The organism is Paenibacillus oceani, assembly GCF_014705615.1.
GTDB classification, from domain to species: Bacteria; Bacillota; Bacilli; order Paenibacillales; family NBRC-103111; genus Paenibacillus_AB; species Paenibacillus_AB oceani.
This window is the reverse complement of record NZ_JACXJA010000008.1, coordinates 1-115343: the sequence shown is the minus strand read 5'-3', so window position 1 is coordinate 115343 and position 115343 is coordinate 1. Positions and strand designations below refer to the sequence as shown.

Sequence of the window (115343 nt, the reverse complement as noted above, 5' to 3'; positions counted from 1 at the left end):
TATCTACGGCTGACGTTCCGCCTATGCGGAACGCCCGCTGCGTCCCGTTCACGGAGATTACGTTTTTCACCATATTGCCGCTCAGAAGCAGTTCCCCGACATGTTCCACTGCGATTCCTTGACTCGACGGCGAGTCCAGCATATTGCCTTCGATGGACAAGCTCAAGCTTTTCTGCACCCCGATATAGCCGATTCCCGTACTCCCCGCAGAGCGGATCAAGTTGCCGGCAATCCTCCCGTTTCCTTCGCACAACGCATACGTAATGCCGCTTGCACCAGAGCCGGAGATTGTATTGTTTATGATCGAGAAATGCTTCAGGTATCCCACATAAATTCCGATATCGTCGACCGTATCGATCATATTGCCCGATATGTCCACCAGTTCCGGCTTGTTGTCCGCCGTCCCGGTTATCTCGATGCCTCTGAAGCCGCTGCCTTTGATCATATTGTCCGTTATTACGTAACGTCCTGCGACCGGCCCGACAGTAGCGGGGACCAGGCTGATCCCGGACCCGCTCGCAGGAATGTGCTGAGTAACCCCCTGGATGATGTTGCCGGAAATGATCATATTGTCAGCGTTCACCTTGCCCCGGATCGGAGCTACATGACTGTTCTCCAGCCGGTTGCCGGTGACGACGACATTGCGGGACCAAATATACATGTCGATCACGCCGATGCCGCTCCCGTTCGTATACCGTCCATACCCGCTGATGTAATTGTCCGTAATGGAAAGCTTCGAATATTCCGGAGACGATACGTTCGTTCCGGCAACCGAAATGGCCGGAATGCCTTCGCCCGCTTCCGCCGGAGTATGCTCGAAATGACATCCGTCGATCGTCGCGGTGGCCGCATCCGCTATATAGATCGTGAACGTGTTATAAGCCGGGCTCGACCTGCTCTCCGAACCGTTCGTGAACCGGCAGCGCAGGACGCGAAGCATCTCCCGGTTCGTTTCGGTTCTGTCGCCCAGAAAGCGAATGGCTCCTTCGCACGTATTCGTCATATGGACGCGTTCGACATGCAGGATCGCCGGACGCGATACGCCGCTGCCAACAGCCGTGCAGTTAAGCGCAAATTTGCCTTGGCCGTACGTTTGATTCCCGCTGTTCTGATCGATCGTCATATCAAAGATGGAGACTTGCGTTCCGCTCCCGCTTACCTGGATCATGTTCCGGTTGGACAGAGCCTTTTGCCTGATGACGGACTCCGGTCCTTCTCCACTATATTCGATCGAATCTGAGATCGTAATCGAGGAAACGATATACTCGCCTTTCGGAAAAAACAGCCGTTTGCCGCTAAGCGCATTGGTCGCCGCCTGTATACGGACTCCGTCGTCCGTAACGCCGTTGCCTGTAGCGCCGAATTGCTTGACGGATATCAGGCCGGTGTGGGACAATTTCCACCTGCCTCCATCTGCGGCTACGATGACGGTGCCTCCGTTATCCGGGCTTGCCGTATCGGCGCCATCGAATGCATAATTGCCTCCGCCGCCGTCCCCCGGTGCATAATATCCTGCTGCATACACGTTCGTCGCTACCGTGTGATCGAGCCCGCGTAAAGTTTGAATGGAATCAACTATGATCAGCCCGTTCGTATGAGGGCCGCTTCCCCCGCCATATACCGCCTGAACCACCCCGGCTCCGCCTCCCGCACCTTGGAGAACATGGTACAATACCGCTCCGCTTCCTGCCGTTCCGATTGCCGCAAGCAACTTCCTGCGATTCAATTGCTTTTCATCATTCATCGCTTTGCCCTCCAGCTTGTATTGGAAAAGGGAGATTTTATTACCGGACATGCAAGTGGACCGACAGGAATGTACCAAGATGTCTTCATTGATGTATAATTTATTAATTAATACTGGTTTACTTTTATTCCCTTTTCAATATAAATACTAGAATGAACCGAGTGATAAGTCAATGATTGATTTAGTTGCCGCAGAAACTTTTTAACAAAATGCTACAACAGTTAATTTGTGGTTTATATTTATATTAAATTGAATGTAAACCAACGCAATCAACTTGAACAGCCGACTCTTACAGCAGGATCGATCTTTTCCTTACAAAAGCAAAAAACAGCAAGCCCCGAATAATCGGAAACCTGCTGTTGTAATTGATCTATTCTATTCGTTACCCTTACTTTGCTTGAATATACCCTTCGGCTTTAAGCAGCTCGGCGATCAGAACAGCGCCGCCTGCCGCTCCGCGCAACGTATTGTGAGACAGTCCGACGAATTTGAAGTCATAGAGCGAATCCTCGCGCAACCGGCCTGCCGACACGCCCATTCCGTTCTCGATATCGCGGTCCAGTTGGGTTTGTGGGCGGTTCTCTTCTTCAAAATACGTAATGAACTGCTTCGGCGCGCTTGGCAGCCCCAGCTCCTGCGGACGGCCTTTGTAGTTCGACCAGCGTGCGAGAATTTCTTCTTTCGAAGGTGTTGTCTCGAACGATACGAATACGGTAGCCAGATGTCCGTCCGTTACCGGAACACGGATGCACTGGGTTGTAATGAGCGGCGCGCTCGCCTTCACAATCTCGTCGTTGACGATGCTGCCCCAGATGCGCAGCGGCTCCTGCTCGCTTTTTTCTTCCTCTCCGCCGATGTACGGGATGACATTATCGAGCATTTCCGGCCAATCGGTAAAGTTTTTGCCGGCGCCGGAGATCGCCTGATACGTCGAAGCCACGACTTGGGTCGGTTTGAAATCGGCCAAAGCATGGAGCATAGGCACATAGCTCTGGATGGAGCAGTTCGGCTTGACTGCGATGAAACCGGTCGAAGTGCCGAGACGTTTTCTTTGGGCGGCAATGACATCCAGATGCTCGGGATTCACTTCAGGAATAACCATCGGGACGTCAGGAGTCCAGCGATGAGCCGAGTTGTTGGATACAACCGGCGTGCCTGTTTTCGCATAAGCCTCTTCCAGCGCTTGAATTTCATTCTTTTTCATGTCCACGGCGCAAAAAATAAAATCTACACCGGACGCAACTTCCTCCACCTTGGAAGCATCCTGAACGACAATCGATTTGACGTCTTCCGGAATCGGGGTAGACAGCTTCCATCTGCTCTTCACGGACTCTTCATACGTCTTCCCTGCCGACCCGGCGCTTGCCGCGATTGCCGTAACTTGAAACCAAGGGTGCTGATCCAACAGTTGAACAAACCGCTGGCCCACCATTCCCGTTCCTCCGACGATACCTACTCTTAGCTTTTGAGACATAAGCGATCCATTCCTTTCTGATATACATGTCTTGTTATTTATACATTGGAATTTTCGACAGATCCATCATTCAACCCGGAGAGAGATCTCCCTGCACGGCCGCCCGTTTCCGGAACGAAACGTGGCATGCATCGATCCTCTACTAATGTACTATTCAAACCATCCGTTTCGGTGCGCAGGTTCCCTGCGGCGATTCCAAGTTACAACAAAAGCTTCGACAGCGCCGCAAATATTTTATAACAATAAAAAACCCCACCCCCAAGACTTGGTCTTAGGGACGAGATCCTATACTCGTGGTACCACCCTGATTCGCTGGTATGTCGCCATACCGGCCTCTTTAAGTACGGCATTACGACGTAATGCTTATACTCTAGCTCTATAACAGGAGCTCCTGGCACGCCATCCCTCACGTGAGTTCCGACCTGCTGCTCAGAGTCTTTTTTCAATAAAAAATCCTTTACCCCTTCTCAGCCGGCCAGGGTTCTCTGTGAAAGAATTCATTTATTTACTCGTCTCTTCATCGCATTTCATATTGCGATAATAGTATCAAAAAACTGCCGTTTGGTAAACCATTTTTTAAAATTCAAAGGCAGAAGTACCGGTTAATGGCCGATTTGCTGCGCTTGCCCCGCCTTTTTCTAAAAGGACTGGGATTAATTGTGATCCCGCTTATACTTGCGCACTCGTCCCGTCGATCGGATAGGTCCGGAGAAGTTCATGCAGCGATTGCCGTACGTCGCCCTGAAATAATCCTCCATGATAACAGACGAGCTGCTCGATGTCGTATTCAAGCAAGCGCCGGACCGAACGGACCGCTTCTTCCAGATCGAGCGTATATTGGGGATTGGCGATGGCCAACTTCGCGTCCTCGATCACAACCGCGTCGGCTGCGATCAACGTTTTGCCTGCCGGCAAGTACAACGAGATGTGCCCCGGCATATGACCGGGCGTGTGAACGATCTCGATCCCGCCGCACCAAGGCAGCGTGTCTCCGCCGGATACGGTCCGATCCACCTCCGCCGTCTCGATCGATTGCAGGAAGCGGATAAACTGTTCCGCATACGGCTTCGCTTCGGGAGGTATCTCCTCCAGCGACGACTCGGCTTGCTCGAGCCTCAGCGATTTTCTCTTGCCTTCCAGATACGGCTTTTCCAGCTCGTGCGTTATAATATGAATGTGCGGAAATTTACGCTTTAGCTCCGCCATCGACCCGATATGATCCATATCGTGATGGGTCGCAATGATTTGAGTGATCGATTCGAGGCCGATTCCATAGCGGCCTAGCGCCTTCTCAAGATGCGGAATAAAACCGGGATAACCGCAATCCACGAGAATCCGTTCGTGTTCATCCTGCAGTAGAACCGGCGTAATCACCTGATGTTGCCCGTTATAATCGAATTCGATCTCAAGCAGCTTAAAATTGGTATTCATCTTTATTCTCCCCGTAAGCAAGGAGCGGTTGTACATACAATCGCCAATCGTAAACTTCTTATACGCTTGCTTATTTTTTAGTTATTTAGTTAGTTTTGTCCCTCAGCAGCGCTTTTCTTTCGAGTTCTTTGATGAACGCGTCCTTGCCGTCCATGTAGGCCTCTATATCTTGGGGAAATAACGCGGCCAGTCGAGTTTTCAGTTCCCCGTACCGTCTCATCTCCTCGTCGTGGGTCCGCAGGTAATCCCGTACGGCCAGATGGCGGCAGATGTCGCGCTTATTGTCTGCCTGAAACACATGAACCTGATGCGTCCGATGGTCGCCGCCTTTTCTGAAATACCTTCTTCCTTCCATCCCCAGCTCGCCCATACATTCATAGTCCAGTGCCGTCATCTGTTCATTGTATGAATCGATCTTGTCAATATCGCGGACGATCGGCATGATATCGATGATCGGTTTCGCACTTAACCCCGGAACGGAAGTGCTGCCGATATGATGGATATCGATCAGTTCGTCTGCAAAGATTGCGCTGATCCGGGCCGCTTCATCCTTGAACATCCGATCCCAGTTCTCGTCGTACTTCGTAACCACCACATTCATTATCTACGCCCCCATCTTCCTTTCCCTGTATGCCCGGCTCCCGGTTCCTAGTATAACAGCCCTTCACCCTCATACGCTTGCTGCAATTTCATTATATTTATTTTGTTCTTCGTTTGGAGTAAAGCTTGCATGACTCTTTCCGATTTCTCCGGGTCGGGATCGCAAATCATCTCGGTGAGCCGGGCCGGAACAACTTGCCACGATACGCCGTATTTATCTTTGAGCCAGCCGCATACTTGCGCCTTCTCGTCTCCGCCTTCAGTCAGCTTCTCCCAATAATAATCCAGCTCGTCCTGATCCTCGCAGTTCACGATAAAGGAAATCGCTTCTGTAAATTGGAACTGGGGACCGCCGTTTAAGGCAACGAACTCTTGTCCATCCAAGCGGAACTCGACGGTCATGACCGTACCTTGCTCGCCTCCGCGGCCGCCTTTCCCAAATCGGGTCATTCGTCCGATGGAGGAGTTGCTGAAAATGGACGTGTAAAACTGGGCCGCTTCTTCCGCTTGGTTATCAAACCACAGATTGGATGTGATTTTTTGGATTTTCTTTTCCATAACACTCACTCCCGACTAAAGATATTCGTTCTAGTGTAACCGATGGCGCATTGTTTAACGGTCTGCCCTATACAAAAAAGGTCTGGCGCATCGCAAATACCAGACCGGCGTGATTCTCGTTTATTTGCTGCCAGCCTGCGCCCATATCGTTTCATTGAACGACAATACTTCCTGCAAAAAGCGGCCGGTGTGCGATCCCGGTACTCTGGCGACTTCTTCCGGCGTACCGCATGCGACGACCGTGCCTCCTCCTTTGCCGCCTTCCGGTCCCATGTCGATTATGTAATCAGCGACCTTGATCATATCCAGATGGTGCTCGATGACGATGACCGTGTGGCCGGCTTCCACGAGCTGGTCGATACAGGAAATCAGCTTCTGAATATCCTGCAGATGCAGTCCGGTCGTCGGCTCATCCAGGATGTATAAATTATGGGCGCCCCGCTTGATTTTGCCGAGCTCCGTCGCCAGCTTGATCCGCTGGGCTTCGCCGCCCGACAATGTGGTGGAGGACTGTCCGAGCTTCAAATAGCCCAGTCCGAGCTGATGCAGGACATTTAGCTTATGTACAATGTAAGGTTGATCGTCGAAGTAATTGACCGCTTCCTCGATGCTCATCTCGAGCACATCGGCAATGTTTTTGCCCTTGATGCATACTTCCATCACTTCGCTGTTGAAGCGGGCTCCTTTGCATACCGGACAGACGGTCTCGATATCCGGCATAAACTGCAACTGCGTCGTGACGATCCCTTCGCCCTGGCAATGTTCGCAGCGGCCGCCGTTCTTATGGTTAAAGCTGAAATCGTTTTTGGCCAACCCTTTGGCGGCCGCCGTTTCCGTATCGGCGAACAGCTCGCGAATCCGGTCGAAAAACCCGACGTAAGTGGCGGGATTGGACCGGCTGCTTCTTCCGATCGGAGACTGGTCGATATTAATAATGGCCGATATATGCTCAAAACCGTCTACGGAATCATGCTCACCCGGCACGATCCGTGCGTCGTGGAACAAGGCGTACAGCTGTTTGAACAACACTTCGTTGATAAGCGTGCTCTTGCCAGATCCCGATACTCCGGTGATGCAGACCATCATTCCGAGCGGAATATCGACTTGAACGTTCTGCAAATTGTTCGCCCGCGCGCCTTTAATGGACAATGACAGTCCGCTGGACTGTCTTCTGCGGAGAGGAAGCTCGATCTTCCTGGCGCCGGACAAAAAAGCCCCGGTCAACGAAGCGTCGTCCGCTCCCAATTCGCAGGCGGTCCCTTGTGCGATGATGCTGCCTCCGCGCACTCCCGGTCCCGGACCGACCTCGATAATATGATCGGCACTGCGGATCGTGTCCAGATCGTGCTCGACGACGATAATCGTGTTGCCGATATCGCGCAGACGCTTGAGCGTATCGATGATGCGCACCGTATCCCTCGCATGAAGTCCGATGCTGGGCTCGTCAAGCACATACAACATGCCCATCAGCCCCGAGCTGATCTGCGTGGATAGCCGAATACGCTGAGCTTCTCCGCCCGAGATCGTGTCGGAGCGGCGTCCGAGATTCAAGTAATCGAGACCGATGTCGATCAGCAGCGAGAGCCTCGTCCCGATTTCCTGGACAATCTGGCTTCCAACACGCTCTTTGTCAGGCGCAAAACGTACATTGTCCAGAAACCGTTTCAATTCGGTCAGCGGCATATTGCAAAGCTCGTATATATCGTTTTCTCCCACTTTAACGCAAAATCTTTGCGGCTTCAGCTTTTTCCCGTCACAGTCCGGGCACGTATGCTCGATCATCACCCGCTTGTAAAACTCGTCATCCGAAGCGCTCTTCGCATTCCGTTTCGTATACAGCTTGTACCAGCGGTTCACCTGATTGACGAGTCCGCTGTAGCTGACCATTTGTCCGGCATGACGGCTATTCGCTTTCGGATTGTCTTCCGGCACGGTCATTACGAAACGCTGCCCCTTCGTACCGAATAACAGCGCATCCAAAGCGTGCCGGGGCAGTTCCTGCAGCGGAGTGTCCAGACTGAACCCGTAATGCGCAGCCAAGCTGTAGAAAAAAAGCCACCGCCAGGACGACGTCCCGCTCGGGTTGAACAGCTTCGTATCGACAGCGCCTTTGTTTAAGCTTTTCTCCATATTTTTGATCAGAAACTTCGGTTCGGCCCGCATAAAGGTTCCGATGCCGCCGCAAGTCCGGCAAGCGCTGTCCGCATCGTTGAAGGAAAAGTAAAACGGCTGCAGCTCGCCCATCGTCAGATGATGCTCCGGGCAGGCAAAGTCCGCATAATACCGCTTACGGTCAATACGCGCTCCCTTCGGAGCCTTGACGATCTCAAACCGGATAAATCCTTCTCCGATCAAACTTAAACTGTTCTCGATCGTTTTGGACAGCTCTTTGAAGAGGCCCGGCTTGACCACGATCTTGTCGATCACGACTTCAAGCTGATAATCCGTTTCTTCATCCAGCTCCAGCTTATCGCCCAGATTGTGCGGCAAACCGTCAATCTTCACCGTCCGGAATCCTTTGGTCCGGATCTCGTCGAACAGCGTCTCCATATCTTCCCCGTACAGCTTGAACACTGGAGCCGACACTTCGACCTCCGTCCCTTCAGGCAGCGTCTGGAGATGGTCGATCATCTGAGCCGCCGTTCTGGCTGGCACGGGGTGCGCGCAATACGGACATCCGGCTTCCCCGGCCGAAGCGTACAACAAGCGCATAAAGTCGTAAATATCCGTCATCGTGCCGACCGTCGAACGGGGATTCAGCACGCCTTTTTTCTGTTCGATCGCAATGACCGGAGATAGCCCGAAAACAAAATCGACGTCAGGTTTCTTCAACTGATTCATCCGGCTTTTGGCGAATGTCGACAACGATTCGAGAAACCGGCGCTGTCCTTCCCCATAGATGACGTCGAATGCAAGCGACGATTTTCCGGAACCGCTTACACCGGTAATGACCGTAAGTTTATCGCGAGGAATATTGACATCTACGTTTTTCAGGTTATTTTGCCTCGCTCCGCGCACTTCAATATAAGTTCTCAAAGTCAGCTTCACGCTCCAAATTGGTAGTCATCCTCCGGCTCAATGAAAAAGGCGGGTTCCTCCAGCGCCACTCTGCTCTTGGGAGTCGCTTTTGCAGGAGCGGGGGCATGAACGATCGTCCCGCGGTCCGCCAGCCAGGAACAAGCAACGCCGAGACCACCGGCATCCATCCCTGCGACTGCGCCGAGCTTTTCTTCGATATCCGTTATCGTCCGGATATCCTGTTCGTGTCGCAAATAATCGAGAATCGGCCGGAACAGCTCTTCGGCCCGGTCTCCGATATAAGCGGCAACGAGATCAAGCGCCTGCCGGACTTTGTTCTCGTCCGTGTGTCCGGCTATCAGTCCCTTGTAAATGACTTCAAAAAACTCCGGATGAAACGCCATCGCCTGATGAACCGCTTCCCGCATCGGCACTTCACGGTTCAGGACGACCTCCACCTTGGCTAGTACGTCGACCATCTTGATCAGCCAGAAGGCGCTGTAAGCCGGATCGCGCTTTACGTAGAACCACTTCTCCGCTTTCGAAAGCATCGATATGACATGGCAGCCAAGCTGCAGCAGCTGCAATTGCCGGTCGCGTTCGCCGATATGGCGGATCTGCTCGAAGTATTCCTCGATCGTCCGATCCTTCGTGAACAGAAGCTTGCCGCGTACTAGCATGGAATGCCCGATCGAACTCTGAACCGAACGCTCCATCCATCGCTTGAAGTCGTTGCGAGTGTCGATCGTTGCGTTAATCCAGATGCCTTGTTCGACGAAACACATCATCCTTCTGGCCAGCTTCTGGTCATGGACGATCAGCTTCAGATCCAGATCCGACTTCTCCCAAACCTGATCATAGGACAAGCTGCCGAACAATACCGCGGCAATCACTTGCTCGTCCTGCTTCAGCTTCTCGACAAACGACTCCAAGGCGTTATGAAACAAAGCGTTCCACTCGGTTAAGCTGTCGTATCGATTCAACGATCCGGGCCTCCCGTTTCCATATAGAGATACCCAAATAATACCACTATCCCCACCGTCAGTAAAGAACAAATGTTCTCATTCCATCATTTTCTGCTCTCTCCAGCGGCTTGCTTCGACGCAACCGTTTTTTGGTACACCCAAATCGCCGCAAACACCCAGCAGCCGCTTGCCAAATAACCGCCCGCGATATCGCTCGGATAATGAACGCCGAGGTAAATCCGGCTGACGCTGATCATCAGGATGAAGAAACCGCTGACGACCAGAAGCAGGATACGCCCGCTCACAAAACGGATATGCTTCCACAGCAGAAACGCGAGAATGCCGTACAAGCTGAAGGCGCCCATCGAATGTCCGCTCGGAAAGCTGTAGCCGACCGCCTCCACGATCCGGTTTACCGTCGGTCTGGCACGCTCGAAGATCGCCTTCAGCGTCTCATTCAGTATCCATGAACCTGCGCCTACGGAAGCAAGCAAGATCAGCTCTTTGCGGTGCCCCAGTACAGCGTATAGAAATACCATGGCCGCAAGCGAGATGATCCCGGCGCATAAACCGGACCCCATCCAGGTGAAAAAGACGAATACCTTCGTCCATCCATCCGATTCCACCCCCCGGACGAAGGAGATAACCGCGTTGTCGAAACCTTCGATTCTCTGATCGCCGATCAGCAGCGCAATAGCGCCAAACCCTACGGCGCAAAGCAAACTCACGATAATTCCGCTAGTTATTCGTATTCCCGTCAATGATTCCGTTCTCCTCTCTTTTACAAGCGCACTCTAACTCAAAGTTCGCGTAAATCGGCAAATGATAACGCTTACTGCTCCTTGTCAACCCTAATTTTGTGCAAAATTCTCATCAAATTCTCATAATAGCACGGAAACCCATGCCGGAAAAGGCTTTCACAAAGCTTTTCCAATTTCCGGTGCTTTTCGATATGGTATGGTAGTAGCAGGTGATCACCCAATCCGATATTTTACGAGGAGGAAGTTATGATTAAGACTAGAAACACACGTATCGGACGAGCTGCACTTGCTGTCACACTGAGCTTTTCCGTATTATTTTCCGGAGGCATGTTCCTGAATTCCAACTCTGCCCAAGCGGCTTCGACATCCGCTTCCGTATCGGCAACGTCCAAAGCTACGAAAATAATTAATACAGGCAAAAAATATATGGGAGTCCGTTATAAATTCGGCGCAAAGACAGGCAACACCAGTTCGTTTGACTGCTCGTCCTTTACCCAATATATTTTCCGTCAGCATGGCGTTAACATTCCGCGTTCGTCCAAACAGCAATCGAAGGTCGGCAAATTCGTGCCGAAAAGCCAGCTGAAGCCTGGGGATCTCGTCTTTTTCTATTCCCCGATTCATCATGTCGGCATCTACATCGGCAACGGTAAAGTGATGCATACGTACGGCAAGCCGGGAGTTACGATTTCCAGCATCAATTCCGGATGGTGGAAAGACCACTACACAACCGCCCGCCGCGTCCTGTAACACAGTCGTTATACGATGGCCCTATCCGCCAATTTCAAAAAACTATAACTTAAAACGGAGCCATGATCCGCAGGATCATCGGTTCCGTTTTGCGTATTCAGGGAATGCTGTAGAAGGAAGAATTGTACCGACCGTTTGGAAAACAATACATATGATCATTCCCAATAAGCAAAGAACGCTCGGCTACTCGCCGGGCGCTCCTTGCTTCATTTTATCCGTCAGCTCCGCAACCGCGGCTTTGAGCATTTCCTTTGCTTTCAGCTCATCCTCGTAAGCGATGCTGTAATTGGTAATATAAAAGTCCAAATAATCTTTGCGGTCCGTCTGCTTGTACGATCTGTAATGGTCTGCCGACAGCTTGTAAGAGCCCATCGCCGTCCTGATTTTCTCTGCAACCTGGACCAGCGTTAAGACCGGATACCCTTTCTCCCTTGCCTTGTTCATCTCCGGGGCGCCGTTCATCACCATCAGATCGGTAAAAGCGGTATCCGCTTTGCCGAACAAGTTGACATCCAGCTGCTGAAAATAAAAATTGTCGCCACGAATTTCGTAAAATTCTTTGGCGATCCGAATTTTCTCCCGGGCAACCGGAAGATTGTCGTAATATTCTTGGATCTTCTCGGAAAACTTAATCATATATGGATGGAGCGCCTCCGTCTCCTTATCGACCGGCTTGGGGACAGGCGGATTGCCCGATCCGTTTCCGGTATTAGCCGCTATCGTTAGCGTAGCGGTGGAAGTAGCGGAATCCCAGCCGATCTTCGCGCCAAGCGACTCCCCGATTGCCCGAAGAGGCACCAGCGTCGTTCCTTCCAGATTGATGCCCGGCGCTTCGCCCTGCACCGTCTTTCCGTTCACGACTACGTTCACGACCGGAAATCCTTTGTACTCCCCGCTTCCGGCTCCCCACGCGACTCCGGATGCAGCTATCAGCATTCCTGCCGCTATCATCGCTATTTTCCGTTTCATCGTTTGTCCTCCTCCAATCCCTTCCTAGTTATTGTAGTCAAGATGTTCCGGACGGGCAACCGTCCAAAAGGAAAAAAACGGTATAACCCCGCAGGGCCATACCGTTTCCGATGCTTTATTTCAAAACGCCGAGAAATCTTTTGACGACACCGTTCGGCGTTTCGATCAGTTCATACACTTTTACATAGTTCGTATGGCTGAAGCTGTTCAGCTTCAGGTTCGAGAAGTTCAAGGTATTCTCCTGATTCACCATCCGGGTTGTCCCCTGGAACGGCAGCGTCTGCGAGCCGATGACGAAACCTAACGGATCGACGACGTCGAACTGCAGCTTGGATATGGCCGCGTCCGCGATAATCGTATCCTTGCGGGTGAGCGCTGCGTTCATCTTGAGCGTATAGGTGAACGTGGAGCTGAGCAGCCCGTTCAGCAGCAGATCCGACTCCTTGATATCGATCGCATACGGATATACCTTCCAGGACGCGTCCGTCGTATCCTCTTGCCCGTATCCGAGCGACACGGCCGCCAGCGGAATCGTCTCCTTGGCTTTGTACATGCGCAGCGTAACCGGCTTGTCTTCGGAAGCTTCGGGAACCGAGAAGGAATATGTCACCAGATAGCTGTTGCCCGAGGCCAGTTGGGAGATCACGTTCGTCTGCCGCGTGCCGGAGTAGACCCGCCCGGATTCGTCGGTCAGGTCCAGTGTCAGATCCGGAAGCGCAAGCGTAGTCGTATCCCGGTTCGTCACCTTCAGCTTGGCAACCGCTGTCGTGAACCCGTAATTCTCGTTCTCGTACGTATTCAGCTCCATCACGGCTACGTCGATTTTCTCGTCAAGCGCCAGGACGACATGGTCCCCGAGATTGTACGGCACTCCGCTTCCTTGCTGGTGAATTTGCGCTTTTTGCAAGCCGGCCAGCAAAATCGGCACCGTCTTGGAACCGGCAGCTGTATTCGTATTGTTCGTACCGCCGGTCGCATTGGTGCCTCCGGTGTTTGCAGCACCTGTATTGCCCGCAGTTCCGCTGCCAGTTGAGGAGCTGCCTGCGGCAGAGCCGTTTCTCGTTTCGAACAGGGCCAGTTGAAGATCGTCGACGTCTATCCCTTTCGGCAGCAAGGCGCTGAAGGAAAACAGCTCCGTCTCTCCTTGGGACAAATAGGCGGGATGAACCGCTGTATCCGACGCCGCTACCGAAACGCCGCCGCTGCCGGCTTGGAACATAGCCGTCAGTTTCGGGATCGCGACCACTTGATTGCGGACGTTGGCAACTCTTACTTTGGCCGTCACCCATTTGCCGTCATCATTTTGCGAGACGACCGCCGATTCGACCTGTACGGAAACCGAATCCGAACCGGCCGAGTCGGATACGGCGCGGGAGTCGCCGATGGAAGAGATTTTCGCCGTCCGGCCCGCTGCCAGACTGTCCAGCACGACCGATTCGCTGCCGCTCGCATAATAAAACTGCAGATCCCACATCCCGTCCCGCGCATCGCCGGGAACCGAAGCGCGGACCGTCAGCCGCTGCGGCTTGCCGGGCAGCAGCGGCTTGTCCGCCCCGTCCAGCACGGTAACCGCCACCGTCTGCCCGTCCGGATCTTCCAGTCTCATCTTCAGACCGGCGGGAAGCGCGAAGCCGGACGAAGAGATGTTCTCCGCCACCAGATCCGCATACAAGTTCCATGTGTCGTCTTCATAGACGAAATATTCGTTGCCCAGACGGAACGATACCTTCGAATCGCTCGCATACGAGCTGTCGGCTTGAGCCATCGGTACGACCGCGGCAGGCGCGTCTTGCACGTCCGTCTGCATAGCGGCGGAAACCGACAACGAGCCCAGATCGTTCATCGCGACGGCGGAGCCGTAGCTCCAGCTGAACAGCGTCACTTTCAGCTCATCCGCCGGCAACCCTTTCGGCAGCCGCGCTTCGTAGGCGAATTCATTCGCTTTGCCCGACTGCACCCGCGCGTTGTTTTTGCCAGTCAACTGGGCGGAATAGCTGTATCCCGATGCGTCGGTTACGCGAACGCCGTACCAATTGTAATCGACGTTCCCCTCTGAGCCGTTATGAAGCTGCACGGCAAACCGCAGGATGGAATCGTCGGAAGCGGTGGAATACCGGACTTTCTCCAGCGTAAAGTATACGCTGCTGCTCGCGTACACTCCCTCCTTTCCCGCAGAAGCGGTAACGGGAGAGAACGTCAGGCATAATACCGAAGCGGCGAGCAGCAGCTTTTGCGCCTTCGAAGCGATGACGCCTTTTTTGTCTCGTCTCATAGGGGACTACCTCCATGTCTTTAGTCGAATCGAAGCGCGTCGATGGGCTTCAGGCGCGACGCTTTGTTCGCCGGGTACAGGCCGAATATGATTCCGACGAATACGGAGAACAAAAACGCATAAATCCCGATTTCCAGCGAAAGCTCAGTCGGTTGTCCCGGATTGAACAACGGCCAGCTGAGCGACGCCCCGATGCCGAGCAGCAAGCCGAGCAAGCCTCCCAGTCCGCTGATGACCGCGGCCTCCATCAGAAATTGCATGAGAATATGCCGTCTCTGGGCCCCGATCGATTTGCGGATGCCGATTTCTTTGGTCCGCTCGCTCACTGTCACGAGCATAATGTTCATAATCCCGATTCCGCCGACCAGAAGCGAGATCAGCGCGACGCTGATCAGCTGATTCGTCAGCGAGCTGGACGCTTCCTTCCTGGCGTTCATCAGTTCGTCCTGGTTGGAGATGCGGAAGCCGTTGCTGCTTTTGAACTTGTAAGTCAAAAACTGAGTAATCGTATTTTGTGCAGTCACCAATTGGCCGATCTCGGGAGCTTCCAGGTAAGTCGTCCGGATTTGCCCGAGCTTGAAGGCGCGCCGGGCGGTCTCGATCGGGACGATGACCGAGCTGTCGGGGGAAGTTCCGCCGATGTTCGACCCCTTCTCCTTCAACGTACCGACTACCGTGAAAACGAGTCCGTCAATATTGATATCGTAGCCGATCGGGTCGACATTGCCGAACAAGGTTTTGGCCGCTTCGCTGCCGATAACCGCAACCTGGTTGCGAAACTCGACATCGGCGGGCACAAGCTCGCGTCCGGCTGCGAGCTCCGTCTTCATTAGCGTGAAGTAGCGGTCGTTCGTCCCGATGACGTTAAACGACTCCGAGGTCCGCTCATACTTCACATTGGAGCCCGCCTTCGTAACCGTAGGCGCGATCGACTCGATCTCCGGCAAAATCTCCAGCTCCATCAGATCCTCGTAATCGAGCTGGGTTGCGCGGCCGTTGCCGAGCAGGTTGACGACGAGCAGGTTCGTGCCCAGATTCTCGTATTGCTTCTCGATCTGGGCGGCGGTCCCCTGTCCGATCGATACGAGCGTGACGACCGAGCCGACGCCGATAATGACGCCCAGCATCGTGAGCAGCGTCCGCATCGGCTTGCCTAAGATCGTGCGCAGAGCCATGATGACCAGCTCAAAAAAGTTCATACGTACACCGCCTGTCTCGGCAGCGATTCGTTTCGTTTATCTTCCACGATTTCTCCGTCCCGCAGCGACACGACCCGCTTGGCATGTTCGGCGATATGCAGGTCGTGCGTGATCAGCACGATCGTATTGCCCTGCTCGTTCAGCTGAATCATCAGTTCAAGCACTTCCGAGCCGGTCTTCGAGTCGAGCGCCCCCGTCGGCTCGTCGGCCAGCAGCAGCGACGGCGAGCCTGCAAGCGCTCTGGCGATCGCCACGCGCTGTTGCTGCCCCCCGGACAGCTGACTCGGCTTGTGGCCGATGCGCGCTCCCATGCCAAGCGACTCCAGCATCCGGACCGCTTTCTCTCTCCGTTCGCTTCTTCCCATCCCGCCGTAGATTAACGGCAGCTCCACATTTTCGATCGCCGTCAACCGGGGCAGCAGGTTGAACTGCTGAAAAATAAAGCCGATCTTTTTGTTCCGCAGCACCGCCATTTGGCTGTCATTCAGTTTCTCGGTAGAGGTCCCGTCGAGCTTGTATGTACCGGATGTCGGAGTGTCCAGCAGGCCGATCGTATTCATCATCGTCGATTTACCCGAACCGCTGGGACCGACGATCGCTACGAAATCGCCTGTCTGGACGGTAAGCGAAACGTTTTGCAGCACATGCACCTGCTCGTCTCCGCGGCCATACGTTTTGCAAATATCCGTCAGTTCGATGATGTTCATGCTTATCGGCCTCCTCCTCCGCCTCCGCCCTGGAATCCGCCGCCTCCGCCGCCTTGCGGAATCTGGATCATCACGCCTCCGCCTCCGGCGCCGCCCCCGCCTTGCGGGAACGCTCCGCCCTGGAACTGCTGGCGCAAAGCGTCGATCTGCTGCTGAGTTCCGTTCTGCGTGCGCTGGCGTGTCGGCACGACGACCTCGTCGCCTTCCTGCAGCCCTTCGGTCACTTCTACGCTGGTCTTGCTGCGGATGCCGATCTTGATCGGAACGTTCTCCTCAACCGTGCCGTCGGCTTTCTTGACCGATACGCTGGCGCCGCCGCGCTGCATCCGGAGCGCCTCGAGCGGCAGCGTGAGCACATCCTTCTTATCCTGTATCAAAATTTCAGCGGTACCCGTCATCCCGTACTTGAGCAGCTGGTCTTTATTCTCTACGCCGACTACGGCATCGTAATACGTCACGCCGTTCGTCGTCGTGCCGACTGTCGATACCGTAAGCACCTCGCCGGCAAACTTCCGTCCGGAGAAGGCGTCCACGCTGACCTCGACCTTCAGTCCCGGCTTGATGCTCGTCAAATCCAATTCGTCCACCTGAACCGGCAGCGTCATGACGTCCAGGCTCGCCACGCCCCCGAACAGATCGCCCGATTTCACGGCAGCTCCGACCGGGAATTTGGCCAGCACGTTCGCCCGCTGATTGGCGAAATCGGTAGAAAATACGCCGTCGAACGGAGCTTTTACGGTCAGATCGTCGACCCGCTTCTGAGCTTCCTGAACCGTGAATTGCTGTCTCTCCAGGCTGGCTTGCTTGGAAGCGATCGAATCTTTCAAGGAATCGTTCACGATGACCGCGATCACGTCTCCCGCCTTGACGGTATCCCCCGTCTTGTAGCGCAGCTCCGACACCGTTCCCGCCGTCTCCGACAGGAAAGCGACCGTTTTTTGCGGCTCCAGCTTCGCCGTGCTTTTCGCCTTGATCTCTCTGCCGTTCAAAAGTACGCTGCCGGATACGTCCATGCCGGCGTCGATCGTACCGTCGTTGTCCACCGTCACTTCCACATCGACCATCCGGTTGCCGGACGCATCGGCCTTCATTTCCTTGCCGACCGACTTCACCGTTCCGGTCTTCGTAAGTGAGAATCCGGTAATCGTCAAATCGACCGCATCTCCGGCTTGAAACTGGATCGCCTCTTCCATCGGGAAGGGCAGCTTCACCGTTAATATCGAGTTGACCGAGACGGTCCCGATCTTCATCGATTTGCTTACCGTCGAACCGACGTCAAAGTTGGCGCCCAGTGTCAGCTTGCCTTCGCTCGGCGCGACGATGCGCAAATTTTGCTGCTGGCGGATTAAATCGTCCAGTTCCTTTTGCAGATTGGCCAGGTTTGTTTGGCCGTCCTTCAAGGACGCTTCAATCGTCGGGTTCGATACGGCAACCAGAATGTCCCCTTTTTTGACCGGCTGGCTCCTGGTCACATTAAGCAGCGAAATCGTACCGTCCGCCGGGGCGGTAATGTTCTGCAAATTTTGCGTCTGGAACTGCGACGTCCCCGATACGGACAGCCGGATATTTCCTTTTTGTACTTTTACGGTGGATATTTGGGTTTGGGCGGATACTTTCGGCCGTTCGGATGTGCTGACAAAAAAATACGTTCCCGCTCCTCCGCAAACGACGACAACCGCCAAAACGACCGCCCATTTCGCACCGCGTTTCATGGCCATGACCATCTTCCTTCCCGTCTACTCTATGGACTTGAAATGTATAGGTTGGCTGTTCAGCCGGCACTTCCGTATGTAATTGCGGTAATTCCTCCTTCTGGCTTTTTCTGGATACGCTTACATCTCAGTAGGGACAACTAGTTCAGCCTGAAGGAATTATAGGCGCCGAATATGAACCATTTATGAACAAAACCTTAAATCCAGGTAAAATTGCAGGCCGTTCCGGCAATGGGAACGGCCCTGACGGTTAATTCCGCGATTAAGCCAGCAGCTCCAGCAGGCTGGACGAATACCCGGCTTTCAACCGCGCGCTCCCTTCCGTCGTAATTCGACCGTCGGCGGCCAGTCCGTTAATCTCCTGATTAGCCGAGCGCAGCAGATTGTAAATCAGACTGTCCTTATCCGATTGCGCGGCAGCCGATAGCGGATAACCCCGCGACAGCGCCTCAAGCAGCCCGGCTTCGTCCGCTCCGACCGCCTCCGCCGTCTGCTCCAGCACCCGGCTCGCCAGCTCGCTGCCGTACAGCGAGGCATCCACTTTGCCTGCATATCCCGCCGTATGAACAGCAGCGCGGATGTGCGTATAAGCTTCCTCGCGGGTCGCTTCCTCCACGGAACGGTCCAATCTGCCGCTTTGCACCGCACCGGCGATGTAAGGATCGGCTCCCGCTTGCAGTGCGCCAAGCAGCTCGGCTTCGGTTAACCCGGTTGCCTGTACGAGCGTCTGACCGGCGGCCAGCGCTTCCTTCAGTTCCCCGTAAGAGAGGCCGGCATACGAGGCGCTGTTCTTCACGATATTCCGCGTGCTTCCTAGAGCGATCGCTGCATCAGCCTGCAGCGTCCCGTCCGGCGTTTCACCGCGAATTAACCGGTTTAACGCTTCGTCCGCCTTCGCCTTCCACTGGTCCGCAGCTTGCCAGGACAAGCTGCCGTCAAGCCAAGCGACATCGATCGCCTGACGGATCGAGGCCCCCAACTGTTCCGACAGCTCGGAATCCGAAAGTCCGGTAGCTTCCGCGAGCGTGCTCCCTTGCTCCAGCGCCCCCAAGACGTCGGAGTAATCCTTGCTCGACAGGACGGCGGCCAATCGTTCCGCCGAGTCGAGCTGACGGGCGAGAAGCCGCTCGCCGAACCGTTCCATCCATACGGTGCTCGTCCTGTCGTAGGCCGGGGTCGATACGGCTTCCCGGATCGCCTTCGCCCCTTCCGCCTTCCGCGCCTCGGCATCTTCCGCACGCAGCTTGCCGGACCGGACGGCTTGGTCCAGATCGGCGGACAGCTGCGACTCGAGCTGGGCGGACAACGAATCCGCGCTCAAGCCGGTTGCTTCCGCCAAGCTTTGGCCCGCTTGCACCGCCTGAAGCAAGCCGGCCGACGAGCCTTCGATATAGATCGCGGCGTTAGGCACGATCCGGTTCACATGCAGCTGCACGAGATCTTGGCCGGCATCCGTAACGGACAATCGGGAATCCTGATCCCAACTGCCGGATACGGCAGCGGATACGGCGGACGACAAAGCCTCGACCGCCTGATCGCCTTCCGTTCCGGTCAAGTAACCGGCGGTAACTTCCGCCTCGACGGTTTGCCGGTAGGAGGCCATCAGCTGGTCATACAGGTCGCCCGGCGAAACCCCGGCCGCTTCGGCAAGCGATTTTCCCGAGTATACCGACTCCAGATAAGAGCTATAGTCGATCTCCGAGTCGGCATACGCGGACGCCAGCGTGACGATTTGGGACAGCTGCTTCCGTACGAGCAGATCCGCGTAAGTGATCGGGCCCGCCGTTTGGCTGGACATGGCTACCTCCCGAATCGTACCCTCATTCGAAACCGAAACCGTCTCCATCTTCACCGTATCCGCATAGGCCGGGTGCAGCGGTCCGGCGAAGCCGCCCGCTGCCGCGAATACGACCGCCCCCATCAGCACGGCAAAACGTTTCTTCATCGTAGTTCCTTTTTGGTTGTTCAATTCCATCTCCATCCTCTCGTCTCTATGTATCCCTTACTCCTACCCTTTGAAGAGGTTGTTCAAAAAGTCCACTTTAGATCACGAAGCAGATCCAGAAGCCTGCTCGACATCGAATATGGCATTCAGCCGGAACTTCCGGTGCTCACGTAGGTCCCACTACGCTCCGCTCCTCATTTCCTAACTTCATCCCATCTTCTCGGTGCTGAAAACCGGACTTTTTGAACTCGCACTTGAAGTATAGGCCTTCTATATGACCTGTCCGTGAACGGAGGCTTAATGCAAGCTGAAAATAAACTAAATTGTTGCTTAAAGTGCGAGTGCGGCAACCCCAGGGTCGGTCGGACGGCGATTCCAGATAAAGAAGACTTATACTTCTATGCGATCCCGACATGCCAAAAAAGCCGCCCCTCCTTCACACAGAAGGAAAGGCGGCTGCTGACGCAGGGGTATTCACTGCGAAGAACGCTTCATCTACAAACTTTTTTTATTCTCTTTCGGGAAATCGATCCGTATGCTCGTTCCTTCGTGCAGCTGGCTGACGAGCGTGAGCCTGCCTTTGTGCAGCCCGACGATTTTCTGAACGATCGCAAGCCCGAGCCCGCTGCCGCTCCATCCGGAATTGTGCCGGGAACTGTCGGCTTTATAGAAACGGCGGAATATGTTTTGCTGATCCTCGGGCGAGATCCCGATTCCGGTATCGGCTACCGTTACCGACACCTGCCTCTCGTCCTCGTGCAAAGTGACGGTAATCTGCCCTCCGGAAGGCGTAAACTTGATCGCATTATGCAGCAGATTCGTCCATACCTGGCCGAGCGAATCTTCGTCCGCCGATAACCGGACGGGCGGCAGCTCCAGCTCGATGTCGAGCTGTTTCGCCGACCAGAGCGGCTCCGTCGCTACGACGCATCGGCGCAATTGCTCGTCCAACTGCAGCGGCCTGGGCTGGTGCGGATACTGATCGGCATCGAGCGAGGCGAGCTTCAGCAAATTTTCGCTCAAGCGGGATAACCGTTCGGACTCGCTCTCGATCAGCTTGAGGTAGCCAATCTTATCTTGCGCATCCAGTCCGTCCTGCTGCAGCAGCTTGGAAAACCCGCGGATCGACGTAAGCGGCGTCTGAATGTCGTGGGAGACGTTGGAGACGAACTCCTGCCGCATTTTCTCCATCTTGTTCAGCTCTTGGGCCATATGCGTAATGCTGGAGGCGAGCTGGCCGAGCTCGTCCTTTTGCCGGATATTCAACTGGACGTTAAAATCGCCGCCGGCGATTTTGCGGGTCGCCTTCGTAATCTTCTTCAGCGGACGGACCAGATAAATCGCCGCCAGTGCGATCAGAAACGAACTGATCAACAAAATCGTCGACAAGTTGCGGAAATCGAGAAACTCGATGCGGCGGATCGGAGCCGGTCCGCTCGGAGAGACAAACAGCGCGTAGAGCTTGCCGCTGTACTCGAACGCCGTCCCCACGCTGCCTTGCGGGCAGTCCTCCCTCTCTTCCCCTTGGAAGCTGCTGTAAGACCCTCCGTTTAACACTTCGTTAACGATGACGGGGGGAATGACACATTTTGTTTTAGCGCCGGGTACGGAGGAGAACCGCTCGTCCGAGTCGGAGAACAGCTGCAGCTCCTGTCCGCGATTCAGCTTGCCGGCGATGCTGACCGTCTGGCCGAGCTGCTGCGGCTCGGTTTCCTGGATAAGCCGGACGACCAGCTTGGCGGCGTTTTGCAGCAGCTCCTCCACCCGGTCGTTCAGCTGGACACGGAAATAATGCGAGAACATCAGGCTCGACAAGGCCAGACTGCACCAGACGACGATAAAAATGACGATGGCGATGCGCAGGTACAGCGTGCGGATCACGGCAGCACCTCAAGCCGGTAGCCGAGGTTGCGGATCGTCACGATCGACACCTTCTCCGATTGCTGCTGCTCCAGCCTCTCCCGCAGCCTTTTGACGTGAACGTCCACGGTGCGCGGATCGCCCTCGTAATCGACACCCCATATTTGTTCGATCAATTGGGCCCGGGTGAAGATGTGGCCGGGATTGCTCGCGAATTTGAACAGCAGCTCGAATTCTTTGGGCGGAATCATCGAGCTGTGTCCGTTCACCGTTAATTCGAACGTTCGCCGGTCAATCGTCAGATCGCCTACCTGAGCCGTCTCGGAATGTTCGATCCGGTACCGTTTCAGCAGCGCCTTGACACGCATGACGAGCTCCATCGGGTCGAACGGCTTGACCATATAATCGTCGGTTCCCAGCTGGAATCCTCTCAGTCTTTCCGAGATGTCGCCTTTGGCGGTTACGATAATGACCGGCAGGTCCATCGTTTTCTTGAGATCGCGGCAAAAATCCCAGCCGTCCATGACCGGCATCATAATATCGAGCACGACCAGGTCGATCTTGACGTTGCCGAGCACGTCCATCGCCTCCTGACCGTCGGAAGCTTCGAAGATCGCGAATCCTTCCTTTTGCAAAAAAGCTTTGACCAGCTTGCGTATCGCTAAGTCGTCGTCTACGATCAAAATTTTGCTCATGGGCTTGCGCTGTTCCTTTCGGCTTCGAATGGCGTCGAACCCATCGTATCATCCGTTGCTTAAGATGAACTTAAAACATTGTGGGAAATTGTAAAAGCGCCGGGAGTCTCCGGCTCAGCCCCGTTCCGGTTCCGTCAGCCGGGTCATCACGGCCGAGAACGAATCGTTCACGATATGCGTGGCGAAGCTGTCGTACTTCGTCTCCGATTTGTTGATCAGCAGCAGCGTGCGCCCGCTAAAATATCGGATAAGTCCCGCCGCAGGGTATACGCTTAGCGAGGTGCCTGCGACGATCAGCATATCCGCCTGAGAGACCGCTTCCTCGGCCCGGTTGAAGACTCCTGTATGTAACGGCTCCTGGTACAAAACGACGTCCGGCTTCACGGTCCCTCCGCAGCTCAGGCACTTCGGAACCGGGCCTTCCAGGGCGAGCAGGTCGCCGAGCGTATACGATTGTTCGCATACGGTGCAGAAGTTCCGGTGAACCGAGCCGTGCAGCTCGAGTACGTTGCGGCTGCCCGCCAGCTGGTGCAGTCCGTCGATATTTTGCGTAATGAGCGCCTTCAGCTTGCCTGCCGCTTCCAGATCGGCAAGTGCTTTGTGACCGTCGTTAGGCAGGGCGGCCCTGTGGATCATCTTCTCCTTGTAAAACCGGTAAAACTCAGACGGATACCGGTCGAAAAAATCCCGGCTCAGCATCACCTCCGGCGGATGCGACGTTCCGTGCGCCGTACGGAACAATCCGGTGGACGAGCGAAAATCCGGAATGCCGCTCTCCGTCGACGTTCCCGCCCCTCCGAAAAACACGATGCTGCGGCTGTCCCGCACGAGTTCCCGAAGTGCTCTGTTGTCCATGCTTACTCCTCCTTTGTCCCGATTCGCAACTTGTCCGCCAGCAGCTCGTAAGAGCGGATTCTCGCTTCATAAGTCGGCGCCAGCGTAACGATCATGAACTCATCCGTCCCGTAAAGTTCGCTCAGCTCGCTTAGCTTCGCCGCTACGCCCTCCGGCGATCCGACGAGCGCCCGTCCCGGGAACGGCTGCTGCACAGCCGGGCCGCCGCCGGACTTGCCAAACAGCTGCTCCAACCCCTGTTCCGCATACGCTGCGGCTTTCTCCTCCGTCTCCGCGCAGACGACCCGAACCGCTACGATAACTTTCGGCTCCGTATCCCGCCCGGACGCACGATAATCTTCGCGGTACCTTTGTACGATCGCCGCACCGTCCTGGTCGCTCATAAAATGACCGAATACATATCCCGCACCGAACCTGGAAGCGAACTGCGCGCTTTTCTCGTTAGTGCCCAGCAGCCACAGCTCGGGCGGTACTGGAGGAAGCGGCTGTGCCGATACTTTCTCGCCTTCGATCCGGTAATCGTCCGCCAGCAGCGCAGTGAGCGCTTCAAGCGATTCGGGCATGCGGCGGACCCCTTCGAGGAAGTTGTCGCCAAGCGCCAGTGAGACGTGAGCCGAGCCGCCCGGCGCGCGTCCGATCCCCAGATCGATCCGTCCCGGATACAGCGACGCCAGCATATGGAACGATTCCGCCACCTTGTAAGGCTTGTAATAAGGCAACAGCACGGCGCCCGAGCCGAGCCGGATACGTTCCGTCCTTGCCCCGACATGGGCCAGCAGCACCTCCGGACTTGACGAGACGACCGACTGCATATCGTGATGCTCGGCCAGCCAGTAGCGGGCATAACCGAGCTTCTCCGCCGCCTGCGCAAGCTTGACGGCCTCGCCAAGCGCCGCTGCCGCATCCTCCGTTCCGATCAGTGGAACGAGATCCAATACGCTTAACCGAATACGTGACATGAGCACTCCCCTTTGCTACCCATCATTATAGCCTACTCGACAAACGAACGGAACACGGTTCCGGCAGGCTGCTTCTGTCGGGGATAGACCGGGGCGCCCTCCTCTGACCCGGCATGGCAAAAAGGCCCGGCGCTGCTGCGCGGACCTCTCTCCTTCTTTCACATGGCGGTTCATGCTGCCGCTACCGGTTCCGCCAGCGGCGCAAATCGGGCAAGTCGAAGTAGCGCAGCATTCCCGGCAAAATTGTGCTTAATAAATCGAACGGATCGTAATGACGCGACCGGACCCATGAGGCAACGCTCTCCGGGCCGTTCTCGATATGGAGCCCGCTTATTCGCTCGTCGAGTGCGGCGGCAAGCTCCGCATACAACGCATAACGTCCCTCAGCGTACAGTTCCACACGTTCCGCCGCCGCATCCGGCAGTTGCTCCGCCAAATCCAGCGCCCGAATGACGTCATAGGCGCGGACGGCGACCAGACTGTCGTCCAGCCAGAACAAGTCGGCGGTCAGCTTATGCAGCGTGCCGAACCTGTTCCAGATGGAGTACGGGCTGATCGGGCTTGGCGCGCAGATCCCGTCGCCGGACACGTCCAGGACGAAGGCGATGTTCCCCTTCGCGCATGTCATCTTAATCCAGGACAGCTTCTCGCTGGCGACGGTCGTCCCCCGCTCCCACAATCCGATCGATACAGGCAGCGGCTTGCCGTCGAACCGCTCGTCCCGGAACGCTACCCCATGATTGAACAAGCCTTCCTGGCTCCACCACAAATAGCTTTCCGGAGCCAAGCTCTCCACATTGTTCAGCTTCAGGAAGCGGGGATTCAGCTCACATCGCTCGCGTCCTCCGTATATACGTTCCTTCAACCATCCGAGCGCCTCGCTTTTCAGCGTCTCCTCGGAAAGCGCTGCCCGCCGGCGTTCCAGCTCGTCCAGCCGCGCTCCGTTTTCTTCATATACGGCGCGGGCATCGGCGTAGTCTCCGCGGACTTGACCGGATTTCGTGCAGTCCAGCTCCGCTTGGCCCAGCAGTTCAATCCGGATCTCCTTGCGGGTGTCTCTTCCGGGCACGGACAGATGGTTGGCGAAAAACTCAGCCGCCGCATCGGCGAGCGGACGCGTATACGCATGGGTAGACCGGTCCTCGGCGATACCCGGACTGTGGCTCGCGCCATACATCTCCCAAAAACGTTTCGTGCGGGCGACCGTACGCCGGGTTCCTTCGATCGGGAAAAAGTCGGAAGTAACCGCAAGTACCAGCACCGGACGCGGCGCCATCGCGAGCAGCAGATCCTCATGATCGAACCCGAGCTTGCTCATTCCGCGCCATACTTGCTCCGCGTCCTGCGCCTGGCCGGAGTACAAATAACTGGAACGGTTCATAATAAACGTTCCTGGAGCCGCCGCCGCGATCCGCGGCTCGCACAACATGACGAGACTCGTCTGCAGTCCCCCGCCGGAATTGCCTGTCACCCCGATCCGGGCCGGATCGACCTCGGGCCGGGTACACAGATAATCGACGGCACGGATCGCGTCGTGGATAAAATAACGGGCAAGTCCGTCTCCGAGCGGAATGCTCTGGCTTCCGGCATATTCGTGATCGCTTGTGCCGGGCCGGATCTCCGCTTTGCCGGTTGTCGGATCATAATAGCTCAACCGCTCGCCTTGACCGATCGGGTCGATCGCGAAAACGATCAAGCCTTCGGCGACCAGTCGCTGGCATACGGTCTGGTAAGTATCGTACTGCTTTCCGTTGTCGGAATGTCCGCACAGGAATAACACGGCGGCCGACGGACCGCTCAGACCGTCCGGGATATACATATTCGATGTCACATACGTGGACGGCCTGGACTGAAAGATGATTTTCTCGATCCGGTAGCCGTCCCGGTTTACCGTGCCGGTGATGACCGGGCTGAGCGGATGATCGGATGACGGCAGCCCGCCGGCCGACTCCAGCCATTTCTCCCGCATGAACGTGCGCCTTGCTTCCAGCTCCTGGGTAGTACGGATCTCGTCGCGCGCCCGGTCGCCGGCCTTGAACGCCGCTTCGGAGCGATCGTAAACCCACTGTCTCAACTGATCTTTGACATTGTAGATGCTCAGCCCGTACTTCTGCAGATCCTCGATAGACGCCATACTCGGTTATCCCCTCTCTCCCCCGCACATCCTTTAAACGAAACGTGCTCGGTTACACTCGGTTTGTAACGAATCAAAGGCTACCAGCCTTGTATAGTAATCGATTTCCTAAGTTAGTCAACCTCATTATAGTGGGCGGTTTCCATTCAGTCAACGAATGATTTTCAAGCTCAACAGAGGTTTTTGTAAAGGCAGCTGCAAACTTTCGTTCCGTTATAAGAATCTACATGGACTTGGTGAAAAAGGTTCGATACAGCCGGATAACGGCCGCTGAGTCCGCTTGCTCGGCGATACAGGTCGTATTGTCATCAGCAAGGTCATCCAGGTCCCTGTTGTCAGCCATGCAACCTCTCCTCCCCGCTTCCAGGATGAAACCTGCGCGTACGAAGAACGGTCACCGGCAGGAGCCGCTGCGCTGCGTCGGCAGCAAGGATAGTCGGTTTGTTTGAGCGCTATGGATTGAACTGATGAATTCTCTTGAAGTACGACCCGGAGTTGCCGCTATTGAAATCATGTTGTCTTCTGTCGGCGGAATGGCTAACGAACCTAGGCATCGTTATTAGAGCTGAATCCGGACGTTTGCATTTGTAACGAACTCTTGTATTGTTATTTCCGCAAATCGGATCGTTTTTTTCCACTTTTGGCCCGGTATCGTTGCACGGATTCGTTAGCCTGGCTAAAGAGCGTTTTTCAGCCCATAAGCACGTCACGATTCGATAGCCGTCGAACCCACTGGATCGGTACGGGGCCACGGAACCAAAAAACTCCCCTGAACGGTGATCGGGGAGTAGTCTTGAGCTAAGCTTTCTATTTCGACAAATCGAAGTCGATGCCGGTCTTCCGGAGCACCGAGCGGAACAACGTCGGAAGCGGCGCCGTAAATGTCCGGCCGTCCGCTAGGACGATCTTCCAGGCATGCAGCAATTGATGGCGGACATCCTCGAACGGCTTGCCGCCGTACTTGACGTCTCCGAGCAGCGGATGGCCGATACTTTGCATATGCGTCCGGATCTGGTGCGTCCGGCCGCTGATCAGCTCGACTTCGATCAACGTATACCCTCTGCCGGCTTGGATCGGCTTGTAGCGCGTAACCGCGTCTTTCTCCTCCTGCTCCCGGCCGCTGCCGGCGGCAGCCGCTCCGTCCTTCACGACCCTCGTCCGGTTGCCCCGCTCGTCCCGGATCAGCCGGGCGTCCACCGTACCGCCTTCAGCAACCGTTCCTTCAACGACCGTCATATACAATTTGTCCAGTTCCCGCTTGCGGATCAAATCGTTCAACTGGTGCAGCATCCCCGCCGTCTTGCCGACCAGCACGAGTCCGCTCGTATTGCGGTCCAGCCGGTTCGCCGTCGCGGGGAGGAACATCCGGCTGTCCAGCTCCTCCTTTTTGTGCAGGTAAGCGTGAACGCGGGTGATCAACGTATCCTTTTGTTCCGTCTGATCGGGGTGAGTGAGCAGTCCTGCCGGCTTGTTCACGACCAGCAGCTCCGCATCCTCGTAGACAACGTCGATCTTCGAGATGACGCCGGCGAATTTCACTTTTTTATCGACCGCTCCGATCGCGGCCTCCTTGAACGTTTCCTCCTCGATCCATATCGTCAGCTCGTCGCCGGCCGTCAGCTCGTATGTATCTTTTTTCCGTTTGCCGTTTACTTTCACTTTGCCCTGATCGATCATCTTATAGATCTGGCCGAGCGGATAGTTGGGCATCAAGGATCTTATATATCGGTGCAGCCGTTTGCCGCTTTCGGATGGGGTCACGATGCGGGTAATCATAATTTTCTACACTCCCGGTCCGGAGCGCGCTCCGGTTCATATTCGCCAATAGCTTCTCCATCTTACCATGATTGTCTGCAAACCGGGAATGCCATCGGTTTACACTTTGAATTTGCGGATCGTCACGTTCAACTCGGCGGCCATCTCTTGTAGCGACCCGGTCGATCGCTTCAACTGCTCGATCGAAGACTGCTGCGTCTCCGAGTAGTCGGCGGCGCTGCGGTAATGCTTGGCCGCCTCCTGGGAGATAACGGCCATCTCGTCGATCGCCGCGCTTACCTGCTCCGAGCCTGCGGCGATTTCTTCAGAGACCGCGGACACGTCCTGCACCTGCGCGGCTACGCGCTCCACTTCACTCAGGATAGCGCGGAAAGCGACGTCCGCCTGCCGGACGGCTTCCAGCCCGTCCAGCACTTCCTTGGAGCCGGCACGGATCGACCCCGCTACGCGGCTCGTCTCTTCGGCTATCGTATCCACCAGCTGCGAAATGTGGCGGGAAGACTCTTCGGCTTGCGACGCCAGCTTGCGAACCTGATCTGCTACGACGGCGAACCCTCTGCCGTGCTCTCCCGCCCGGGCCGCCTCGATCGCGGCGTTCAGCGCAAGCAGGTTCGTTTGCGAGGAAATATCCGCGATCGCCACCACGATCTGTCCGATCTCAGCCGTTCGCTGCTCCAGCCGCTTCATATCCTCGACGTTTGATTCGCTGGTTTCGGCAATAAACGTCATTTGTTCCATGGCGCGTTCCGCACGGGTATTGCCGAGTCTGGCCTGATCGGCCGCGATAAGCGACGCTTCCGCCGCTACGGAACTCGATTCCGCAATTCGCTGTACCCCGTCGCTGACCTCTTCCACCGATTTGGCCGTTTCCGCTGACCGCTGCACCTGCACACTGGCCCCCGACGCGACTTCGCGGATGCTTTGCGTCATTCGTCTTCCCGATTCGCTCGTCCGCTCGGTATGATCGTTCAACTGAACCGTCGCTTCGTTGAGACGGACCGCGTTATCCCTGATCGAGCGGATCATCGCGGACAATTCGCCGACCATCTGCTGGAACGCCCGCGAGAGGACTCCGATCTCGTCGCTTCGCGACGTCTCGACGCGTACGGTCAAATCTCCGGCCTGCACCAGCCTCGAAGCAGCGGTCAGCCGTTTGAGCGGACCGAGCAGAATCCGGGCCAGCAGCCAGGTCGCCAATACCGCCGCAAGTAAAATAACCCCGGTTACCCACACCATATACCGGCTGTTTTCCTGCAGCCGCTCGTACACCGCTGTCGCGTCAAAGTCCGCCCCTACGACGCCGAGCATGTCCCCCGTCGCCGGATCGATAATAGGCACGTAAGCGGTAACGGTCGCTCCATACGAATCGTCGTTGGTTAGCTCACCGACTTGCTCCTGCTTCTCCGTGAACGCCCGAGCGAGCTCCGCATACGGCTCCTTCTCCACTTGACCGAATTCGGACACGTCCTCCTTGGCATCAAGCGGCGCTCCGTCGACGGCATAGACGTATTCCATTTGCCCGTTCTGCTCCCGGACGGTCATCGTATACAAATATTTCAAGCCGTTCGTTTCTTTCATGTCGTTCAGCAGCAGCCGGAGCTGCTTGTACGCATCGGAGTCAGCCCGCATGGCGCGGAATGCGGCGGTATCGATTTTGCCCGCAGCCTGCGCGGCGATGGTCTTGGCCTGGTCGCCGAGCGATTTCTTGATCAGCTCCGCTGACGACGTGTACACGGTATAACTCAGCACACTGCCTGCAATCAGCATTAAAACAGAGAAAAACAGCACGATGCGAGTCTGTAAACTTTTCAACCCGTAACCCTCCCGACCGGTATCCAAATCCCTAGTGGCAATTAGTCCCATTGTACTATAACCGGCGGAGCTTTTCGACAAAATCCAATCCGTTTTGTTCATTTGATGGGCAATAAGCAGGTTGTCCGGGCATATACGACAAAAAAGCCCCGGGCATCCAGGGCTGTCATCGCTTTATCCAAGCGAGGCTTTCTTGCGGCAAATATGCGGTCAACGGGCGTCGTCCATCTTCCGACCGACAGCGGCGAAATGTCCGGGCAGCACGTCGACCGTCGGCTCCAGCCGGTCCAGTTCGTCGACTCGCAACAGCCGGAAGCCTGCTTGCATAAAATCGTTGATATACACCGACAAAGGCCGATGATAGGCGCCCAACGTCGATCGGATCGTCCCGCGGCCCTGCGACTTCCAGAACTGTTCGCGGTACTCCGATACCTTGCGCCCTCCGTCCCCGATCGGATGGCTGAACGGCGACTGGAAGCACGGGTGCATGATCACCCATATCAGATAACCGCCCGGCTTCAAGATCCGCCAAGCGGCCGAGAAGACTGCACGGTGATCGGGCACGTCCATCAGCATCACGCTCGAAACGGCGAAATCGAACGATTCATCCTGGATGCTGCTCAAGCTCATCGCATCGTCCCGCACCCAGGCAATCTGTCCGGAAGCGTCTTCGGCTGCGGCATATGCCAACTGTTCAGCGCTTAAATCGACACCGGTGACGTTCGCTCCCATGCCGGCCAATCGGATGCTAAGCTGTCCCTGGCCGCAGCCGATGTCGCAAATGGACTTGCCGGCCAAATCCCCGAGCCATCCGAGCTGCTCCTCCATATAGCGGAAAGCGGGCTCCGGGCCGCCGGCTCCGCCTTTATTCAAAATTTCCCGGTACTGCATCGCAAACCCGTCATATTGTGCCATCCGAACAACCTCCGTCCGCCGAAGATGTGCATTTATTTAATGACATTAATATCATGAATAATTAATCACATTAAGTAATGTGCGTAGTTCAGCTTATTATCCCTTGCATCCTTCTGCTCTCTCTCATTGTTTTATTCCAGCTTACTTTAGTCCGGCGGCCATAGATTCCACCTGCTCCAGTCCGACTCGTATCAACGGGTTCGTACCGTCCTTAACGCTTTGCAGCAAAGCCTCGGCCTCCCGGCAGGTTTCTTCGTAGTCCTCCTCCGATATCACTCCTTCCTCCAACGCAGCGTCCAGATCGTCCTGATCGATCAGATCGGGCTCGTAGGGGGAAAAACAGACGACATCCAAATACATATCGTCCCAATAAGGGATTCCGTCCGGGGATAGTCCGACTTCCCTGGCAACATCGTAATACCACTGCCTCACCTGCAGCTTGCGGTCGAGCATGATCGTGAGCGTATGGCGCCCGCCGTCCGGAAACAACTGCATCCATACGTACCCGTCGCCGGCCACGCAGCGGCGGACTCCCTGCACCTCCACCTCCAGGGGCTGCTTCACCCGGTCCAGCCACAGCCAGGTTATATACCCGTGAAACCCGGCATGATCCAGCCGCTGTTGCTCGTATCTTTTGCTTAGAATCCGCGGCCAGTCGGCACGGTTCGCATATTTCCTTTTCATCGTTGCAGCGGCCGCCTTTCCGCGAAATTATCGCAGCACATATTTGACGATTGCTTTGTATACCCCTTCATCCTGGTTGGAAGCCGTCTCGGCGTCCGCTCTCTGTTTGAGCTGCCAAGGGGCGTTCCCCATCGCGATGCCCAATCCGGCATACTGAATCATACTCAGATCGTTATATTGATCCCCGATCGCCGCTACCTCCCGCCGGCCGATCCCCATCGACCGGGCCAACCGCGCCAGCGCCTCGCCCTTGTTTGCGTTCGGATGCATGATGTCCATCGTATAATCTTTCACCGTTTTTCTTAAGGCTGTCCCAATCGATTGCCATCCGCCTATTCTGCGATCGTCCTCCACTTTTAATTTTACTACCGGCTCGCGCTCCGCCAGAACATCTTCCCGGATCGAATAGTCCCTAAGATTTTCGTTGTACGGCCGCTCCACGACCATATCGAATGCCGTATACACTCGAAAAGGAATCTCGCGCCCGCGACAATAGTGAATGAAAGGGGCGACGGCTTCCACCGGAAACGACATCCGGTCCAGTACGGTTCTGCTCCCAATCTCCGACGTGACCGCGCCGTTATGGGTAATAACCGGTCCTTCCAGGCCGAGCTGCCGGATAATGTCGGAGCTTTGCCGCAAACTGCGGCCTGTACACAATACGACTTGAATGCCTGCCGCTACCGCCTCCTTCACACCTTCCAGCGTCTTGGCGGTTATCCTTTTGTCCAATGTTAACAACGTGCCGTCAATATCCAAAGCAAGCAGCCTGTATACAACGTCCACCTCCCGCCTCCGGATCAGCATATCCGGACATGCATCCGTGACGAAATCTATTCTGTACAGGAACAAAAGGCTTCATTAAGAGCCGCGTGGCATCTCCTCATACGTATCATACGCGGCTGGCAGCGGCTCCGCGTTCATCTTACTTCTCGGCCATCTCCCCAATCGCCGTGAGCAGCCTGCCGACAAATGAAGGCTTCCCCCACAGGACAAACCGGCTTTTCTTCTCTTCCTCCAAATAAAAATATTGGAACTTCGCCTTGCCTCGGGCCGGATTGTCTTCGTTCATGAACACGATCAATTGCTGCGCGATCCGCGCCGCTTCGTCCTGTCGAATGCTGCAATCGATGACCGAGCAAACCTGGTATTTCTCCCCCTCCCCCGGTTGATGTTCGCTGAGAAACGATTCAATATCCCGTTTCGCCGACTCGTGAATCACTTTCACCGCCTGCCCTGTGAACATCTCAAGCTCCTCCTCCCGGATTCTCCATTCGCCGCCAACCTTGCCTGCGGACAGCTTGCCTTCCCGGATATATCTGCGAATCGTTCTAGGATGCATATCCAATAACTTGGCAACTTCCTCTACGGTGTACACCCGCACCACTCCCACTTATTCCCATCTGACCTTCTCAGTATAAGGGAATCTCGAGTTACAAGTCAAGATATAATGTAATTATAGGTAATAATATGTATCAATTTGGACATTAGAAACCATCCTATTCATTTTCGTTTTGCTTTCTCTTTGATTTATCGTAAAATAAATCGTATTGAAAAATAGAGATGAGACGCGGTGGTGTTGCAAGTGAGAGAATCGGGTCGGCGGTCGAGACAACCGGCGCCAGGCGGCGGCCGGAGCGGCCGGCAAAAGCCGGGGTCCAAAAAAGCGAATCCCTATGACAAATCCAGCTCGGCTGCCAAAAACAGCCGTTCCCATAAACAGCTTCCTGCGGGGAAAACGAATCAACGTCACGAGAACCCGCAAGCCCAGGCGAGAACAAACCGGCGCGACGTCCCCGCCGCGTTAACCAGGCCGGGACCAAGCGGCAAACCGGCCCCGAAACAAACGGTCAGTCTGAAATCGGGCCGCCGCAAAGGTGAATGGATGGAGTTTAAGCTCCCGGATTCGCTGGCGTCCGCTCCGCTTGGGGTCATTTTGAAATCGTTCCCGATCCCTGCCAAGGTAGCCGGCCGATTAACCGCTACGAACAGCATTATTAAGCAGGGTCAGCTGCTTCGGATCAAGCTGTTCCCCAGCGAATCTCCCGGTTTTCCCGGCGACTGGGTCAACTTGAACATTTTGTACGAGGACGACTTTACGCTGGTCGTGAACAAGCCGGCCGGCGTCGAAGTGCACCCGAGCACACAGGGACAACGCGGAACACTCGCCCATGCGGTAGCCGCCTACTATGAAGCATCCGGGCAAAAATGCCGTGTGAGGCATATCCACCGGTTGGACAAAGAAACGACCGGTCCTGTCCTCTATGCCAAAAACGAGCTGGCTCATTACGAGTTCGATAAGGCGATGCGCGAGAAAACCATTGAACGAATCTATATGGCGGTGGCCGAAGGCGCCTTCGAGCAGCGGAAAGGGAAAATCGATAAACCGATCGGCCAGGACCGCCATCATTCCACACGCAGACGTGTCAGCGAAACGGGCGATCCGGCCGTGACGTTGTACGAGGTCGTCGAATATTTCGCGGGCCATACGCTTGTCCGTCTCAGGCTGGAGACGGGACGCACCCATCAGATACGCGTTCATTTATCGTCGATCCACCACCCGCTGGCCGGGGACGGCATGTATGGCGGAACGCGCCGGTACATTCATCGGCAGGCGCTGCACGGCGAGAGACTGATCTGGGTTCATCCTTGGACAGGCGAACGGATGGAAGTGCGTGCGCCTTTGCCGGAAGATATGAGCAAGCTGCTGGACGACCTGCGCAATGCCGACTCCGAGTAAGCATCCCGGCAATCTCATGGTTTACCCGATCGGCGCAGCGTGTCCCTAGTATTCCGGATGCAATTAAATTGCCTCCGCAATATCCGTATGACGACCAAAAAACGGCGCGGGATCGGCGCCGTTTTTCGTGTATCTCCAGTCTTCTCAAATTCTTCTAAACCCGCTTGGTAGTCTGCCCGTTCTGCGAATCTCCCGAATCTGGGCCAAAGTAAGGCGGACGTTCGAAGAAATAAGAGAATTCGCATCGTTGCCTGCAATGATATCGTCCAGATCCGCAATACTGCGATTGCCTCGGAATACGCGAAACGCGCCTTGGAAATTACGGCGCGAGAATAAGACCAGAGTCGCGTTGAAGCTTGTAGAGAAAAAACGAAGGCTCTCCACATCAAACCGGCCGTCGAGATTCCGGATTCCCAAGTTGCCGCGCAGCACGCGAACCCGTCCTCTGAAGTTCTCGTCGGAATAGAGCGACAGCCTAGGGAATGTTTGCAAGATTACAGCTTTGTTCATTCTCTCTATCACCTCCTCTGCATTCAATATATGAGAGAAGGGTAGAGTTGCTTGGACTTGCATCCACGTCTCAAACCTATTTCTATTAGCTGTGATCGCTATGGGAAATACACTCGCCATTTCCCGGGTAAGCGCAAAAGTCGATAAAAGCTACTACCAGTTGACAGCTTCGGCTCTATTTTCGACCCGCCCGTGTCGATACCAAAGGTGTGCCTTCAACCACTCGCTTTCGATTGACGGCCGATGACGGGAACGCCTGATCCCATTCGAAGATGGAGACCGGCTGCACATGCCGGTTCTCGTGCACGCCGTTGCTCACGATAGTGTCCCTATCAACTACAAAGCACGAAATGCCGCCGTAAACGCCTCCGCCATCCGCTTGTCGATTCCGGGGCGGAACTGTCCTTTCAATCCGTATTCAACGACAGATCCTTCCGCCTCATAGCCGCCCTCCACGATTATTTGGTCGTCGGGTATATAGGCGGTCGCATCCGCATACCCCCAGAACAGAAGCGTGACACCCGGGAACAGCCGCTCCAGCTTCCGCTTCACTTCGTAACACGGTTCTCCGCCCATATAGGCGATGTAGAGATCGGCACTTAACCGGATAAGCCCGGCGGGCAAGTTGACATAGTCCGGCATGTGATCATAATGGTTTAGTACTCGATTCGCCATACCGACCAACCCCGGCCGCGAAGCTGGGTCACTTGCGATTGCAGCAAAATGGCTTTTTGGATACGGATCTATTTCTAGGTGAACCTTGAATTGGCAGGCCGCCACATCCGGTTGTACTTGAACCATCGCCTTCGGATTGGTCAAAAGCAGCTTGATCGCTTGAACGATCGAAATCGCCATTTCATTCATTTCGTCATAGGTGCAGGTGATGAACATGCCTTTGTATGCCGTCGCCTTCGGTCGGCTGTTTCCGCCCGCCCCCTGGAAGAAAATGCCCATCGCCCCGAAATACTCGGCTTCGAGGAGGTGACAAATCCGGCCAGGATAGTCTCCCGAAAGGTACAACGTATCTCGGACCGTGACGGGATGGCAGGCGTAATTGAATAAAACGACTTTGGTCCGTCCATCTAAATCCAACACCCTCAGCACATGCAAGCGATCATCTTTAGCCCCTTCCGGGTTTGGCAAGTTCTGTAATTCTCCGTCTACCGACAGCCTGCGATTGATATTCCAGTCCCCGTTCACTCCTCCAGCCTGCAGCGTCCCTTCAAATGTATTAACCATCGCCCTGGACACACAGCTTTTTATTCGTTCTAGCAGGAATCGCTCATAGCTAGGCGAATGCTGACTTGCATCGTCATAGCCCACCATTGCGGGACCGCCATGCGTATGACTGTAAGTCAGGAAGAAATGGTCTGCTGGGATTTGAAAGGCGGTTTCACTCCACTTCTGCAGTTCCTCGGTCAGGGCAAAATCGTGGAATAACAGATCGAGCGATACGAATATCAGCTTCGTTTCACCATCTTGCACAAGTAAAGTCCGTACGTACAGATCGTCATGAATCCCCTGAAACGGTTTATTGAAAAAGGAGCCGTATCCCCCCATGTACGTGGGTAAATCCGGGGTTATCAAATCTTTTGCAACTCCAAAACGCATCATTCTCCCCCGCCTTCGTCTTACTTATGATGGACGGGTTGGCCCGGGATTCGATCCGGCCAGTTCGCGACGCAAATGTACTCGAAATCCTCTTCGGAGATGCAGGTCGCTTGGTGCTCTGTATCGCGCGGGATGTAGACGACGTCCCCGAATTCGACCTCATAAACGGTTTGGTTCAGTCTGAGACTCGCTCGACCACCCATGATGATGTAGACTTCCTCTTCATCGTCGTGATTGCCGACTGTTGTGCTCTGGCCCTTGGAGAGCCTCACATAGTTACTAGAGATCGTCTCTGCTTCGTGCTCTTCCAGGAACGTGACGCCCTCCCCTTTAAAGCCGGGAAGTTGGGAAAGTTTTTTGACGAATGGTTGTGCCATAGCTTGTTTCCTCCGTTTGTAGTAATATTTTTTTAGCTGCACCCCGAGTATAGCTTGAAGGGCGGGAAGGCAGTAGCCGACCAAGCGCCATCTTTTGCAGAAACATGTCACAATCGTGCTATTTCAACTTACATGGGAGAGTGGGGGGAGGTTATGGAATTCATCGCAGCTACGAATTTTATAATCCAGACCCGGATCGGGAGCTTGATGTTCGCCATACATATGGATGGAACGTTCCTATCTGACGGCTCGCCCGCGATGCAGAACCAGCACAATCATGCCATGAGTGAACTGCACTTCGTTGAATCGGGTTCCGGGCTGTTAACGTTGAGCGGACAGGAGGAGGAGGAAGCGCTTATCCCTCATACGGCCTACCTGATTCCGTCCGGCCTGTACCACGCCTTCCAGTCGGATCGCTTCGCACCGTTGCGCAAATACACGTTCCGTTTCGAATATGTCGAAGTGGATGAGCACTCCAAGGGCCCGCCTGAAGAGGCTGAGACGATGAAGGCAGCTCTCCTTTCCAAGGAATTCCGTCGTATCCCGAATCAAGAGCGCCTGCTCCCATTGTTTCAACGGATCACCCGTGAATTGCAAGAGCGCCGTCTCGATTACTACACCATCGTGCAGGCCCGCTTCAGCGAGATCCTGGTCGAGCTTATGCGTGCCTTAACCAGCTTCAGTGCTGCAACCGTTCCGGTTCCTTTCCCAAGTATTAACGATACGCGCTGCCAGCTAATCGACGATTACTTCGACCATTATTCCTCTCATTTGACGCTTGAACATTTATCCAGCCTGCTTCATCTCAGCACTCGTCAAACGAACCGAGTCCTGCAACGGATGTACAAGAAAACCTTTAGTGAGAAATTAGCGGACATTCGGATCGAGGCGGCGCGTAAGCAACTCGCGCATACCAAACTCCCTGTCGCCCTCATCGCAGAACAACTTGGGTTCGCCTCATCCTCATTCTTTTGCAAAACGTTCAAAAAACGGACCGGGACGACTCCGCAGGCCTACCGGAAAATGAATGCAAGGTTAAAGTGACGGAATCTTTAACCTTCAATCTTCAACCTTCATACCTCACAGTGAAAGCGCCAACAAAAAACATGATACTTTTCCACACAAATAGCGGCACTCTGCAAGTGCCGCTTCGTCGTCATCTTATCTTCTCCGAGTTATCGGGCCGCCGTATCGATCCACACCGTCTTTTCTTGAAACGGCCGTCGCGACTTGGCGGGAGTCGGCATATCCGGATAGCCCAGATAGATCAGCGCGGTTAACTGCTCGTCTTCGTTCAAGCCGAACGCCCGGTTCATGATCGGATGGTACATCGGCTCGCCGGAACGCCAGATCGCGCCGAGACCGGCAGCATGGGCGGCAAGCAGCATATTTTGCACGGCAGCATGGACGGCGGCGAATTCTTCGCTCCGGTTCACTTGGGGTTCTTTGGAGGGCGAGGCGGCGACGGCTATGACGACAGGCGCCCGGAAAGCTTTGGCCCCCTGCTTCGCCCGCAGCTCGGCTTCATCCGCCGCATGACCCGGCTTCGCCGTTTCGACCGCGATATCGCCGTACGCTTTGGCCAGCACGTTCCGCCCTTCGCCTCTCATCACATAAAAACGCCAAGGCTCCGTCGAATGATGGCTCGGCGCCCAGTTGCCCGCTTCCAAGATTAGTTCGATCGTTTCCCGGCTGATCGCCTCGTCTTTGACCCTGCCAATCGATCTCCGGCTTTTTATCGCTTCATACAAATCCATACGTATCCCTCGTTTCCGGCCGATCGACCTTCTTTGCTTGCACAATCGGGGCAACCGCCCCGTACTAAAGTTTGTCTTTATTAAACGAAATTACAGGGATCTTCTCCCCCTCATTATAACCGTTACACCGGCTCAGCGCGAACGTGTAGCTCATCCCGCCGTCCGCCCGCTCGATCGCATGGCAGACATACTCCCGCTTCCCTCGGTCGACCTCGTCGGTCATTCCGTCCCGGGTGTTGTCGATCGTCCATCTGATTTCTTTTCCTTGTGAATGTACGTCATGAATCCAGTAACCTCCGTCCACGACCGGCGGGATCAAGAGAACATAACCCCCTTTTCCTTGCTGAAACCGGTCGGCGAAATCGTTAAACAACTCCAAATCATACCGGTCGAAATGGGTAAGTATAATCGGATGCCGTTCCTCCTTCAACTCGTCGGAAAGCTGCAAATTCAAATATATGGACGCCAGTGCAATCAAAGTTACCGCCAGGAAAGCAATCTTACCCGGCACGCTTTTATTCATGGCTTTCCCCCTCCGGTTCACAATGCCCGCCCTCGCCTGGAATCCCGCACCGGCAAGCTACCCCAGTCTGGACAGCTCGGCAATCCGGATATAACCGGCCCCGTCATAAAGCTCGTCGCTTTCGTATCGTTCGAGCTGATACGGAGTATCCTCCAGCTCGCTTCGCAGCTGCTCCGAAGTAAACCATCGAACGTACCCTTCCCCTAGCGGGAAGGTGTCGCCTCGCTCCAGGATGGAGAACGCCGCTGCCGGACTCTGCTCAAAATATTCGTCTCTCGCTTCGTCCAGGCTATCGTCAGGCACAATATTTTGCGTAAGCAGCAGGAGTCAGGTTCATAACAGCGGTAACCGCGCACGGGATGTCAGGCCAGCGGAACGGTCCAGTCTGCCTCTCCGATCCAAGAACGCCCGATAAACTCTCTTCCCCTCAGCCGGACCTTATCTTCGAAAACTTGCACGTATAAACCTTGCGACACCTGCTCCCTGAACGGCCTGAACTCGGCGTTCAACACCCGTCCGACGGACGAATTCTGAAACCAGTGAAACGTCTCCTTTACGTAATGCTCCCTGCCGTTCTGGAAATCCTGGTGCGTGTGGCCGGAGAACACGAAAACCGGGGAATGTCGTTGCAAAATATCCCGGAATTCGTTCGCCCGGATCATAGAATGATTGCCTCCGTTGCGTCCGGCGGCGGGCAGCGGCTGATGAATCATAATAAAAACCGGCTTGTTGTCACTCCGCGCCGCCAGCCGCTCCCGAAGCCAAGCCAGCTGCTCGTCGGAATACCACGCGCCTTCCCCGACGTCCGGTTTTTCCTGAACGTAGGTTTCCTGGGACAGCAGCAGCAGCCGGTAACCGTTCACCACCGCTTCCGAATACGGCTTATCCAGACCGAACTGTTCCATGAACATTATACGTGACTGCCGATCGGACTTGCCATTCGGCATCGTTTCCTTGCTCCACGCTCCGTTGGCGTCGATCCAGATGTTGTAATAGTCATGATTGCCCATATTGGCGTATAACGGCGGGAGCTTGTACGGACTCATCACGTTCCGGTACTCCTTATAGTCGGTTTCGGTCGCCGATTCGGTAATATCGCCGGTCAGTACGATCGACTCGATCTTCGATTCGAAAGCTTTCATATCTTCAAGCGCGCGGCGCAAATTGTCGCTGGGATACGAAACGCCGCTATTGATATGCAAGTCGCTCAATATCATAAATGACAGCAGCGCACCGGACGGATCGTCCTCATTGCCCCATACGATACCTTGCTCTCCGAGCCGGGTGCGTCCGGCAGGTTCGCCTGAGTCCGGCTTGCCCTCGGGGTCCAGCCCGAATGTCCAAGCGCCTCCCGCAGCGGCGGCCGTCAGGAAGCCTGCTGCCAGCATCCTCCGGATAAATGTCCGTCTGTCCATAAGCCGCCTCCTTATCCAGCAACGTTCTCTGTAATTTGATTATAACCAGCCTACCGCCGAAGAGAAACAGCGATATCTGTTGGGAGAACATCGCCTCACTTATTAATGGCATTAAATGAATTCTTAAGCGGGGTCTATTCCAGACAGAGGAACGCTTCAACGGAAAGAAGCGGTATTTGGGGTTTGATCGGTCGCGGTTGACTTTAATAGGGCTCAGGCGAACTTTATTATGACGCACTATTCCCTTCCTCATTTCATCGGTTTGTGTTGATGGGAGAAGGGTCGCAGCAGCCGGATCGATCTGCTTCGTTTCCGGTTCCCTCTTCCCCCGCGGACTGCCGCCTGCTTATATCTGCGAGAAAACCCCGCATGCCTGTTGAGGCAGTACGGGGCTTCCAGTGTTACAGCTCGTCGTGGATCGGGTTCAAATTTTCGCTTCCGGACAAATGTACGATCATCTCGACCAGCAGCTCGATCTCTTGCTCGATGTCCCGCAAACTGGCTGTTTCCACAGGAGCGTGCATATAACGGAGCGGCAGCGAGACGAGCGCGATCGGAACGCCCCGGCCTGTCGTACGAATCATATCTGCGTCGGTCCCGGTTTTGCGAGGTGTCAGCTCGTATTGCAGCCGCATGCCCAACCGCTGCGCGCTAAGCTCGAGCAGCCGGTTGACTTTCCGGTTGATCGGCGCTCCCTTGGCAAGCACAGGCCCTCCGTCCAGCTCGATGATCTCATGCTTGGACGTCGCTCCCGGGTAATCGGTTGCGAACGTAACGTCGACCGCAATCGCCATCGTCGGAGCAACCCCGGCACCGGCGAAATACGCCCCTCCCATATTCGTCTCCTCGTTGACCGTGCTGGCCGCATACACGCCGACTTTCGCCCCCCGCCCGGCAACGCGTCTAAGCGTCTCTGCGGCGATAAACGCCCCGGTGCGGTTATCGAGTCCGCGCCCGCTCAGCCTGTCGTTAAGCAGCAGCTCCGGCTCCCGCTTGTACACGCACAGATCGCCCACCTGCACCAATCCGGCAACCTCCTCCTTGCTCGCCGCTCCGCAGTCGATGCACAAATCGGAGAATTCAAATTCTTCCTTCAGCCCGCCATGATGCTGGGCGTTCGCCCCGATTACCCCGGTAAGCCGGCCTCCGTAGCCCAATATATCCACCTTCATGCCGACCGCGAGCTTTGGGCTGATTCCTCCCAAGGCGTCGAAGTAAATAAACCCTTTCTCGTCAATCCGGCTGACGATCAGCCCGATCTCGTCGCAGTGTCCGGCGATCAGCACCTTGAACTCCGCCTCCGGGTTCAGAACGGCAATCGCATTGCCCGCCATATCTGTCCGGATTTCCTCCGCATACGGTCTTACGTAATCCATCCATTTCCGCTGTATGTCCCATTCCTGACCGGAGGGGGACGGAGTCGACAGCAAGTCCAGCAAAAACTGCTTGGCCTCAGCCTTCATACGGGAACCATCCTTTCTTCATTCGCTTGCAATTGATCCAATTTTAACAGAATCGGAAGGCTCCGTTCCACTGTACCGATCCGGCCGATCAATTTGTTCGGTCGCCTGCTGGATTCCACCACGCCGCATCTGGTAAGATATAGCTAAATGTGAAAACAAAAGGTCGTGAACAGCTTATGGGCGTCAGGTTCAATCGCGAATACCGCGATATCGTAAGGGATATGGGACATGCTCTCGGACAAATTGACAATTGCTACGAATCGTTTGCTATGGAGCGGGCGGACTGGGAGGAACTCGATCGCGAGGAGCAGATCGAATATATGTGTACGCTGGCCGACGATATTTTCTACGGGCTCGGGGCCGAGCCTACAATCGAGATCGGGGAAGGTAAAGTACAGTACGATTCCGTCAACCACGTGATCCGGATATGGACGGACGCGCAGGTCGTGCACTTGGTGAAACTCGTATAACCGCTACCGTTCGAACAAAGCCGGGAGACGCTCGTTGCGTGCTTCCGGTTTTGTTTTTTGCCCCCCAAACCATACGGAATCCGCCGAAGATAATCGGCACCGAGGGCGAGACCGTTCTCCGACGTCATGGGATCGCCGCTTTGCTCATACGATAATAAAAGAGTACGAACCGGCCCATGCCGAAAGGAGGCTGCTGTGAGCGAAATCCCCCGCCAATTTTGGAAAAACCTTCGTTCCCAAGCCGACCGGACGTTGGGCGATCAATTTTGGCAAGATATATCCGGACTGATTCCTACGCAGCAACCGCGCACGGACGTCTACCTGACGGCGGACCGGCTCTTCGTCATCGTCGAGCTTCCGGGCTGCAAGGCGGATGCCGTCAAATTGTCGTTTCACAAAAACTCGCTCCATATCCGGGGAGACCTTTCTTGTCCGTATCCGGTGGAGGAAGACGAGCTGATCGTAGCCGAACGGTTTTTCGGGCCGTTTCACCGCAAGGTCGAGCTTCCTCCCGGCATATCCGGAACCGGTATGAAAGCCCGTATACGCGACGGACTGCTGACCGTCGAATTTCTTCGGAAGCTCGAGACCGATTCTCCGGTCGATATCGCTATCGATCCGGCCGATCTTGCAGATTCAGACAGCGAGCCGAGCAACGATACTTCGGATTAAGGGAGGGGAAACCGAATGGTACGCATCCGATTCGAATCGATCCGGATCGACGAGTTGACCGACAGCTCGTCGGTTAATACCGGAATCAATGTCATTATCGGGAGAACGAGCCGGGAGGAAGTCAGCGAAAGTAGGGGCTCGTTTGACGGAACCCGCAATCAGGCGCATGGCGGCATACATATTCAGAAGAAACGTCCGCAGCGATCCTCATAACAGGACGATGGGAGGCTTGAGATCATGGCCGCTTCGTTGTTTTCCCCGAACTTCGTGATCGGGCATATCGAGATCGGCAGCGTGGAAGGCGCATCCTGCGTCAATATGGGCAATAACTTTCCGTCCCATTTTCAAAGCAACAAAAAGCATAACCAAGGATTCGGCGACGTAACCGGAAATAACAACAGGTTGTCCGGAATCCGCTCGACGCTGGACGACTCGGATTTTATGGACTGGTTGTCCGGCGAAGAAGCCCAGGAAATTCCCGAGCCGATTCGCCGCTGGTTTACCGATCTCGTGCGCGAATCGGCCGGGCAAGCCGACCTTGTCGCCAAATAAGGCTGAACCGCAGAAAGGTAATGCCGGCTTGGCTACAGCAATCCCGATTCTCTAAATACGGTCGGCGATCCGCAATCTGAGCAAAACGCCGCATCCTGGCGATTCACCTTCGAGCAGCCCTTGTGCAAAGGGCTTTTCTTTTTGGTGCAGCGATTCATCAAAGGTGCGCCGCAGCGGACGCAATACTTGTCGGCTTTCTCAGGCTGATGTCCGCATCGGACGCACGGGTCCCTCTCTTTCTCTTCCGCCATGTCCCCCGCCTCCGCTTCCGTGATCCGATTCAACATCCTCGGGATATCGTATGCAGAAGGCGGTCGCATGCGCGTCAGGAGCCGGAACAGACGAACCCAAATTTCGCTTTCGGAACGGAAACGTCATGCGTACAGGCTACTAACTCTATAAGAGTCTCTGGCACCTCCTATTTTCGGCATCTTGGGAGGAAAGTGATAAATAGAGGCGGTTTGTACCCCTTATTTCTGCCACCTGAAAGGGTCTGCGCCTTTTTTGCGGGATATTAGAGCTTCAAACCGCTCTTATGCCGCGTCCAAGCCGGTTTTCGGACCAAATAAAAGCTGCAAACCGCTCCTATTCGGGTCCTCCCTCCCTCCCCCCAGCTAGAAGCAGGACAGAGCCCCGTCCTCCAACAAAAACAAACTGCCGGGGGGATTCCGGCAGCTCGCGGATGGACCGTTCAGTTTCAGTTTCGTCCCCCCATCTCCAGCTGTTCGGTCAGCTGTCGCCCATAAACCGGACCGGAATCTCCCTGACGGGCGACTCCGACTCTTTCGGAAGCGTCACCTCCAAGATCTGTTCCTTGCAGATCGCCTTGGCCCCATCGAGCCTCACCGGCACGGGGAGCTTGATCGTTCTTGCCTCTCCTCCGGGCAACCCGGCCAGCCGGAGCTCGTAAGCTGTGCCGAACACCCGGACGTCCCGCGAAGCCGGGCCTCCGGACAGCTTCACTCTGACGATGACGGCGCGATGCGTCTCGAATACGTTGCAAGCGACAGCCGTCTGCCTGGAAGGCGAGGCGGAGGGCTTGAAGTTCGCCGCTGCGGAGTCAGGCACCGCTTCCGCCAGGATCCCTTTCACGTACCGGTCGACCCAGGGAATCGTCCCGGATGCGCCGTTCCACGTTTCTTTCCACCCGCCTTCGCCGAAAAAACGGTTCTGGAAATCGTCCCAGTCAAACGGAGCGCGTCCGGGCGGAGCTTCCTCCTCGTTCGAACGGCGCATATTCATCCCCTCCTTCCGCTCTCAGCCGCCGCCTAGAGACCCTAACACGCTTTCGCCACCTGCTGCCCGCTTAAGATAACGTCCCGGTCGTCGATCGGCGTGTCGATCATATCGTTATCGTAAATCACATTGATGTTGCCCGTAATTTCATGATGATCGCCGGATATGCCCGTAATGCTGGCATTCGTTTTACTGTGGGAGCTCCACGCGTACTGCAGGTTCGTGCCGATAAACACGCCCGAGTTCGTTTCCATCGCATTCACGACGATCCGGTCGAACTGAACGAGAAACTTCGTATCGAGCATGGCCTTCGCCCGCCTCCTCCTTACGATTGAATGCTGCCCCCGCCTTCCTTCTCGAATCCGTCAAAAATAAGCGTATCGAGGAAATCGTTATCCGACAGCAGGTTCAAATTGCCCGAGAAATTGCCGCCGCCTCCGAAGCCGTTCGTAATCGAGCCTATCGACATTTGGTTTTTATTGTGCGAATCCCAGCCGGGGGCCGCATTTTCGCCGACGAAGATGGCGCCGTTCGTCTCTTGAGCATTCACATAGATCCCGTTAAAGATAATCGTTCCCGGCATGCCGTTCCCTCCATTCCGTCGTAATAAACCATATATATGACCGGCCTTTGTTGTCCTATTCGTGCTCGCGGCAAAGCGCAAGCATCGTTTCCAGGGTCAGCCCATATACTCTTAAAGACAAGTTGTCAAAATCCCGTACACAAAGGACAAAGGACAATGGCCATGTTCAAATGGTTTGCGCAGCGCGGTAAACCGGCGCCGGACCCCCGGGGAAGTGCGGATCATGAGCTGGCCCGGCTGGAACGACAAATCGAACGGCTTGAACAGACGGTCCGGTTGCTGGCCAACGAAACGAGAAAACAAAATATTGTCGTGCGCCAGCTGAACGTCCATCACCCCGTCGTGGAAAATGTAACGTTCCGACTCGACGCCCTGGATATCGAGGAACTGAGCGGTTCGCTGAATCTCGGCAACAACTTCGACGTCCAATTCGATCCGCAATCGTTGTTTCGGGGCAAAGAGGCGGGAAAGCAGACACCGCCGCAAACTCCCGATTCCGCGAACACCCCGGACGCTCCAAAAAAACGGGCCGGACGACCGGGCCGCGAAGACATCCCGGCGGGCGCAGACGGCTTCCGCCGAACGTCCTCGGGTTATTCGTACAAAGCTCCGCAGTGAGATTCGGCCCTATGCGGTCATTCGCCCAACCCGCGCTCCCTATTCCCGCGTAAGCTGTAGCTGACCACACATCCGGAGACTCCGGACGAAAGGAGCGGGCAGCGATTCCCCAATCAGCGATCATCTTTAAGGAAATCCGGGTGAATGAGATGGGACCGAACAGCGGCGTCTTTATCGGCAACAACCGGGCGCCGCTCTGGGGCTCGTTCAGCAAGCAGCAGACCGCCTTCAGCAGCGACAGCGGCAAAGCGACCGGGAACCGGACTTACTTCTGGGACCGCGACCGGGTCGACTTCGTCGCCATCGGTCCGTTCAAAACGCAAAAAAAGCGCACAAAGAAAAGCCGGACGATTCTCCGCAAAGGCGGGAACGTCCGGTCCAAGTCCGGCACTTCCAAATTATAGGTCATGATAACGGTTTCAAACAAATCCACCAGAACATTCTGCTTGACAAGGGCCGGATACACATCCGACCATTTCCAGTCTTCCGGCCATCTCCCGGCTTCATCAAACCGTCAGTTTACCTGCTTGCGCTCGGTTTTTTTGCTGTCTTCGATGTTCTCTTGCTCGGCGTCTGCGATCATCTGACGGCTGCCTTTGCGGAATTCCCGCATCGTATCCCCGATCGCGCGTCCCAATTGGGGAAGCTTCGATGGTCCGAACAGAAGCAATGCGATCAAGACGATAAGAACGATCCCTGTCCAACCAATATTGAATGGCATGCGATTCCCCTCCTTTCTCTTAACGATAACAGACAACCCGGTCCGGAGCAATCCCCGGCCGGGCTATTTTTACGATTTTTCGCGAATTTACTTCTACGCAATATTTACCAGCGATCCGCCCTCCCGGGCAGAGCGCGCTTCCGCTTCGGCGATCGCCAGCGACGCGAGCGTCTCCTCCGGCTTGGCTCTCACAATCGGCCGGTCATGCAGCACCGCATCGGCAAAATATTTAATTTCCCGGTAATAGCCGGGCTCGTCGGGAAACTGCGGCACAATTGCTTTTCCGTCCCCAGGATTGTCACGAAGCACGCGCTTCTCGTAGACGAGATTGCCGCGCTCGAAATTAACGCGGAACGACATCTCAAAGCCGAATTCGCCGGCCAGCGTCCGGTCGCTCTGCGAACTGACCACCTTCCGGTCGGGATAAACGTACTGGGTGGAAATAATATCGAACGAGCTGCCCGGCAGTACGTCGAGCGCCAACGTCGATACCGAATCCGGCTTGCCGAACAGCCAGTTCACCATATCGATATCGTGGATATGGAGGTCGTACAGCCCGCCGCCGCTCGTCTCCGTCCGCACCATCCAATCGTTGTGCGTCCATTGCGGCGGATTCCCGCCGCGGAAAAAATGAGCGGACAGCACTTTGCCGTAACGGCCGCTGTTTACCGTCTCCTTCAAGTATTCATACTCGGGCCAGAAGCGCAACACTTGGGCGACCATCAGCTTCTTGCCGCTCCGCTCCGCCGCTTCCAGCATCCGCCTTCCTTCCGCGGTACTCAGCGCCATCGGTTTCTCGCACAGCACGTGCAGTCCCCGCTCCATCGCTTGCACCGTCATATCCGCATGAAGGTAGCTCGGCATCGCGATGTCGACGATATCCAGTTCCTCCTCCTCGAGCATGCGGCTGTAGTCCGTGTAGTGGCGGCTGGCGGACAAAGCGAGGTTGCTCTCGTCGACCTGAATGTTGCCCCCTGCGAAAATGCCGCGAAACTTGTCCTCATCCGTATCGCAGATCGCCGTCACCCGGATCGGATAGCCTTCCTGCTCCAAGCGCCGGTAATTCGTCAGATGCGCCCGCCCCATAAATCCGAGGCCGACCAAGCCCACTTTCAACATACGTTTCTCTCCCCACATTAGATGATGACCCCGGATCAGACCGGGAACCGGACCGCGTTCGGCCTCGTCCATACGAGATGCTGAACGAATCCTTCCGCATACGTGCAGCCCGCCTGGATGCCCCTTGTCTTCCCAAGAGTCGTAACGAAATCGACGATATCGACGTTATCGTGTTCCTTCAGCCAGACGAGCTGGCTCTGGTGCTTGCGCAGCATCTCCAGCTTCGTCTCCATATGGCCGGTAACGTCGACGTAAAAGGTCGGTTCGAAGCCGAGACCGGATAAATTGTCCATGTAGTACAGCCCCGGAACTTTGTCCGCGGCCGGATGATTCGTCTTGAACCAGGGCAATGTAGCGAAAAACGTCGCATGAAACACAAGCTGGCTCACCGCGATATGATCGGGCATATAATCGTTCGGCGCGTGCGTAATGACGATATCAGGGCGCGCATACCGGACCAGATCGATGAAAATCATCCGGTTTTCCTGGCTTTCCGCAATCAGCTCGCCGTCCCCGAAGCCAAGCGACAATACTTCGCTGCCGATTACCGCTCCGGCTTCCTGCGCTTCCGCACGACGTATGACGGTCAGCTCCTCGGGCGGGATCGTATAATGTCCCTTGTCTCCTTTGCAGGCGTGGCAAATTACGATATGGTGGCCGTCTTCCTTCAGCTTGGAGAGCGTTCCGGCGCAGGAAATCTCGATATCGTCCGGATGCGCGCCTACTGCCAATATGTTCATTCGGTTTACTCCTCTCGTTCCTCAGACCGGCCTGTCAGCCGGATCAATTCAATTCCGGCACAAGCGGTCCTGCCAGATCGTTCAGGAAAAACAGCTTGCCCGGCAAAGTGGGCATATAACTCGACGGCACCCACGGGTCCGGTCCGTATTTCAACGTCGTCAGCAGCGACATGCCCTGCCACATCATCCCGCGCCCGAGCAGACCGTCTGCGCCGCCGATCGCATAGTCCGCCTGCAAAAACAAGCCCGGACCGATCGTATTGGCGTAACAAGGGACAAGCGTCGTGCGGCTCTTAAAGCTCGTGATCGCGTTCTGCTCGATCGTCAGCGGATGCAGCTTGGCGGCGATCCGGTGCGTATCGGCGCGCCACAACGACTCGGATTCGTACTCTTCGGCGAAGTGCGGCTCCCAGAACGCGATATGGAAGACGCGGCCGATCCCGTACACGACGGCGAGCTTGGCGCCTTCGCTTCTCAGCTTCTCGATCTTCTCCGCGTACAGCGGCAAGTTTTCCTTGGTTGCGAAGTTACGCTGGTTTTCCGGTACCGTAAGCTCGCCGAGCTGATGGTAGAAGCTGTTTTCCATCGCGTACTGGAACGCGCCAGGGTTCGTCGGAGGCAGCGTGTTGCCCTCCGCGTCGCTCCATTCGTCCATATTGAACCCGTAGACGTGCGAAGCGCTTACGTTCCAGGCTTTAAGGAAATAGATCGTCCATTTGTACATCCCCATCGGTCCGACCGGCAGGATCAGCGCCAGCTTCTCTCCGCGGTCGCGCGTTTGCTTGATCAGCAGGGCGATCTCATGGCCCATATACGTGTCGAACTGCGCCAGGCTAGCGCACGGCACCGGCTCGAAAGACGCGTTCCAGTGCGCTTCCCGCACAAGCGCTTCCTGCCGCGGCAATCCGACGCAGCGGTCGATTTTCTCCAGATCCCAGCCTGCCGGGAAAAATTGTTCCATCAGAGAACCCTTTAATGTCGTAAACAGATTCATATCCGATCTCCTCCCGGCTGATCAGGCCAGCCACGCCTTTAATTGATCGACTGTCGCGCGGATATCCCGGGCTTGCTCCTCGCCGGCGATTTCCCGCTCGATAATCAGTTCCCCGTCGTACCCGATCGAACGAAGCTTGGTCAGCAGAGCCGGGAAATGGACTTTGCCCGTACCGACCAGCACCTCTTTGCCGAGCAAGTCCCCGTTCGTCGGGTACATCCCGTCCTTGACGTGGACATTGCGGACATAAGAGCCGATCACGTCCAGCGCGTCGACGGGGTTGCCTTTACCGTACAGAATCAGGTTGGCAGGGTCGAGGTTAATGCCCAGATTGGAAGTGCCGACACGCTCGATCGTCCGCAGCAGCACAACGGGCGTTTCCTGACCGGTCTCAAACCAGAAGCCGATGCCGAGCTTCTCGCAATAAGACGCCACTTCGCGGATCGCTTCCACGACGCCTTCGTAGTTCGGATCGGTGACGTTTTCCGGGATGAAGCCGCAATGCGTGACGAGCGCCGGAGCGCCGATCCGTTGGGCGAAATCGGCCCAGCCTTGGAGCGTCCGCACCCGTTCCTCCCGGTATGCCTCAGGAACGAGCCCTAACGTAACGGGTCCTTCCGTAAAGTTCCATTTGCCCGGACCGGCCACCCAGCCCCACATCGCACAGATTCTCACGCCGTGCTTCTCGGACTCGCGAACGACCTGATCGGCGATCTCCGTCGTGCACAGCTCCGGATTCCATCCGATCAGTTGGCAGACGTTCAGCCCGAATTGGCTGACATGTTCGAAGCAATTGCCGTTGTTTTTCAAAATATTGACGACGCCGATTTCCATCGTGATGCGCCTCCGTTTCTTGGTCGTAGTTTCAACGTAATCATACCTTGGAATCCGATAGCCATCTTTAGACGATGGAGCTTCTTTTTTGCACAAGGTTTTGTACAATCATTCGATTCATTTGCACTTTCTTCCGGCTCGTAATCATTTTTGCAATGGAAGAGGAATTTGCCGATAAATGTGGAAATGAAGAAAAAAAACGTTTTCAGCGGAAGGGGCCATTTCGCCGATGCGATTCCCGCGTTACGAAATCCGAGAAGAACTACACATTCGCAAGTTGATCTCGTGCTACTATTTCGAACTGTCCAAAAACTACAAATATGCCGGCGAGAAGCATGATTTCTGGGAAATATTTTACGTCGACAAAGGGGAGATCGAGCTGGATACGGACTCCGGCCACTTCTGCTTGAAGCAGGGCAATCTGCTCTTTCATGAGCCCGACGAATTTCACAGCCCGCGCAGCAACGGCAAAGTATCCCCCAACGTGTTCGTCGTGACGTTCGAATGCGATTCCGAGCCGATGTCGTTTTTTTTGCGCAACAAAATGTTTCATCTGTCCGATAAGGAACGGTTTGTACTCGCCCAGCTGATCGAGGAAGGGTGGAACTCGTTCGGCCCGAATCCGACGGGCAGCGGACGCATCCTGACCCCCCGCGAAAACGCGCCCTTCGGAAGCGAGCAACTGTTCAAAGTGCATCTCGAGACGCTGCTCATCCACCTGATCCGCTCCGGTCACGCCGACAAGGAGCCTCCGGCCGCTCCCGTTCCGCGCGAGAAGCAGGAAATCGGGATGGCCGACAAGATCATCACCTACATGAACGAGCATATCGGCGAAAATTTGACGCTGGACCAGCTATGCGACCATTTTGCGATCGGACGTACGCAAATCAGCATTATGTTCAAAAAACGGGTCGGCTGCGGCGTCATGGAATATTTGAACCAGCTCAAGATCGACCGGGCGAAAATGTATATCCGCGAGGATGTTTACAATTTGACGGAAATTTCCGAGCTGCTCGGCTACAGCAGCGTCCACTACTTTTCCCGGCATTTCAAGAAGTCGACCGATATGACGCCTTCCGAATATGCCAAGACGCTGTCCGGGGGGTACCGGATTATCAAGTAAACCGGCTCTCTCCGGGACAGCGCCCCCGTTACATCAAAATAATTTCCCGGTGACTTCGCTGCGACTCGTAAGATCCAAGGATAATTCCAAGCGATCGTTTTCCGTCGTGTCCCGTTACGACGGGCGGCCGGTCTTCCCGTATGGCAAGCGCCATATCGCGGATTTGAGCGGCATGTCCGTCCGGCACGACGGAGAACGGCTCGAAAGCGGGGATGTGCACCGTTTCCCCGATCACATCCAGCGCCGTAATCTCGTCGCCGGTCAGCTCAATCGTCCCTTTGTCCCCGTGAATGACGATCCGGTGGTCCGGCTGCTTGTAGGCCGTCGTCGTTGCTTCGATCGAACCGAGCGCCCCGTTCTTGAACTGCATCGAGACGACGGCCGTATCCTCCACTTCGATATCGCGCAAAATGTTCCGGGCGTAACCGTGCAGCGTCTCGACCGGCCCGGCCAGCCATTGCAGCAGATCGATCGTATGAATGCCCTGGTTCATCATCGCCCCGCCGCCGTCCATCGCCCACGTCCCCCTCCATCCGGCGCTGTCGTAATAGGCCTGGTCCCGGTAAAACTTGACATAGCCGGTACATAGGCTCAGCCGTCCAAGCTTGCCTTCATCGAGCAGCTTCTTGACGAACTGCGAAGCCGGCGACATGCGCCTGGGAAAGATCGTCGCCAGCTTGACGCCCATCACCTCGCAAGCTTCGATCATCCGGTCGGCATCCGACAGCGAGATCGCCATCGGTTTCTCGACGATGACATGTTTGCCCGCCTCCGCCGCCTGGATCGTCTGTTCGGCATGCATGCCGCTCGGCGTGCACAAGCAGACCGTCTCCACGTTCGGGTCGGCGAGCAGCTTGCCGTAATCGGTATACGCTTTAACCCCGTATTTGCTGCCGTATTCTTCCGCCCGGCTCTCGTTTGCGTCGCAAACGGCAGCCAATTCCGCTTCGGGAGCCCGCTCGATCCCGATAAAATGGCTGAACGAAATGCCTCCGCAGCCGACGACGGCAAATTTCACCTTGCCTCTCTCCATACCCATCGTTTTACCCTCGATTCTACGATTCATTTGAATGTCCTCATTCCCTATTCCACCAGACCGGTCCGCTCGACCCCTTCGACAAACCATCGCTGGGCGATCATGTAGACGATCAGCGGCGGCATAATGATCAGAAAGCTGGCCGCCATCCGGATCGTTTCGTTCAGATCGAAGCTGCCGCCCTCGGCATCCGGGTACAGTCCCGTCAATACTTTGTTCAGGCTGTACAAGCTGAGCGACAGCGGCATATCGTTGCCCCCGAGCATCATCCCGGTGATGAACGTCTCGTTCCAATGCCAGACGAAGGAAAACAGGAATACGACGACGATCGCCGGCTTCGCCAGCGGGATCATCACCCGCCAGTACACCCGGAACGGTCCGGCGCCGTCGATCAGCGCGGCATCCTCCAGCTCTTTGGGCAGCGTCATGAAAAACTGACGGAATATAATGACGAACAGCGCTCCCCGGATGCCGTGCCCGAGCAGGGCGGGCAAGATAATGCCCCAATGGGTGCCGAGCAGTCCCAAATTTTTGAACAGGACGTACAGCGGAATAATCAGCGTTTGCGGTGGGATCAGGAAGCTGAAAATAAGCAGCGCGAACAAAATATTTTTGCCCGGAAACTTCAGTCTGGCGAACGCATAACCGGCGAGCGAGCAAAATAACACTTGCCCGATCGCCGAGCTGCCGGACAAAAGCAGCGAGTTTTTGAGCGCTTCGGGAAATTTCAGCCCCTCCCACGCCAGTCTCAGATTGCTCCATTCGAACGATGTCGGCACCCACCGGATCGTCGGATCGAGCAGATCGGCCGTCGTCTTGAACATCGTCGACAGCATATACAGAAACGGCGTCAAATACATCAGCGCGATGTCCAGCAGAACGAGATACAAGATGACGAGCACGATCATTCCTTTCCGTTCCCGGTCGCCGAGCAGCAAGGTGCGCGCCCGGTCCGCCCAATGTCTCCCTATCATGGCGCTCCCCTACCTTTCCCCGGAATAATGAACGAATCTGCGCGACAGCCCCAGCACCACCAGCAGCAGGGCGAACACGACGGAGAAATAAATCCAGCCTTGCGCGCTGGCGTAGCCGTAGCCGAGATTAGGCGCGGACATATTCGTAACGATCATGTTCAGCACCGGATTGAGCAGAGGCACCGTGAACATGTCGACGACCGTATAGATGACGTTAAGCAGGATGAACGGAGTCAGCGCGGGAAGCGTAATTTTCCAGAACATCTCCCAGGCCGTCGCCCCGTCGATCAGCGACGCTTCGTACACACTGGAGCCGATCGTCTGCAAGCCGGCCAGGTAGATCAGAATTTGCACGCCCGAGTACCAGAGAATGACGACGAACAAATTCAGCACGGTTAAGATCGGGTCGGCCCAAAAGGTCGGCACGTTGGCCGAGACGAAGCCGGCGATATCGTAATTGTTCAGCATGTCGAGACTTCCGGCCTTCTGGTTGAATATTTCCGATAACACCTGTCCCGTGCTGAAGATGACCGGAAGGAAAAAGATCGCGCGGAACGACATCCGGCCGCGAAACTTCATATTCAGCAAAATCGCCACGAACAAGGAAAACAGGACGATAATCGGGATGACGAGCATCGTATTTTTGACGATATTGATCAGTGCCGTGACGAACGTATTGTCCGACAAAAAAGCGTATGAGTAGTTCTCCCAGCCCTTGTATTCGAACTTCATCCCGTCTCCCGTAAAGCGGACTTTCTGAAAGCTCATGTACAGGGAAAATCCGAGCGGGAACAGGACGAACAATCCAAGCCCGACGAGCCACGGGATGAGAAACAGATAGCCGGATATCGCCTGCTGCGTCTCGATCGAAAGCCGGGAACGTTTGTTGCGCGTTGCTTGCGCCGGTAACATCTTATCCCCCCAAGCCGCTGTAGACGGCAAAGTTTTGAGCCAGCACGCTGACGCCTTTGCCGGCATACGGCGTGTCGTTGTAATTGACGACGATGGAAGTCCCGTTCTCATAACGGGTTTCGAAGACGCCTGGCGCCAGCTCCCGGTGATCTGTAATAAAGACGCTGCGAACCGGACCTAACGCTTCGTTCCACCTTTTGTATTCGGTTGCGATCGTTTCTTTCCATTCGTCATACTTGCTGCTGAGGATAAACTCGCCCGACGTCTTGCGCAAGGTTACCGGATCTTCATAAGTCAGCAAATATTGCGGAAGCGCGCCGAATTCGATCGAGCGCAGCCGTTCGGACGTCCCCGTCTCCCGCATATTCCCCCAGCCCCCGGAATAATCGACCAGACCGTGGATCGCGACCGGCAGAAACGGGACGGACTTCGTCGCAACGAGATCGTAGCTCGCTCCGAGCGGAAGCCTCTGGATGAAGTCGGTACTGCCCAGCAAATAACCGCTGCCTTCCGACGTGCCGGCCGAACCGAGCCGCTCCTTGGCCAGCGCCAGCAGCTTCCGGTAATCCGCCACCGCATCAGCCCGGGAGGCGCGGTGGCTCGCGCGATAGTCGGAGTAGACGCTCTCCAGACCGGTAAAGGATAGTCCGTCGATGCCGAGCGCTTCGTACTTCCCGACCTGTTCGCCGAACAGCCGGAGCGCGACGGCTGCAGGGTTCACATATTCGTTCTCGCCCAGCCATTTGCTGAACGGGGCCTTGTTGTTAATGTCTTTCATCGCATCGCGCGAGACGACGAAGCTGTCGTTTTGCCGCGAGCGGGTATAGTCCGCCTGCAAATAGACACGGTCGCCCAGCCGCTGCGCTTCCCGGATGAAGGCGGTCAAGCCTTGATTGCCGCCCAGCTCTTTCTCCGCAGGCGATACTTCGGGAAGAACGCTCCGGTCTCCGCCCGCCGACCAGCCGGCGTACAGTACGTGGATCGGGCCGATTCCCGCCCTGTGCAGCCCTTGTAAAATGTCGCCGCCTTGACTGAACGTAGTGGCAGGGACGAATCTCGGCGAGAACAGCCCTTTCTCTTCTGCGCCTCCGTACAAGGTCAGCAGCAGCGGCAACGCTTCGGAAACCGGCTTGATCCGGTTCATCCCTTCGGATTCAATCAAATAGTTGCGATAATCCGCAGCCATTCCGGCATAATCCGCCTGGTCGCCCGATTGGAAATAATACCGGATGCGCCTGTTGTCGGCGGTCCTCGTCTTCTCGACCGTCTTGTAGCCTGCCCCGAGCTTGCTCGTCTGGCGGAAATACTCGTTCCTGTACACGAACTGCGGGGCGATCCAATGGTAGGACGTATACAATCCCGCAGGAGTGGCGTGTACGGTCGACGTGTATTCCCCCTCTTCGACGATCGCGACGAACGAATGCGAATCCCGCTTCATCCCGAACGCCGGGATGATCGAATTCGATCCCGGCTGGCCCGGGATCGCCCGGTCGCTGCCATACAACTTGGCGGATACGCGGGAGAGCAGCTGATGCTCCTGCTTCATCGGGACGATGGCGCCCATCTCCAGCGGCACGAGCATATAGCCGTCCTGTTCGATGTCGCCTTTCTGCGCCGCGCCAAAAAACGGGAACGGCCAGATCGACACGACCTGTTTGGCCGTCTTCTCGACGATGCCGCTATCCGGAATCGTTACCTCCACGTAGTCGTCCTTTAAGCGGATTTCGGTCTTGAATTCGATGCCCAGCGTCTGCAAGTCAAACGTAATATTCGCACCGCCGGCCGCCGGCTCGACCGTCGTTTTCGTTTTGGCGTCGCTCAGATTGGCGGTCTGGATCAGGACGCCGGTCGTTTGCTTCGAGCTGTCCGCATAATCCAGCAAAAACGGCGAATCGGCGTTGCTCTTCCAGATCCCCCTCAAGTCCCGCTCCTTGGACGTATCGGGGTCGCTCTGCCAGACGAAACGTCCGCCCGGCTTGTCGAACACCCGGATATGCCCGGCATCGTTTACGTGAAGTTCCAGCTTGCTGTTCTCCGCGACTACCCGGTAGCTGGCAGGCTCGTATTCCATCCTTGCGAAGGAAGCGGGATTCGCCGCAGCCGCCGGTTCGCCCCCGTTCTCCGGCGCCGCCGGGCCGAACGGCCCGCCGAATACTACGATATATACGGCGACGGCCAACACCGCGGCTATAAGCATCCCCGTAGCAGCACGTCTAACCACGGTACGACACCTCCTTCACAATCTGGGAGACGAAGTCGTACAGCTGGAACGTAAGTCCTGCCAGAATAAACAGCAGTATCCAGATGGCGATCATAAACAGCACGGACAGGACGACATTAAGCACCGTCTCCCCGATGTCGTAGTTATGGATTTCTTTCGCCATGACGAAAAATAAGAACAGCGTCCAACACACCATCGCCACATTGCCGAAATCGTATACGACCCTCTCGTTCAGCGTTAAAATGTTGGACAAAATCGCGAGCGGCAAAGAGAGGAGCAGAAACGGCATCAGCGCATAAGCGCTGCCGACAAACACCTCGGTCCAGCGGCCCTGGCCTTTCATAATCGAGCCGATCAAATAATTGGCGAACACCCAGGTAACCCACGGCAGCAGCGATTGCAGCAGCAAAGTCAGCGGGTTCACCATATCGTCGCCCGACGGGTTAAACAAATAAGAAGTCGCCAGCTGCGACAGCACATGTACCGAGTAGCCGGACGCCAGCAGCAGCACCGCCGCCCACATGCTGCCTTCGGGACGATAGCGGATTTCCCAGAACACTTCGAAAGGGTGCTTCAGCACCCGAAGCGATTGCTTGAGCTGATAGCCGACATCCCTGGCCAGCTGCGCCCAGAAGCCGGACGATAGAAGGTCCGGTGTGTAACCCGATGCTCGGAACAGGGCAACGGACGGTATACGGAACGGAAATCTTCTCCGCTTCGCTTCGTTGTGGTCAGGCTGCAGATTCAATGCGTTCACCGTCCTTCCTTCGGGCCCGTTTCGTTTTCAGCTTCCATCCGGCATATGCGATCAGCAGCACGACTGCCCCGATAGCCGCCATTTGCGTAAAATGCCGCTGCATCCAGAGCAGCCGCAACTGCCAGAAAGCGTCGGAATATCCTCCGGTATCGCCGCCTTCCCGGAACGCCCACATCGCCTCGGCATATTCTCCGTTTTTGTAATACGATTTGGCCAGACCGAGATGCGCCCTGACGTATTTGCTGTTCAGATGCAGCACTTCCCGCCACGGGCCTTCGCTTTCGTCATAATGCCCCTGCAGGTGCAGATCCGTCGCCTTCTGGACGAGCGCTCCGAATTCGGTACGCTTGAACGTCTGGATCATATGGGCCGTCCGGTCCAGCACGTACAACGTTCCCGCCGAGTCGACCGCCAGCGCGGACGGATATTGGAACAGCCCGAGCTTGCCGTAGCCTTCGTCCTTGCTGCCGAATGCAAACATCAGCTCTCCCGCCGAGTTGTATTGGAACAGCAAACCGAACAACGCGTCGACGGCGGTCATATTGCCGAGAGAATCGACCACTACGTCGGTAAATTGCTTTTGCTGGCCGGCCAGCAGCCGTTTGACGCCGTAGTTTTGCTCGCCGAGCAGATCTTTGCCGTCGTAGTTCAGCTTTTTGATTTGCCCTCTCGTCACCTTCATCGAGGTCGTGTATAACAGGCCGTCCGAGCCTGCCGTGACGTTGGAGACGGTGCCGGGCAGCTTGAGCAGCTCCTTTTGCATTTGCTCCTTCGTAAAAAATACGCGTTTCAGCGCGTCGGACATTTGGAAATCGACCTTGTTCGCGCCGAAAAATCCTTCAAACGCTCCGTCCTGATCAAGCAGCAGCAGTCCCTGATATCCGTTGCGCGTCGCGACGTACATATATCCCCGCTCGTCGACGACGAGCTTGGTAGGCTCGAACACGAAATCCGGCGGGATCATCGGAGCTTGCGGCCTGCCGATGGAACGTAGGAAACCGCCTGTCTCTTCGAATACGGCGATTCGCTGATTTTTCGTATCCGCGACGTAAATCGTCCCGTCCGGACTGACGAACACGCCGCCCGGCTCGTTCAGCTTGCCGGTCCCTTCCGGCTGGATGACGCGTCGGGTCTCGCCCCGCAAGTCCATCTGCACGATCCGGTTATTTCCCGTATCGGCTACGAACAGCCGGTCCTTGGCATCGATGAACAAATCTTCGGGATTTTTCAATCCGCCGTGAAAAAACGTCTCCGGCACATAGGCCGGCTGAACCGGGATTTCCCGGCCGCTCAAGTCGTAAATAAACGTTCCGTACGGCACTTCGGCGCGCGCGCTTGCGCCGCTCCCCAATCCGCAGACCACGAGCGCGAGCAGCGCAAGCAAGCTTCGTCTGACTAACTTCCCACTCATCGCTCTTTCCATCCCCTTTCCTGTATTCCCGCTGCCTGTGCCGGTCATTTCAGTCCGGAGTGCGCCATCGTCGAGATGACCTTGCGCTGGAGGAAGAGGAACAGCACGAAGCTCGGAACGAACATGAGCAGCCCGGCTGCTGCAGCCACGCCTTGACGGGCTACGTTATTGGCAAGTCCGCTCGTCATCGAGCTGACATAAAACGGCAATGTTTTCATCGTCTCGTCCTCGATATACAGCGTCGACGCCTCCATATTGCCCCACGACGACTGGAACAGCAAAATGCCCGCCGTCGCCACCGCCGGCATGCACAGTGGCAGGATGATCCGGCCGAACAAAACAAACTCGCTCGCTCCTTCCATCCGCGCAGCCTCCAGCAGCTCATCCGGCAGCAGATCGATGAATTGCTTGAACAGAAACACGATGACCGGCAGTGCAATCACCGGCAAAATATGCGCCCAATACGTGTTCATAATGCCCAGCGTGCTGATCACATAATATCGCGGTATTTGCACCGTCTCCGGTGCGAACATCAGGGAGACGATAATCACCGAGAACATCCACTTTTTGCCGATAAACTGATGTTTGGACAAAGCGTACGCGCACATCGCGCAAAGGAGCGCTCCGAGAATAATCGTAGCCAGGGAGACGATCACCCCGTTGAAAATATAACGGCTGACAGGCACGATTGCCGTTTTGGTGACAAGGAGCAGGTCGTAAAAATTATCAAGCGTCGGCTGCCTCGCCAGAAAGGTCGGCGGGTACAAAAACAGCTCGTGATACGGCTTCAGCGCGTGATTGAACAAATACACCATCGGCAGCAGCATAAAGACGGCCAGCAGCGTAAGCAGCGCCGTCAGCACCCACTGGAATGCGGTAGTCCGGTGCAACCTCCGGCGTCTTCGGAACGGAATCATCGCCATATGTTACTCCCCCTTCGAGCCGAACAGCTTCCAGCACAGCTTGCTGGACAAATAGATGATGATCAGCAGAACGACGGATATCGCCGATGCATACCCCATCTCATAGCGGATAAACCCGTAATCGTCGATATGGTTGATCATTAAGTGCCCCGCATAATTGGGAGACGGGTTCGAGCCGGTCAGCTCGACGCTGATCGAGCCCGCTTTCAGCGTGCCTACCACCGCCATAACCGCCCCGAACAGCATCTGCGGCTTCATCGCAGGTATCGTAATGTACCAGATCTCCTGCAGCCTGGAACGGATTCCGTCGATCCGCCCCGCCTCGTAGAGCAGCTTGTCGACGTTCTGGATGCCGGCCAGCATCGCCAGAAAACCGACGCCCATGCTGGCCCATAACGAGACGACGATCATAATCTTCATAATGTACTCCGGCGACGTGGTCCACAGCTTCGGCTCGTTGATGTAACCGATCGACAGCAGAAAGTTGTTCAGATAACCGATCCGGTCGCCGCTGAACAAGATGAGCCATACGACCGACATGGCGATTCCGGCGGTCATCGACGGCGCGTACATAGCCAGCGTATAAAACGCCCGGATTTTGTCCGGCAGCTGGGCGATCAGCCAAGCGAGCATAAACGAAAGCACGTAGCCGACCGGGCCTACGATCAGGGCGAACAAAAACGTATTCGGCAGCGCATACTGCCAGAAGACAAGATCCTGTGTAAACAACACCTGGTAATTAAACAGTCCGACAAAGGTTGGCGGCTCGATGGCGTTAAAGCTCGTAAAGGAGAGCACAATCGCCGCCACCGTCGGCAGCGCGATAAACAGCACGAACAGCAGGAAGAAGGGGCTTACGAACAAATAGGATACCCAGCTCTTCCTCAATTCGGAAAGCAGACTGCGCCATTTCTCCTGAATGAAAACGGCCCGGCGTCCGCCCAACCCTGTGCCTGTCATTGACGGAACCACCTGCGGACCGCCTTGTTGTGAACGAATCGTCATCGTTTGCCCGCCTCCTCCCATGGTATCGTCACATCGGGCACTCGCAGTTTTCGCACCGTATTCCCCTGATCGTTTACGAAGCCGAATTCCCGCTGCTTGCGTTTCAGCTCGCTGTCGATCTGGAACACCGCTTTTTCGAGCATTTCCCGGTAGTTGCCGTTTTGCAGCACCGTCCGCGTCCAGGCAAACGTCAGCTCGCGTGAAGTGAAGTACCCGCCCGGCACGTTCGGCACTTCCTTGTACCACTTCCACTGGCTAAGAATCGTATCTCGGTCTTTCTCCGGCCAAGGCAGCGTCTGAAAGGCCGCCACATTCGCCGTATTCCAGCGAAACTCGACGCCGTTCTGCAGCTCGATCTCGTTGCCGAACCGGGACTGCGTCTCCGTCGACGTCCACCATTTCAGAAACTCCCAGGAATCGTTCTGCCGCTTCGACGACTTGAAGATCATCCCGGACGTCATGTTGCCGCCCGACCAGCGGGCTACGGTCCCGTCCTGCTGCTTCATGCCGGGAATCGGCGCGATCTCCCAGGAGCCCGCCAGCTCCGGCGCGGCCACAAGCAGCTGCATGTAGGCGTTGTAATCGGCGATCCCGACAGGCATATCGCCGCGGCGGAAATGCATATAAAAGCTCGGAACCTCGGTCGGAAATCCGTATACCGTAAACAGCTCCGTCCACATCTTGAACGAGTTGAACGCCTCCCTCGAGTTCAAGGCGGAGCTTAACCCATCATTTGTATAAAAGGACGCACCGTTCTGCAAGAAGAGCGGCACATAATTTTGCCTGGCGAAAAAGAAATCGTACCCTTTCTGCTGCAGCGTCGGCAGCATTTTGTACATGTCGTCCCACGTGTCCGGCGGCTTTAAGCCGATCCGCTGCAAAATATCGGTGCGGTAAAACAGCACGTTCAGCGCAACCGTCTCGGGCAGCGCATAAACGCTGCCGTCATACGTGAACGGGATCAGCGTACCCGGTACGAACCGCGGAGCCATGGCCGCATAGTCCGGAAAGTCGCTCAGCTTCGTCAAAGAGCCGCGCATCGCGAAATCGACCGGAGTGCCTTCGGCGATCCCGAGCGCCACATCCGGCTCGCGTCCCGCGGAGTTGCTCAGGATGAGCTGTCCGGGGTTCGGCATCAGATTAATGTTGACCTTGATTCCCGTCTTCGCTGTGAATGATTCGTCCGCCAGCTGCTGCATCAGCGCTACGTAATCACGCCCCCGGTTGACCCATACGTCGATTCCGTCCGGATCGCGGCGGCCGTAATAATGGTAGTCCGGCGAGAACGTACGGAAAAAGTTTTGCACCAGATCGCCCAGAACGGCCAGCGTACCCGGCGGCTTGGCAGGCTGTTCCGGGGACGAGGTAACGTAGATCCGGTCGAGCGTCAGCGGCTGCCGGGCCAATGCGTCGATAAACATCGTCATTTTCTCCAGGTTTTGCGCATGCAGCTCGGGCGGCCGCTTCGACAGCAGATCCGGCTGTGCAGCCATCTTACGCAGATCGAAGATGACCGAGCGCAGCCCTTCCGCCCCCTGCAGCGAATTGCCGTACAGCTGCTGGAGCTTGTCGACCTGCTGCTGCAGACGGTCGGCGAGCGAGCCCACCTGCGCCTCGATGCCCGGCATCGATTCCGACAAGTTCCAATCCCGGTTCTGATCCACCATGCTGCGGTTTTTGACGCCGGTCACCATCGCCACTTGACGGTTCAACTCCTGATACGCATCGACAATCGCCTGGATCGATTCGCGGATCGGGGTAGTCGGGGACGAATCGGCTGTCAGTCCCAGCGTGTGGCTTCCTTTGGTCAGATAGATCGCGTATGGCTTCCCTTGATCATCCTTCAGGTGGTCCACGTTCCAGTTGCGCGAATACGGAAACGGATACGATTGCAGTTCGAGGAACGGCACTTCGCCGTCGATGCGGATTTCCCGGAAACTGATCGCGTCCTTCGTAAAGTTTTGCAAATATTTGAAATGGATATAGTACAGACCGTCGCTGGGAACGTCGAACGTCCATTCCGCCGATTGCCCGCCCCTGCTCCATCGGTAGCCGCCCATCGTATTGTAGATCATCTTGCCGTTTGAAGCGGGAGCGGCAAGGTTGTCGTTGCTTGCCTGCACCTGTACGGACGGGTCCGATTTGGCGCTCATCTGTTCCGCTTCCAGTACGGATGTCCAGCCGGGCTGGACGTTATCCGGCAGCGACTGCCAGCTTGCCGCGACTTGCTCGTAGGCCGGCAATTGGCGGGGAGCCCTGACGGCCAACTCCGCCAACGCGAACGGCTCCAGCACCGATTCCAGCCGGATCGTATGCTTGCCCTTGGACAGCTTCCAGCGAAGCGGACCCGGGCTAGATAATTTGGAGTCCGTCAGCGGCCGCACGCTCCATTCGGACGTTTCCTGCTGCGACGGACGGATCTGATCCCCGTGCTCATTGACGGCAGGCGGATACACCGATTCCGTCCACGTGCGCGGCAATTGGATGTTTCTCGCCTCCGCAAAAGGAAATGCACCGTCGATTTTCACCCCGATCTGAACGGGGCCAAGCGTCCCTTCCAGCGGCAAAACCGTCAAATCGATCGTATATAAGCCGTCCTGCGGCACGTCGATCTCGAATTCGGCCCAATCCTTGGATTGCATAAATTGGAGCACGCCCGTTTTGCCCAGCAAGCGGTCCGACCGGACCGAGACGCCGGAAGACGCCGCCGAGAAGCGGTTAGCCGCTGCACGGGGGGCGTCGGCTAGCGCATCCTTCCACCCTTTCTCGATCCACTCGAGAAGCGTCTGCGAGTATAACGACGCATACGCTTCGGACAACCGTTCGACCGGCGGTCTGACCGTACGGCCGTCTTGCCGGGAATCGGCTGCGGTGCCGCCGGCGAACAGGCTGCCGCACGGCACCAGGAGCAGCGCTCCCGCCAGCGCGAGCTTCACGGCACTTCCAGATTTCGTTCCCATCGACAATCCTCTCCACCCTTGTGCCTTATGAAGCAGCTCCCCTATAGCGGGGCCGATTTACGGCATTCTCCGCTTTCTTGTCAGGGGAACCTCTTAAACGATCAACTGCTGTGTGTCCCGATTGAAAAACAGCGTGTAGTTCGGATTAAACGTTAAAAGGAGCTTCGTCCCTTCTGCGACCCGATCGTAAGCGGCTGCTCTGGCCACGATTTTGTCGTCGCCGGCCTTCACGCGGATAAACCGGTCCGCCCCGACCAGCTCGCTGAAATAAGCTTCTCCGCGGATCGGCGCCTCCCCGGGCTGGCTCTCGCCGGCATCCGCTTCCTGCCATTGCACATATTCGGCCCGGATGCCGAGCACGACCGCTTTATCCAGATACCCCATCTCCAGCAGCCGCCTGCTCTTCTCCAGAGACACCGGCAGCGCGAAGCGGGGCGTATCGAAGATGAGACCGCCGCTCTTGCCCGGCTTCAGCCGTCCGTCCATAAAATTGATCGGCGGCGAACCGATAAAGTTCGCCACGAACATATTGGCCGGACGCATATATACTTCTTCCGGCACACCCACCTGCTGGATGACGCCGTCCTTCATAATGCAGATCCGGCTTCCCATCGTCATCGCTTCCGTCTGATCGTGGGTGACGTAGATCATCGTCGTCCCCAGTCTCCGGTGCAGCTCGACGATCTCCGTCCTCATCTGCACGCGCAGACGGGCGTCGAGGTTGGACAGCGGCTCGTCCATAAGGAATACTTGCGGGTGCCGGACGATCGCCCTCCCCAGTGCGACGCGCTGACGCTGGCCGCCGGACAGCTGCCGGGGCTTCCGCTCCAGCAGATGCTCGATTTCTAGCGTCCGTGCGTTTTGCTTCACCGACGAATCGATCAGATGCTTCTCCGTTTTGCGGAGCCGCAAGCCGAACGCCATATTTTCTAAGACGCTCATATTCGGATACAGCGCATAGTTTTGAAACACCATCGCGATATCTCTCCGCTTCGGAGGCACATGATTCATCAGCTCGTCGCCGATATAGATTTCGCCTTGGCTTACCCGCTCCAGACCGGCCACCATGCGCAGCGTCGTTGATTTCCCGCAGCCGGACGGTCCGACGAATACCATAAATTCCCCGTCCTCGATATCCAGACAAACGTCCTTTACGACATACGGGCTGTTTTTGCCATACGTTTTATACAGATTGCGCAGGGATACTCCTGCCATAGGGAGCGACTCCTTCCTTACACGTTGATGATGCCGAAATCCCGCATCGCCTGCTTCAGCGCGTTCAGCTCCGTTTCGAGCTGGCCGACGGACAGCCCCGACGTATCGGCGATAGCGGGCAGCTTACCGGTATGGCCGAACGGCTCGTATACCGGCGGAACGTACAGTACGGCGCTGGGAGACGCCACGGCGACGGAGAGCGGCGCGTTGATCCGGAGCTCGTTGCCGGCGATCCGGTTAATCCGGCGCGTCTGGTCTCCTGTGGCAATCTTGATCCATTGCCCGACCCGAAGCTGGGACGAATCGTTCACCGTTACTTTGTACGAGCCCGCCGTCCCGGTCGCCGTTACGCCGGTTAGAGTACCGAACGTGCCCCCGTTCAAGATGCGGTAGCCCGCCGGTGTCAGACCCGGAACGATAGTACTGCCTGTCGCCAGCACGACGGTCCCCGGCTGATACGTCGTGCCTGCCGGCAGCAGCGGGTCGTCGAAAGCGCGATCCGTAAATTTCAGATGTTTCTCGGCGCTGTTCGTACGAACCGAGGCGTGCAGATCGAGCCATAAGCCGCCTTGAACCGACGTAATGACATTGTCGGTCACTTCCACGTCCGCAAAGGATCCGTCTGCGGCGTTCAGCCGGATCGAGTACAGACCGCGCGACGTCGCATACGTTTCGCGGATCGTATTGCCGGATATTTTCGCTCCGGCCACGGTCGAACGAAGCAGAATCGCCGCTTTGTACGCTTCGTTGCCCGCCGGATAATGACCCGCGTTGACGATCATATTGTCCGTAATCTGAATGTTCGACATCGTGCCGAACTTCGGCGTATTGCCGATATGGATCGCCGCGATTGGCGCGTTTTTAATGATATTGCCCGCGATGACGATATGTTTGACGTCGGTTTCGCGGACGAAGCCGATGCCGTAGCAGAATCCCTCCAGCACGTTATCCCGCTTGACGAACTCCTCCTCGCAGATGATCGTATTGCCGGTTATCGCAATGTTCTCGAACGTTCCCGTGTGATCCGGGGGCAACGCGCCGGGGAACGCCCCGATCCCGACCATCATGCTGCGCTGCTGTCTCGCGTTGGCCAGACTGACCGTATTGCCCGTTACCGTCACATTTTTGAGCGAATACTGCTTATACGGCCAAAACTGGATCGCATGCACGGCGTTCGTAAACGTGTTGCCCGAGACGGTAATGTCCGCCCCGTCGCCGCTCGTCTCGCTCGACTGGATATGGACGCCGGTAACGTAACCGTCCGAGACGTTGCCCGAGACGACGCTTTTGCCGCTGTGCGTCTCGATGGCGCCCATCGCTTTCTCTCCGGGAGCGGCATAGAAGCGGCAATTCGTGACGACATGCGACCAGCCGTTCATATAAACGGCCGAATTATCGTAACCGTCATAGCCTCTCGCGTGGATGAAGCGGAACGTGCAGTTGTTGACGATCGCGTTGCGCGAAGCGGCATTGTTAAGCACGACCGTATTCCAGCCGCAGATCGGATCGAAGGTGCAATCCTCGATCGCGATGTTTTCGTAATTGAACAGGCTGATGCAAAATTGCGTCCAATAGTAATCCGTCCGGCGATGATCAATATTGCACGTCGTATTGCCGCCCGGATTTTGATCGAACTTCAGACCGCGGATCGATACGTTGCTCACCTTCGGCCAAGTCTGGAAATTGCCGAAAATCGTCCAATAGTCGCCGGCGTCGTCCTTCACCTTAATGACCGAGTTCGTCCCTTCGCCGAGCAGATGCACGTTGCTTTTCGGGACGATCCGCCGCGTCTGCAGCAGCGGGGAGACGATGTACGTGCCTTTCGGAAAATAAACCGTCCCGCCGCCCAGCGCATAAACGACGTCGATCGCCGCCTGAATCACGTCCAGATCGTCGGTAACTCCGTCGCCCTTCGCTCCGAACCATCTGACATTATAACGGCCGTCCTCGACAATCCGCTTGAAGCGGGCTCCGGAGGAGGAGACGACCACAAGCCCCGTATTGTCCGCCGACGTGGTGTCGGACGGATCGTACAGCAACGAGCCTTCCATCCCGGAATCGGTCATATAATAAACCACGTCGGAGCTGGGAGCGCTTAAGGCGCGCAGCTCAGCAAGCGTCGTTTTTACAAAATCGCAGCAGGCCAGCTCCTGCGGGGGAACCGGGGGTTTCGGAGGTTTCGGCGGCCTCGGGTTGATCCGGCTATCCCCGTATACGGCATCGATTACATCCGGGTCGTCCTTCCCGCCTCTGCCGGCACTAGCCATTCCATATGTCGTGCCGTATACGACGGCGGCGGCGCCCGCCGCCCCGATCGAGGCGAGCAGCCTGCGCCGGCTCAGCTTCTGCGCCGCGATATGGCCGGGGTCCGTCCAATCGGCGTTCTCCTTCGTGAACGCCTCCTGCTGCAGCTTCTCCGGTTGATCCTTACTGTGGCGATCGGCTTGGCTCATGATCGTTCCTCCTCCAGAATCGGTTGAAAGATCGGCGAACGGCTCCGTTTCATGGGAACCGTCCGCTCGTACCGCTTTACTTCTTCTTGCTTGCGTAGAAATCGTCGATCCGCTTCTGCACTTCTTTGTTGACATGGTCCATCATTTCTTTGGCCGTAATTTTGCCGGCCTGGAAGTCCGGGAACAGCTTCCTGTATTCGGTGTCGTAAGCTACCGGGAACTGCGGAATCCATTTTTTCGCTTGAGCGTTAATCTCAAGGAACACTTTCAGATCCGGATCGTTTTTGCTTTGCTCCGTCAAAAATTTGCTCGTTTTCATTGGCGTCAGTAAGCCAAGCCGGTTATACAACGATTCCGCCCCCTCCTCCGAAGAGGTCATCCATTTGATGAACGTCCACGCGGCGTCCTTGTTCTTGCCGGCCTTCACGATCGCAAGGTTGGAGCCGCCGTTCCACATGCTCGCCTGAGGAGCCGGAAGCACTGTAATATCCAGATCGGGCTTCGCCTTGCGGAAATCTTTCACCTGATTGGACGTGACGACCATCATCGCCTGTTTCTCCGCCACGAACGGATGCGTGTTTTTCGGCAGCTGGGCTTTGAGCTGGGTGTACGCCTGCTGGTTGATCGTGTCCCGGTTGAATTTGTACAGCCAGTCGAGCGCGTCGACGATTTTCGGATCGTTGAAATTGACTTTTTTCGTCTCCGGATTCCAGAACGTGGACGGGTCGGCTCCGTTCAAGTAAGCGACGAAGAACAGCCCGGACAGGATGCCGTAATAAAACAGCGGATTTTCACCTGTCATTTCGTATTCGCCGTTTTTCATGATCCAGAACTTTTTGAAAAATTCGTCGGTATCCTTAAGTCCTTGCAGCTTCGGAATTGCTTTTTCCCCGTATTGGCTCATAATTTTGTTGTTGACGATCAGGGCGTACGTCGGATTCGAGTACATCGGGAGACCGTATTGGCCTTTCTCGAATTGCGGGATCTCGTAAAGAACTTGATGGAACAAGCTTTCCGGCTTGTAATCGGGATCTTTCTTGATATAAGGCGTCAATTCCTCAAACAGCCCGTCCATAATCCAGTTCGCTTCCAGACGGTTGTTCGTCGCCACGTTCGGCGGGTTGCCGGCGGCAATCATCGGCTCCAGCGGACCGAGCACCGGTTTCACCGAAATGTTCGGATACTTTTTGTTGAAGTCGGCGATCATGTTTTTGATGTCAGCTTCGGGCCAAGTCGTGTTCGGGTATTGCCAGATAACCTCGCCCTTGAGCGATGCCGGATCTTCGGCTTTCGGCTTAACCGTCTCCGGCGTCGTTCCCGCCGGCGGTGCCGCTTCCTTGCCCGCTCCGCCGCAGGCCGACATGAGGAGGGTTACCAGCATTACCGCGATCAGACCGATCATGGAAAAGCTTCTTCGTGCTGCGTTGTTCATCTTTTTCTCAGACTCCTTTGTGATAAGGTTCATGCTCTCCCTCTTTTCGCAAACGCTTACAACTCGCGTTGTTACCGTAATTTTATCGCGGGAGCCGGGCGAAAAGCTTTGGAGGATAAATCGTTCTTTTTGCACTTCGTGTTGGATAATCGTTCATTTTTTTTGCACTCCGGCACTCGGCCGGGAAACATAGAAAAGAACCCTGCCTATACAGGTCAGGGTTCGCTCAGGTTAGATGGGATAAGCTTCCGGCAGCAGGTGCGCAGCAATCGCTACGGCTGCAAATTTTGGATCATGTCCATCGTTTCGTTAATTTTATTGATGGTCTGGACGATATTGGAATTTTGCAGACTGGTAACGCCATTTTGGATTTGCGCCAAATAACCGTTAATATCGGTCAGCAGCGTATCGTTCAGTCCGACAAGCTTCTCATGAATCGTCTTCGCAAAAGCCGGAGCCTCGATTCCTTTAAACTCCGTGATCCGCGCCTTCATCGCTTCCAGTTCCTGTGTCAGCTTCTCCTTCGCCTCCGTGCTGGCGGCCGCCTGCTGCGCAAGCTCCTGGACCGAGCCGCCGAACTGCGAGGCTTCCTGGATAAAGGTGCCGGCTTCTTTCGTATAATCCAACGACTGATTCACGCTGTCCAGCAAGGAGCAGCCGGAGAGGACGCCTAGTATAAGTGAAAATAACAGCAGTCTTTTGAACATTTCTCACCCTCCTGTCTACGTTACACGGTTCTCACTGTTGTATACGTAACACTTGGAGAATGGTTTTATTTTTTTCACATCGCCCGCTCTTCCGTCCGAACCGCCCGCACCGACTGAATGAACAAACAGCTGACGAATGCGATAAGCGTCATCCAGAACCCGTACATCAGCAATTGATGAATGCCGGTCATCGTTTCGGGCGCCTTGGTTAGAAACGCCCCCATCAGTGTAGTGCCGACAGCCGCACCGATGTTGCGTGAGAAAAACTGCATCGAGGTCGATATGCCTTTCTGATGAGGACCGACAAGCTCCTGAGCGCCGATCGTCGTTACGGTAAAAATAAGGCCGAATGCCAAACCTTCTACGAACATGAATGAAAAAACGTACCAAAATCCGCTGTTCTCGTTCAGGAAAACAGCCAGGATTCCACATCCGACCAACAGCGCGTTGCCGTAGATCAGCAGCTTGCGGTACCCGTACTTGATGACCCAGCGTCCGGCCGGCACCGAGACGAGCATCCAGCCGATCGCTTCGCCAAGCAGCGGAAGCCCGCTTTCGAACAAGCTGTACCCGCCCACTTCCTGCATAAACAGCGGGACGTAGCTGGAGGTGCCGAATAACGAAGCGCAGGCGAGAAACGAATTCGCGATCATCCACGCCACGTTGCGGTTGCGGAATAACGTCATCGGGATAAGCGGCGACGGATGCTTCCTCTCCCAAGCGACAAATCCGATCAACAGGATTATCCCGCCCGCAGCATAGATGACCAGGTTCGTTTCGACAACCGTCAGAAGCAGCAGCAGGCTGATGCTCCCTGTAAATAACGCCGCCCCCCAATAATCGATCTGAGCGCGCTTCGGCTCATATTTTTCCTTATACGGGATAAGCAGCAGCAACGCCAATAGACAAACCGGGATGTTCACGTAGAAAATCCATCTCCAGCTCGCATATTCCACGAATACGGCACCGAGAAGCGGCGCAATGACGGCGGAAATGCCCCACATGCCGGAGAACAGCGCCTGTACCGTCCCCCGCTTCTCTACGGTCAGCAGATCGCCTGCAATGATCGCCGGAAACGGGTTCATAATGCCGGCTCCGATCCCCTGAACGGCGCGGAACAGCACCAGCTGCAGCATCGTATCCGCACTGCCGCACAACGTCGAGCCGATCAGGAAGACGGCAATGCCGGTGGCGAACACTTTTTTCCGTCCGAATATATCCGAGAGCCGACCTGCAATCGGGGTCAGCACCGTAGAAGTAATCATATAAGCGACGAAGCTCCACGCGTACAGCTCGAATCCGCCCAGTTCCTTAACGATATGGGGAACGGTCGTGTTCGTAATCGTCGAATCGATCGAAGAAACCAGCACAGCCAAGACGATGCTGGCCATAACAAACCATTTGCTTTTCATGTTAGACCTCATTCCAATAACGCCAATTCCAGCTTATGTTGCGCGGCCGGTATCGATCGTTCTGTTCAGCAGCTGTCCGATCATCCGCCAGCCTTCTTCGCATTTCTCGTTCTCAAATACCGGGATAAATCCGTAGTTCAAGTACATGCCTACCGCTTTATAACTTGTCGTTTGCGTCGTTAGATACGCCTGCTCGTGAAACCTCGCCATCGTTCTCAGCGCCTGCGACAGCAGCGGCTTCGACAGCTTCTTGCCCTGATGCTCGGGGACGACCGCTACCCAATGAATCCGGCCGATGACCGCCCCTTGAAACTCTCCGTACCAAGCCGTAGTCGTCCCGATCGGGTCGCCGTGTTCATCTGTAATGAACAGGCAGCGCTCCTCCATCCCGGCAAGATGTTCGCCAAATTCTTTGCGGAAATGTTGAAGCGCTTCCTCTTCGGTTTTGAATTCCCCGGCGGCCCATTCGATCCGCGCCCAAGCCGTCTCGTCCCCACGTCTGAATGTGCGCATCCCGTAACCGGCAGGCAGCGGCGCGTCCGGAAGCTCTGCTAAATTCGGACGCTGCATTGTAAGCGGAATATACGGAATCGCTTCAGGTCGTTCTTGGTTCATCTTCTAGCACACTCCGTTCTCTGATTAGCTTCTACGATATATTGTCGTATAGTTTGGTTGCGGAAATCTTATCCGTTCGGATTACTCCTCGCAGCTCATCTTGCGGGTCACTGCCTCTTCCCTCGCCCCGTCGCTTCATACGAAATGGTTCCTTCCTCTCTACTCCGCCCCGATAGTCTGGTATACTTATCGTGCATCGGAAACTATCAACGTGACTAAGGAGCTGGTCCTCATGCGTATTCCGTTCGAACAAATGACCGAACGATTTCGTTCTGTGCTGATCAAAAACGGCTTTACCCCCGAGCGGGCCGGGCTCTGCGCGCGCCTGTTCGCCGAGGCGAGCCGGGACGGCGTTTATTCCCACGGCTTGAACCGTTTTCCGCTATTCATCGATTATATCCGGAAGGGCTATGTTCAGCCAGGAGCGGAACCGGAGCTGCTGGAGCGGATCGGTATCGTAGAAAGATGGGACGGCCGATCCGGTCCCGGCAACCTGAACGCCCACTTCTCGATGGGAAGGGCGGTCGAGCTCGCGCAGGAACACGGGATCGGCTGCGTGGCGATCCGCAACACGAACCATTGGATGCGTGCGGGCAGCTACGGCTGGCAAGCGGCGGAGGCCGGTTGCGTCGGCATATGCTGGACGAATACAATCCCGAACATGCCTCCGTGGGGCAGCAAGGATAATAAGCTAGGCAACAATCCCGTCGTCATCGCCGTGCCCCGCGAAGAAGGACCGGTCGTGCTGGATATTGCCATGTCCCAATTTTCCTACGGCAAGATGAGTATCCACGCCAAAAGCGGCGAGCCTCTTCCCGTAGACGGCGGCTTCGACCGCAACGGCAATGCGACGAGAGATGCGGCCGCTATTATGGAGACCCGCAGAGCGATGCCGATCGGTTTCTGGAAAGGCTCGGCCTTGTCGTTCGTACTCGATCTGGTCGTTACGATGTTGTCCGGAGGAAACTCCTCAATGGATATGGGCAAGCTCGGTGCGGAACGCAACCTCTCCCAGCTGTTTCTCGCGATCGATACGCGCAAGCTGCCGGATCAAAGCGCGCTTCGCGATAAAATCAACGAGATGATCGAAGATTTGCATCAGGCGACTCCTGACGAAGGCGGCGGCAAAGCCCGCTACCCTGGCGAAGAGACGCTGCGGGTCCGCGAGCGAAATGAGAGAGACGGTATTCCGGTCGACGAAGCGATGTGGCAGTGCGTATTGGAGCTGGACGCCTAATCTTCGGACCGCGGAGCCGGACAGCGGCTTTTAAACCCTTGCCGCGAATCGTTACATATCCAGCGCCACGTCCCATTTGCCGAATAACGCGATCACCTGCATCAGATCGTGATGGATCGGAATAATAAACCGCATCTTGCCCAGCGGGAACAACCCGCTCCGGTTATGGAGCGTCGCCTGCTTCACATATACGTTGTAATGCGGGGGGCCGTCTGACTCTTGAACGATTTCTTGCTGGGAAGCCTGCTTGTTTACGAACCGCAGATTCGACGATTGCTTCGATTCGAAGGGCGTAATGCTGACAATATCGCTTAAATGCAAATAATAATTCGCATGAGGCTTGTGAAGCACCACTTCTTTCGTCGAGACCGTGATGCCGAACAGCCTCTTTTTGTGCGACAGCTTTAATTCGCCCTCCAGCGGCTTCAGCTTAATGAAGTCCGGGTTCATCCGCGTCTCCTCCTCCGCTGTTTTCTTCGGAACCACTATCAGAAACGAAACAGAACCGCGGAACGGTCGTCGGGGCGCATTTGCTTCGCCTGCTCGGCCGCTTCCACCTGTTCGACGTAACGGTCAAAGCCCAGTTCCAGCAGCAGCTCCATCGTTTTGTCCAGCGAATAGTCCGGATGGAACATGCCGTCGGAGATGAGTAGCAGATGCGTCAGCCCTTCTGCCGGTACGAGACCGGTTTGGATGTAATCGGCCGCTTCCGTCATCCCGTTGGCGACGCCATATCCTTCCGGCGTGTTGGCCATGCCCCGATGATACGCCATCCGGTTGTTCAATTCGGCGAAAAAGCTTTCCTCTTCAACGTGAAGCCCGTTCTGGCGGTCTCTCTCGCGCTTCGCTTTCGCTCTTGCGCTAATTCCATTTACCCGGTTTTCCGTCAGCACCTTGACGCTGCCGTCCGCATAACGGGCAACCGCCATACTGTCGCCGAGCTGGGCGTATCGAATCCCTTCTCCCATAACCTGAGCGACGGACAAACAGGTCGACCACAATTCATGCTTAATCCGGATGTCGACTCCGTACGATACCATCTTGCGGTTCAGCTCGCGGTTCGCTTCGGCGATCGCTTCCGTCAAGCTTCCTTCGATATGTTCTCTCTCCAGCGCGGCTTTGAATAAATTGGCGGCGAGATAAGCTCCGTTATGACCGTTCTCGTCGGTAAAAGATGCCATCGGCGTAACTCCGTCAAGCACTCCATAGATGCCGCAGGACGGATTGAGAATCAGTGCGTCTTCTCCCTCACGTTTTTGCGGACTCGGCTTCGAATAGTGAACAATTTCCATGATAGCGCCTCTTCTCTAGAATGTGATGTCAGCTTCGCTTACGAAAAAAAATGGTGCTCTGCGGTAAACTCCCCGTCACGAATATGGATCAGGCCGTACGAGTACAACGGCTGACGCCGCTTGTCCGTCGGTGAACCGGGATTAAACAGCAGCACGCAACCCGCTTGCTCCTTCAGCGGAATATGGGAATGACCAAATACGACGATATCCGGCGGATCTTCGAGAAACGCCCGTCTCGCCCGCTCGGGCGTCGTTCGCCCCGGCCCTTCGTGGCCGTGCACGATGCCGATCCGGATGCCCTCGTAGACCGCGACGCGCTTCATGCCGAAATGCCGGATGATCTCTTCGCCGTCGCCGTTGCCGGCTACCCCTTGCACCGGAGCGATTCTGGACAGCTCCTCATATACGTCCAGCGTCATCCAGTCGCCCGCATGCAGGATCGCGTCTGCCCGGCGCAACCCTTCGATCAGATCGGGAGGCAGCTTGCGGCTGCGCCCGGTCAAGTGCGTGTCGGATACAATCCCGATGATCAAAACGCGTCCCGCCTTTCCTTACCCCGTGCTATCCTTCAAATAAACCGTCAGTTGGCGAAAAATGGCCGTAATCTCTTCGGATCTCATGCGAACCAGGCCGCTGGACGACGGGGCGACAAACTCCACGACGTTCGGAACGACCGATTCCGGTTGCGGTCCCCATTCGATTCCGGTCCTTCCGCTATACTGCTCGTATACACCTTTGCCGACGAAACATGCAACCTTGGGCCGGTAACGCTGGATCGTCTCCATCAGCCTCAAGCGTCCGGCCTTGTATTCTTCCTTCGTAATCTCGGCCGCCGTCTTCGTCGGACGCGCGACGATATTCGTGAACCCGTAACCGAGCTTCAGCAGGTCACCGTCTTCCTCCGGCTTATACTTGCGCGGGGTGAGTCCGGCTTCATGGATCAGTTTCCAGAACCGGTTGCTCGGATTCGCGTAATGATGACCGGTTTCGGAGGAACGTACGCTCGGATTGTAACCGATGAACAGGATCGATAAGCCATAGTCCAAATGATCGGGAATCGGTTTCACGTTCGCTGCCGCCTCCTCTGCCGTCTTAGGCCGGATAAATTCATTCTATTATACCACAATGAACCACGGTTGATTGAAATAAAAGCAAGAAGCTTCACTGAAAGAATGTCTAAAGGCAAGTCCGTTTGGCATGAACAGGAAAGGACGATATTCCTTCCATTGTTCTATTGAACTTCCCCCGGAAGTGTGTATAATGAGAAGCAAGTTCATATTAAGTTTTCTAGGGTTCCGCAGCTTCGTCTGGTCTGGTCCGAGGGAAAACTCGCAGCTTCACCGCTGTGTCACGGAAGGATAAAATCCTGGGAGAATAACTGCATTCGAATTTCGAATGCGGTTATCTCCCGGGTTTTTTGTTTTTCTGGTCCATACAACCACAAGGAGGCGAACCAACATGAACATGAACTGGGTCAAAGTATTTGTAGCCGCTTTTTTTGAAGTATTTTGGGTGATCGGATTGAAGCATGCGGACAGCGCGCCGGAATGGGCCGGGACGATCGTCGCGATTATCGTCAGCTTTTATATGATGATCATGGCCGGGCGTCATCTTCCGGTCGGCACCGTGTACGCCGTTTTTGTCGGGATGGGAACCGCAGGCACCGTGCTTTCCGAAATCCTTTTTTTCGGCGAGCCGTTTAAAGCGGCCAAAATGATCTTGATCGTCGTGTTATTGGCGGGAGTCATCGGATTGAAGCTGGTAACGGGCGACAGTAAAGAGAAAGGAGCGGATGCCGCATGAACTGGGTATTTCTGATTCTTGCCGGAATTTTTGAGATGTTCGGCGTTGCGATGATCAACAAACTGCACAAAGATCGCAATGCGCCCGCTTTTCTGCTCATGACCGCCGGTTTTGGAGCCAGCTTCATCTTTCTCGCGATCGCCATGACTACGCTGCCGATGGGGACGGCGTATGCGATCTGGACCGGAATCGGAGCTTCGGGAGGGGCGATTCTCGGAATGATGCTGTACGGGGAGCCGAAAAACTTCAAACGGATCTTATTTATTACAATGGTGCTGGGTGCGGCTGTCGGACTGAAGCTGGTGTCGTAACGAAGCGTTCCGGGACATAAAAAGTCCGGAGCTGCCGCGACAATCGGCAGTTTCCGGACTTTTTAAAGCGGACGGTTATTTTCTTACGCTGGTTTCGAGCATCTGATTCACTTGCATCTCCGCATCGCGCAGCGTCGTATTCAGATCCGTACCGTCAAAGTACATCTGAAACGTTTTCTGGACGATCGCGCGCGCCTGGAACTCGTACAACGAAAAGGTCGGCGCCGGGGCCGGGGTGCTTTTGAAGATCGCCTCCAAATGTTTGCCCTTCAGGAAAGCCATGTCCGCGCCAAGCTGCTTCTTCAGCTCGGTATTTTTCAGCGGCGACAGCCGGGCCGTCGTGCGGGTGCTTAACAGCTGCACTTCATCGGACGTAATTACGCTTATTACTTGCATCGCCTGATCCTTGTATTTGCTCGGCTTCGTTACGGAGAAAATATGCGTATCCACATGACCGTATACGTTCGGGCTGTTTTTGTAGCTCGGGTATTGCGCCATATCCCAGTTCAAGCCTTTGGCCGCCGCCGCTTCGAGTCCCAGATTCAAAATATTTTGCACCGGCAGCATGGCGACGTTTTTGTCATTCATAAACTGCGTCCGGCCTGTAGCGTTTAACGTTCCCGGCTTGTTGTTCGGAATCGACCAGATCCGCTTGGCCAGCTCGAACACCGACTTCCAGCCTTCGTTATTAACGGACGCTTTATTCGTCTTGGCATCCACCATCGTAAGCGAGAGCGGCATGGACATCCGATTAATATTTTCCGGGTCCAGCCCGCGGTAAGTCGTTCCGTCCTCGATCCGGGACAGCTTTTCCGCCATTGGAATCAGCTCTTCCCAGGTCAGGCCGTCTTTCGGATAGGCAACGCCGAATTTGTCGAAAATATCTTTGTTATAATACAGCGCGTTAAAGTTAACCGCGAAAGGCAGCGCCGCCAGCTCCTTGTTGTTCGACATGGAGCGGATCGCATCGAGGACGACCGGCTCGAACCGGTTAATATCAACTCCATGCTTCAAAGCGAGCCCGCTCATATCCTCCAGCAGACCAAGCTCCTTGAACAAGCCCAGATCTCCGTTCCAGGTAAAGACGATGTCCGGCGTGTCCCCTGCGGCTATCAGCTCTTGGATGCTGGTGCCTTGCCCCGGCCTGTACGTCTTGATCGAGATGTACGGATATTTCTTTTTGACCGGGTCCGCAATAAGGTTTTGAATATCCTTGTCCTCGAACCCTGTGCCGAAAAATACTTTCAGCGTAACCGGGCTCGTATCAACCGCCGGCGCGCCGGGCTTCGTCGTTTGCTCCCCCGCGTTTGGCTGATCTTTGGCCGGATCGGCCGGCGTGCCGGCGCCTCCGCCGCACCCTGACAAAACCAGCATGGAAGCGATCGCGATAGCCGTCATCCCTCCGACAGCCGCTTTCCCTGTACGATTTCCTCGATCGTTCATTTTGCGGATTCCCCTTTTGTTTAAGTAATGGATGAACCGATACCCCTTATGACCGTTCCTCTCGCCGCTATTGCGAAGTGGATTCATTTTGAATCTATACCGATTTTACCTGATAAAGAATGCAGGGTTCTGCATGAATTATTGTTTAAATTGCAATAAACTTTGCAATTCTTGTTGTCGTTTCTATGGGAGGGATGCTACAGTAAGAGGAAAGGAGGAGCGGTATTGAACATACAGGCCAAACATTACAAGCTGCAGGATGACGAACTGCTTATCGCCTACTCGCAATATTTCGGAGCATTCGATATGCCGGACAACCATATGCACGACACGTTCGAGCTGTATTACCTCATGTCCGGGGAGCGGAACTATTTCATTAAAGACCGTCTGTACCAGCTCCGGAAAGGCGATATCGTCTTTATTCCGAAATACGAGCTGCATCGGACGTTAGCCGCGGGCACTCCGCATCACGACCGGTTTCTGATTGAATTCAGCGAGCGGCTGTTCTGGGAAACGATCGGCGAGTCCTACGACGAGATCTTACTCCGTCCCTATTTGCGCGGGATACGGACATTTCGTCCGAAGCCGGAGGAACAGCTCGTCTTGGACGGGATCGTATACCGGATCATCCGGGACTTGAAGCACCCGCAAACCGCGCATGCTCTGCAGGTAAAGCTGCTTGCGATCGACGTGATGCTGTTTCTGGCCCGTTGTCTGGAACGTTACGCCGAGGACGACTCCGAATCCGATCCGCCCATCCATCGGAAAATATCGGACATTGCCGCTTATATCAACACGCACTACATGTGCCCTCTTACTTTAGCTCAGTTGTCGGAGACGTTTTCACTCAGTCCGCATTATATCAGCCGGATTTTCAAAGAAAAAACCGGTTTTTCGTTCATCCAATATTTGACCTACGTGCGGATCGGAGAAGCGAAGCGGCTGCTGAGGGAGTCGGACCGGAAAGTGCTCGAAATCGCCGATCAGGTCGGCTTCGAGAACCTGGCCCACTTCAACCGGGTGTTCAAACAAACGGTTCAGCTGTCCCCTTCCCAATATCGCCGCATGTCGGGCAGTCCGTTGTCCCCTTGAAAGGCAAGTAAACGAAAAAAGCTGCCCATAAGGACTATGGACAGCCAGGTTGCTTGACGCCTTATCGGGATCAATCGTCGTCTTCGTCGTCGTCCGGCGAATAGCGGGACTGGACGTGCCAGCGGTTAACTCCGTTCGACGTCAAGGTGACCGATTCGTTTCTCGACTGCAGCTTCATCGACCGGGTCCCGCCTACGGTATCGTTCTCAACGGCCTCAACCGTTACTTTGTTCCGTCCCGGGCTTGCCTTGATGATCAGGAAGGTGCGTCCCGGATGCTCGGATGCTTTCGGCAGCTGGATCACCGACGGTCCGGCCGTTGCGTCGACTTCCATCTGATAGTCATTAAGGGAAGCGGTGTAGGCCGAACCTGTTATTTGCTTAACCGGCAGCACTTGCCCCCGGGATTCGGAGTTCGGCAACGTCTGTACGTACACGCGTTGCTCCGCCCAATCGGTTCCGTCTGTATGCTCAGCCCCGGTTGTCAGGCGCACCCAGCAGCTTACAAAATATTCGTCCGGCGCCGTTCCGAGAAGAACGGGATTTTGATTGTACACGATATCGTTTCGTACCCAGCTTCCCGTTGTGGGCATGGCCGATTTGGTCGTCTGAATCGGATCGACCGGTGAACCGGTCAAATTCAACGCCGTATTGTCCGCAACGACCGAACGCGAGAACGCGCTGCCCGGAAGCGGCCGGACGGTTGATGTGAAGCCGGATATCCGGTTTCCCGCGATAGTCGGTTTCGAGTTGGGACGGACCATCACACCGAATCCCCATCCGCCCGCCCCGCTGAGCCGGTTGCCTGTAATGAGCATGTCCTCTTCCGTCAAATCGATGGCGGATACGTTCGTCGTCTCGATCTCCACCTGATTTCCGATTAACGTAAATCCTTTTTTGTTGCCGCCGGTATAAGAGCGGTAAAACGTGCCTTTTGTTTTGGACGATAGATTGCTAATCGTTATGTCCTTGTACAAGTAGTTCGTCCCGGCTGTCGTAATAATCCCGGCGTTGCAGTCCGAGATCGTCCCGCCTGTAATCGTTGCCCGTTCCACGTAAGCATCAAGCATAATGCAGGAATGAATGTCCGTCAGGTTCTCGCTGACAATCGACTGAAAGTCGTTTCCTACCGCAGTCGTATCGATCGCTCTGCTCAGAAGCAGTCCTCCCGAGGAGCTTTTTCCTTTCGGCACGTTCCTTATTTTGTTTCCGATGAATAGATTGCCGCGCGCATACCGCTCGATTGTAACTTGCACGCCTGCATGGTTCATTCCGGTATAAATGACCCCTTGGGCACGCATCGCTATCGTTTGCGGCGTCTCCGAGTCTACCTTAACGCCTTCCAACGGCCCCGACATCTTCATAATATCGTTATTTTCAAACCGGTTGTAGGAGCCTCCTTTGTCCGATTCGATGCAGGTGACCGCGTTCGTATCATGGATCGTGCATTGCCGGATCGTATTGTATAAGGTGGCCGGACCGGCCAGCTCGATCACATTAAACGTAAACCCTTCAAAAACGCAATCTTCGACCAGGTTATTCCGGACAAACTTCGTAAATTGATGATCGGCCAAGTTTACGTTCGTATAATTCGTAAAATAGCGGACTGCAAAGCCCGACATCCGGGACGGGTCGTCAAACCGGCATTTGCGGATGACGTTGGAGTGACAGTCTCCGGTATCTTGTTCGGTTGCTTCGATCGTATAAAAATTGCCGCTCCTATCGTTGTTTCCGAAATTTCTTATCGTTACATTCTCCACCAGATTATACTGCGCTTCGTTGCCTAAAAACAGGCAGCCGTTTCCTCTCCGAATATCCGGCCGGTTCTGAATGTTGCCGTCCAGCACCAGGTTCCGGATCTGCGCATGTTTGCACGTAAACAGCCCCGTATACCCTAACAGCATGAAAGAAAAGCCTTCTTGTCCCACTTTGGCCAGTAGGACCGTTGCCTCGCCGTCCCCTTCCAAAATCGTGTTCGAGTATACGTTCAGCGTCCCGCTTATGATGTACGTTCCTTGCGGTATTACAAGCTTGCCGCCGCCGTTGTCCCGAATCGTAAAAAGCGCGCTGCGAATCGCGGCCGTATCGTCGGTTGTTCCGTTTCCTTCCGCTCCGAACCAGGCGGCGTTTAACGCTCCCTCGTACAACCGTTTCAGCCTCATCCCGGAAGCGGTTACAATAACAGTCGCCGTATTGTCTACAGATACTGTATCGGCCGGATCGCACACAAATATTCCTTCGTGTCCGTTGTACCGGACCAGATAAACGAGTTCGGGCGATACGTTCGTGCGGCTTCGCAACTGTTCGAGCGTTAACGTTACGACATGTCCGGGATTCGGTTCGCCTCCGCCCGGATTGCCGTACACGAGCGATGTCACCGATTGTCCATGCGATTCGGCAGCTCTTAAGCTCACCCCGGCTACTCCCGCAACCCCGGCCATCCCAAGTGCGGACAGCATTTTGCGCCTGCTTATTTTGACAGCTTGCTTTGACATCATCTCAACCTCCTATAATTAGGTAGGAACCGCTGAGAGAGAACCGTCCAGCCTGTCGTCTCCCGCAGCAGCCTCCTCTTACCCGATTCGCATTTGTTCGGTTTTGGCTCGGTCTGTTCCTATTTCGTCCTCGCTTTATACTCGGCGATCGCTTTCACCGACTCTTCCTCGACTTTCCGAAATGCAGTGTTAATATCGATCGTTCCCCGCTCCATATCGAGTACGTATTTGCCATACAGCGTAACAAGGTTCGAGTCGTAAGGCGCTTTCGGCGGAATCGGCGCGAATTTGTTGCGGAATATCGCCTGCAAGTTTTTGCTTTTGAACTCGGAATCCTGGCCAAGCGATTTGCGGACGGCGTCATTGGTGACGACCGGGATGATCCCTTTCTTAGCCAGTTCCGTCTGCGCTTCATCGGACGTCATATATTTCAGCACTTCCATCGCCTGATCTTTGTATTTGCTCATCGCCGTTACGCCGAAGTAGCTCGGATACGCTTGCGAGCCTATATTAGGTGCATCCTTAAAAGTCGGCAGAGAGACCATATCCCAGTTCATCGCCCTCAGCTCCGTGGGGGAAATCATGTAATAACTGGACAAATAAGCGAACATCGCGGACGTTTGGGTTTTCATAAACTCGTTCACGTTTGAAGGCCAAGTCAGCTGGGCCAGTCCGGCGCGGTACCCTTCGTCGTTTGCCGGATCAATGAACAGCGTCTGATACAGCCGCTTCCATTTCTCGTCTTTGTTGATCAGCGGCGTATCGGTTTTCATATCCGCCGTGCCGAGCGAATACGGATTCATGCGGATGAGGTGAATCGGCGAAGTCGTAAATCCCTGATACTGCTTGCCTCCCTCGCTTCGCGTCAGCTTTTTGGCGATTTCCAGCGTTTCGTCCCACGTCATGCCGTCCTTCGGGTAGGCGACTCCGAATTTGTCGAAGATGTCTTTGTTGTAATAAAGCACCATGTTGTTGTTAAACACGGGTAACCCGTAAATTTTGCCTCCAGCCACTTGACGAAGCGCATCCACAATCGTCGGCTCGAAACGGTTCATATCGATCTGGTGTTTTTGGATCAGCCCGCTCATGTCGTACTGGATTCCCGTGTCGAGCACCCAGCTCTCGAAATTGCCGATCGACTGGAAAAAAATATCGATCTGCTGGCCGCTTGCAATAAGATCGGCTAAGGTAGGTCCTTTGTTAGCGCTGCTGATGAACTTGATCGTATGCTCGGGAAACTTTTTGCGGATCGAATCGCCGAACCGGAGGTTGAAGCTTTCCTCGGAGTCGCCGTTGTTCGTATAAAATACGAGCTCGGCCGGTTCGCTTTTTTGCTGTACGGGTGTTGTCGTGCCCGGACTCGAACCCGGTTCTTCATTGCCCCCGCATCCTGCCAACACAAGCGCCGACAGCATCATCAAGGAAACGGCCGGTGTTATCGCTTTTGGATATCTCATCTGGTTGGTGTACCTCCTTGTCGGATCTGTAGATTTTCATATTCATCACTTTGGTTTTATCGGGTTACATTGGATTTTCTTGGAGGAGGAATAATCATATTCGTCCTCTGCGGTCCCTCCGCAACTGTTTATTTCCTCCTCTCTGCGAAAGCGCATTCACTAGTTTCTGAATCGATCATATCGTATCAATGATGCATGGTTCTGCGTCAAAAACGGCAATTATTGCATCTACCTATGCAATTTTTGTTGTTGATTCCATTCCATTCTGCTACAGTAATCGTAAAGGAGGAATCGGACCCGCATGATCGTTACCCCCCCGCAGAAACATCACGTTTTACTCGAGGACAACTTGCTTGTTGGTTATTCGCAATATTATGCAACGTTCGACATGCCGGACAACCATATGCACGAAACGTTGGAGCTGTATTACTTGATGTCCGGAAAGCGTCACTTTTTCATCAAAGACCGTCTGTATCCCATTCAAAAAGGAGACCTCGTCTTCGTACCGAAATATGATCTGCACCGGACGATGGCGGCAGGAACCCCGCATCACGACCGGTTCCTCATTCAATTTTCGGACGACCTGTTCGACGGTATGCTTGGCGGATCGTATAGAGAAGTGCTGCTTCGTCCTTACTTGTCCGGCGTTCGGACGCTGCGGCTGAAGTCCGAAGATTTGCTGACACTGGACGGCTTCGTTTTCCGCATCATCCAGGATCTGAAGGAGCAGCCGACCGCCCATTCGCTGCAGGTGAAGCTGCTTGTTACAGAGATGCTGCTGTTCATATCGCGATGCATGGAACGGTACGATCTGGAAATTTCGCCGTTCGATACGCCGATTCACCAAAAAATTACGGAAATCGCCGCGTACATCAATACCCATTACATGAGCCCGGTAACGCTGAAGCAATTGTCCGAAACGTTTTATATGAGCCCGCATTACATCAGTCGGATTTTCAAAGAAAAAACCGGATTTTCGTTTATCAAATATTTGACCTATATCCGAATCGGCGAAGCGAAACGGCTTCTGCGCGAAACCGATACGAAGGTGCTTCATATCGCGGAACAGGTCGGATTCGAAAATTTGGCCCACTTCAACCGGGTATTCAAACAGACGGTTTCCTTATCTCCTTCCCAATACCGCCGCATGTCGGGCCGCAAATGATTTTATGATGGATAGGAACGCCAAAAAGCTGCCTGCGATCGGATCGCAGACAGCTGGAAGCTAATTGATGTTATTCGATGACAAGCTTGCCTTCGTTCAGCTGGCGCCGCTGCTCATCGGTCAGATGTTTGATTTTGTCTGCACCGGTCACTCCGCTCAGCCGGATACCGTGTTTTTTCTGCACATAGCTGTGCAGCTCCTTCATCTCCTTGGCAGAAAGCTCCGACAGGACGCGCTTATCGTCAAGCCTTGCGAGCAGGATGCCGATCACTTCGCCGGCCAGCGCCGTATTCGGCTGAATTCTGGCGCTTCCGTAAGCGACTGCCGACGCGCCTACGTTTTTGCCAGCTGTTATGACGTTCGAATATCCTTTCGGGATAAACGATCTTAGTGGCATGCCGTATTTGTCGGGGACCCCCTTGCGGCTGCCCCACACGTGATTTTTCGTCCCTTGCAGATCGAGCGCATACCCGGCAATGCTGACGTTATCGTCATACATCGTACCGCTCATCAGATCGGTCGCCTGCAGCACGTATTCAGTCTCGTACCGGTCGTAATCCCGGACATATAAATATTCGGGGTAACCGTTAATCTCCGCCTTCTCCCAGCCCGGAAGCTCCTGGCGCAAATGCGGGAGCACCCGCTCCGTCTCGCGTCTGCCGAGTTCGATCGCTTGGCGCACGCTCTCTTCGCTGGAGGGGTCAACGTCATATAACAGCAGCGCGTTAATCAGCACGTCGCCGTCACGCTGATTTACCGTATTCAGACCGCGCAGAAAAACATCGCTGCTGCTTGGCTTAAACCGCCCTCCCACATTGCCGAATCCCCATGTGAACGTATCGGTTACGGTCGTTTCCGCGCCGTACTTTTCCTCGATCCCTTTTTTGCCGAGCTTGTTCACTTCTTGCTGGAACTTGGCCCAGTCGACGTTGCGGAACTTCATCATGAGCGACGACGCCATGTAATCCTTCGTGCCGCCGAACACCGTCTCGATGCCCGGAATCCGCTGTAACCCCAGCTTGCTCGTCAAGGCGGAAAAGTCGGTGTTTTCCACCCAGTAGCGGGCTGAAACCGTTTTGGTCGTACCGTCCTTTGTCCGGTAGGAGACCGACTCCACGCGCCGCTTGTTCGTCGCCGGATCTTCCTTGATCTCTACGTTCGTAATGGATATCCCGGATTCGATCGGTATGCCGTCGGACAATTGATTGAAGTAGGCGACGAATTCTTCTTTTTTCCGGATGTCTCCCTTTTTGTACGCATCGAAAAGCAGCTTAACTCTTCCCTGCAGAAGCGATTTGCCGCTGCCTTCGAACGCTTCGTCCAAATAATGCATCTCGCCTTGGATCAGCTGGCCGCCGGGCTTCTCCCGGGGATCGATGACGATCACGGACAGCCCTTCGTCCTTGGCCGCTCTCGCCAAATACATCCCTTCCATCTCCGAACCGAAAACGACGACATCGGGCTTCGACGGATCGGACGCTGCACGCTTGGGTTCCGTATCCCGCTCGCAAGCCGCAAATACCCACAAAGCTGCCAGCAACAGGCCGAACCTGGCCAAAGATAACCGCTTCATAATATCCCCCTCTATTCATATACGCTACCAGATATATAGACGAATGGAAGGCCGATTGGTTTCCGTTTTCGGCCAAAAGAGCCCGGTTTATTCCGGCACGGGAAGACGGGCGTAGACGGGTGCAGGCTTCCAGCTCCGCAAACACACATTTTGCGGCGGCGCATACACTGAAGTACAGTTGTAACCCCTTACGTGGAGGTGTACCGCCAAATGGACGTCACACTTATATCGCTGCACTGGGTTTACCTCGCCTTCGTCTTGCTCATTATCGGCTTTATGGTGATGCGGCGCGATACGACGGCCGTGTGCGTCGTCGGCATTTTAGCGCTCGGCCTGATTGCCACCCAGTCTGTCAGCCAATCGGTCGGCGGTGTTTTTTCCGGATTTATTTATGCTATTAAAGAATTAATCGGCACGATTCTGGTCATCTCGCTCATTGTCGCCTTGAGCAAAGTGCTGATCCGTACGGGCATTAATGAAGTGATGATTTCGCCCGTAACCCGGCTGATTCGTTCGCCGGCGCTCGCTTTCTGGGTTATCGGCATCGTGATGATGATCATTTCGTGGTTTTTCTGGCCTTCCCCGGCCGTGGCGCTGATCGGCGCCGTGCTTCTGCCCGTTGCGATTCGCGTAGGATTGCCCGCGCTGGGAGTCGCGGTGGCAATGAACTTGTTCGGCCACGGCATCGCCCTGTCCGGCGACTTCGTCATACAGGGAGCGCCCAAGCTGACCGCGGATGCGGCAGGCATCCCGGTAGCGGACGTCATTCAAGCCAGCATTCCACTCGTGATCATCATGGGTGCGGTTACGACCGCCGTAGCCTTCTGGTATATGCGCCGCGACATGCGGAACGGCAGCTTGACGATGGATACGGGCCTTAAAGCGACAACTGTCCCTGAATCCGAGGCGGCCAAAATTGACAGCCCCTTGTCCCCCGCCGTCAGAAAAATTGCCGCAGTCGTGATCCCGCTTCTGTTCGCCCTCGATATCTTCGCCATGTTCAAGCTCGACCTGCAAGGCGGAGACGCCACCGCCCTGATCGGCGGCACCGCGCTGCTCGTCATGATCGTGCTCTCCTTGTTATCAAGCCGCAAGGCAGGTCTGGAGCGTACGACGACGCAATTGATCGACGGCTTTTTGTTCGGGTTTAAAGTGTTTGGTCCGGTTATTCCGATCGCCGCGTTTTTTTATTTGGGCGACTCCGCCTTTGCCGACATTTTCGGCAATACGCTGCCCGACGGCTCCCACGGCATCGTCAACGATCTCGGTCTTGCGCTCGCCCAGACGGTGCCGATCAATACCGGCGTCAGCGCCGCCACGCTGACGGTCGTCGGAGCGATAACGGGCCTCGACGGCTCCGGCTTCTCCGGCATCTCGCTGGCCGGCTCGATCGCCAACCTGTTCGCCGCCGCGATCGGCTCCGGTATCGCTACGTTAACGGCGTTAGGTCAGATCGCTGCGATCTGGGTTGGCGGCGGAACGATCGTACCTTGGGCGCTTATTCCGGCAGCGGCTATCTGCGGCGTAGACCCGTTTGAGCTGGCCAGACGCAATCTGAAGCCGGTCGTTATCGGACTCGTCGTTACGACGATCGCCGCCATGTTCCTGATTTGAGTTACTGCGAAAAAGGCTCCGGTTATATACCGGAGCTTTGGTGCATACAACGTACAAGTGTGGCGGATTACGGCTTCAACTCGTCTTGGATCTGCTTCAACAGGACGCGGCAGCCTGCCTCCACCATCTCATACACCTCGTCAAAATTGCCGGTGTAATAAGGGTCCGGCACGTTCTCCAGCTTGCGCTCCGGCAGTAAATCGAGGAGACGAAACATTTTGGACTTTACTCCGCCGTCCGGCTGTTCTGGAGTTCCGGAACCTTCGCGGGTATGCTGTGCCAACATCTCGTGCAGATTGCTCAAATTGCTATTATCCATGGCGATTACATAATCGAACTGGGCAAAATCTTCCGGCTTAACCTGCCTCGCCGTCATCCCGTTCCATGAGATGCGCTTGCTGTCCAGCAGCTTGCGGGTTCCTTCATGCGGAGGATGACCGATATGCCAATCGCCCGTTCCTGCAGAGTCTATCTGAATCTGCTGCTCCAGCCCGGCTTCCTTTACTTGGTGCCGAAGTACCGCTTCCGCCATCGGAGAACGGCAGATGTTGCCCAGACATACGAACAATACGTGAATCATATCATACTCCTTCCCGTCTATCGACATTGCAATATTTTCAAATGACAAGCAAACGATCCGGAAGCACTTCGATCGCAACCGGCGTTCCGACCGGCGTCTCCCCTCCGAATTCTCCGTCCATATGAATCGTCATCGGCGTGCCGCTCTCCATCCGGATCTTCCTTCCAGCCAACATCCGTACAGCCGGATGCGTCACATGCGTTCCGTCGTATACCCGCGGGAAAAAACGCAGCAGTTCCATACGCGATATCCCTTCCACCAGACACAGATGGAGCCATCCGTCGTCATCCTTGGCATCCGGACAAATCTTCATGCCCCCGCCGTAACCCGGCATATTGGCGATCGCCATCAGCCAGACGTCGTCGTGCTCGGAGGTGATGCCATCGACATCCAGCCGCACACGGCAAGGCTTGTACGTAATCAACAAACGTAGAACAGTGACAACGTAAGAGATTCGCCCCGCACGGATCCGATTGAACCAACGTTTGTACCAGGACCGGTTCGTCAGCTTGGCCACTTCGCCGTCAAAACCGATTCCCGCCGATATGGCAAACAGTCTGCCATTGATCAGGCCGGCATCGATCCGGCGGCTGTTAAGCTTCAATACGCGCTCCAGCGCGCCTTCCCATAACAGCGGGTATCCAAGGCTGCGTGCGAAATCGTCTCCGGACCCGGCGGGAATGCAGCCGACCGGCACGCTCGTCCCCGCGACTCCGTTCGCAACCTCATGGACGGTTCCGTCACCGCCTATAGCGACGATCGCGGAGATACCCGGCTTATTAGCCAGTTCCCGGGCGATCTCCTCCGCATGTCCCTGTTTTTGCGTAAACGTACGGCCGTATTCAATGCCGAGCCTGTCCAGCGCCCGTTCGACTTCCTGCCATACTTTCTTGCCTTTACCGTTTCCGGATAGCCGGTTAATGACGAACCATATCACGGGTCCGGCTGCCTCCCATCGCTTTCAGAATCCGAACCAGCTTCGTACAGATCAATGCTGCGACCGCAAGAAACGCTCCTGAACGATAAACAAGCTTTTCCACTTGGAATGACCTTTTGTAAGGGTAGCTTTTCTTGCGGGCAGCAAGGATTCACTTTAGCTGAAAATGTATACTCAGCTCATAAAAAAAGGGTCACGACGGCAATGATCCGACGTACCCCCTTGTACACGGCGACGTTTGACCCGTCACTTCGATTAGCAAGTGGACGGGGACGGAAAGGCGATCCGATCAATCGCTGCAGTTGCTGGCGGGTTCGACTGAACCTTCCTCGACCTGTATTTTCTCGGATACCGTATCGCGGATAACGCCAACGACGAGTTGCAGCAAATAATTGATATCTTCCTGGGTCTGCTTGAACTGCGTGACGATCGGATAATCGTCCAGCTTGTCCTGCAGCTCTTCCAGCTCTCCGTTGATCTTGTCGACCATCTTCTGGTTTTGGAATCGCTCGAATGCAACCGCTTCTTTTTGCCGTTTTTTGATCAGCTTGATCAAATCCTGAATTTCGGTGTTGGACTGAACCTGTTTCTCTGCCTTTTGGAACATAAGGACTTCATCCGTCGTAGAAATCAGGTGAGCGAGCTCTTTCGCTTTGGCCATAATATCGTCGCGTACGATTAAATCCGTCTTGCTGTAGCTCTCCATATCGTGAGGCGGATTGGCGCAAGAATGACCATGCTCGTGATTATGGTCGTGATCGTGATCGTGGGTATGTGCCCCGTGCTGTCCTGCCATTCTATTCACTCCTACGTTTCTATTCGTATATCGAATTTGGATTAAACGACTTTGGCAGGCTGTGAAGTGACCAGCTCGCCCTTGAGAACCCATGTCTGCGGCTCCGTAATCGTCACTTGGACGAATTGACCGGCTAACTCTTTCGAGCCGCGGAAATGGACCAGCTTGTTCGTTCTCGTCCGTCCGGCCAGCACATCCGGGTTCGTCCTGCTCTCGCCTTCGACGAGCACTTCCAGCGTCTGCCCCCGGAGCTGCTCATTCTGCTCGCGGCTGATCACATTCAATAGATCGTTAAGACGCTTCAAGCGGTCTTTCTTGACTTCTTCAGGCACGTTATCCTCCATCGCCGCCGCAGGCGTGCCGTCACGCGGAGAGTAGATGAAGGTGAAAGCCGAATCGTACCGAACCTCGCGAACGAGCGAGAGCGTGTCCTGGAACTGCTCCTCCGTCTCGCCCGGGAATCCGACGATAATGTCCGTGGTCAGCATCGCGTCCGGAATGGCAACGCGTATTTTACGGACGAGGTCCAAGTAATGCTCGCGCGAATATTTACGGCTCATGAGCTTGAGCACTTCGGTATTGCCGGATTGGACCGGCAAATGAATATGCTCCACCAGATTGCCCCGCTTCGCCAGCACCTCGATCAGCCGATCGTCGAAATCTCTCGGGTGGGACGTCGTAAAGCGGATACGCGGGATATCGATCTTGCGCACGTCGTCCATCAAATCGCCGAACGAATACGAGATATCGTCAAAGTCTTTGCCGTATGCGTTCACGTTTTGGCCGAGCAGCGTAATTTCTTTAAACCCTTGCCGCGCCAGATCGCGGATCTCCGCCAGCACGTCATGCGGACGACGGCTCCGTTCCTTGCCGCGCGTATACGGCACGATGCAGTACGTACAGAACTTGTCGCAGCCGTACATGATGTTAACCCATGCTTTCATGCCTTCGCGTTTTTTGGGCAAGTTCTCGATGATGTCGCCTTCTTTGGACCATACTTCGACGACCATCTCTTTGCCGTAATACGCTTCCTTCAGAAGCACCGGCAGCCGGTGGATATTGTGCGTGCCGAAGATGATATCAACGAACGCATGCTTTTGCATGATCCGGTTGACCACCGATTCTTCCTGCGACATACAGCCGCATACGCCCAAAATAAGCCCAGGCTTCTGCTGCTTCAGCGTCTTCAGATGGCCGAGCTCGCCGAACACTTTATCTTCGGCGTTCTCCCGGATCGCACACGTATTCAGCAGGATGATATCGGCATCGAGCTTCTCTTCCGTCGACTCGTAGCCCATCTCCTCCAGCATGCCCTTCATAACCTCGGTATCGTGTTCATTCATTTGGCAGCCGTACGTACGGATCAAATATTTCTTGCCGGTGCCGACCGTCTTCATGTCTTCCGGAATAGCCGACTCGTAGTGAACGGCGATATCCTCTTTGCCCCGCTTTTTTGCATCTTTTAATGAAGGCGGTTGGAAATATATCGAATAGTCCTTGTCGGACTTCGTTTGTTTCTCGTCCAAGAGGGTCAATTCCTTTTTCAACAATTCCACTTCCTTTCCGCATCCAGTCATTATTCCATTATACCATTATTCCTCCCTATCTGACAAAATAAATGCTGGGGGAGCTAGTCAAAAAAACAAAAAGCCGAGCGGGGAAATCCCCTTCGGCTAATCAATCCAATATAACAGCGGTCTCGCCATTTTTGATGCCGGCCGCGTTCGCTTCATCCGTATCGATATGCATATCAAGCGCAAACTGGTCGGAAATTCTGGCGATCACATCTTCGAAGACTAGAGGACGGGTGCCCCCGACTCTTACCCGCAGCAGCTGCTTGTCCCGGATGCCCCATTCGGCGGCTTCCTTCGTATGAAAATGAATATGTCTGGCTGCGATGATGACGCCACGATCGAGCACGACCTCACCCGCAGGGCCTTTCACTGTAATGCCCGGTGTCCCTTCGATATTGCCCGACTCCCGGACGGGAGCATCGATGCCAAGCTGGAACGAATCCGTCTTGGAAATTTCGATTTGCGACGCTTTGCGCGCGGGACCCAAAATCCGCACTTTGTCGAATTTCCCTTTCGGTCCAAATACGGCTACCGTCTCTTCTGCTGCAAACTGGCCCGGCTGGGACAGCGGCTTCATCGGCTTCAGCTCGTAGCCCGCACCAAATAAAGTATCAACATGCTCCTGCGATAAATGAATATGACGGGCGGATACCCCGACCGGAACGATTTTCTCCATGCTCATCGTAAAGCTCCTCTCTGAGATGCGGCTCTGATCTGTATGCGATACTCTAGTATCGCACTTCTCGCTTTCCATTATAAGCTAATGTAGAAAAAAGACATGTGACCGTGATCACATGTCTTTCGTTCACGCTTCTTAACGGAATTCGGCGACAAGCTTGTCGAACTCGGCTTCCGTAATTTTCATATTTTGCTTGGCGAGCGCTTCCGGCTTGAAGCCCGGAACCATCTCCTCGTAGCTTTGCTTTTCTTTGTTCTGATAGATAATCCCGGTCAGCATACCGTTCGTTTCCATAATTTTCGTCATCGCCATAACGCGGTCGTTCGGGTTGTAGTCCGGAATTTCGTCGAGGTCGACGATGTTTTCCTTGAACCACTCATACGTGTTGAACTTGTTGAACGTTACGCATGGGCTGAAAATATTGATGAACGAGAAGCCTTTATGCTGAATGCCCGCTTCGATGACGGCCGTCAACTGCTTCAGGTTGCTGGAGAACGACTGGGCGACATAAGTAGCGCCTGCTGCAAGAGCCATCTCGAGCGGAGCGAGCTCGGACTCGATCGAGCCTTGCGGCGTATATTTCGCATTGACGAACCCTTTCGCGCTGCGCGGGGAGTTTTGCCCTTTGGTCAGCCCGTAAATCTGGTTGTCCATAACGATATAGGTCATATCGATATTGCGGCGGATCGCGTGAACCGTATGGCCAAGACCGATGGCGAAGCCGTCTCCGTCACCGCCGGAAGCGATAACCGTCAGCTCGCGGTTAGCCATCTTGAGCCCTTGTGCGATCGGCAGCGAACGGCCGTGAATGCCGTGGAAGCCGTAACAGTTAATGTAGCCCGAGATACGGCCGGAACAGCCGATACCGGATACGACAGCCAAGTTTTCAGGCTCCAGACCGACGTTTGCAGCCGCTCTCTGGATCGCAGCTTGTACGGCGAAGTCGCCGCAGCCCGGGCACCAGTTCGGCTTTACGTTATTTCTGAAATCTTTTAATGTCGCCATCTTAGTTCAGCTCCTTGCAATGTTTGTAAACTTCCGAAGGCAGGAACGGCGTTCCGTCGTATTTCAGCATACTCGTAATTTTATCGTGTCCCACATGCAGCTTGATTTGCTCAGCCAGCTGACCTGTGGCGTTGTTTTCAATAACGACGACTTTTTTCGCTTTGGCGATCTGAGCGGCCACTTCGTCCACAGGGAACGGATGGATCAGACGGACGGTCGAATGGTTCGTCTTCATTCCTTCCTTAGCCAATCTTGCTCTCGCCTCGTCGATCGTACCGCCTGTTGATCCCATACCGATGATCAGCAGGTCCGCATTGTCGTGCGGAGCGTCGGATACGACTGCGTTCGCAAGCTTCAAACTTTTGAGCTTGGCGAGACGTTTGTCCATCATCTTCTGACGGTTGATCGGGCTTTCCGACGGACGGCCGGTCTCGTCATGCTCTACGCCGGTAACGTGGTGCAAGCCGCCGGGTTCGCCAGGCAGTACGCGAGGGGAAACGCCGTCTTCGGTAAATTCGTACCGTTTGAACAGCTTGCCGTCCTCCTGCTTCGGAACGTCGGTCACCAGGTTGCCGCGATCGATGACGATTTTGTTGTAATCCAGCAGTTCGGAAGATTGCTTGCCGAGAGAGAGCTGCAGGTCGGTCATAATAATTACCGGGCATTGGTATTTCTCCGCCAGGTTGAACGCTTCAATCGTGTCGTAGAAGCAATCTTCAACTGTAGCAGGGGCGATGACGATTTTTGGAATCTCGCCGTGAGTTCCGTATACCATCGCGTTCAAGTCGCTCTGCTCCTGCTTGGTCGGAAGACCCGTGCTCGGACCGCCGCGCTGCGTGTTGACGATAACGACAGGCGTCTCGGTCATGCCGGCAAGACCGATCGCTTCCATCATCAGCGATAGTCCGGGACCCGCGGAAGCGGTCAGCGCGCGCACGCCGCCGTAGTTGGCGCCGATCGCCATCGTGACGGCTGCGATCTCGTCTTCGGTTTGGATGACAGTGCCGCCGAACTTAGGCAGGCGCTTGATCAAATATTCCATAATCTCGGAAGCCGGTGTGATGGGATATGCCGGCATGAAACGGCAGCCGGCGGCTACCGCGCCAAGTCCGATCGCGTCGTTTCCGATAATGAACAGCTTCTGCGATCCGTCCGCTTCCGCCAGTTTGAACTCTTCCAAAGGACCGCCGGCCAGCTCGATTACGAAGTCCGCCGCACGTTTGACCGCTTCGACGTTTTTCTCGACAACTGCAGGACCTTTACGGCCGAATTCTTCTTCGACGGCTTTGTTGAACACTTCGAGAGGCAATCCGAGCAATGCCCAAGAGGCACCGGATGCCGCCATATTTTTAAACAGCGCCGTTCCCAAATCTTCCGCAATCGCGGTAATCGGAACTGGGAACAGACGTGCGTCTATACCTTCCGGCAATGTGGGATTAAACTTGGCGTCAGCGACGACAACGCCGCCCGCGCGAAGCTCGTGCGCATTCAAATCGATGGTTTCTTGGTCGAACGCGACCAATATGTCCAGATCGTCGGAAATCGCCCGAATCGGCTTCGTACTGATCCGGATTTTGTTGTTCGTATGTCCGCCCTTAATCCGGGAAGAGAAATGTCTGTAGCCGTACAGATAGTAGCCAAGACGATTTAAGGCGGTGGAGAAGATGCGGTCCGTACTTTCAACGCCTTCCCCTTGCTGCCCTCCGACTTTCCATGACAACTGCTCGATCACAACGTCCACTCCTTTAAACTGTGTCCTTCGGTGATGGGATGATAGATTCGAATCATCGCAAAACCTAACATTTTGAAAGCGCTACACCGTTAATGAGACCTCGGCATTCTTAAAAGATTTTATGCTTTCGGACAGGAAAATGCAAGCGATTTGTACATATTTGAAACATAGCTATATTAGATCGAATCCATCTCGGGATTAGATTGATCTGCCGACTAGCATTCTGATTTTGGCAGGGCCGTCACAAAATATTCATACCAATTGCGAAACATGACCCGCTCCACAAGCTCCGCGGACATCCGTTTCGATAGCGCTTCCTCGAGCCGGGCGTAGCCGGACGGGTCTTCCAAGCCCGGCACCTTTTTGCCGATTCCGTCGAAATCAGCTCCCAGCGCAGCCGCCCGCTCGCCTCCCCATTCGCAAACCGTCTCGATATGCCGGACCACCTCATCGATCGTCGCCGATTCGTTTGCGCTTACAAACGGTGGAAAAAAGTTGATGCCGATCACGCCTCCGCGTTCGGCGATACACGTGATTTGCCGCTTGTTCAGGTTGCGCGCATGCACGCATAGCTCGAAAACGTTGGAATGCGAGGCGACGAAAGCCTTCCCGCTTAACTCTGCAACTTCCCAGAAGCTGCGTTCGGCCAAATGAGACACATCTATTATTATTCCCAAGGAATCGCATTCTTTAACAAGGCGCCGCCCTTTTATCGTTAATCCGCCGTTTCGCGGCTCGGATACGCCGTCTGCAGCCCAGTTCGCAAAATTCCAGGTCAACCCGAGCATCCGGACGCCGAGCCGGTACAGCTCCCGGACGTGGTCGACACGGCCGTTCAGCGCATCCGCGCCTTCCAGTGTCAGCAGCGCTCCCGGGCGCCCTGCTCGCACCGCCGCCTGCAAATCTTCGGATGAGCGGACGGCTACCATTCCGGCTTGCTCGATAATCCGACTGTGAAACAGCTCGGCACAAGTCCTTATCTGCTCCATATTCGATTCCGGCAAGCTTTCCGATATCCATATCGCAAAACATTGCATCGCCGAACCTGCCTGCTGCAGCTTATCCTTTGTCACGTCCAGCCGCGAGTCGTTTCCTGCAAAACAGATCGTCGGATCAAGCAGAAGCTTGCTTAAAACGTCGCAATGCGCATCAATAACCGTCATCATGTCCGTCCCCTTCCCGATTTCGGATAATCGACTTTCCGTATGTATGCGAACGTAACCTTTTCGCGGGCCGCAAAAAAAGCCCCTTACAGGAGCTTTATATCAATCGTTTTACTATAGGCTTGCTTGCAAGCATCGCGTTCTAACGCGGTTCGACAATCAGCTTGATCGCGGTGCGATCTTCGCCGTCAATAACTATATCCGTGAAGGCCGGGATGCAAATCAAATCTACGCCGCTCGGTGCTACGAATCCTCGTGCAATCGCTACAGCCTTGATAGCCTGATTCAACGCTCCAGCGCCAATGGCTTGAAGTTCCGCCCCGCCTCGCTCGCGCAATACGCCGGCCAATGCACCCGCAACGGAGTTGGGATTGGACTTTGCTGAAACTTTTAATACTTCCATGGCTAGACCTCCTCGGGAATGTTGGATGAATTCCACTACTACACTATTCGTGCAGTTCTGGAATAATTCCTTCTTCCGACAAGTAGTAAACCACATTAAATTTCAAAAGTTTCTGTCAATTCACGCAATTGTTGGATACATGGCGCTCCCGCACCTCAGACCGCCGCCGCATTCACTAGCTGTGTTGCGTCAAGCTACGGAGGCGGAGACCGGGAAGGAGGGGCGCCGGCTGCTGCCGGTAATGACTATTCGCCCCGCGTCCTCTTCCCCGCTGCTTCCATCTACTCGAAAATCATCTCCGTCTCGAACCGGCGGACCAGCTCGATTTTTTTGGCCATTCCGCTCCCTGCGTCCAGGTCGATCACAACGGCGTGAAGCTGCCATTTGCCTTCGTCAGCCGTAAACCGGATGGGCAGTTGGGTTTTGAACTTCTGCAGCACCGCTTCCCGCTCCATGCCGAGCACGCCGTCCCTGGCTCCGGTCATGCCGACATCGGTCACGTACCCGGTCCCCTGCGGCAGGATTCGCTCGTCGTGGGTCTGCACATGGGTATGCGTCCCGACAACGGCCGACACTTTCCCGTCGAGATGCCAGCCCATGGCGATTTTTTCGGAAGTCGCCTCCGCGTGGAAGTCGACGAATATATGTTTCTGCTTCTTTTTGAGCTTATCGAGGATCGAATCGATCGTCTGAAACGGGCAGTCCAGCGGAGGCAAAAAGGTGCGGCCCATCAAATTGACGATCGCCAGCTCTTTGCCCGCCTTGTTTTTCAGAATCGTCATTCCTTCGCCCGGTGTGCCGGGCGGATAATTGGCCGGACGGACGATCCGGGCCTCCTCCTCGATAAAATTGAAGATGTCTTTGTTGTCCCAAGTATGGTTCCCCATCGTAATGCCATGGACGCCGAGCTCGAACAGCTCTTTGGCGATTTGCGCCGTGATGCCGCGGCCGCCGGCCGCATTCTCACCGTTCACTACGATAAAGGCGGGATCGTATTTGCGCTTCAACTCGGGCAGCTGCGTCTTCACCGCTCTGCGGCCGGAGCCTCCGACAATATCCCCTATAAACAAGATGCGTATGGAACTCTCCTCCTTCATCGGTACCGGGCGGGCCATAACCGTCAGCCGGCCTTATACGGCCCCCCGGCAAAAGCAAAGGAGAAGTGGCCGGATAGCCACTTCTCGCTTTCGTTTCGGATGCTGGTTGTTCGACTATTACTTCGCGTACTCGACGGCCCGCGTCTCACGAATTACCGTCACTTTGATATGACCCGGATAATCGAGCTCGCTTTCGATCTTCTTCGTAATATCGCGTGCCAACCGGAACGCTTCCGTATCGTCGATCTTCTCCGGCTGTACCATAACGCGAACTTCGCGGCCCGCCTGGATGGCGTACGACTTCTCGACGCCGTCGAACGATTCGGTAATCTCCTCCAGCTTCTCGAGCCGCTTGATGTACGTCTCCAGCGTCTCTCTGCGCGCGCCCGGTCTGGCAGCCGACAAGGCGTCCGCTGCGCCGACCAGCATGGCGATTACGGAGGTTGCCTCGCAGTCCCCATGGTGGGAAGCGATGCTGTTTACGACGACCGGGTGTTCCTTGTACTTTTTGCCGATCTCGACGCCAATCTCGACATGAGAGCCTTCGACTTCATGGTCAAGCGCTTTGCCGATGTCGTGAAGAAGCCCGGCCCGTTTCGCCAACGTGACGTCTTCTCCCAACTCGCCTGCCATCAGACCGGCCAAATAAGCGACTTCCATCGAATGCTTCAGGACGTTCTGCCCGTAGCTCGTACGGAACTTCAACCGGCCGAGTATTTTGATCAGATCCGGATGCAGTCCATGAACGCCTGTCTCGAACGTTGCCTGTTCGCCATACTCGCGGATCCGTTCGTCCACTTCCTTGCGCGATTTCTCTACCATCTCTTCGATTCGCGCCGGATGGATTCGTCCGTCCGCTACTAACTTTTCAAGCGAAGTCCGGGCAATTTCTCTCCGGATCGGATCGAAGCCGGACAAGATGACCGCCTCCGGCGTATCGTCGATGATGAGGTCGATCCCCGTCAACGTCTCCAGCGCACGAATGTTGCGGCCTTCGCGTCCGATAATGCGGCCCTTCATCTCTTCGTTCGGAAGCGCCACTACAGACACTGTCGTTTCCGCTACATGGTCTGCGGCACAGCGCTGAATCGCCAGTGTAATGATCTCGCGCGCACGTTTCTCGGCTTCTTCCTTCGCCTGGTTCTCGATGTCTTTGATCAATTGTGCCGTCTCATGCCGCACCTCTTGCTCGACGGAGGACAAAATGAGTTGCTTCGCCTCTTCCATCGTCAGCGCGGATATGCGCTCCAGCTCGGCTACTTGAGAACGGTACAGCTGGTCAATTTGAGATTGCGTCTCGTCAATCCGCTTCTCTTTGTTGGCGACTTGCTCCTCTTTACGCTCGAGGGATTCCATTTTTTTATCCAGCGTTTCCTCTTTTTGCAACAATCGTCTTTCTTGCCGTTGAGTTTCATTCCGACGTTCACGAATGTCTTTTTCAGCTTCGGCGCGAAGTTTATGAATTTCGTCCTTCGCTTCCAGTACAGCTTCCTTCTTCTGAGCTTCGGCTTCTTTCTTAGCCGCTTCGATCAGCTGACGGGCAGCTTCTTCCGCACTGGAGATTTTCGCCTCAGCGAGGGACTTGCGGATAAAATAACCAATCCCAAAGCATATAGCGCCAACAACGAGAGCGATCACGATTGTGATGACAATGTCCATCTTGTTCACCTCCTCGTTGAAGCCTCCAAGGGTTAGCTTGGGATATTCGGTTTTTTATTCCGGTTGCTTTCCACTTCATTCAATCCATGACCTCCGGTTGCAAGACCGGTCAAAACGACACGCTTTCCGCGGATTTCCGCCGTAAGGGGCGGCGAAAACCTGCATAAAAGGAAAAAAGGGCGTAATCCGGCGAAAACGGCGTGTACACCCTCATTTTAGCTTTTGCGAAAGAAGCTTGTCAAGCAACTCGGGAGCGCTCCGATGAAACGTTTTCAAAGCGTCAGCCGATCGATCACCATCGCCGCCGCTCCGACCGCCAGCGCGTCGTCCGACAGCTTGCCTCTTGTGAACGTAACCGGGTAGGTCGGATAATACAACGTATTTTTTAACGCCACCTGGGTACTGATCTGGTAAAACAGCTCGTTGGTCGTAATGAGCGGGCCGCCTAAAATCACTTTCTCCGGGTGCAAAATGTTCAAAAGATTGGATAGTCCGATCCCGAAAAAAGTGGCGGCTTGCGTAAACAGCTCGGTGACCAGCCTGTCGTCGGCCGATAAAGCTTTCAGCAAATGCTGAAATTCAACCTCGTCGGGGTGCTGGACCCAGTCGCCCAACACGCTTCTGCGGCCTTGCTTCAAGCGGACAGCCGCCTGCTTCTCCAACACCGGAATGGAAACGAACGATTCGAGGCAGCCGTATACGTGCGACCGTTCCGGATGTGGCGGGCCGTCCGTCTGGATAATCATATGCCCGACCGATCCTTCCATATCTACCGCCCCGTATACGAGCTGACCGTTCGACATCATCGCCGAGCGAATACCGACCCCGGCTCGGACGTACAGCAGATGACGGTACTGCTGCGGAGATCCGGCCCAATATTCGGCCAGTAATGCGGTATTGGCTCCATTATCGAGCAGCACGGGAACGCCCAGCTCCTGCTCGAGCCTCGGGCCGATCGGCACCTGGCTCCAGCCTTCCGCCGGAAAGGAATGCGGGTTCAGCATCATCCCCTTGGTCCGGTCAACCGGGCCGACTGCGGCGATGCCCAAACCCAAAAAGCGCTCCCGATCGAGCGCATGCTTCTCAATCATCCGTTTGGCAGCGCCGGCAATTTCGCCGAGCAGCAAATCAGGGGTCAACCGGTCCGTCATCTGCCAGGAGACGGAATCCAGCTTCTCGAGCTGCAAATCGCACAGGACGAGCCGGGTCGAAGCTCTGGAGACGTCCAGCCCGAATACGTATCCGCGATGCGGGTTCAGCCTGTACAGCAGCGGCCGTCTCCCGCCGGACGACTCGCCGAGTCCGCTTTCCTCGATCCATCCCGATGAGGCGAGCTCCTCCAACATCCTCGTCAATGTGCTCGACGTCAGTCCGTCCAGCTCCAGCAAATCAAATTTTGAAACGATTCCTTTTCTCCGGATTTCCGCGAAGATCTGTTTTGCCTTCCGGTTCGGAATCCAATCCTCCAAATTAGGCATACACCGTTACACCCACCAGGCCGGATACGGCAATTACCGCGAGGGGATGCACCCGAAAGCGCATAAGGGCGATAAAAGCGCCGGCGAATATGGCGAGAAACCAAACCGTATTCCAATCGAATGCAAAGATGGCGCCGCCGTTCAGAAGCAGCCTGTAGGCCGCATAAAAAATCAGCGCTGCGACAATCGGCCGCAGTCCGTAAAACGCCGATTCCACTATCCCGTGACGGTGAAATTTGGCGAACAGCATACCCGCCGCAATAACGAGCAGCAGCGACGGCAGCGTCATCCCGATCGCGGAAACGGCTGCACCTGCCCAGCCTTGCGTGTAATAGCCTACCATAATGGCTATATTGGTCGCTATCGGCCCGGGCGATGCTCCCGCTACTGCAATCATACCAGAAAATGTGTCCGCATTCATCCATCCCTGCGTAACCGCTTCGTGCTCGATTACCGAAACCATCGAATAGCCGCCGCCGACCGATACGAATCCGATTAATAAAAATGTGACGAACAGCTCCGCCAGCATCGCGCTATTCCTCCCCTCTCCGCCGCCCTTATATGCCCTCTCCAATAAAGTAGTCGGGCTCTCTATACGGGCCTTGGGCCGGCCTGCGGCCCCCTCCGTGGCGATTCTTCCACAATCCGATCCCGATTCCCGCCAAAGCGCCGAGCAAAATAACGAGTATCGGCGAAACGAACTTGAGCAGCAGCACAGCGGCGGCCGCAATCGCGATCAGAGTGGTCCATTTATCGGTTAGAGCGGTCTTCGACACGCGGTATCCGGCGTATACGATCATCGCCACCACTGCAGGCTTCATGCCTTGCAGCGCGGCTGCCACTTTCACGTTATCCTGCAGCGACAGGAGTAGCGTCGCAAGTCCCGTCACGATCAGAAAGGTCGGCAGCATCATGCCGATTACGGCCATAACGGCGCCGCTTATGCCCGCGACCCGGTAACCGATGAACGAGGCGGCGTTTAATGCGACGGCGCCGGGTATCGTCTGCGATACGGCCAGCACGTCGCTGATTTCCTCCTGCTTGATCCAGCCCTGTTTATGAACGGCTTCCTTCTCCAAAACCGGGATCATCGCATAGCCGCCCCCGAACGTAACCGGAGCGATTTTAAGAAATGTCCATAATATGGGCCCGAGCTGCTTCGTAGTACTCCGTAAGTTCCCCATTGTAATCCGTCCTCCCCTAGACAATTTCATTATACCTCACTTTATACCATTTTGGAATAAAGATATTGGCCTTTTTGAAAAAGTCGCTCGGACACTGGACATCCGCCCAGGATTCTTAGAACGTATCGAATAACTTTACACCATATTGAAATAATAAAAATGCGATTATCTGAGCTTGAGCCCGGCCGGTCCAAGGTTGTACATGCCGGACAGAAATCGCAGTTCCGCATACAACAAAAAAAGCCATCCGAGGAATCGCTTCCCCGACAGCTTTCTCGGAAATGAAAATAAAGTTGAACAACGAGACGAAATCGAGCCGGCAGCCGCCCCCGTTCAGCTGTGGATCTTAACAAGCTCATCCATCACTTTGGCGGTCCGCAGCGCGGATTCGCCGGTGCTTGGACAACGTCCCTTGCCCAGCAGCTCGTCTACGATCGTCTGAATGAGCGGCTGCTGGATATGCTCCGGATGCTCCAGCGAATAGTCTCCGATTCCGTCCGCAGTCGTAAGCCGGATCGGTTCGCTGCCGAAGGTGGAGAACGTCAGCTTGCCTCGCGAGCCGACGATTTCATTCATTTCCCCCCCCTGATAAGCGGTAAAGCACCATACTCCCGTTCCCTGCACGCCTGATTCGAACACATACGTCCCGCTTACGACATCTTCCGCTTCATACGCTTTCCCTTGATTGCCGGCTCTTCCGGCCGCATCCCGGATCGGTCCCAGCAAAAAGTCGAACAGATCCAGCGTATGGCTCGCCAGATCAAAAAAATGGCCGCCCCCGGATATTTCCGGCCTAACTCTCCACGGCAAGCTGCCGGGATCTTCGGTCAGCTTTTTGGTATGTACGGTCGTAACAAACCGTGCTTCCCCGATCGCGCCCATGCTCAGCAGCTGCTTCACTTTGAGAAACCGCGGAAGCGCTCTCCGGTAGTAAGCGACGAACAGCGGTACCCCCGCCTTCCGGCATGCTTCGATCATCTCCTCGCATTCGCCCGCGTTCATCGCCATCGGTTTTTCTACGTATACCGGCTTCCCCGCCCCTGCTGCGGCGAGGACGTACTCTTTGTGCGACGCAGGCGGAGTCGCCACGTATACGGCGTCCACCTGCGGGTCTCCGATCAGTCTATCCGCATCGTCATACCATCTGGCTACGCGGTGCCGCCGGGCGTAATCCTCCGCCAGCTCTCCGTTGCGCCTCATCACGGCGACCAGTTCCGACCCCGCCGCCTGCTGAAAGCCCGGCCCGCTTTTGACTTCCGTTACGTTCCCGCAGCCGACAATTCCCCACCGGATCGTATTCTCCATTTTTCTTCCTCCGCTTCGTTATCCGCCTTCGCTTAACGTTGATGCTTCCCTGCCTGTAAAGCCGCCGCTTAACCGTACTTATTCTTCCGGCCATTCCCACAGCTCCGAGTCTTCACTGCGCTCGTCTTCGTCCGCAGCCTCCTCTATAATTCGCCGGATGGCCTTGCCCACAATAGATGCCGAATACCCGCGCCGCATCAGAAAACCAGCGGTCTTCCGCCTTTTGTCCTGGGAGGTTCCGCTCGTCAGCTTCCACTTTTTCAAACCGAGCTCGAAGCAGATCCGCTCTTCTTCGTCCGGACGAACTTGATCAAGCGCCTCCTGAATCGTTGCAGGGGCGACACCTTTTTGCTGCAGCTCCTGCTTTACCCATCTGCTGCCCTTTTTCTGCGAGTAGATCCGCTGCTCCGTCCATAATGCCGCAAAATCGGCGTCGTCGAGATACCTCTGCTCCTTCAGCCGCTGTATAATCCGGTCAATCAGCGGTTCAGTATATTCCTTGCGCTTTAGAAACTGCCGGACCTCCTTCTCCGACCTCGGCCGGCGGCCGACATGCTTCAAGGCGTCAGACCATGCCCTCTGCTGCTCCTCGTCCTCCAGCACGCGGCGCAGCTTGTCCGCCTCGACCCGCTCCCCTTTCAGCAGCCGGTGCTTGATCAGCACTTCCTCGTAGACCGTTAGCGCATGTTGTCCGTCCAGATAGATGAGATACCGGCCGTTCCTCCTCGGATGCCTTTCGACAGCGGTAATGAGGGATTCCGTGTTGTCCATGCTGCCTCCTTCCGATAGCCAAACAGCGCAAAAACCGAAAACGCACCTTATCAAAATTCAAAGGTGCGCATCCGGTTATGCTGCGGTCACATGATGTTATTCGAGCGCCATCAGCTCTTCTTCGTCCTCGTCGTCATCCTGCGAAACCATCTGGCCGCCGACCTGGTTCATATTGCTTTCCTCGCGGATCTTCTGTTCGATAACGGCAGCGATCTGCGGGTTATCTTTAAGGAACTGCTTTGCGTTTTCGCGGCCTTGGCCAAGACGTTCGCCGTCATAGGAATACCAAGCACCGCTTTTGTTAACGATATCCATCTCCGTTCCAATATCCACAATGCTGCCTTCGCGGGAGATACCTTCCCCGTACATGATGTCCACCTCGGCTTGCTTAAATGGCGGAGCAACTTTATTTTTAACTACCTTGATCCGCGTCCGGTTGCCGACCATGTCATTGCCTTGCTTGATCGTCTCGACACGGCGCACTTCCAGCCGGACGGAAGAATAGAACTTCAGCGCGCGTCCGCCCGGAGTCGTTTCCGGATTACCAAACATAACGCCGACCTTCTCACGGAGCTGGTTAATGAAGATGGCAATAACCTTCGACTTGTTGATCGCACCAGACAGCTTCCGGAGCGCCTGGGACATAAGCCGGGCTTGCAGGCCGACGTGGGAGTCGCCCATCTCGCCTTCGATTTCCGCTTTCGGTACGAGAGCGGCTACGGAGTCTATAACAATGATGTCGACCGCACCGCTGCGAACGAGCGCTTCCGCGATCTCGAGCGCCTGCTCGCCGGTATCCGGCTGTGACAACAGCAATTCGTCGATGTTAATACCCAGCTTGCTTGCATACAACGGGTCCAAAGCGTGCTCGGCATCGATAAAGGCGGCTTGGCCTCCGGCCCGCTGCACTTCGGCGATCGCATGCAGCGCCACTGTCGTTTTACCTGACGATTCTGGTCCGTAAACTTCGATAATTCTTCCTCTCGGAAATCCGCCAACCCCAATAGCGATATCGAGCGCAAGCGCTCCGGTAGGAATGGTCTCCACCTGCATGTGGGTGGATTCACCAAGTTTCATAATCGATCCTTTGCCAAATTGCTTCTCAATTTGACGCAGGGCATTTTCCAACGCAGCGCGGCGATCTGACAACCTACTCACTTCCTTTTTATCGTTTCTATAGCTTATGATACCTTCTTTTCGCCCATTTGCCAAGTATTTTTTCGAACATACATTCGCATTTTCTTGCGAACAGTCGCTGCGGCTATCTTCAGCCCCGCCAAATAGCCGTATTCGCACGTATCCGCCCGATAAGCGCATGACCTTCGAACGGACAAAAAAACACCGCAACAAGGCTACCAGGGCCATGTTACGGTGCTTCCGCTACAATACTGCAAGTATATCGCATGATCTCGTCCCGGGCAACAAAAACTTTGCAGGGCGCCGAACAGACGACGCTCGCGGCTTACTTTTTAAGACGCTGCCACAGCCGGTACAAAGCATGCTTAGCCGCCTTCAGCCGGATCGATTCGCGATTGCCCGACAATTGAAGCTTCTCCGCTTCGGCGCCGCGTCCGCGCTCGGCTAAACCGATGTAGACGAGCCCTACCGGCTTGCCTTCCGATTCAGCAGGCCCCGCTACTCCCGTAACCGAGATCGCGTAATCCGAGCCGATTCTCTCCATCACCTGCTCGGCGAGCAGCACAGCTGTCTCGGCACTGACTGCGCCGGGCGCGCCGGTGCCTTCGAGCAGTTCCGCCGGTACACCTAACAGGTTCCGCTTGATTTCGTTCGTATAACAGACAATCCCGCCCTTGTAAGCGGCAGAACTGCCGGCTACTTCGGTGATCATCTCGCTGACCAGCCCTCCCGTACAGCTTTCGGCAAGCGCCAGCGTTTTGCCTGCTTCGGCAAGCTGCAATACGATCACACGTTCGATTGGCACATCCGAATCGGCGTAGATGTGATCTCCCACCCGGCTCCGGACTTCCCGTTCGGTTGCCGCCAGCTTCCGCTGCGCTTCCTCGGCCGTCACGGCCCGCGTCGTCAGCCGGATGCTCACTTCGCCTTCCTTCGCATAAGGAGCGATCGTAGGGTCCTGCTGGCCTTCGATCAGGTCGATCAGCCGGTGCTCCAGGTTGGACTCGCCGATCCCGGCGAACTTGAGCATTTTCGAGTGCAGGGGAGCCGCTTCCTCACCCATCACCGAGCTGATCCACGGGATCGCGTACCGGTCGAACATCGGCTTCATTTCCTTCGGCGGGCCGGGAAGCAACACATAATGCGTCCCCTCATGCTTCAAAGCGACGCCTACCGCAAGCCCGTTGTCGTTGGAGAGTGGCTCGCAGCCTTCGATCAGATTAGCTTGTCTCGCGTTGCTCTCCACCATTTCCGTTCCTCGAGCGCGGAACAGCGAGACGATTTTGTCCATTGACGGTTGATGAATCGATATCGACAATCCGAGAAGCTCCGCAAGCGCATCCTTCGTCAGATCGTCCTGCGTCGGGCCCAGCCCTCCGGTCACGATGACGAAGTCCGCCCGCGAGGCCGCCAGCTCGAACGTCTGCCGCAGCCGCTCCCGGTTATCCCCGACGACCGTCTGGTAATACACATTCAGTCCTATGCCTGCGCAGCCTTGCGCTATGTATTGGGCGTTCGTGTTGACAATCTGGCCGAGCAGCAGCTCCGTGCCTACCGCGATAATCTCCGCTCTCATATCCGTTCTCCCTCTCCTGCCGCCAAGCCTTCCCGGCCGGCCGGCTCCGGTCATCTCCCCAAAAAACAACCCGGTGCGGTAAACCGACCGGTTGTTTGCTAGCCGTTTAATGGTCGAATTGGATTACGTGCCAGTTTTTGGCGAAATAATCGATTCCGGAATAAATCGTAATGATCGCCGCGATCCAGCTCGCAATCAAGTCGAACGGAATATTGAGGAACGCGAACGGAAAATTGTTAATGAGCAAGGCGATAATGGCGGTAATTTGGGCAGCCGTCTTCCATTTCCCAAGTTTGCTGGCCGCCAGCACGATACCTTCCGCCGCGCAAATCGAACGGAGCCCGGTTACGGCAAACTCCCGGCTGATAATGACGATCGCGATCCATGCATCCAGCTTGCCCATATCGACCAGCGATACGAGCACGGCGCTGACGAGCAGCTTGTCCGCCAGCGGATCGAGCAGCTTGCCGAGGTTCGTAATCAGCTTGTGCTTGCGCGCGATATAGCCGTCGAGACTGTCCGTGCTGGCCGCGATAATAAAGATAAGAACCGCGATAATCTGGTTGTACGTAATGCTGAACTGTTCAATCCGGATAGGAGGCAGATCGAGATTCACAAGCAGGAAAAACATAATGACAGGGACGAGAAATATTCTCGCCACTGTTATGCGGTTCGCCAGATTCACGCGATCCCCTCCCCGGATAAATCGAATTCGAAGGAGTGCGTAATCCGCACCTTTTGCATCTCGCCGATCCCGGCAGAGCATTTTGAAACAAACACTTCGCCGTCCACGTCCGGAGCATCGTATTCCGAGCGTCCGATGTATACGTCGTTGCGCCCGTCGTACCGTTCAATCAGCACATTCAGTTCTTGCCCGATCCGCTTGCCGTTCTCTTCGCGGGATATTTCACGCTGGATTTCCATCAGCGTCGTCGCCCGGAATTCCTTGACGTCCTCCGGAAGCTGATCCGGCAGCCTGGACGCCGGAGTGTCCTCCTCCTGCGAGTAAGAGAATACGCCGAGCCGGTCAAACTTCATCTCTTTGACAAACTCGCACAAGTTGGCGAAGTCCTCTTCCGTCTCGCCCGGGAATCCGACGATTACCGATGTGCGGATCGCCACGTCGGGCATGCGGGCACGGATTTTGGCGACCAGTTCCCTAGCGTCGCGCTGACGGCCCGGACGGCGCATCCGTTTCAGGATCGTGTCCTCGCTGTGCTGAAGCGGCATGTCGATATATTTGCAAACTTTAGGATTGGATGCGATCGTTTCGATCAACTCGTCTGTAAAGAAGCCCGGATACGCATAATGAAGCCGTACCCACTCGATGCCGGGCACTTCGCTGACGCGGTCCAGCAGGGCCGGGAGCATGAACTTGTCGTACAGGTCGGTTCCGTAGTTGGTAGAATCCTGCGCGATCAGACTGATCTCCCGAACGCCCTGCGACGCCAGCGATTGCGCTTCGGCGACAACCGATTCGATCGAGCGGCTGCGGAACTTGCCGCGCATGATCGGAATGCTGCAGAACGTACAGGCGTTATCGCAGCCCTCGGCAATTTTGACATACGCCGTATAACGCGGAGTGGTCACTCTTCGCGGCAGCGCCTTCTCGTAATTAAATGCCGGATTGCCGATCAGAATCGGTTTTCTACCTGCAAGCGCTTCATCGATAATATCGTTAATTTTATCGAAATCGCCGGTTCCGACAATCCCGTCGATCTCCGGCATTTCGTTCATCAGCTCTTTTTTGTAACGCTGGGTCAGGCATCCGGAGACGATCAGCGCCTTCAGACTGGCCGTATCTTTCAATTCGGCCAAGTCAAGGATTGTATTGACGGACTCTTCTTTGGCGGCGTCGATAAATCCGCACGTATTGACGATAATGACGGTTGCGTCTTCCTTATCGTCGACCAGCGAGTAGCCGCGTTCATGAATGAGGCCGGACATGATCTCCGAGTCCACCAAGTTTTTTTCGCAGCCAAGCGTAACGACTTTTACTTTTTCTGTCATGAACTAGTTCCCCCAAGCTCTATTCGAAAGCGTAATCTTTCATTTGGCGGTGCGCGCGCTCGTATCGAAAGCCTGCTATAGCGGACAGTGCTTTTACGGAGCGCAGCAGTAACGTGCCCTGCATAACATACACACAAGTATAATACACTCCGCTTGAAAGTGTCAAAAATAGAAGATACGCCGGTTTTAGCCCGAAAAATCGCATATACGGCAAAAAGCCGTACTTGTAACAGTAAGGCCGGCTGCCATATGCACAAAGCTTATCTGAAGTTGACGAACTGCAGGTCGAGATCGATATCGGATTGCCTCAGCAGTTGAATCGCTTTTTGCAGATCGTCCTTGTTTTTGCCAGTAACGCGGATTTGGTCGCCCTGGATCTGGCTTTTGACTTTCAGCTTGGAATCCCGCAGCAGCACATTTATTTTTTTGGCATGTTCCTGGCCGATCCCCTGCTTCAACCCGATCCGCTGACGGACGGTGGAGGAAGCGGCCGGCTCCAGTTTGCCGTATTGCAAGTTTTTAAGAGATATCCCTCTTTTGACCATCTTCGAATGAAGAACGTCCAGCACGCTGTTCAGCTTGTACTCATCGTCGGAGATGACGACCAGTTCGTTTTTGTCAAGCTGGATGCTGCTTTTGGAGCCTTTAAAATCGAAGCGGTTGTCGATTTCCTTTTCGGCTTGTTGTATGGCATTGTTTAATTCCTGCATGTCGATCGCCGAGACGACGTCGAACGAATTCTCGGAGCTCATCTAATCCAATCCCGCCTTCCCATCGTTTCCTCCATTATAACAATCGGCGCTTACGAAAAAAAGACACCTTCGCAGGTGCCCCGGGGATGCCGATCGGCATGAAGATCGTTAACGCGCTCGATCCGGCGTTCGAAACATATCCAATACGCCGAGAATGATATGAGCCACGCCAAAGCCCAATATTCCGTAGCCCCATACGTTCGGGGTTAAGTACCAGCCAACTAGGCTTACGATCACGCCCAAGATGGTGACTACCCAGCTTGTTCCCATTGTCGATTCCCTCGCTTCGCGATAAAGTCGATACGTAATCGTAGGGTTGCCGGAATACGAGCGGTTTATTCTTCCCCGGGCGCTGCCCGTTACATCGGTTTTTCCAAATCGATCTGCACTTTTTTGGAGGCTTTGACCGTTCCAAGCTGGATCGGGACTCCGTTGACGGTAATCTCGGCAGCAGGAGGAAATCCGATATTCAAGTAGACACTTTGATCGGACGTCCAATCGCGGGTATCGCCTTTTTTGTAAAGTTTCGACTCGATCGATTGATGCTCCTGCTTACGATCGGCGGTGGCCGGGATAATCTTGCTGATGCTAAGCCAGCACTCTTCTCCGTTAATAACCAGCTTCACATTCAGTTTATCGGCATTCGTCACCGTATAGTAGTCGATATTGCCTACAGAGCGGGCAAACGTAACGACAGGCTCGGGGAGATTGACAGGCGGCGGGGTGACCGAACCTTCGGGAGGCTTGCCGGTGTCCGTTTGGCCGCCGGCTGCAGCGTCTCCCGTATTTTGTACGGACGGGGCATTCTTATCCGGAAGCTTGTCCGTAATTTTATCGCTCGGGTCCACTTGTTTTTTAGGATCGTTCCCACTGTAAGACGTCCCGATAAAGTAGTAAATGATGCCCAATATAAGCAGGATGAACGACAGCATCAAAATATTGGACGCCCATTTGCTGAGTTTCTCCGTATTGCGCGTACTGCTCCGCTTCCGGCGGATCGGCTCTACGGCCGGTTCGACCTCCGTCGCCGGCACCGCTTTCCCGTAATGCTCGAGAACTTCATTCGGGTCCAACCCGACCGTCTCGGCATAGCTTTTGATGAAGGCGCGAACATAAAAATTGCCCGGCAATACTTTGTAATCGCCTTCCTCGATCGCTTCCAAATACCGCTTTCGGATTTTCGTCGTTTCCTCAAGCTGGTCGAGCGATATTCCTTTATCCAGACGCGCTTTTTTCAGCAGCTGTCCCAAATCCGACACTGTTCAATCACCTCCTGGGGTTTGTCATGGTGCGGGAAAGAGTGGGCGGGTGTTAAAACCCGTCGTTGTCGAAGTTCGTGAACGACTCGTACGATATTTCCTCTTCCGGCGTATTCCGAAGTTCTACAATAACATTAAACGTATCATAAGTATACTCCGATTCGCGAATGAATATATCCGGATGTTCAATCACTTTGGTCGAAGGCATCGCCATAATCTCGCGGAGCAGCATATGATGCTTCTCGTTTGAGCGCATCGTAGATACGATTCCGTCGATGATGAACACGTTAGAAGGATTCATTTCGTCGTCTGACATTTGACTGCGTACCGTCTGTCTGAGCAGCGTCGAGGATACGAACGTCCATCGCTTCTTGGCGCATACGCTTCCGGCGATGATCGATTCGGTTTTGCCGACGCGCGGCATTCCCCGCAGCCCTATGACCTGATTGCCCTCCTGCTTGCACAGCTCGCCCAGAAAATCGACCAATAGTCCCAATTCGTCGCGGGTGAACCGGAACGTCTTGCGGTCGTCGGAGTCGCGTTCGATGTATCGGCCGTGACGAACGGCCAATATATCGACCAGCTTCGGTGCGCGAAGTGCCGATACAGTAATATTATCCACTTTTTTCAACATCTTACCCATCAATTCGATTTTTTCGTCGTCGTTCGTCTGCAGCAGCATGCCGCGGGTCCGGTCTTCGACGCCGTTGATGGTTAATATATTGATCTCCAGCATCCCCATCAGAGATGCGATATCGCCAAGCAAACCCGGACGGTTTTTATGTATTTTATATTCCATGTACCACTGTTTCGTTTCCATCTGCTCTCACCTTTCCGCCAGTTGTCGACCCTTATCAAACCTATTCTACAATATTCGTCATTATCCTCCTAGCCTGTGTCTAAAAAAGTTCCGTTACGCGGTAAAAGCCCCCTGCTAGAGGAGGCTTCGGACTTCCAACCGCTGTTCGGTTGTTAGGCGCGAACCAGTTTTACCATCAGGCGGGCAAGCGTCGTTTTCTCTTGATCGTCCGCTACGTCCCACAGTTCCTTCAACATGCGTTCTTCTTTATTTTCCGGATCGATCTTGTCGGCCAGAAATTCTCCAAGCTGGGCGGCGAGCTTGGCAATCGTTTCGTCGCTCATGCCTGCGCTGTGCGCCTGCTCGACCCGCTCGGACAAAAACTCTTTCCAGCGCTCGAAGTTTTTCAATACAGTTGCCATGATCGGTTTCCTCCTTGTCGCTGTAAGTTACGATGCAACAATTGTAGGATGTGCCGATTGCGGCGTCCGTATACGAACGCTGCTTGTCCAACTTCAGGAAAACGAACGTCCGGCTCAGGTTAGCCAGCCGCCGTTTGGACTGATGATTTGCCCGGTGATATACCCCGATTCGGGAAGAGCGATAAAATAGACCAGCGAAGCGATTTCATCGGGATGCGCAAATCTGCCGGCGGGAATGTCGTTTTGCAGCGCTTCCTTCTCGGCCGTATTCCATTTGTCGTTCATTGACGTCTCTACGACTCCCGGGGCGACGGCGTTGACGGTGACGCCCGAAGGCGCCAGCTCTTTGGCCAGCGCTTTCGTAAATGCGTTCACCCCGCCTTTGGTGGTGGAATAGACGACCTCGCAGGAAGCGCCGGATATGCCCCAGACGGACGAAACATTAATGATTCGGCCGTACTTTTGCTTGATCATCGAATCCATAAACAGCTGGGTGCACATGAACATTCCTTTCAAATTAACGTCCATCACATGCGCCCATTCCTCTTCGGAAACGTCCTGCAGCAGTCCGTAGTGGGCGACTCCCGCATTGTTGACCAGTATATCCGGCACCATTCCGTGCTTCTCCATCTTCTCCTTCATCCGCTGCAGCTGTTCCTTCGAGCGTACGTCCGCCGTTACCGTCAATACGTTCGCACCGAGATTCAGACAGGCCCGCGCCGTTTCGTTGGCCGCTTCGTGAGAATGCAAGTAATGGATGACGACCTTCATACCGACGGAGGCGAAGCGTTGGGCGATGGCTGCCCCAATGCCCCGGCTCGCGCCGGTAATAAGCACGGTCGTCTCGGAGAACGGCTTAATCATCCTTGCGGGCTCCGCACGATCGATATGGCAAACCGGTCGAAATCGGCATGCTCGCGCAATCTCTCATTGGCCTCTTCCAGCGTAACCGACTCGTATACGCCAAGCACGTCGAACAGGTTCGTATTTTTAAATTCATACTTGGTAAACTCGTTGGCCATCGCTTCTGGAGAATTCATCATGCGCAAAAATCCGCCGATTTTCTTTTTTCTGCTTCGTTCAAACGACTCTGCACTGATTCCTTCGGACTTGGCGCGTTCCAGAGCCGCCTTTACCCGCTGTACAAGCTCGTCGGGATTTTTCGTATCGCCTCCGATAATGGAGAACGCATAGTTGGAATTGCAGTTGTATTCGTGACCGAACGTATCGGAGATCAGCCCGTCATCGTACAAATCGCGGTATAGCTGGGAGCTCGGACTAAGCAGGGCGTCCAGCACGAGCTTCGTCGTCATTTCCCGCTTCAGCGGCCCGCCTTTCTTCCCTTCAGTGCTCAGCTCCTTAAAGCCGAACAGGCATTTCGGGAGCGATACGGGGAGCTCGATCACTTTCTCGCGCTCGCTTACCTGACCCGGCTCTTCCTCGAAGAAGCGGCGGATGTCGCCCTGAGACGGGAACGTTTTGGCTGCCTGGTTGTCGCGGACTAGCTGCATAATCGGCTCGACTTCGACGCCTCCGACAACGAACAGGCTCATGTTGCTCGGATGATAAAACGTATGGTAACACTCGTACAACGTATCCTTAGTAATCTGGGCAATCGAATCGATCGTCCCGGCAATGTCGATCCGCACTGGATGCTTGCTGTACAGCGCCTCGATCAGGCCGAAATAAACGCGCCAATCGGGATTGTCCCGGTACATGTTGATCTCTTGGCCGATGATTCCTTTTTCTTTCTCGACGTTTTGCTCGGTAAAATACGGGTTTTGCACAAAATTAATCAATGTCGTCAGGTTTTCGGTTACCTGCTCGGTTGCCGAGAACAAATAAACCGTTCGGTCGAAGCTGGTGAACGCGTTGGCCGAAGCGCCTTGGGAAGCGAACGTGGCGAAAATGTCGCCGGTCGGCTCTTCGAACATCTTATGCTCCAGAAAATGAGCGATTCCGTCCGGAACGGATACTTCCTGCTTGCCCTCGACTTGAAAATGGTTGTCGATCGAACCGTACTTGGTCGAAAACGTCGCGTAAATTTTATGAAATCCGGGCTTCGGCAGGACGTATACTTTGAGTCCGTTCGGCAGCTGCTCGTAATAAAGCGTCTCTTTCAGTCGGGTAAACGGTATCGTTTGCATGCGTCACTCCCCCTTCCGGTCTCTCAAAAAGTATACGGTGTCGAGCTTAACGCCTTGGGCTACGCGGCGAATCGCTTCGACGTCCACCCGCCCGATCTGTTCGATTAGCTCGGCTGCCGAGCGCACTTTGCCGGAGAGCTGATTATTGAAGTCCAGCGAGATGGTCTCATACGCCGAATCCTGGCTTTCGCGCAGCTGGTTCGAGATCATGGCGCGCGTCTGCGACAGCTCCAGGTCGCTGTATTGGCCTTCGTTCATTTGGGCGATCTGCTTTTGAATAATGTCTACCGCTTTTTCATAGTTGGCGAATTCGATCCCGGACTGAATCGTTAAAATGCCTTTGTGGCCGTCCAGACGGGAAGAAGCGTAATAAGCGAGACTCTCCTTTTCCCTAACGTTTAAGAACAGCTTGGAATGCGGATAACCGCCTAAAATTCCGTTATACATCAGCATCGCCGGATAATCGTCGTCCGAATAAGTTACATAAGTACGAAGCCCCATATTCAGCTTGCCTTGCGTTACATCTAGACGCTCGACTACCGTGTTGACCTGCTCCACCTGCCGATGCTCGGGCTTTTGGTTATATGCGACGGATTGCGGACGATTCCACTTAAAAGCCGCTTCGACAAGCGGTTTAACCTCGGCCAGCGTCGTATTGCCCACCACGTATACGTCGATCGGCGATTCCGCAAGCCACTGTTTGTAGGAAGCGTACAAAGATTCGGGCGTAATGGCCGCCATATCGGCTACTTTGCCGAGCGGGTGGAGCCGGTACGGCTCGTTTTTGCACATCTCCTCCATGCAGCGCTCTGCGGCATAACGGATTTTATCGTTAATGATGGCTTCGATTCGTTTACGAAGCGTATCTTTCTCCGCTTCCACATATTTGGTTCTGAAAGCGCCGTTCTCCAATACCGGATCGGTAATCGCTTCGCCGACGAATTGCAGAGCCTGCTCCAGCATCGAGCCGGAGTCCGAGACAAAGTCGTCATGAATCATATCCATGCGGAACTGGACGATCTGGTAGTCGCCTCTTTTGTAAATGTCGAAGCCGAAGCCGGCTCCGTACAGGTCGTCCTGGCGTTCCCGGAACTGCTTGGTTTCGGGCAAGCTGGACGTGCCCCTGCGAAGAACGAACGGCGTGAGCGCTACCGGCGTTACGGACGACTCATTCAACGGGCGTCCTATGTATACCGAGATAGCGTACGTCTTAAACTGATCCGTCGGCAGAACGTGCAATCTCACGTTTCCCACGGTATCCCTTTCGAATGCAGACTTATTCAAAGGCAACTTGCTCCCTTCCGCTTGTGATGGATGCCGTGTATCTACTGCCATTGTATCGACCTCTTTTCCATTATATTCTTCTAGAAACAGAAGAAGCAACCTGACCGGTTACTTCTTCTCCAGCTTCCTCGTTTCGGACTAGTACCCCATCAATCCTTAAATTGTGGGTAAAGGCGTTTTAATTTGATCCTTGCATCATCAGTAGTAAATTGCCAATCTACGCCCTT

109 protein-coding genes, 1 riboswitch and 1 other annotated feature (1 of these 111 running past the window's edge) are annotated in these 115343 nt (G+C 55.1%); of the genes, 16 read left to right on the top strand and 93 right to left on the bottom strand.

Annotated features, from left to right (window positions below; translation table 11 throughout):
- From IDH45_RS08965 to IDH45_RS08930, 8 genes are all read right to left on the bottom strand, one after another.
- A protein-coding gene (locus tag IDH45_RS08965; RefSeq protein ID WP_190926696.1) for a right-handed parallel beta-helix repeat-containing protein crosses the window boundary here: on the bottom strand, positions 1 to 1744 show its 5' portion. It extends 269 nt beyond the left edge of the window; 1744 of the gene's 2013 nt are visible here — the first part of the coding sequence; its start codon is at positions 1742 to 1744; the stop codon falls past the left edge of the window.
- 388 nt (positions 1745 to 2132) lie between these two features.
- Positions 2133 to 3218: an aspartate-semialdehyde dehydrogenase gene (asd, locus tag IDH45_RS08960; RefSeq protein ID WP_190926694.1), complete on the bottom strand. Its 1086-nt coding sequence runs from the start codon at positions 3216 to 3218 to the stop codon at positions 2133 to 2135.
- Between the two features lie 270 nt (positions 3219 to 3488).
- Positions 3489 to 3748, bottom strand: a binding site (T-box leader).
- 139 nt (positions 3749 to 3887) lie between these two features.
- Complete coding sequence (locus tag IDH45_RS08955) at positions 3888 to 4649, bottom strand: MBL fold metallo-hydrolase (protein WP_190926692.1); 762 nt, start codon at positions 4647 to 4649, stop codon at positions 3888 to 3890.
- Between the two features lie 85 nt (positions 4650 to 4734).
- Positions 4735 to 5250: a GrpB family protein gene (locus tag IDH45_RS08950; RefSeq protein ID WP_190926690.1), complete on the bottom strand. Its 516-nt coding sequence runs from the start codon at positions 5248 to 5250 to the stop codon at positions 4735 to 4737.
- Between the two features lie 47 nt (positions 5251 to 5297).
- A complete protein-coding gene (locus IDH45_RS08945; RefSeq protein WP_190926688.1) occupies positions 5298 to 5807 on the bottom strand; it encodes a VOC family protein in 510 nt (169 codons plus the stop codon).
- 120 nt (positions 5808 to 5927) lie between these two features.
- A complete protein-coding gene (gene uvrA / locus IDH45_RS08940; protein WP_223836495.1) occupies positions 5928 to 8843 on the bottom strand; it encodes an excinuclease ABC subunit UvrA in 2916 nt (971 codons plus the stop codon).
- A gap of 8 nt (positions 8844 to 8851) precedes the next feature.
- A complete protein-coding gene (locus IDH45_RS08935) occupies positions 8852 to 9808 on the bottom strand; it encodes a nucleotidyltransferase domain-containing protein (protein WP_190926687.1) in 957 nt (318 codons plus the stop codon).
- Positions 9809 to 9894: 86 nt separating this feature from the next.
- Positions 9895 to 10551, bottom strand: coding sequence for a phosphatase PAP2 family protein (locus IDH45_RS08930; RefSeq protein WP_190926685.1), 657 nt, complete (start codon positions 10549 to 10551; stop codon positions 9895 to 9897).
- Between the two features lie 327 nt (positions 10552 to 10878).
- On the opposite strand from IDH45_RS08930, the gene IDH45_RS08925 reads away from it, so the two are divergent.
- Complete coding sequence (locus tag IDH45_RS08925; RefSeq protein ID WP_190926780.1) at positions 10879 to 11301, top strand: C40 family peptidase; 423 nt, start codon at positions 10879 to 10881, stop codon at positions 11299 to 11301.
- A 183-nt stretch (positions 11302 to 11484) separates the two neighbouring features.
- On the opposite strand, the gene IDH45_RS08920 is transcribed toward IDH45_RS08925, so the two are convergent.
- From IDH45_RS08920 to IDH45_RS08840, 17 genes are all read right to left on the bottom strand, one after another.
- A complete protein-coding gene (locus IDH45_RS08920) occupies positions 11485 to 12270 on the bottom strand; it encodes a stalk domain-containing protein (protein WP_190926683.1) in 786 nt (261 codons plus the stop codon).
- Between the two features lie 115 nt (positions 12271 to 12385).
- Entirely contained in the window at positions 12386 to 14542 is a 2157-nt protein-coding gene (locus tag IDH45_RS08915) for a hypothetical protein (protein ID WP_190926682.1), read from the bottom strand.
- 20 nt (positions 14543 to 14562) lie between these two features.
- Positions 14563 to 15741, bottom strand: a complete 1179-nt coding sequence (locus IDH45_RS08910; RefSeq protein WP_190926680.1) for an ABC transporter permease — start codon at positions 15739 to 15741, stop codon at positions 14563 to 14565.
- Positions 15738 to 16448, bottom strand: coding sequence for an ABC transporter ATP-binding protein (locus tag IDH45_RS08905; protein ID WP_223836494.1), 711 nt, complete (start codon positions 16446 to 16448; stop codon positions 15738 to 15740). The genes IDH45_RS08910 and IDH45_RS08905 overlap by 4 nt, the downstream gene beginning before the upstream one ends.
- A 2-nt stretch (positions 16449 to 16450) precedes the next feature.
- A complete protein-coding gene (locus tag IDH45_RS08900) occupies positions 16451 to 18166 on the bottom strand; it encodes an efflux RND transporter periplasmic adaptor subunit (RefSeq protein ID WP_190926678.1) in 1716 nt (571 codons plus the stop codon).
- A 256-nt stretch (positions 18167 to 18422) separates the two neighbouring features.
- Positions 18423 to 20135 (bottom strand): hypothetical protein, encoded by a 1713-nt coding sequence (locus IDH45_RS08895; RefSeq protein ID WP_190926676.1) that lies wholly within the window; start codon positions 20133 to 20135, stop codon positions 18423 to 18425.
- Positions 20136 to 20600: 465 nt separating this feature from the next.
- A complete protein-coding gene (locus IDH45_RS08890; protein ID WP_190926674.1) occupies positions 20601 to 21986 on the bottom strand; it encodes a sensor histidine kinase in 1386 nt (461 codons plus the stop codon).
- Complete coding sequence (locus IDH45_RS08885) at positions 21983 to 22660, bottom strand: response regulator transcription factor (protein ID WP_190926672.1); 678 nt, start codon at positions 22658 to 22660, stop codon at positions 21983 to 21985. The genes IDH45_RS08890 and IDH45_RS08885 overlap by 4 nt, the downstream gene beginning before the upstream one ends.
- A 114-nt stretch (positions 22661 to 22774) precedes the next feature.
- Complete coding sequence (locus IDH45_RS08880; RefSeq protein ID WP_190926670.1) at positions 22775 to 23515, bottom strand: NAD-dependent protein deacylase; 741 nt, start codon at positions 23513 to 23515, stop codon at positions 22775 to 22777.
- 2 nt (positions 23516 to 23517) lie between these two features.
- Positions 23518 to 24474, bottom strand: a complete 957-nt coding sequence (locus tag IDH45_RS08875) for an LLM class flavin-dependent oxidoreductase (protein ID WP_190926669.1) — start codon at positions 24472 to 24474, stop codon at positions 23518 to 23520.
- A gap of 181 nt (positions 24475 to 24655) precedes the next feature.
- Positions 24656 to 26608: an alpha/beta hydrolase family protein gene (locus IDH45_RS08870; RefSeq protein WP_190926667.1), complete on the bottom strand. Its 1953-nt coding sequence runs from the start codon at positions 26606 to 26608 to the stop codon at positions 24656 to 24658.
- Between the two features lie 807 nt (positions 26609 to 27415).
- Positions 27416 to 28384, bottom strand: coding sequence for an RluA family pseudouridine synthase (locus IDH45_RS08865; protein ID WP_190926665.1), 969 nt, complete (start codon positions 28382 to 28384; stop codon positions 27416 to 27418).
- Between the two features lie 99 nt (positions 28385 to 28483).
- Positions 28484 to 30196, bottom strand: coding sequence for a methyl-accepting chemotaxis protein (locus IDH45_RS08860; RefSeq protein ID WP_190926663.1), 1713 nt, complete (start codon positions 30194 to 30196; stop codon positions 28484 to 28486).
- 210 nt (positions 30197 to 30406) lie between these two features.
- Positions 30407 to 31111 (bottom strand): class I SAM-dependent methyltransferase, encoded by a 705-nt coding sequence (locus IDH45_RS08855; protein ID WP_190926662.1) that lies wholly within the window; start codon positions 31109 to 31111, stop codon positions 30407 to 30409.
- A gap of 141 nt (positions 31112 to 31252) precedes the next feature.
- On the bottom strand, positions 31253 to 31795 hold the full coding sequence (locus tag IDH45_RS08850) for a DUF402 domain-containing protein (RefSeq protein ID WP_190926659.1): 543 nt from the start codon (positions 31793 to 31795) through the stop codon (positions 31253 to 31255).
- Between the two features lie 27 nt (positions 31796 to 31822).
- The gene (locus tag IDH45_RS08845; protein ID WP_190926658.1) at positions 31823 to 32581 is read right to left on the bottom strand and encodes a Cof-type HAD-IIB family hydrolase; all 759 of its coding nucleotides are present in this window, start codon (positions 32579 to 32581) and stop codon (positions 31823 to 31825) included.
- Positions 32582 to 32720: 139 nt separating this feature from the next.
- Positions 32721 to 33173 carry a helix-turn-helix domain-containing protein gene (locus IDH45_RS08840; RefSeq protein WP_190926656.1) on the bottom strand — a complete coding sequence of 151 codons (453 nt, stop codon included), beginning with the start codon at positions 33171 to 33173 and terminating at the stop codon, positions 32721 to 32723.
- Between the two features lie 207 nt (positions 33174 to 33380).
- Between IDH45_RS08840 and IDH45_RS08835 the strand changes: the two genes are divergently transcribed.
- Positions 33381 to 34535 (top strand): RluA family pseudouridine synthase, encoded by a 1155-nt coding sequence (locus IDH45_RS08835; protein WP_317891176.1) that lies wholly within the window; start codon positions 33381 to 33383, stop codon positions 34533 to 34535.
- Positions 34536 to 34679: 144 nt separating this feature from the next.
- On the opposite strand, the gene IDH45_RS08830 is transcribed toward IDH45_RS08835, so the two are convergent.
- The 3 genes from IDH45_RS08830 to IDH45_RS08820 all read right to left on the bottom strand — a co-directional run bounded on the left by IDH45_RS08830 (position 34680) and on the right by IDH45_RS08820 (position 37033).
- Complete coding sequence (locus IDH45_RS08830) at positions 34680 to 35045, bottom strand: hypothetical protein (RefSeq protein ID WP_190926654.1); 366 nt, start codon at positions 35043 to 35045, stop codon at positions 34680 to 34682.
- Positions 35046 to 35381: 336 nt separating this feature from the next.
- Positions 35382 to 36659, bottom strand: a complete 1278-nt coding sequence (locus IDH45_RS08825) for a hypothetical protein (protein ID WP_190926652.1) — start codon at positions 36657 to 36659, stop codon at positions 35382 to 35384.
- Between the two features lie 17 nt (positions 36660 to 36676).
- Positions 36677 to 37033 carry a cupin domain-containing protein gene (locus tag IDH45_RS08820; RefSeq protein ID WP_190926650.1) on the bottom strand — a complete coding sequence of 119 codons (357 nt, stop codon included), beginning with the start codon at positions 37031 to 37033 and terminating at the stop codon, positions 36677 to 36679.
- 153 nt (positions 37034 to 37186) lie between these two features.
- Between IDH45_RS08820 and IDH45_RS08815 the strand changes: the two genes are divergently transcribed.
- On the top strand, positions 37187 to 38077 hold the full coding sequence (locus IDH45_RS08815; protein ID WP_190926648.1) for an AraC family transcriptional regulator: 891 nt from the start codon (positions 37187 to 37189) through the stop codon (positions 38075 to 38077).
- 131 nt (positions 38078 to 38208) lie between these two features.
- Here the strand turns inward: IDH45_RS08815 and IDH45_RS08810 are convergent, their stop codons facing one another.
- The 5 genes from IDH45_RS08810 to IDH45_RS08790 all read right to left on the bottom strand — a co-directional run bounded on the left by IDH45_RS08810 (position 38209) and on the right by IDH45_RS08790 (position 42191).
- On the bottom strand, positions 38209 to 38790 hold the full coding sequence (locus IDH45_RS08810; protein WP_190926647.1) for a nitroreductase family protein: 582 nt from the start codon (positions 38788 to 38790) through the stop codon (positions 38209 to 38211).
- 64 nt (positions 38791 to 38854) lie between these two features.
- Entirely contained in the window at positions 38855 to 39313 is a 459-nt protein-coding gene (locus IDH45_RS08805) for a DUF4362 domain-containing protein (protein ID WP_190926645.1), read from the bottom strand.
- A 57-nt stretch (positions 39314 to 39370) separates the two neighbouring features.
- Positions 39371 to 39616 carry a hypothetical protein gene (locus IDH45_RS08800; protein ID WP_190926643.1) on the bottom strand — a complete coding sequence of 82 codons (246 nt, stop codon included), beginning with the start codon at positions 39614 to 39616 and terminating at the stop codon, positions 39371 to 39373.
- Positions 39617 to 39675: 59 nt separating this feature from the next.
- Positions 39676 to 40728 carry a metallophosphoesterase family protein gene (locus IDH45_RS08795; protein ID WP_190926641.1) on the bottom strand — a complete coding sequence of 351 codons (1053 nt, stop codon included), beginning with the start codon at positions 40726 to 40728 and terminating at the stop codon, positions 39676 to 39678.
- Between the two features lie 401 nt (positions 40729 to 41129).
- A complete protein-coding gene (locus tag IDH45_RS08790; RefSeq protein ID WP_190926639.1) occupies positions 41130 to 42191 on the bottom strand; it encodes a zinc-binding metallopeptidase family protein in 1062 nt (353 codons plus the stop codon).
- Between the two features lie 149 nt (positions 42192 to 42340).
- Here IDH45_RS08790 and IDH45_RS08785 point away from each other — a divergent pair, with 149 nt between their 5' ends.
- From IDH45_RS08785 to IDH45_RS08770, 4 genes are all read left to right on the top strand, one after another.
- Positions 42341 to 42661: a hypothetical protein gene (locus IDH45_RS08785; RefSeq protein ID WP_317891175.1), complete on the top strand. Its 321-nt coding sequence runs from the start codon at positions 42341 to 42343 to the stop codon at positions 42659 to 42661.
- 195 nt (positions 42662 to 42856) lie between these two features.
- Complete coding sequence (locus IDH45_RS08780; protein WP_190926637.1) at positions 42857 to 43333, top strand: Hsp20/alpha crystallin family protein; 477 nt, start codon at positions 42857 to 42859, stop codon at positions 43331 to 43333.
- Positions 43334 to 43348: 15 nt separating this feature from the next.
- Positions 43349 to 43546 (top strand): hypothetical protein, encoded by a 198-nt coding sequence (locus IDH45_RS08775; RefSeq protein ID WP_190926635.1) that lies wholly within the window; start codon positions 43349 to 43351, stop codon positions 43544 to 43546.
- Between the two features lie 24 nt (positions 43547 to 43570).
- Positions 43571 to 43885, top strand: coding sequence for a hypothetical protein (locus IDH45_RS08770; RefSeq protein ID WP_190926633.1), 315 nt, complete (start codon positions 43571 to 43573; stop codon positions 43883 to 43885).
- 32 nt (positions 43886 to 43917) lie between these two features.
- On the opposite strand, the gene IDH45_RS35200 is transcribed toward IDH45_RS08770, so the two are convergent.
- The 4 genes from IDH45_RS35200 to IDH45_RS08755 all read right to left on the bottom strand — a co-directional run bounded on the left by IDH45_RS35200 (position 43918) and on the right by IDH45_RS08755 (position 45704).
- Positions 43918 to 44136 carry a double zinc ribbon domain-containing protein gene (locus IDH45_RS35200; RefSeq protein ID WP_332072413.1) on the bottom strand — a complete coding sequence of 73 codons (219 nt, stop codon included), beginning with the start codon at positions 44134 to 44136 and terminating at the stop codon, positions 43918 to 43920.
- Positions 44137 to 44614: 478 nt separating this feature from the next.
- A complete protein-coding gene (locus IDH45_RS08765) occupies positions 44615 to 45121 on the bottom strand; it encodes an Hsp20/alpha crystallin family protein (RefSeq protein WP_190926631.1) in 507 nt (168 codons plus the stop codon).
- A gap of 41 nt (positions 45122 to 45162) precedes the next feature.
- Positions 45163 to 45426, bottom strand: a complete 264-nt coding sequence (locus IDH45_RS08760) for a hypothetical protein (RefSeq protein WP_190926630.1) — start codon at positions 45424 to 45426, stop codon at positions 45163 to 45165.
- A 20-nt stretch (positions 45427 to 45446) separates the two neighbouring features.
- On the bottom strand, positions 45447 to 45704 hold the full coding sequence (locus IDH45_RS08755; RefSeq protein ID WP_190926628.1) for a hypothetical protein: 258 nt from the start codon (positions 45702 to 45704) through the stop codon (positions 45447 to 45449).
- Positions 45705 to 45860: 156 nt separating this feature from the next.
- Here IDH45_RS08755 and IDH45_RS08750 point away from each other — a divergent pair, with 156 nt between their 5' ends.
- Entirely contained in the window at positions 45861 to 46322 is a 462-nt protein-coding gene (locus tag IDH45_RS08750) for a hypothetical protein (RefSeq protein ID WP_190926626.1), read from the top strand.
- A gap of 140 nt (positions 46323 to 46462) precedes the next feature.
- Positions 46463 to 46726, top strand: a complete 264-nt coding sequence (locus IDH45_RS08745) for a hypothetical protein (protein ID WP_190926624.1) — start codon at positions 46463 to 46465, stop codon at positions 46724 to 46726.
- Positions 46727 to 46836: 110 nt separating this feature from the next.
- Here the strand turns inward: IDH45_RS08745 and tatA are convergent, their stop codons facing one another.
- From tatA to IDH45_RS08720, 5 genes are all read right to left on the bottom strand, one after another.
- Positions 46837 to 47043: a twin-arginine translocase TatA/TatE family subunit gene (gene tatA, locus IDH45_RS08740; RefSeq protein ID WP_190926622.1), complete on the bottom strand. Its 207-nt coding sequence runs from the start codon at positions 47041 to 47043 to the stop codon at positions 46837 to 46839.
- Between the two features lie 93 nt (positions 47044 to 47136).
- Positions 47137 to 48162 (bottom strand): Gfo/Idh/MocA family protein, encoded by a 1026-nt coding sequence (locus tag IDH45_RS08735; RefSeq protein ID WP_190926621.1) that lies wholly within the window; start codon positions 48160 to 48162, stop codon positions 47137 to 47139.
- Positions 48163 to 48197: 35 nt separating this feature from the next.
- Positions 48198 to 48902 carry a PIG-L deacetylase family protein gene (locus IDH45_RS08730; protein ID WP_190926619.1) on the bottom strand — a complete coding sequence of 235 codons (705 nt, stop codon included), beginning with the start codon at positions 48900 to 48902 and terminating at the stop codon, positions 48198 to 48200.
- Between the two features lie 43 nt (positions 48903 to 48945).
- Positions 48946 to 49896 carry a sugar phosphate isomerase family gene (locus IDH45_RS08725; protein ID WP_190926617.1) on the bottom strand — a complete coding sequence of 317 codons (951 nt, stop codon included), beginning with the start codon at positions 49894 to 49896 and terminating at the stop codon, positions 48946 to 48948.
- 21 nt (positions 49897 to 49917) lie between these two features.
- Positions 49918 to 50730: a sugar phosphate isomerase/epimerase family protein gene (locus tag IDH45_RS08720; protein WP_190926615.1), complete on the bottom strand. Its 813-nt coding sequence runs from the start codon at positions 50728 to 50730 to the stop codon at positions 49918 to 49920.
- A 229-nt stretch (positions 50731 to 50959) separates the two neighbouring features.
- Between IDH45_RS08720 and IDH45_RS08715 the strand changes: the two genes are divergently transcribed.
- Positions 50960 to 51853: an AraC family transcriptional regulator gene (locus IDH45_RS08715; protein ID WP_190926613.1), complete on the top strand. Its 894-nt coding sequence runs from the start codon at positions 50960 to 50962 to the stop codon at positions 51851 to 51853.
- A gap of 28 nt (positions 51854 to 51881) precedes the next feature.
- On the opposite strand, the gene IDH45_RS08710 is transcribed toward IDH45_RS08715, so the two are convergent.
- The 15 genes from IDH45_RS08710 to IDH45_RS08640 all read right to left on the bottom strand — a co-directional run bounded on the left by IDH45_RS08710 (position 51882) and on the right by IDH45_RS08640 (position 71886).
- Positions 51882 to 52919: a Gfo/Idh/MocA family protein gene (locus IDH45_RS08710; protein ID WP_223836491.1), complete on the bottom strand. Its 1038-nt coding sequence runs from the start codon at positions 52917 to 52919 to the stop codon at positions 51882 to 51884.
- A 17-nt stretch (positions 52920 to 52936) separates the two neighbouring features.
- Positions 52937 to 53863, bottom strand: coding sequence for a carbohydrate ABC transporter permease (locus IDH45_RS08705; RefSeq protein WP_190926612.1), 927 nt, complete (start codon positions 53861 to 53863; stop codon positions 52937 to 52939).
- A 9-nt stretch (positions 53864 to 53872) separates the two neighbouring features.
- Positions 53873 to 54775 carry a carbohydrate ABC transporter permease gene (locus IDH45_RS08700; RefSeq protein WP_190926610.1) on the bottom strand — a complete coding sequence of 301 codons (903 nt, stop codon included), beginning with the start codon at positions 54773 to 54775 and terminating at the stop codon, positions 53873 to 53875.
- Between the two features lies 1 nt (position 54776).
- On the bottom strand, positions 54777 to 56996 hold the full coding sequence (locus tag IDH45_RS08695; protein ID WP_190926609.1) for a DUF5696 domain-containing protein: 2220 nt from the start codon (positions 56994 to 56996) through the stop codon (positions 54777 to 54779).
- Entirely contained in the window at positions 56989 to 57753 is a 765-nt protein-coding gene (locus IDH45_RS08690; protein WP_190926607.1) for a Yip1 family protein, read from the bottom strand. Before IDH45_RS08690 ends, IDH45_RS08695 begins: the two co-directional genes overlap by 8 nt.
- A complete protein-coding gene (locus tag IDH45_RS08685; protein ID WP_190926605.1) occupies positions 57728 to 59164 on the bottom strand; it encodes an NHL repeat-containing protein in 1437 nt (478 codons plus the stop codon). Before IDH45_RS08685 ends, IDH45_RS08690 begins: the two co-directional genes overlap by 26 nt.
- A 44-nt stretch (positions 59165 to 59208) precedes the next feature.
- A complete protein-coding gene (locus IDH45_RS08680) occupies positions 59209 to 60087 on the bottom strand; it encodes a carbohydrate ABC transporter permease (protein ID WP_190926604.1) in 879 nt (292 codons plus the stop codon).
- A 3-nt stretch (positions 60088 to 60090) separates the two neighbouring features.
- A complete protein-coding gene (locus tag IDH45_RS08675) occupies positions 60091 to 61047 on the bottom strand; it encodes a carbohydrate ABC transporter permease (RefSeq protein WP_190926772.1) in 957 nt (318 codons plus the stop codon).
- 41 nt (positions 61048 to 61088) lie between these two features.
- Entirely contained in the window at positions 61089 to 64052 is a 2964-nt protein-coding gene (locus IDH45_RS08670; RefSeq protein WP_190926602.1) for an extracellular solute-binding protein, read from the bottom strand.
- A gap of 93 nt (positions 64053 to 64145) precedes the next feature.
- Positions 64146 to 65267 carry an ABC transporter ATP-binding protein gene (locus IDH45_RS08665; protein WP_190926600.1) on the bottom strand — a complete coding sequence of 374 codons (1122 nt, stop codon included), beginning with the start codon at positions 65265 to 65267 and terminating at the stop codon, positions 64146 to 64148.
- 17 nt (positions 65268 to 65284) lie between these two features.
- A complete protein-coding gene (locus tag IDH45_RS08660) occupies positions 65285 to 67720 on the bottom strand; it encodes a glycosyl hydrolase family 28-related protein (RefSeq protein WP_190926599.1) in 2436 nt (811 codons plus the stop codon).
- A 76-nt stretch (positions 67721 to 67796) separates the two neighbouring features.
- Positions 67797 to 69185: an ABC transporter substrate-binding protein gene (locus IDH45_RS08655; RefSeq protein ID WP_190926597.1), complete on the bottom strand. Its 1389-nt coding sequence runs from the start codon at positions 69183 to 69185 to the stop codon at positions 67797 to 67799.
- 239 nt (positions 69186 to 69424) lie between these two features.
- Complete coding sequence (locus IDH45_RS08650) at positions 69425 to 69859, bottom strand: DUF6376 family protein (RefSeq protein ID WP_190926595.1); 435 nt, start codon at positions 69857 to 69859, stop codon at positions 69425 to 69427.
- Positions 69860 to 69933: 74 nt separating this feature from the next.
- Positions 69934 to 71271: an MFS transporter gene (locus tag IDH45_RS08645; RefSeq protein ID WP_190926593.1), complete on the bottom strand. Its 1338-nt coding sequence runs from the start codon at positions 71269 to 71271 to the stop codon at positions 69934 to 69936.
- A gap of 33 nt (positions 71272 to 71304) precedes the next feature.
- A complete protein-coding gene (locus IDH45_RS08640) occupies positions 71305 to 71886 on the bottom strand; it encodes a GNAT family N-acetyltransferase (RefSeq protein ID WP_223836489.1) in 582 nt (193 codons plus the stop codon).
- Positions 71887 to 72118: 232 nt separating this feature from the next.
- Between IDH45_RS08640 and yiaK the strand changes: the two genes are divergently transcribed.
- Positions 72119 to 73123: a 3-dehydro-L-gulonate 2-dehydrogenase gene (gene yiaK, locus IDH45_RS08635; protein WP_190926591.1), complete on the top strand. Its 1005-nt coding sequence runs from the start codon at positions 72119 to 72121 to the stop codon at positions 73121 to 73123.
- 51 nt (positions 73124 to 73174) lie between these two features.
- On the opposite strand, the gene IDH45_RS08630 is transcribed toward yiaK, so the two are convergent.
- From IDH45_RS08630 to IDH45_RS08615, 4 genes are read right to left on the bottom strand one after another with little or no spacing between them, the layout of a single operon-like run.
- Positions 73175 to 73573 carry a hypothetical protein gene (locus tag IDH45_RS08630; protein WP_190926590.1) on the bottom strand — a complete coding sequence of 133 codons (399 nt, stop codon included), beginning with the start codon at positions 73571 to 73573 and terminating at the stop codon, positions 73175 to 73177.
- Positions 73574 to 73611: 38 nt separating this feature from the next.
- Positions 73612 to 74415, bottom strand: a complete 804-nt coding sequence (locus IDH45_RS08625) for a PP2C family serine/threonine-protein phosphatase (protein ID WP_190926588.1) — start codon at positions 74413 to 74415, stop codon at positions 73612 to 73614.
- A gap of 38 nt (positions 74416 to 74453) precedes the next feature.
- Positions 74454 to 74948, bottom strand: coding sequence for a metallophosphoesterase family protein (locus IDH45_RS08620; protein WP_190926586.1), 495 nt, complete (start codon positions 74946 to 74948; stop codon positions 74454 to 74456).
- 18 nt (positions 74949 to 74966) lie between these two features.
- Positions 74967 to 75482 (bottom strand): mismatch-specific DNA-glycosylase, encoded by a 516-nt coding sequence (locus tag IDH45_RS08615; protein ID WP_190926584.1) that lies wholly within the window; start codon positions 75480 to 75482, stop codon positions 74967 to 74969.
- Between the two features lie 209 nt (positions 75483 to 75691).
- Positions 75692 to 75790: riboswitch (guanidine-I (ykkC/yxkD leader) on the top strand.
- An 83-nt stretch (positions 75791 to 75873) separates the two neighbouring features.
- On the opposite strand from IDH45_RS08615, the gene IDH45_RS08610 reads away from it, so the two are divergent.
- Both IDH45_RS08610 and IDH45_RS08605 read left to right on the top strand, forming a co-directional pair.
- Positions 75874 to 76218 carry a DMT family transporter gene (locus IDH45_RS08610; RefSeq protein ID WP_317891174.1) on the top strand — a complete coding sequence of 115 codons (345 nt, stop codon included), beginning with the start codon at positions 75874 to 75876 and terminating at the stop codon, positions 76216 to 76218.
- Positions 76215 to 76529 (top strand): DMT family transporter, encoded by a 315-nt coding sequence (locus tag IDH45_RS08605; RefSeq protein ID WP_190926582.1) that lies wholly within the window; start codon positions 76215 to 76217, stop codon positions 76527 to 76529. The genes IDH45_RS08610 and IDH45_RS08605 overlap by 4 nt, the downstream gene beginning before the upstream one ends.
- A 75-nt stretch (positions 76530 to 76604) precedes the next feature.
- Here the strand turns inward: IDH45_RS08605 and IDH45_RS08600 are convergent, their stop codons facing one another.
- Positions 76605 to 77972, bottom strand: a complete 1368-nt coding sequence (locus IDH45_RS08600) for an ABC transporter substrate-binding protein (protein ID WP_190926580.1) — start codon at positions 77970 to 77972, stop codon at positions 76605 to 76607.
- 225 nt (positions 77973 to 78197) lie between these two features.
- Here IDH45_RS08600 and IDH45_RS08595 point away from each other — a divergent pair, with 225 nt between their 5' ends.
- A complete protein-coding gene (locus IDH45_RS08595) occupies positions 78198 to 79064 on the top strand; it encodes a helix-turn-helix transcriptional regulator (protein WP_190926578.1) in 867 nt (288 codons plus the stop codon).
- A 70-nt stretch (positions 79065 to 79134) separates the two neighbouring features.
- Here IDH45_RS08595 and IDH45_RS08590 read toward each other — a convergent pair whose 3' ends face one another.
- Both IDH45_RS08590 and IDH45_RS08585 read right to left on the bottom strand, forming a co-directional pair.
- On the bottom strand, positions 79135 to 81558 hold the full coding sequence (locus IDH45_RS08590; protein WP_190926576.1) for a glycosyl hydrolase family 28-related protein: 2424 nt from the start codon (positions 81556 to 81558) through the stop codon (positions 79135 to 79137).
- A gap of 119 nt (positions 81559 to 81677) precedes the next feature.
- Positions 81678 to 83015, bottom strand: coding sequence for an ABC transporter substrate-binding protein (locus IDH45_RS08585; RefSeq protein WP_190926574.1), 1338 nt, complete (start codon positions 83013 to 83015; stop codon positions 81678 to 81680).
- Between the two features lie 301 nt (positions 83016 to 83316).
- On the opposite strand from IDH45_RS08585, the gene IDH45_RS08580 reads away from it, so the two are divergent.
- Positions 83317 to 84180 carry a helix-turn-helix transcriptional regulator gene (locus tag IDH45_RS08580; RefSeq protein ID WP_190926573.1) on the top strand — a complete coding sequence of 288 codons (864 nt, stop codon included), beginning with the start codon at positions 83317 to 83319 and terminating at the stop codon, positions 84178 to 84180.
- A 70-nt stretch (positions 84181 to 84250) separates the two neighbouring features.
- Here IDH45_RS08580 and IDH45_RS08575 read toward each other — a convergent pair whose 3' ends face one another.
- Positions 84251 to 85753 (bottom strand): FAD-dependent oxidoreductase, encoded by a 1503-nt coding sequence (locus tag IDH45_RS08575; RefSeq protein ID WP_190926571.1) that lies wholly within the window; start codon positions 85751 to 85753, stop codon positions 84251 to 84253.
- 210 nt (positions 85754 to 85963) lie between these two features.
- Between IDH45_RS08575 and IDH45_RS08570 the strand changes: the two genes are divergently transcribed.
- Positions 85964 to 87367: a hypothetical protein gene (locus IDH45_RS08570; protein ID WP_190926569.1), complete on the top strand. Its 1404-nt coding sequence runs from the start codon at positions 85964 to 85966 to the stop codon at positions 87365 to 87367.
- 67 nt (positions 87368 to 87434) lie between these two features.
- Here the strand turns inward: IDH45_RS08570 and IDH45_RS08565 are convergent, their stop codons facing one another.
- The 28 genes from IDH45_RS08565 to yfmF all read right to left on the bottom strand — a co-directional run bounded on the left by IDH45_RS08565 (position 87435) and on the right by yfmF (position 115116).
- Positions 87435 to 87947, bottom strand: a complete 513-nt coding sequence (locus IDH45_RS08565; protein ID WP_190926567.1) for a low molecular weight protein-tyrosine-phosphatase — start codon at positions 87945 to 87947, stop codon at positions 87435 to 87437.
- Positions 87948 to 87984: 37 nt separating this feature from the next.
- Positions 87985 to 88884, bottom strand: a complete 900-nt coding sequence (locus tag IDH45_RS08560) for a diacylglycerol/lipid kinase family protein (RefSeq protein ID WP_190926565.1) — start codon at positions 88882 to 88884, stop codon at positions 87985 to 87987.
- Positions 88885 to 89173: 289 nt separating this feature from the next.
- On the bottom strand, positions 89174 to 89680 hold the full coding sequence (locus tag IDH45_RS08555) for a RicAFT regulatory complex protein RicA family protein (RefSeq protein ID WP_397327004.1): 507 nt from the start codon (positions 89678 to 89680) through the stop codon (positions 89174 to 89176).
- A gap of 41 nt (positions 89681 to 89721) precedes the next feature.
- Positions 89722 to 91227, bottom strand: coding sequence for a tRNA (N6-isopentenyl adenosine(37)-C2)-methylthiotransferase MiaB (miaB, locus tag IDH45_RS08550; RefSeq protein ID WP_397327003.1), 1506 nt, complete (start codon positions 91225 to 91227; stop codon positions 89722 to 89724).
- A gap of 130 nt (positions 91228 to 91357) precedes the next feature.
- A complete protein-coding gene (gene pduL, locus IDH45_RS08545; RefSeq protein ID WP_190926764.1) occupies positions 91358 to 91930 on the bottom strand; it encodes a phosphate propanoyltransferase in 573 nt (190 codons plus the stop codon).
- Positions 91931 to 92068: 138 nt separating this feature from the next.
- Positions 92069 to 92938, bottom strand: a complete 870-nt coding sequence (locus IDH45_RS08540) for a 2-oxoacid:ferredoxin oxidoreductase subunit beta (protein WP_190926561.1) — start codon at positions 92936 to 92938, stop codon at positions 92069 to 92071.
- A gap of 1 nt (position 92939) precedes the next feature.
- A complete protein-coding gene (locus IDH45_RS08535; RefSeq protein ID WP_190926560.1) occupies positions 92940 to 94670 on the bottom strand; it encodes a 2-oxoacid:acceptor oxidoreductase subunit alpha in 1731 nt (576 codons plus the stop codon).
- 215 nt (positions 94671 to 94885) lie between these two features.
- Complete coding sequence (locus IDH45_RS08530) at positions 94886 to 95836, bottom strand: dipeptidase (RefSeq protein ID WP_190926558.1); 951 nt, start codon at positions 95834 to 95836, stop codon at positions 94886 to 94888.
- 139 nt (positions 95837 to 95975) lie between these two features.
- Positions 95976 to 96236, bottom strand: coding sequence for a stage V sporulation protein S (locus IDH45_RS08525; RefSeq protein ID WP_006211249.1), 261 nt, complete (start codon positions 96234 to 96236; stop codon positions 95976 to 95978).
- A gap of 281 nt (positions 96237 to 96517) precedes the next feature.
- Positions 96518 to 97315, bottom strand: a complete 798-nt coding sequence (locus tag IDH45_RS08520; protein ID WP_190926763.1) for a TIGR00282 family metallophosphoesterase — start codon at positions 97313 to 97315, stop codon at positions 96518 to 96520.
- Between the two features lie 135 nt (positions 97316 to 97450).
- A complete protein-coding gene (gene rny / locus IDH45_RS08515) occupies positions 97451 to 98992 on the bottom strand; it encodes a ribonuclease Y (RefSeq protein WP_190926556.1) in 1542 nt (513 codons plus the stop codon).
- Between the two features lie 272 nt (positions 98993 to 99264).
- Positions 99265 to 100470, bottom strand: a complete 1206-nt coding sequence (locus IDH45_RS08510) for an ROK family protein (protein ID WP_190926554.1) — start codon at positions 100468 to 100470, stop codon at positions 99265 to 99267.
- On the bottom strand, positions 100463 to 100999 hold the full coding sequence (locus IDH45_RS08505; RefSeq protein WP_190926552.1) for a chromate transporter: 537 nt from the start codon (positions 100997 to 100999) through the stop codon (positions 100463 to 100465). Before IDH45_RS08505 ends, IDH45_RS08510 begins: the two co-directional genes overlap by 8 nt.
- Before the next feature lie 28 nt (positions 101000 to 101027).
- Positions 101028 to 101654, bottom strand: coding sequence for a chromate transporter (locus tag IDH45_RS08500; RefSeq protein ID WP_190926550.1), 627 nt, complete (start codon positions 101652 to 101654; stop codon positions 101028 to 101030).
- Positions 101655 to 101987: 333 nt separating this feature from the next.
- Complete coding sequence (locus IDH45_RS08495) at positions 101988 to 102959, bottom strand: Gfo/Idh/MocA family protein (RefSeq protein ID WP_190926548.1); 972 nt, start codon at positions 102957 to 102959, stop codon at positions 101988 to 101990.
- Positions 102960 to 103037: 78 nt separating this feature from the next.
- A complete protein-coding gene (locus IDH45_RS08490; protein ID WP_190926546.1) occupies positions 103038 to 103730 on the bottom strand; it encodes a RecX family transcriptional regulator in 693 nt (230 codons plus the stop codon).
- Positions 103731 to 103826: 96 nt separating this feature from the next.
- Entirely contained in the window at positions 103827 to 104879 is a 1053-nt protein-coding gene (gene recA / locus IDH45_RS08485) for a recombinase RecA (protein WP_190926544.1), read from the bottom strand.
- A gap of 313 nt (positions 104880 to 105192) precedes the next feature.
- Positions 105193 to 106443, bottom strand: a complete 1251-nt coding sequence (locus tag IDH45_RS08480) for a competence/damage-inducible protein A (protein WP_190926542.1) — start codon at positions 106441 to 106443, stop codon at positions 105193 to 105195.
- A gap of 106 nt (positions 106444 to 106549) precedes the next feature.
- The gene (pgsA, locus tag IDH45_RS08475) at positions 106550 to 107128 is read right to left on the bottom strand and encodes a CDP-diacylglycerol--glycerol-3-phosphate 3-phosphatidyltransferase (RefSeq protein ID WP_190926540.1); all 579 of its coding nucleotides are present in this window, start codon (positions 107126 to 107128) and stop codon (positions 106550 to 106552) included.
- Positions 107125 to 108453, bottom strand: coding sequence for a 30S ribosomal protein S12 methylthiotransferase RimO (gene rimO, locus IDH45_RS08470; protein WP_190926538.1), 1329 nt, complete (start codon positions 108451 to 108453; stop codon positions 107125 to 107127). Before rimO ends, pgsA begins: the two co-directional genes overlap by 4 nt.
- 260 nt (positions 108454 to 108713) lie before the next feature.
- A complete protein-coding gene (locus tag IDH45_RS08465; RefSeq protein WP_190926536.1) occupies positions 108714 to 109205 on the bottom strand; it encodes a YajQ family cyclic di-GMP-binding protein in 492 nt (163 codons plus the stop codon).
- A gap of 108 nt (positions 109206 to 109313) precedes the next feature.
- Complete coding sequence (locus IDH45_RS08460) at positions 109314 to 109475, bottom strand: hypothetical protein (RefSeq protein ID WP_190926535.1); 162 nt, start codon at positions 109473 to 109475, stop codon at positions 109314 to 109316.
- 89 nt (positions 109476 to 109564) lie between these two features.
- Positions 109565 to 110464, bottom strand: coding sequence for a helix-turn-helix domain-containing protein (locus IDH45_RS08455; protein WP_190926533.1), 900 nt, complete (start codon positions 110462 to 110464; stop codon positions 109565 to 109567).
- A 52-nt stretch (positions 110465 to 110516) separates the two neighbouring features.
- Entirely contained in the window at positions 110517 to 111284 is a 768-nt protein-coding gene (locus IDH45_RS08450) for a DUF3388 domain-containing protein (protein WP_190926531.1), read from the bottom strand.
- A gap of 152 nt (positions 111285 to 111436) precedes the next feature.
- Positions 111437 to 111685 (bottom strand): DUF3243 domain-containing protein, encoded by a 249-nt coding sequence (locus IDH45_RS08445; RefSeq protein ID WP_190926529.1) that lies wholly within the window; start codon positions 111683 to 111685, stop codon positions 111437 to 111439.
- Between the two features lie 114 nt (positions 111686 to 111799).
- Positions 111800 to 112549, bottom strand: a complete 750-nt coding sequence (ymfI, locus tag IDH45_RS08440) for an elongation factor P 5-aminopentanone reductase (protein WP_190926527.1) — start codon at positions 112547 to 112549, stop codon at positions 111800 to 111802.
- Complete coding sequence (gene yfmH, locus IDH45_RS08435) at positions 112546 to 113832, bottom strand: EF-P 5-aminopentanol modification-associated protein YfmH (RefSeq protein ID WP_190926525.1); 1287 nt, start codon at positions 113830 to 113832, stop codon at positions 112546 to 112548. Before yfmH ends, ymfI begins: the two co-directional genes overlap by 4 nt.
- A gap of 3 nt (positions 113833 to 113835) precedes the next feature.
- Positions 113836 to 115116 (bottom strand): EF-P 5-aminopentanol modification-associated protein YfmF, encoded by a 1281-nt coding sequence (gene yfmF / locus IDH45_RS08430; protein ID WP_190926523.1) that lies wholly within the window; start codon positions 115114 to 115116, stop codon positions 113836 to 113838.
- Between the last annotated feature and the right edge of the window lie 227 nt (positions 115117 to 115343).

What these genes read in the sequence shown, in the direction of transcription:
- IDH45_RS08565 (WP_190926567.1), bottom strand. Translation starts at nt 87,947, where the DNA reads ATGATTCACGTATTGTTCGTATGTCTGGGCAACATCTGCCGTTCTCCG.
- IDH45_RS08805 (WP_190926645.1), bottom strand. Translation starts at nt 39,313, where the DNA reads ATGAATAAAAGCGTGCCGGGTAAGATTGCTTTCCTGGCGGTAACTTTG.
- IDH45_RS08525 (WP_006211249.1), bottom strand. Translation starts at nt 96,236, where the DNA reads ATGGAAGTATTAAAAGTTTCAGCAAAGTCCAATCCCAACTCCGTTGCG.
- rny (WP_190926556.1), bottom strand. Translation starts at nt 98,992, where the DNA reads ATGGACATTGTCATCACAATCGTGATCGCTCTCGTTGTTGGCGCTATA.
- IDH45_RS08825 (WP_190926652.1), bottom strand. Translation starts at nt 36,659, where the DNA reads ATGATGCGTTTTGGAGTTGCAAAAGATTTGATAACCCCGGATTTACCC.
- IDH45_RS08590 (WP_190926576.1), bottom strand. Translation starts at nt 81,558, where the DNA reads ATGTCAAAGCAAGCTGTCAAAATAAGCAGGCGCAAAATGCTGTCCGCA.
- IDH45_RS08855 (WP_190926662.1), bottom strand. Translation starts at nt 31,111, where the DNA reads ATGGCACAATATGACGGGTTTGCGATGCAGTACCGGGAAATTTTGAAT.
- IDH45_RS08465 (WP_190926536.1), bottom strand. Translation starts at nt 109,205, where the DNA reads ATGAGCTCCGAGAATTCGTTCGACGTCGTCTCGGCGATCGACATGCAG.
- IDH45_RS08900 (WP_190926678.1), bottom strand. Translation starts at nt 18,166, where the DNA reads ATGGCCATGAAACGCGGTGCGAAATGGGCGGTCGTTTTGGCGGTTGTC.
- IDH45_RS08710 (WP_223836491.1), bottom strand. Translation starts at nt 52,919, where the DNA reads ATGAATCGTAGAATCGAGGGTAAAACGATGGGTATGGAGAGAGGCAAG.
- IDH45_RS08895 (WP_190926676.1), bottom strand. Translation starts at nt 20,135, where the DNA reads ATGGAATTGAACAACCAAAAAGGAACTACGATGAAGAAACGTTTTGCC.
- tatA (WP_190926622.1), bottom strand. Translation starts at nt 47,043, where the DNA reads ATGCCATTCAATATTGGTTGGACAGGGATCGTTCTTATCGTCTTGATC.
- IDH45_RS08460 (WP_190926535.1), bottom strand. Translation starts at nt 109,475, where the DNA reads ATGGGAACAAGCTGGGTAGTCACCATCTTGGGCGTGATCGTAAGCCTA.
- IDH45_RS08530 (WP_190926558.1), bottom strand. Translation starts at nt 95,836, where the DNA reads ATGATGACGGTTATTGATGCGCATTGCGACGTTTTAAGCAAGCTTCTG.
- IDH45_RS08770 (WP_190926633.1), top strand. Translation starts at nt 43,571, where the DNA reads ATGGCCGCTTCGTTGTTTTCCCCGAACTTCGTGATCGGGCATATCGAG.
- IDH45_RS08555 (WP_397327004.1), bottom strand. Translation starts at nt 89,680, where the DNA reads ATGGCAGGACAGCACGGGGCACATACCCACGATCACGATCACGACCAT.
- IDH45_RS08630 (WP_190926590.1), bottom strand. Translation starts at nt 73,573, where the DNA reads ATGAACCCGGACTTCATTAAGCTGAAGCCGCTGGAGGGCGAATTAAAG.
- asd (WP_190926694.1), bottom strand. Translation starts at nt 3,218, where the DNA reads ATGTCTCAAAAGCTAAGAGTAGGTATCGTCGGAGGAACGGGAATGGTG.
- IDH45_RS08885 (WP_190926672.1), bottom strand. Translation starts at nt 22,660, where the DNA reads ATGAGCAAAATTTTGATCGTAGACGACGACTTAGCGATACGCAAGCTG.
- IDH45_RS08720 (WP_190926615.1), bottom strand. Translation starts at nt 50,730, where the DNA reads ATGGAAATCGGCGTCGTCAATATTTTGAAAAACAACGGCAATTGCTTC.
- IDH45_RS08915 (WP_190926682.1), bottom strand. Translation starts at nt 14,542, where the DNA reads ATGAGACGAGACAAAAAAGGCGTCATCGCTTCGAAGGCGCAAAAGCTG.
- IDH45_RS08500 (WP_190926550.1), bottom strand. Translation starts at nt 101,654, where the DNA reads ATGGGGAACTTACGGAGTACTACGAAGCAGCTCGGGCCCATATTATGG.
- IDH45_RS08685 (WP_190926605.1), bottom strand. Translation starts at nt 59,164, where the DNA reads ATGAGTGGGAAGTTAGTCAGACGAAGCTTGCTTGCGCTGCTCGCGCTC.
- IDH45_RS08905 (WP_223836494.1), bottom strand. Translation starts at nt 16,448, where the DNA reads ATGAACATCATCGAACTGACGGATATTTGCAAAACGTATGGCCGCGGA.
- IDH45_RS08645 (WP_190926593.1), bottom strand. Translation starts at nt 71,271, where the DNA reads ATGAAAAGCAAATGGTTTGTTATGGCCAGCATCGTCTTGGCTGTGCTG.
- IDH45_RS08480 (WP_190926542.1), bottom strand. Translation starts at nt 106,443, where the DNA reads ATGAGAGCGGAGATTATCGCGGTAGGCACGGAGCTGCTGCTCGGCCAG.
- IDH45_RS08655 (WP_190926597.1), bottom strand. Translation starts at nt 69,185, where the DNA reads ATGAACCTTATCACAAAGGAGTCTGAGAAAAAGATGAACAACGCAGCA.
- IDH45_RS08665 (WP_190926600.1), bottom strand. Translation starts at nt 65,267, where the DNA reads ATGGCAGGAGTATCCCTGCGCAATCTGTATAAAACGTATGGCAAAAAC.
- IDH45_RS08730 (WP_190926619.1), bottom strand. Translation starts at nt 48,902, where the DNA reads ATGAACATATTGGCAGTAGGCGCGCATCCGGACGATATCGAGATTTCC.
- IDH45_RS08955 (WP_190926692.1), bottom strand. Translation starts at nt 4,649, where the DNA reads ATGAATACCAATTTTAAGCTGCTTGAGATCGAATTCGATTATAACGGG.
- IDH45_RS08570 (WP_190926569.1), top strand. Translation starts at nt 85,964, where the DNA reads ATGGACGTCACACTTATATCGCTGCACTGGGTTTACCTCGCCTTCGTC.
- IDH45_RS08600 (WP_190926580.1), bottom strand. Translation starts at nt 77,972, where the DNA reads ATGAACGATCGAGGAAATCGTACAGGGAAAGCGGCTGTCGGAGGGATG.
- IDH45_RS08875 (WP_190926669.1), bottom strand. Translation starts at nt 24,474, where the DNA reads ATGTCACGTATTCGGTTAAGCGTATTGGATCTCGTTCCACTGATCGGA.
- IDH45_RS08760 (WP_190926630.1), bottom strand. Translation starts at nt 45,426, where the DNA reads ATGCTCGATACGAAGTTTCTCGTTCAGTTCGACCGGATCGTCGTGAAT.
- IDH45_RS08700 (WP_190926610.1), bottom strand. Translation starts at nt 54,775, where the DNA reads ATGTTACCGGCGCAAGCAACGCGCAACAAACGTTCCCGGCTTTCGATC.
- IDH45_RS08445 (WP_190926529.1), bottom strand. Translation starts at nt 111,685, where the DNA reads ATGGCAACTGTATTGAAAAACTTCGAGCGCTGGAAAGAGTTTTTGTCC.
- IDH45_RS08540 (WP_190926561.1), bottom strand. Translation starts at nt 92,938, where the DNA reads ATGGCGACATTAAAAGATTTCAGAAATAACGTAAAGCCGAACTGGTGC.
- IDH45_RS08490 (WP_190926546.1), bottom strand. Translation starts at nt 103,730, where the DNA reads ATGGACAACACGGAATCCCTCATTACCGCTGTCGAAAGGCATCCGAGG.
- IDH45_RS08625 (WP_190926588.1), bottom strand. Translation starts at nt 74,415, where the DNA reads ATGGAAATTGTTCACTATTCGAAGCCGAGTCCGCAAAAACGTGAGGGA.
- IDH45_RS08585 (WP_190926574.1), bottom strand. Translation starts at nt 83,015, where the DNA reads ATGAGATATCCAAAAGCGATAACACCGGCCGTTTCCTTGATGATGCTG.
- IDH45_RS08870 (WP_190926667.1), bottom strand. Translation starts at nt 26,608, where the DNA reads ATGGCGTCTATCGAGGATCTGCAGAAGTACGGGCTGAGCATCTACAAT.
- rimO (WP_190926538.1), bottom strand. Translation starts at nt 108,453, where the DNA reads ATGACAGAAAAAGTAAAAGTCGTTACGCTTGGCTGCGAAAAAAACTTG.
- IDH45_RS08640 (WP_223836489.1), bottom strand. Translation starts at nt 71,886, where the DNA reads ATGAACCAAGAACGACCTGAAGCGATTCCGTATATTCCGCTTACAATG.
- IDH45_RS08510 (WP_190926554.1), bottom strand. Translation starts at nt 100,470, where the DNA reads ATGCCTAATTTGGAGGATTGGATTCCGAACCGGAAGGCAAAACAGATC.
- IDH45_RS08735 (WP_190926621.1), bottom strand. Translation starts at nt 48,162, where the DNA reads ATGTTGAAAGTGGGCTTGGTCGGCCTCGGATTTATGGGGCGGGCGCAT.
- yfmH (WP_190926525.1), bottom strand. Translation starts at nt 113,832, where the DNA reads ATGCAAACGATACCGTTTACCCGACTGAAAGAGACGCTTTATTACGAG.
- IDH45_RS08880 (WP_190926670.1), bottom strand. Translation starts at nt 23,515, where the DNA reads ATGGACAACAGAGCACTTCGGGAACTCGTGCGGGACAGCCGCAGCATC.
- IDH45_RS08775 (WP_190926635.1), top strand. Translation starts at nt 43,349, where the DNA reads ATGGTACGCATCCGATTCGAATCGATCCGGATCGACGAGTTGACCGAC.
- IDH45_RS08675 (WP_190926772.1), bottom strand. Translation starts at nt 61,047, where the DNA reads ATGACAGGCACAGGGTTGGGCGGACGCCGGGCCGTTTTCATTCAGGAG.
- IDH45_RS08765 (WP_190926631.1), bottom strand. Translation starts at nt 45,121, where the DNA reads ATGCGCCGTTCGAACGAGGAGGAAGCTCCGCCCGGACGCGCTCCGTTT.
- IDH45_RS08910 (WP_190926680.1), bottom strand. Translation starts at nt 15,741, where the DNA reads ATGAACTTTTTTGAGCTGGTCATCATGGCTCTGCGCACGATCTTAGGC.
- IDH45_RS08920 (WP_190926683.1), bottom strand. Translation starts at nt 12,270, where the DNA reads ATGAAACGGAAAATAGCGATGATAGCGGCAGGAATGCTGATAGCTGCA.
- IDH45_RS08945 (WP_190926688.1), bottom strand. Translation starts at nt 5,807, where the DNA reads ATGGAAAAGAAAATCCAAAAAATCACATCCAATCTGTGGTTTGATAAC.
- IDH45_RS08830 (WP_190926654.1), bottom strand. Translation starts at nt 35,045, where the DNA reads ATGAACAAAGCTGTAATCTTGCAAACATTCCCTAGGCTGTCGCTCTAT.
- pduL (WP_190926764.1), bottom strand. Translation starts at nt 91,930, where the DNA reads ATGGAGAAAATCGTTCCGGTCGGGGTATCCGCCCGTCATATTCATTTA.
- IDH45_RS08755 (WP_190926628.1), bottom strand. Translation starts at nt 45,704, where the DNA reads ATGCCGGGAACGATTATCTTTAACGGGATCTATGTGAATGCTCAAGAG.
- IDH45_RS08660 (WP_190926599.1), bottom strand. Translation starts at nt 67,720, where the DNA reads ATGAGCCAAGCCGATCGCCACAGTAAGGATCAACCGGAGAAGCTGCAG.
- IDH45_RS08575 (WP_190926571.1), bottom strand. Translation starts at nt 85,753, where the DNA reads ATGAAGCGGTTATCTTTGGCCAGGTTCGGCCTGTTGCTGGCAGCTTTG.
- IDH45_RS08705 (WP_190926612.1), bottom strand. Translation starts at nt 53,863, where the DNA reads ATGATAGGGAGACATTGGGCGGACCGGGCGCGCACCTTGCTGCTCGGC.
- IDH45_RS08950 (WP_190926690.1), bottom strand. Translation starts at nt 5,250, where the DNA reads ATGAATGTGGTGGTTACGAAGTACGACGAGAACTGGGATCGGATGTTC.
- IDH45_RS08450 (WP_190926531.1), bottom strand. Translation starts at nt 111,284, where the DNA reads ATGGAAACGAAACAGTGGTACATGGAATATAAAATACATAAAAACCGT.
- IDH45_RS08810 (WP_190926647.1), bottom strand. Translation starts at nt 38,790, where the DNA reads ATGGATTTGTATGAAGCGATAAAAAGCCGGAGATCGATTGGCAGGGTC.
- IDH45_RS08850 (WP_190926659.1), bottom strand. Translation starts at nt 31,795, where the DNA reads ATGAAAAGGAAATATGCGAACCGTGCCGACTGGCCGCGGATTCTAAGC.
- IDH45_RS08680 (WP_190926604.1), bottom strand. Translation starts at nt 60,087, where the DNA reads ATGGCGATGATTCCGTTCCGAAGACGCCGGAGGTTGCACCGGACTACC.
- IDH45_RS08790 (WP_190926639.1), bottom strand. Translation starts at nt 42,191, where the DNA reads ATGAAGGCTGAGGCCAAGCAGTTTTTGCTGGACTTGCTGTCGACTCCG.
- yiaK (WP_190926591.1), top strand. Translation starts at nt 72,119, where the DNA reads ATGCGTATTCCGTTCGAACAAATGACCGAACGATTTCGTTCTGTGCTG.
- IDH45_RS08505 (WP_190926552.1), bottom strand. Translation starts at nt 100,999, where the DNA reads ATGCTGGCGGAGCTGTTCGTCACATTTTTATTAATCGGATTCGTATCG.
- IDH45_RS08495 (WP_190926548.1), bottom strand. Translation starts at nt 102,959, where the DNA reads ATGGAGAATACGATCCGGTGGGGAATTGTCGGCTGCGGGAACGTAACG.
- IDH45_RS08925 (WP_190926780.1), top strand. Translation starts at nt 10,879, where the DNA reads ATGTTCCTGAATTCCAACTCTGCCCAAGCGGCTTCGACATCCGCTTCC.
- IDH45_RS08725 (WP_190926617.1), bottom strand. Translation starts at nt 49,896, where the DNA reads ATGAATCTGTTTACGACATTAAAGGGTTCTCTGATGGAACAATTTTTC.
- IDH45_RS08750 (WP_190926626.1), top strand. Translation starts at nt 45,861, where the DNA reads ATGGCCATGTTCAAATGGTTTGCGCAGCGCGGTAAACCGGCGCCGGAC.
- IDH45_RS08795 (WP_190926641.1), bottom strand. Translation starts at nt 40,728, where the DNA reads ATGGACAGACGGACATTTATCCGGAGGATGCTGGCAGCAGGCTTCCTG.
- IDH45_RS08820 (WP_190926650.1), bottom strand. Translation starts at nt 37,033, where the DNA reads ATGGCACAACCATTCGTCAAAAAACTTTCCCAACTTCCCGGCTTTAAA.
- IDH45_RS08610 (WP_317891174.1), top strand. Translation starts at nt 75,874, where the DNA reads ATGAACATGAACTGGGTCAAAGTATTTGTAGCCGCTTTTTTTGAAGTA.
- IDH45_RS08650 (WP_190926595.1), bottom strand. Translation starts at nt 69,859, where the DNA reads ATGTTCAAAAGACTGCTGTTATTTTCACTTATACTAGGCGTCCTCTCC.
- ymfI (WP_190926527.1), bottom strand. Translation starts at nt 112,549, where the DNA reads ATGATTAAGCCGTTCTCCGAGACGACCGTGCTTATTACCGGCGCGAGC.
- IDH45_RS08670 (WP_190926602.1), bottom strand. Translation starts at nt 64,052, where the DNA reads ATGGGAACGAAATCTGGAAGTGCCGTGAAGCTCGCGCTGGCGGGAGCG.
- IDH45_RS08715 (WP_190926613.1), top strand. Translation starts at nt 50,960, where the DNA reads ATGCGATTCCCGCGTTACGAAATCCGAGAAGAACTACACATTCGCAAG.
- IDH45_RS08815 (WP_190926648.1), top strand. Translation starts at nt 37,187, where the DNA reads ATGGAATTCATCGCAGCTACGAATTTTATAATCCAGACCCGGATCGGG.
- IDH45_RS35200 (WP_332072413.1), bottom strand. Translation starts at nt 44,136, where the DNA reads ATGGCGGAAGAGAAAGAGAGGGACCCGTGCGTCCGATGCGGACATCAG.
- IDH45_RS08580 (WP_190926573.1), top strand. Translation starts at nt 83,317, where the DNA reads ATGATCGTTACCCCCCCGCAGAAACATCACGTTTTACTCGAGGACAAC.
- IDH45_RS08865 (WP_190926665.1), bottom strand. Translation starts at nt 28,384, where the DNA reads ATGATTACCCGCATCGTGACCCCATCCGAAAGCGGCAAACGGCTGCAC.
- IDH45_RS08605 (WP_190926582.1), top strand. Translation starts at nt 76,215, where the DNA reads ATGAACTGGGTATTTCTGATTCTTGCCGGAATTTTTGAGATGTTCGGC.